General features: G+C 39.3%; 123 protein-coding genes, 1 rRNA gene, 1 pseudogene and 2 other annotated features (1 of these 127 running past the window's edge). Of the genes and pseudogenes, 18 read left to right on the forward strand and 107 right to left on the reverse strand.

Features of this window, described 5'->3' with window-relative positions; genetic code table 11:
- A 16S ribosomal RNA gene (locus tag B5473_RS02180) occupies nt 1-93 on the reverse strand; the annotation flags it as partial.
- A gap of 260 nt (nt 94-353) precedes the next feature.
- Between B5473_RS02180 and B5473_RS02185 the strand changes: the two genes are divergently transcribed.
- On the forward strand, nt 354-989 hold the full coding sequence (locus tag B5473_RS02185) for a hypothetical protein (RefSeq protein WP_254865221.1): 636 nt from the start codon (nt 354-356) through the stop codon (nt 987-989).
- A gap of 71 nt (nt 990-1,060) precedes the next feature.
- On the opposite strand, the gene B5473_RS02190 is transcribed toward B5473_RS02185, so the two are convergent.
- The gene (locus B5473_RS02190) at nt 1,061-1,741 is read right to left on the reverse strand and encodes a KinB-signaling pathway activation protein (protein ID WP_079523466.1); all 681 of its coding nucleotides are present in this window, start codon (nt 1,739-1,741) and stop codon (nt 1,061-1,063) included.
- 148 nt (nt 1,742-1,889) lie between these two features.
- Between B5473_RS02190 and gerD the strand changes: the two genes are divergently transcribed.
- The gene (gerD, locus tag B5473_RS02195; protein ID WP_079523467.1) at nt 1,890-2,498 is read left to right on the forward strand and encodes a spore germination lipoprotein GerD; all 609 of its coding nucleotides are present in this window, start codon (nt 1,890-1,892) and stop codon (nt 2,496-2,498) included.
- A gap of 43 nt (nt 2,499-2,541) precedes the next feature.
- On the opposite strand, the gene B5473_RS02200 is transcribed toward gerD, so the two are convergent.
- The 5 genes from B5473_RS02200 to B5473_RS02220 all read right to left on the reverse strand — a co-directional run bounded on the left by B5473_RS02200 (nt 2,542) and on the right by B5473_RS02220 (nt 8,300).
- Nucleotides 2,542-3,597 (reverse strand): P-loop NTPase, encoded by a 1,056-nt coding sequence (locus tag B5473_RS02200; protein ID WP_079523468.1) that lies wholly within the window; start codon nt 3,595-3,597, stop codon nt 2,542-2,544.
- 73 nt (nt 3,598-3,670) lie between these two features.
- Nucleotides 3,671-4,384 carry an N-acetylmuramoyl-L-alanine amidase gene (locus B5473_RS02205; protein ID WP_079523469.1) on the reverse strand — a complete coding sequence of 238 codons (714 nt, stop codon included), beginning with the start codon at nt 4,382-4,384 and terminating at the stop codon, nt 3,671-3,673.
- Nucleotides 4,385-4,442: 58 nt separating this feature from the next.
- A complete protein-coding gene (locus B5473_RS02210; RefSeq protein WP_079523470.1) occupies nt 4,443-6,251 on the reverse strand; it encodes an ABC transporter ATP-binding protein in 1,809 nt (602 codons plus the stop codon).
- A complete protein-coding gene (locus B5473_RS02215) occupies nt 6,244-7,983 on the reverse strand; it encodes an ABC transporter ATP-binding protein (protein ID WP_079523471.1) in 1,740 nt (579 codons plus the stop codon). Before B5473_RS02215 ends, B5473_RS02210 begins: the two co-directional genes overlap by 8 nt.
- Nucleotides 7,984-8,015: 32 nt before the next feature.
- The gene (locus tag B5473_RS02220) at nt 8,016-8,300 is read right to left on the reverse strand and encodes a 2-keto-3-deoxygluconate kinase (RefSeq protein WP_079523472.1); all 285 of its coding nucleotides are present in this window, start codon (nt 8,298-8,300) and stop codon (nt 8,016-8,018) included.
- 167 nt (nt 8,301-8,467) lie between these two features.
- On the opposite strand from B5473_RS02220, the pseudogene B5473_RS02225 reads away from it, so the two are divergent.
- Nucleotides 8,468-9,387: pseudogene (locus tag B5473_RS02225) on the forward strand (C45 family autoproteolytic acyltransferase/hydolase).
- A gap of 233 nt (nt 9,388-9,620) precedes the next feature.
- Here B5473_RS02225 and rpsI read toward each other — a convergent pair.
- The 40 genes from rpsI to B5473_RS02425 form a co-directional block, all read right to left on the reverse strand.
- The gene (gene rpsI / locus B5473_RS02230; RefSeq protein WP_008406708.1) at nt 9,621-10,013 is read right to left on the reverse strand and encodes a 30S ribosomal protein S9; all 393 of its coding nucleotides are present in this window, start codon (nt 10,011-10,013) and stop codon (nt 9,621-9,623) included.
- A 29-nt stretch (nt 10,014-10,042) separates the two neighbouring features.
- Complete coding sequence (rplM, locus tag B5473_RS02235; protein WP_008406709.1) at nt 10,043-10,480, reverse strand: 50S ribosomal protein L13; 438 nt, start codon at nt 10,478-10,480, stop codon at nt 10,043-10,045.
- Between the two features lie 233 nt (nt 10,481-10,713).
- Nucleotides 10,714-11,460 (reverse strand): tRNA pseudouridine(38-40) synthase TruA, encoded by a 747-nt coding sequence (truA, locus tag B5473_RS02240; protein ID WP_079523473.1) that lies wholly within the window; start codon nt 11,458-11,460, stop codon nt 10,714-10,716.
- A gap of 12 nt (nt 11,461-11,472) precedes the next feature.
- Nucleotides 11,473-12,270 carry an energy-coupling factor transporter transmembrane component T family protein gene (locus B5473_RS02245; protein WP_079523474.1) on the reverse strand — a complete coding sequence of 266 codons (798 nt, stop codon included), beginning with the start codon at nt 12,268-12,270 and terminating at the stop codon, nt 11,473-11,475.
- Complete coding sequence (locus B5473_RS02250; protein WP_079523475.1) at nt 12,267-13,139, reverse strand: energy-coupling factor ABC transporter ATP-binding protein; 873 nt, start codon at nt 13,137-13,139, stop codon at nt 12,267-12,269. The genes B5473_RS02245 and B5473_RS02250 overlap by 4 nt, the downstream gene beginning before the upstream one ends.
- On the reverse strand, nt 13,115-13,960 hold the full coding sequence (locus tag B5473_RS02255) for an energy-coupling factor ABC transporter ATP-binding protein (RefSeq protein WP_079523476.1): 846 nt from the start codon (nt 13,958-13,960) through the stop codon (nt 13,115-13,117). Before B5473_RS02255 ends, B5473_RS02250 begins: the two co-directional genes overlap by 25 nt.
- A 441-nt stretch (nt 13,961-14,401) precedes the next feature.
- Nucleotides 14,402-14,779 (reverse strand): 50S ribosomal protein L17, encoded by a 378-nt coding sequence (rplQ, locus tag B5473_RS02260; RefSeq protein ID WP_008406715.1) that lies wholly within the window; start codon nt 14,777-14,779, stop codon nt 14,402-14,404.
- A 56-nt stretch (nt 14,780-14,835) separates the two neighbouring features.
- Nucleotides 14,836-15,780 (reverse strand): DNA-directed RNA polymerase subunit alpha, encoded by a 945-nt coding sequence (locus tag B5473_RS02265; RefSeq protein ID WP_008406717.1) that lies wholly within the window; start codon nt 15,778-15,780, stop codon nt 14,836-14,838.
- Nucleotides 15,781-15,925: 145 nt separating this feature from the next.
- Nucleotides 15,926-16,315 carry a 30S ribosomal protein S11 gene (gene rpsK / locus B5473_RS02270; protein WP_008406718.1) on the reverse strand — a complete coding sequence of 130 codons (390 nt, stop codon included), beginning with the start codon at nt 16,313-16,315 and terminating at the stop codon, nt 15,926-15,928.
- Nucleotides 16,316-16,341: 26 nt separating this feature from the next.
- Nucleotides 16,342-16,707, reverse strand: a complete 366-nt coding sequence (gene rpsM, locus B5473_RS02275) for a 30S ribosomal protein S13 (RefSeq protein WP_008406720.1) — start codon at nt 16,705-16,707, stop codon at nt 16,342-16,344.
- Nucleotides 16,708-16,731: 24 nt separating this feature from the next.
- Nucleotides 16,732-16,845, reverse strand: a complete 114-nt coding sequence (rpmJ, locus tag B5473_RS02280) for a 50S ribosomal protein L36 (RefSeq protein WP_000868344.1) — start codon at nt 16,843-16,845, stop codon at nt 16,732-16,734.
- A gap of 37 nt (nt 16,846-16,882) precedes the next feature.
- Nucleotides 16,883-17,101, reverse strand: coding sequence for a translation initiation factor IF-1 (gene infA, locus B5473_RS02285; protein WP_016839390.1), 219 nt, complete (start codon nt 17,099-17,101; stop codon nt 16,883-16,885).
- A 413-nt stretch (nt 17,102-17,514) separates the two neighbouring features.
- A complete protein-coding gene (locus B5473_RS02290; protein WP_079523477.1) occupies nt 17,515-18,168 on the reverse strand; it encodes an adenylate kinase in 654 nt (217 codons plus the stop codon).
- Nucleotides 18,169-18,230: 62 nt separating this feature from the next.
- Complete coding sequence (secY, locus tag B5473_RS02295; protein ID WP_079523478.1) at nt 18,231-19,526, reverse strand: preprotein translocase subunit SecY; 1,296 nt, start codon at nt 19,524-19,526, stop codon at nt 18,231-18,233.
- Nucleotides 19,526-19,966, reverse strand: coding sequence for a 50S ribosomal protein L15 (rplO, locus tag B5473_RS02300; RefSeq protein ID WP_008406935.1), 441 nt, complete (start codon nt 19,964-19,966; stop codon nt 19,526-19,528). The genes secY and rplO overlap by 1 nt, the downstream gene beginning before the upstream one ends.
- Nucleotides 19,967-19,999: 33 nt before the next feature.
- Nucleotides 20,000-20,179, reverse strand: a complete 180-nt coding sequence (rpmD, locus tag B5473_RS02305) for a 50S ribosomal protein L30 (RefSeq protein WP_008406936.1) — start codon at nt 20,177-20,179, stop codon at nt 20,000-20,002.
- Nucleotides 20,180-20,193: 14 nt separating this feature from the next.
- Nucleotides 20,194-20,694, reverse strand: coding sequence for a 30S ribosomal protein S5 (gene rpsE, locus B5473_RS02310; RefSeq protein ID WP_008406937.1), 501 nt, complete (start codon nt 20,692-20,694; stop codon nt 20,194-20,196).
- A gap of 21 nt (nt 20,695-20,715) precedes the next feature.
- A complete protein-coding gene (rplR, locus tag B5473_RS02315; RefSeq protein WP_008406944.1) occupies nt 20,716-21,075 on the reverse strand; it encodes a 50S ribosomal protein L18 in 360 nt (119 codons plus the stop codon).
- A 42-nt stretch (nt 21,076-21,117) separates the two neighbouring features.
- Nucleotides 21,118-21,657: a 50S ribosomal protein L6 gene (rplF, locus tag B5473_RS02320; protein WP_079523479.1), complete on the reverse strand. Its 540-nt coding sequence runs from the start codon at nt 21,655-21,657 to the stop codon at nt 21,118-21,120.
- A 31-nt stretch (nt 21,658-21,688) separates the two neighbouring features.
- On the reverse strand, nt 21,689-22,087 hold the full coding sequence (gene rpsH, locus B5473_RS02325) for a 30S ribosomal protein S8 (protein WP_079523480.1): 399 nt from the start codon (nt 22,085-22,087) through the stop codon (nt 21,689-21,691).
- Nucleotides 22,088-22,117: 30 nt separating this feature from the next.
- Nucleotides 22,118-22,303, reverse strand: coding sequence for a type Z 30S ribosomal protein S14 (locus B5473_RS02330; protein ID WP_079523481.1), 186 nt, complete (start codon nt 22,301-22,303; stop codon nt 22,118-22,120).
- A 23-nt stretch (nt 22,304-22,326) separates the two neighbouring features.
- Nucleotides 22,327-22,866 (reverse strand): 50S ribosomal protein L5, encoded by a 540-nt coding sequence (rplE, locus tag B5473_RS02335; protein ID WP_079523482.1) that lies wholly within the window; start codon nt 22,864-22,866, stop codon nt 22,327-22,329.
- Nucleotides 22,867-22,894: 28 nt separating this feature from the next.
- A complete protein-coding gene (gene rplX, locus B5473_RS02340; RefSeq protein ID WP_057986278.1) occupies nt 22,895-23,203 on the reverse strand; it encodes a 50S ribosomal protein L24 in 309 nt (102 codons plus the stop codon).
- Nucleotides 23,204-23,240: 37 nt separating this feature from the next.
- Nucleotides 23,241-23,609, reverse strand: a complete 369-nt coding sequence (gene rplN / locus B5473_RS02345; RefSeq protein WP_008406955.1) for a 50S ribosomal protein L14 — start codon at nt 23,607-23,609, stop codon at nt 23,241-23,243.
- 46 nt (nt 23,610-23,655) lie between these two features.
- On the reverse strand, nt 23,656-23,919 hold the full coding sequence (gene rpsQ, locus B5473_RS02350) for a 30S ribosomal protein S17 (RefSeq protein ID WP_079523483.1): 264 nt from the start codon (nt 23,917-23,919) through the stop codon (nt 23,656-23,658).
- Nucleotides 23,920-23,937: 18 nt separating this feature from the next.
- On the reverse strand, nt 23,938-24,138 hold the full coding sequence (gene rpmC / locus B5473_RS02355; RefSeq protein ID WP_004233646.1) for a 50S ribosomal protein L29: 201 nt from the start codon (nt 24,136-24,138) through the stop codon (nt 23,938-23,940).
- Nucleotides 24,128-24,562, reverse strand: coding sequence for a 50S ribosomal protein L16 (gene rplP, locus B5473_RS02360; RefSeq protein ID WP_079523484.1), 435 nt, complete (start codon nt 24,560-24,562; stop codon nt 24,128-24,130). The genes rpmC and rplP overlap by 11 nt, the downstream gene beginning before the upstream one ends.
- 1 nt (nt 24,563) lies before the next feature.
- Nucleotides 24,564-25,220, reverse strand: a complete 657-nt coding sequence (gene rpsC, locus B5473_RS02365) for a 30S ribosomal protein S3 (protein WP_008406961.1) — start codon at nt 25,218-25,220, stop codon at nt 24,564-24,566.
- 3 nt (nt 25,221-25,223) lie between these two features.
- Entirely contained in the window at nt 25,224-25,568 is a 345-nt protein-coding gene (rplV, locus tag B5473_RS02370) for a 50S ribosomal protein L22 (RefSeq protein ID WP_008406963.1), read from the reverse strand.
- Between the two features lie 22 nt (nt 25,569-25,590).
- Complete coding sequence (gene rpsS, locus B5473_RS02375; protein ID WP_004233637.1) at nt 25,591-25,869, reverse strand: 30S ribosomal protein S19; 279 nt, start codon at nt 25,867-25,869, stop codon at nt 25,591-25,593.
- Nucleotides 25,870-25,929: 60 nt separating this feature from the next.
- Complete coding sequence (gene rplB, locus B5473_RS02380) at nt 25,930-26,760, reverse strand: 50S ribosomal protein L2 (RefSeq protein WP_008406964.1); 831 nt, start codon at nt 26,758-26,760, stop codon at nt 25,930-25,932.
- A 43-nt stretch (nt 26,761-26,803) separates the two neighbouring features.
- Entirely contained in the window at nt 26,804-27,088 is a 285-nt protein-coding gene (gene rplW / locus B5473_RS02385; protein ID WP_008406966.1) for a 50S ribosomal protein L23, read from the reverse strand.
- Nucleotides 27,088-27,711 carry a 50S ribosomal protein L4 gene (gene rplD / locus B5473_RS02390; RefSeq protein ID WP_079523485.1) on the reverse strand — a complete coding sequence of 208 codons (624 nt, stop codon included), beginning with the start codon at nt 27,709-27,711 and terminating at the stop codon, nt 27,088-27,090. Before rplD ends, rplW begins: the two co-directional genes overlap by 1 nt.
- 27 nt (nt 27,712-27,738) lie before the next feature.
- Complete coding sequence (gene rplC / locus B5473_RS02395) at nt 27,739-28,368, reverse strand: 50S ribosomal protein L3 (RefSeq protein ID WP_008406969.1); 630 nt, start codon at nt 28,366-28,368, stop codon at nt 27,739-27,741.
- Nucleotides 28,369-28,419: 51 nt separating this feature from the next.
- Nucleotides 28,420-28,728 carry a 30S ribosomal protein S10 gene (rpsJ, locus tag B5473_RS02400; RefSeq protein ID WP_008406970.1) on the reverse strand — a complete coding sequence of 103 codons (309 nt, stop codon included), beginning with the start codon at nt 28,726-28,728 and terminating at the stop codon, nt 28,420-28,422.
- A gap of 360 nt (nt 28,729-29,088) precedes the next feature.
- Complete coding sequence (locus B5473_RS02405; protein ID WP_079523486.1) at nt 29,089-30,408, reverse strand: Na+/H+ antiporter family protein; 1,320 nt, start codon at nt 30,406-30,408, stop codon at nt 29,089-29,091.
- Between the two features lie 125 nt (nt 30,409-30,533).
- A complete protein-coding gene (locus tag B5473_RS02410; RefSeq protein WP_079523487.1) occupies nt 30,534-32,519 on the reverse strand; it encodes an FtsX-like permease family protein in 1,986 nt (661 codons plus the stop codon).
- Entirely contained in the window at nt 32,509-33,270 is a 762-nt protein-coding gene (locus B5473_RS02415) for an ABC transporter ATP-binding protein (protein WP_079523488.1), read from the reverse strand. Before B5473_RS02415 ends, B5473_RS02410 begins: the two co-directional genes overlap by 11 nt.
- Before the next feature lie 97 nt (nt 33,271-33,367).
- Nucleotides 33,368-34,273, reverse strand: coding sequence for a sensor histidine kinase (locus tag B5473_RS02420; RefSeq protein ID WP_254865222.1), 906 nt, complete (start codon nt 34,271-34,273; stop codon nt 33,368-33,370).
- Nucleotides 34,274-34,335: 62 nt separating this feature from the next.
- Nucleotides 34,336-35,016 carry a response regulator transcription factor gene (locus B5473_RS02425; RefSeq protein WP_079523490.1) on the reverse strand — a complete coding sequence of 227 codons (681 nt, stop codon included), beginning with the start codon at nt 35,014-35,016 and terminating at the stop codon, nt 34,336-34,338.
- A 119-nt stretch (nt 35,017-35,135) separates the two neighbouring features.
- Between B5473_RS02425 and B5473_RS02430 the strand changes: the two genes are divergently transcribed.
- Nucleotides 35,136-36,023 (forward strand): LysR family transcriptional regulator, encoded by an 888-nt coding sequence (locus B5473_RS02430; RefSeq protein WP_079523491.1) that lies wholly within the window; start codon nt 35,136-35,138, stop codon nt 36,021-36,023.
- A 427-nt stretch (nt 36,024-36,450) separates the two neighbouring features.
- Entirely contained in the window at nt 36,451-37,800 is a 1,350-nt protein-coding gene (locus B5473_RS02435; RefSeq protein ID WP_079523492.1) for an IS1182 family transposase, read from the forward strand.
- Nucleotides 37,801-37,958: 158 nt separating this feature from the next.
- Here the strand turns inward: B5473_RS02435 and B5473_RS02440 are convergent, their stop codons facing one another.
- The 25 genes from B5473_RS02440 to B5473_RS02560 all read right to left on the reverse strand — a co-directional run bounded on the left by B5473_RS02440 (nt 37,959) and on the right by B5473_RS02560 (nt 65,999).
- A complete protein-coding gene (locus tag B5473_RS02440; RefSeq protein WP_079523493.1) occupies nt 37,959-40,136 on the reverse strand; it encodes a malate synthase G in 2,178 nt (725 codons plus the stop codon).
- A gap of 202 nt (nt 40,137-40,338) precedes the next feature.
- Nucleotides 40,339-41,526, reverse strand: coding sequence for an elongation factor Tu (tuf, locus tag B5473_RS02445; protein WP_079523494.1), 1,188 nt, complete (start codon nt 41,524-41,526; stop codon nt 40,339-40,341).
- 140 nt (nt 41,527-41,666) lie between these two features.
- Entirely contained in the window at nt 41,667-43,745 is a 2,079-nt protein-coding gene (gene fusA, locus B5473_RS02450; RefSeq protein WP_079523495.1) for an elongation factor G, read from the reverse strand.
- A gap of 81 nt (nt 43,746-43,826) precedes the next feature.
- A complete protein-coding gene (gene rpsG, locus B5473_RS02455) occupies nt 43,827-44,297 on the reverse strand; it encodes a 30S ribosomal protein S7 (protein ID WP_008406982.1) in 471 nt (156 codons plus the stop codon).
- Nucleotides 44,298-44,338: 41 nt separating this feature from the next.
- Complete coding sequence (gene rpsL / locus B5473_RS02460; RefSeq protein WP_008406983.1) at nt 44,339-44,758, reverse strand: 30S ribosomal protein S12; 420 nt, start codon at nt 44,756-44,758, stop codon at nt 44,339-44,341.
- Between the two features lie 100 nt (nt 44,759-44,858).
- Entirely contained in the window at nt 44,859-45,110 is a 252-nt protein-coding gene (locus B5473_RS02465; RefSeq protein WP_008406985.1) for a ribosomal L7Ae/L30e/S12e/Gadd45 family protein, read from the reverse strand.
- Between the two features lie 181 nt (nt 45,111-45,291).
- Nucleotides 45,292-48,972 carry a DNA-directed RNA polymerase subunit beta' gene (gene rpoC / locus B5473_RS02470; RefSeq protein ID WP_079523496.1) on the reverse strand — a complete coding sequence of 1,227 codons (3,681 nt, stop codon included), beginning with the start codon at nt 48,970-48,972 and terminating at the stop codon, nt 45,292-45,294.
- Between the two features lie 147 nt (nt 48,973-49,119).
- Nucleotides 49,120-52,674 (reverse strand): DNA-directed RNA polymerase subunit beta, encoded by a 3,555-nt coding sequence (gene rpoB, locus B5473_RS02475; RefSeq protein WP_176142002.1) that lies wholly within the window; start codon nt 52,672-52,674, stop codon nt 49,120-49,122.
- A 243-nt stretch (nt 52,675-52,917) separates the two neighbouring features.
- Complete coding sequence (locus B5473_RS02480) at nt 52,918-53,520, reverse strand: class I SAM-dependent methyltransferase (RefSeq protein WP_079523498.1); 603 nt, start codon at nt 53,518-53,520, stop codon at nt 52,918-52,920.
- Between the two features lie 193 nt (nt 53,521-53,713).
- Complete coding sequence (rplL, locus tag B5473_RS02485; RefSeq protein ID WP_079523499.1) at nt 53,714-54,076, reverse strand: 50S ribosomal protein L7/L12; 363 nt, start codon at nt 54,074-54,076, stop codon at nt 53,714-53,716.
- A gap of 72 nt (nt 54,077-54,148) precedes the next feature.
- A complete protein-coding gene (gene rplJ, locus B5473_RS02490; protein WP_079523500.1) occupies nt 54,149-54,649 on the reverse strand; it encodes a 50S ribosomal protein L10 in 501 nt (166 codons plus the stop codon).
- A 32-nt stretch (nt 54,650-54,681) separates the two neighbouring features.
- Nucleotides 54,682-54,828 (reverse strand) — a sequence feature (ribosomal protein L10 leader region).
- 73 nt (nt 54,829-54,901) lie between these two features.
- The gene (gene rplA, locus B5473_RS02495) at nt 54,902-55,600 is read right to left on the reverse strand and encodes a 50S ribosomal protein L1 (protein WP_079523501.1); all 699 of its coding nucleotides are present in this window, start codon (nt 55,598-55,600) and stop codon (nt 54,902-54,904) included.
- 132 nt (nt 55,601-55,732) lie between these two features.
- The gene (rplK, locus tag B5473_RS02500) at nt 55,733-56,158 is read right to left on the reverse strand and encodes a 50S ribosomal protein L11 (protein ID WP_008406998.1); all 426 of its coding nucleotides are present in this window, start codon (nt 56,156-56,158) and stop codon (nt 55,733-55,735) included.
- A 180-nt stretch (nt 56,159-56,338) separates the two neighbouring features.
- Nucleotides 56,339-56,878 (reverse strand): transcription termination/antitermination protein NusG, encoded by a 540-nt coding sequence (gene nusG / locus B5473_RS02505; protein WP_079523503.1) that lies wholly within the window; start codon nt 56,876-56,878, stop codon nt 56,339-56,341.
- 180 nt (nt 56,879-57,058) lie between these two features.
- On the reverse strand, nt 57,059-57,244 hold the full coding sequence (gene secE / locus B5473_RS02510) for a preprotein translocase subunit SecE (RefSeq protein ID WP_079523504.1): 186 nt from the start codon (nt 57,242-57,244) through the stop codon (nt 57,059-57,061).
- A 41-nt stretch (nt 57,245-57,285) separates the two neighbouring features.
- Nucleotides 57,286-57,432: a 50S ribosomal protein L33 gene (gene rpmG / locus B5473_RS02515; RefSeq protein ID WP_079523505.1), complete on the reverse strand. Its 147-nt coding sequence runs from the start codon at nt 57,430-57,432 to the stop codon at nt 57,286-57,288.
- Nucleotides 57,433-57,509: 77 nt separating this feature from the next.
- Entirely contained in the window at nt 57,510-58,133 is a 624-nt protein-coding gene (gene sigH / locus B5473_RS02520; protein ID WP_169797433.1) for an RNA polymerase sporulation sigma factor SigH, read from the reverse strand.
- A gap of 94 nt (nt 58,134-58,227) precedes the next feature.
- Nucleotides 58,228-58,740 carry an NYN domain-containing protein gene (locus tag B5473_RS02525; RefSeq protein ID WP_008407006.1) on the reverse strand — a complete coding sequence of 171 codons (513 nt, stop codon included), beginning with the start codon at nt 58,738-58,740 and terminating at the stop codon, nt 58,228-58,230.
- 4 nt (nt 58,741-58,744) lie between these two features.
- Nucleotides 58,745-59,608, reverse strand: a complete 864-nt coding sequence (gene rlmB / locus B5473_RS02530) for a 23S rRNA (guanosine(2251)-2'-O)-methyltransferase RlmB (RefSeq protein WP_079523506.1) — start codon at nt 59,606-59,608, stop codon at nt 58,745-58,747.
- A 2-nt stretch (nt 59,609-59,610) separates the two neighbouring features.
- Nucleotides 59,611-60,024 carry a Mini-ribonuclease 3 gene (locus B5473_RS02535; RefSeq protein WP_014822403.1) on the reverse strand — a complete coding sequence of 138 codons (414 nt, stop codon included), beginning with the start codon at nt 60,022-60,024 and terminating at the stop codon, nt 59,611-59,613.
- Complete coding sequence (gene cysS / locus B5473_RS02540) at nt 60,025-61,428, reverse strand: cysteine--tRNA ligase (protein ID WP_079523507.1); 1,404 nt, start codon at nt 61,426-61,428, stop codon at nt 60,025-60,027.
- Between the two features lie 91 nt (nt 61,429-61,519).
- Nucleotides 61,520-61,741 (reverse strand) — a binding site (T-box leader).
- A 101-nt stretch (nt 61,742-61,842) separates the two neighbouring features.
- Nucleotides 61,843-63,303 (reverse strand): glutamate--tRNA ligase, encoded by a 1,461-nt coding sequence (gene gltX, locus B5473_RS02545; protein WP_079523508.1) that lies wholly within the window; start codon nt 63,301-63,303, stop codon nt 61,843-61,845.
- A 330-nt stretch (nt 63,304-63,633) separates the two neighbouring features.
- Nucleotides 63,634-64,110, reverse strand: a complete 477-nt coding sequence (gene ispF, locus B5473_RS02550; RefSeq protein ID WP_079523509.1) for a 2-C-methyl-D-erythritol 2,4-cyclodiphosphate synthase — start codon at nt 64,108-64,110, stop codon at nt 63,634-63,636.
- A gap of 121 nt (nt 64,111-64,231) precedes the next feature.
- Nucleotides 64,232-64,912 (reverse strand): 2-C-methyl-D-erythritol 4-phosphate cytidylyltransferase, encoded by a 681-nt coding sequence (gene ispD / locus B5473_RS02555; protein ID WP_079523510.1) that lies wholly within the window; start codon nt 64,910-64,912, stop codon nt 64,232-64,234.
- A 13-nt stretch (nt 64,913-64,925) separates the two neighbouring features.
- Nucleotides 64,926-65,999, reverse strand: coding sequence for a PIN/TRAM domain-containing protein (locus tag B5473_RS02560; RefSeq protein WP_079523511.1), 1,074 nt, complete (start codon nt 65,997-65,999; stop codon nt 64,926-64,928).
- Between the two features lie 284 nt (nt 66,000-66,283).
- On the opposite strand from B5473_RS02560, the gene B5473_RS02565 reads away from it, so the two are divergent.
- Nucleotides 66,284-66,931, forward strand: coding sequence for an acetate uptake transporter (locus tag B5473_RS02565; protein ID WP_079523512.1), 648 nt, complete (start codon nt 66,284-66,286; stop codon nt 66,929-66,931).
- 72 nt (nt 66,932-67,003) lie between these two features.
- Here the strand turns inward: B5473_RS02565 and radA are convergent, their stop codons facing one another.
- The 7 genes from radA to B5473_RS02600 all read right to left on the reverse strand — a co-directional run bounded on the left by radA (nt 67,004) and on the right by B5473_RS02600 (nt 73,989).
- Nucleotides 67,004-68,377, reverse strand: a complete 1,374-nt coding sequence (gene radA / locus B5473_RS02570; RefSeq protein ID WP_079523513.1) for a DNA repair protein RadA — start codon at nt 68,375-68,377, stop codon at nt 67,004-67,006.
- A 196-nt stretch (nt 68,378-68,573) separates the two neighbouring features.
- Nucleotides 68,574-71,018, reverse strand: a complete 2,445-nt coding sequence (locus B5473_RS02575) for an ATP-dependent Clp protease ATP-binding subunit (RefSeq protein ID WP_079523514.1) — start codon at nt 71,016-71,018, stop codon at nt 68,574-68,576.
- Nucleotides 71,015-72,112 (reverse strand): protein arginine kinase, encoded by a 1,098-nt coding sequence (locus B5473_RS02580; RefSeq protein WP_079523515.1) that lies wholly within the window; start codon nt 72,110-72,112, stop codon nt 71,015-71,017. The genes B5473_RS02575 and B5473_RS02580 overlap by 4 nt, the downstream gene beginning before the upstream one ends.
- Nucleotides 72,109-72,651: a UvrB/UvrC motif-containing protein gene (locus B5473_RS02585; RefSeq protein ID WP_079523516.1), complete on the reverse strand. Its 543-nt coding sequence runs from the start codon at nt 72,649-72,651 to the stop codon at nt 72,109-72,111. Before B5473_RS02585 ends, B5473_RS02580 begins: the two co-directional genes overlap by 4 nt.
- A gap of 12 nt (nt 72,652-72,663) precedes the next feature.
- On the reverse strand, nt 72,664-73,128 hold the full coding sequence (locus B5473_RS02590) for a CtsR family transcriptional regulator (protein WP_079523517.1): 465 nt from the start codon (nt 73,126-73,128) through the stop codon (nt 72,664-72,666).
- Between the two features lie 203 nt (nt 73,129-73,331).
- Complete coding sequence (locus B5473_RS02595) at nt 73,332-73,637, reverse strand: DUF4870 domain-containing protein (protein WP_079523518.1); 306 nt, start codon at nt 73,635-73,637, stop codon at nt 73,332-73,334.
- A gap of 121 nt (nt 73,638-73,758) precedes the next feature.
- On the reverse strand, nt 73,759-73,989 hold the full coding sequence (locus tag B5473_RS02600; protein WP_251690922.1) for an acyltransferase: 231 nt from the start codon (nt 73,987-73,989) through the stop codon (nt 73,759-73,761).
- Between the two features lie 143 nt (nt 73,990-74,132).
- On the opposite strand from B5473_RS02600, the gene B5473_RS02605 reads away from it, so the two are divergent.
- Nucleotides 74,133-75,446: a globin-coupled sensor protein gene (locus B5473_RS02605; RefSeq protein ID WP_079523519.1), complete on the forward strand. Its 1,314-nt coding sequence runs from the start codon at nt 74,133-74,135 to the stop codon at nt 75,444-75,446.
- Nucleotides 75,447-75,503: 57 nt separating this feature from the next.
- Here the strand turns inward: B5473_RS02605 and B5473_RS02610 are convergent, their stop codons facing one another.
- The 5 genes from B5473_RS02610 to adh all read right to left on the reverse strand — a co-directional run bounded on the left by B5473_RS02610 (nt 75,504) and on the right by adh (nt 80,508).
- Entirely contained in the window at nt 75,504-75,992 is a 489-nt protein-coding gene (locus B5473_RS02610) for an acyl-CoA thioesterase (RefSeq protein ID WP_079523520.1), read from the reverse strand.
- Between the two features lie 64 nt (nt 75,993-76,056).
- Complete coding sequence (locus B5473_RS02615; protein WP_079523521.1) at nt 76,057-77,487, reverse strand: aldehyde dehydrogenase family protein; 1,431 nt, start codon at nt 77,485-77,487, stop codon at nt 76,057-76,059.
- Nucleotides 77,488-77,519: 32 nt separating this feature from the next.
- On the reverse strand, nt 77,520-78,494 hold the full coding sequence (locus B5473_RS02620) for a DUF4003 family protein (RefSeq protein ID WP_079523522.1): 975 nt from the start codon (nt 78,492-78,494) through the stop codon (nt 77,520-77,522).
- 113 nt (nt 78,495-78,607) lie between these two features.
- Entirely contained in the window at nt 78,608-78,964 is a 357-nt protein-coding gene (locus tag B5473_RS02625; protein ID WP_079523523.1) for a DUF779 domain-containing protein, read from the reverse strand.
- Nucleotides 78,965-78,981: 17 nt separating this feature from the next.
- Complete coding sequence (gene adh, locus B5473_RS02630; RefSeq protein WP_079523524.1) at nt 78,982-80,508, reverse strand: aldehyde dehydrogenase; 1,527 nt, start codon at nt 80,506-80,508, stop codon at nt 78,982-78,984.
- A gap of 358 nt (nt 80,509-80,866) precedes the next feature.
- On the opposite strand from adh, the gene rluF reads away from it, so the two are divergent.
- From rluF to B5473_RS02645, 3 genes are read left to right on the forward strand one after another with little or no spacing between them, the layout of a single operon-like run.
- Nucleotides 80,867-81,571, forward strand: coding sequence for a 23S rRNA pseudouridine(2604) synthase RluF (gene rluF / locus B5473_RS02635; protein WP_079523525.1), 705 nt, complete (start codon nt 80,867-80,869; stop codon nt 81,569-81,571).
- 51 nt (nt 81,572-81,622) lie between these two features.
- Entirely contained in the window at nt 81,623-82,018 is a 396-nt protein-coding gene (locus tag B5473_RS02640) for a DUF6904 family protein (RefSeq protein WP_079523526.1), read from the forward strand.
- A gap of 37 nt (nt 82,019-82,055) precedes the next feature.
- A complete protein-coding gene (locus B5473_RS02645) occupies nt 82,056-82,346 on the forward strand; it encodes a DUF6904 family protein (RefSeq protein WP_139377671.1) in 291 nt (96 codons plus the stop codon).
- Between the two features lie 67 nt (nt 82,347-82,413).
- On the opposite strand, the gene B5473_RS02650 is transcribed toward B5473_RS02645, so the two are convergent.
- The 8 genes from B5473_RS02650 to mqo form a co-directional block, all read right to left on the reverse strand.
- Nucleotides 82,414-83,121: an ABC transporter ATP-binding protein gene (locus B5473_RS02650; protein ID WP_079523528.1), complete on the reverse strand. Its 708-nt coding sequence runs from the start codon at nt 83,119-83,121 to the stop codon at nt 82,414-82,416.
- Nucleotide 83,122: 1 nt separating this feature from the next.
- The gene (locus tag B5473_RS02655) at nt 83,123-83,899 is read right to left on the reverse strand and encodes an ABC transporter ATP-binding protein (protein WP_079523529.1); all 777 of its coding nucleotides are present in this window, start codon (nt 83,897-83,899) and stop codon (nt 83,123-83,125) included.
- The gene (locus tag B5473_RS02660) at nt 83,896-84,834 is read right to left on the reverse strand and encodes a branched-chain amino acid ABC transporter permease (protein WP_079523530.1); all 939 of its coding nucleotides are present in this window, start codon (nt 84,832-84,834) and stop codon (nt 83,896-83,898) included. The genes B5473_RS02655 and B5473_RS02660 overlap by 4 nt, the downstream gene beginning before the upstream one ends.
- Nucleotides 84,835-84,843: 9 nt before the next feature.
- Complete coding sequence (locus tag B5473_RS02665) at nt 84,844-85,719, reverse strand: branched-chain amino acid ABC transporter permease (RefSeq protein WP_079523531.1); 876 nt, start codon at nt 85,717-85,719, stop codon at nt 84,844-84,846.
- Between the two features lie 76 nt (nt 85,720-85,795).
- Nucleotides 85,796-87,007, reverse strand: coding sequence for an ABC transporter substrate-binding protein (locus B5473_RS02670; protein WP_079523532.1), 1,212 nt, complete (start codon nt 87,005-87,007; stop codon nt 85,796-85,798).
- A 244-nt stretch (nt 87,008-87,251) separates the two neighbouring features.
- Complete coding sequence (locus B5473_RS02675) at nt 87,252-87,857, reverse strand: class I SAM-dependent methyltransferase (RefSeq protein ID WP_079523533.1); 606 nt, start codon at nt 87,855-87,857, stop codon at nt 87,252-87,254.
- Nucleotides 87,858-87,902: 45 nt separating this feature from the next.
- Nucleotides 87,903-88,382, reverse strand: a complete 480-nt coding sequence (locus B5473_RS02680; protein ID WP_079523534.1) for a methylated-DNA--[protein]-cysteine S-methyltransferase — start codon at nt 88,380-88,382, stop codon at nt 87,903-87,905.
- Between the two features lie 101 nt (nt 88,383-88,483).
- On the reverse strand, nt 88,484-89,968 hold the full coding sequence (gene mqo / locus B5473_RS02685; RefSeq protein ID WP_079523535.1) for a malate dehydrogenase (quinone): 1,485 nt from the start codon (nt 89,966-89,968) through the stop codon (nt 88,484-88,486).
- A gap of 523 nt (nt 89,969-90,491) precedes the next feature.
- On the opposite strand from mqo, the gene B5473_RS02690 reads away from it, so the two are divergent.
- On the forward strand, nt 90,492-91,340 hold the full coding sequence (locus B5473_RS02690) for a DegV family protein (RefSeq protein ID WP_079523536.1): 849 nt from the start codon (nt 90,492-90,494) through the stop codon (nt 91,338-91,340).
- Between the two features lie 40 nt (nt 91,341-91,380).
- Here the strand turns inward: B5473_RS02690 and B5473_RS02695 are convergent, their stop codons facing one another.
- Nucleotides 91,381-91,638, reverse strand: coding sequence for a hypothetical protein (locus B5473_RS02695; RefSeq protein WP_079523537.1), 258 nt, complete (start codon nt 91,636-91,638; stop codon nt 91,381-91,383).
- Between the two features lie 100 nt (nt 91,639-91,738).
- Here B5473_RS02695 and B5473_RS02700 point away from each other — a divergent pair, with 100 nt between their 5' ends.
- On the forward strand, nt 91,739-92,491 hold the full coding sequence (locus B5473_RS02700; RefSeq protein WP_079523538.1) for a DUF2268 domain-containing protein: 753 nt from the start codon (nt 91,739-91,741) through the stop codon (nt 92,489-92,491).
- Nucleotides 92,492-92,516: 25 nt separating this feature from the next.
- Here B5473_RS02700 and B5473_RS02705 read toward each other — a convergent pair whose 3' ends face one another.
- The 8 genes from B5473_RS02705 to B5473_RS02740 form a co-directional block, all read right to left on the reverse strand.
- Entirely contained in the window at nt 92,517-93,158 is a 642-nt protein-coding gene (locus B5473_RS02705; RefSeq protein ID WP_079523539.1) for a peptidylprolyl isomerase, read from the reverse strand.
- 167 nt (nt 93,159-93,325) lie between these two features.
- On the reverse strand, nt 93,326-94,465 hold the full coding sequence (locus B5473_RS02710; RefSeq protein WP_079523540.1) for a zinc-dependent alcohol dehydrogenase: 1,140 nt from the start codon (nt 94,463-94,465) through the stop codon (nt 93,326-93,328).
- Nucleotides 94,466-94,628: 163 nt separating this feature from the next.
- Entirely contained in the window at nt 94,629-95,171 is a 543-nt protein-coding gene (locus B5473_RS02715) for an isoprenylcysteine carboxyl methyltransferase family protein (RefSeq protein WP_079523541.1), read from the reverse strand.
- A 1-nt stretch (nt 95,172) separates the two neighbouring features.
- Nucleotides 95,173-96,255 carry a type III polyketide synthase gene (locus B5473_RS02720; RefSeq protein ID WP_176142005.1) on the reverse strand — a complete coding sequence of 361 codons (1,083 nt, stop codon included), beginning with the start codon at nt 96,253-96,255 and terminating at the stop codon, nt 95,173-95,175.
- 173 nt (nt 96,256-96,428) lie between these two features.
- Nucleotides 96,429-96,767, reverse strand: a complete 339-nt coding sequence (locus B5473_RS02725) for a CotD family spore coat protein (protein ID WP_413079666.1) — start codon at nt 96,765-96,767, stop codon at nt 96,429-96,431.
- 163 nt (nt 96,768-96,930) lie between these two features.
- The gene (locus B5473_RS02730) at nt 96,931-97,674 is read right to left on the reverse strand and encodes an HAD family hydrolase (protein ID WP_079523543.1); all 744 of its coding nucleotides are present in this window, start codon (nt 97,672-97,674) and stop codon (nt 96,931-96,933) included.
- Nucleotides 97,640-98,848, reverse strand: coding sequence for a glycosyltransferase (locus tag B5473_RS02735; protein ID WP_079523544.1), 1,209 nt, complete (start codon nt 98,846-98,848; stop codon nt 97,640-97,642). Before B5473_RS02735 ends, B5473_RS02730 begins: the two co-directional genes overlap by 35 nt.
- A 390-nt stretch (nt 98,849-99,238) precedes the next feature.
- Nucleotides 99,239-99,661 carry an organic hydroperoxide resistance protein gene (locus tag B5473_RS02740; protein ID WP_079523545.1) on the reverse strand — a complete coding sequence of 141 codons (423 nt, stop codon included), beginning with the start codon at nt 99,659-99,661 and terminating at the stop codon, nt 99,239-99,241.
- Nucleotides 99,662-100,005: 344 nt separating this feature from the next.
- Between B5473_RS02740 and B5473_RS02745 the strand changes: the two genes are divergently transcribed.
- On the forward strand, nt 100,006-100,593 hold the full coding sequence (locus B5473_RS02745; protein ID WP_079523546.1) for a hypothetical protein: 588 nt from the start codon (nt 100,006-100,008) through the stop codon (nt 100,591-100,593).
- A gap of 144 nt (nt 100,594-100,737) precedes the next feature.
- On the opposite strand, the gene B5473_RS02750 is transcribed toward B5473_RS02745, so the two are convergent.
- A complete protein-coding gene (locus B5473_RS02750) occupies nt 100,738-100,962 on the reverse strand; it encodes a hypothetical protein (RefSeq protein WP_079523547.1) in 225 nt (74 codons plus the stop codon).
- 351 nt (nt 100,963-101,313) lie between these two features.
- Here B5473_RS02750 and B5473_RS02755 point away from each other — a divergent pair, with 351 nt between their 5' ends.
- Complete coding sequence (locus tag B5473_RS02755) at nt 101,314-105,183, forward strand: S8 family serine peptidase (RefSeq protein WP_079523548.1); 3,870 nt, start codon at nt 101,314-101,316, stop codon at nt 105,181-105,183.
- A gap of 116 nt (nt 105,184-105,299) precedes the next feature.
- On the opposite strand, the gene B5473_RS02760 is transcribed toward B5473_RS02755, so the two are convergent.
- The 3 genes from B5473_RS02760 to B5473_RS02775 all read right to left on the reverse strand — a co-directional run bounded on the left by B5473_RS02760 (nt 105,300) and on the right by B5473_RS02775 (nt 109,532).
- Nucleotides 105,300-106,568 carry an OFA family MFS transporter gene (locus tag B5473_RS02760; RefSeq protein ID WP_079523549.1) on the reverse strand — a complete coding sequence of 423 codons (1,269 nt, stop codon included), beginning with the start codon at nt 106,566-106,568 and terminating at the stop codon, nt 105,300-105,302.
- A gap of 321 nt (nt 106,569-106,889) precedes the next feature.
- Complete coding sequence (gene ltrA, locus B5473_RS02765; RefSeq protein ID WP_079523550.1) at nt 106,890-108,152, reverse strand: group II intron reverse transcriptase/maturase; 1,263 nt, start codon at nt 108,150-108,152, stop codon at nt 106,890-106,892.
- Nucleotides 108,153-108,788: 636 nt separating this feature from the next.
- The gene (locus B5473_RS02775) at nt 108,789-109,532 is read right to left on the reverse strand and encodes a DUF4230 domain-containing protein (RefSeq protein WP_079523552.1); all 744 of its coding nucleotides are present in this window, start codon (nt 109,530-109,532) and stop codon (nt 108,789-108,791) included.
- Nucleotides 109,533-109,760: 228 nt separating this feature from the next.
- On the opposite strand from B5473_RS02775, the gene B5473_RS02780 reads away from it, so the two are divergent.
- On the forward strand, nt 109,761-110,414 hold the full coding sequence (locus tag B5473_RS02780; protein WP_079523553.1) for a TVP38/TMEM64 family protein: 654 nt from the start codon (nt 109,761-109,763) through the stop codon (nt 110,412-110,414).
- A gap of 109 nt (nt 110,415-110,523) precedes the next feature.
- Here B5473_RS02780 and B5473_RS02785 read toward each other — a convergent pair whose 3' ends face one another.
- Entirely contained in the window at nt 110,524-111,114 is a 591-nt protein-coding gene (locus B5473_RS02785; protein WP_079523554.1) for a TetR/AcrR family transcriptional regulator, read from the reverse strand.
- 130 nt (nt 111,115-111,244) lie between these two features.
- Between B5473_RS02785 and B5473_RS02790 the strand changes: the two genes are divergently transcribed.
- The 3 genes from B5473_RS02790 (at nt 111,245) to B5473_RS02800 (ending at nt 114,210) form a co-directional block, all read left to right on the forward strand.
- Nucleotides 111,245-112,393: a YhgE/Pip domain-containing protein gene (locus B5473_RS02790; protein WP_079523555.1), complete on the forward strand. Its 1,149-nt coding sequence runs from the start codon at nt 111,245-111,247 to the stop codon at nt 112,391-112,393.
- A gap of 187 nt (nt 112,394-112,580) precedes the next feature.
- Nucleotides 112,581-113,144, forward strand: a complete 564-nt coding sequence (locus B5473_RS02795) for a sigma-70 family RNA polymerase sigma factor (RefSeq protein WP_079523556.1) — start codon at nt 112,581-112,583, stop codon at nt 113,142-113,144.
- Nucleotides 113,128-114,210 carry a DUF4179 domain-containing protein gene (locus B5473_RS02800; protein ID WP_079523557.1) on the forward strand — a complete coding sequence of 361 codons (1,083 nt, stop codon included), beginning with the start codon at nt 113,128-113,130 and terminating at the stop codon, nt 114,208-114,210. Before B5473_RS02795 ends, B5473_RS02800 begins: the two co-directional genes overlap by 17 nt.
- A gap of 149 nt (nt 114,211-114,359) precedes the next feature.
- Here B5473_RS02800 and B5473_RS02805 read toward each other — a convergent pair whose 3' ends face one another.
- On the reverse strand, nt 114,360-115,343 hold the 3' portion of the coding sequence (locus tag B5473_RS02805) for a sodium:solute symporter family protein (RefSeq protein ID WP_079523558.1). 684 nt of this gene lie beyond the right edge of the window; the window shows 984 of its 1,668 coding nt (coding positions 685-1,668); its start codon lies off the right edge, out of view — the gene reads right to left on this strand; its stop codon occupies nt 114,360-114,362.

Raw genomic sequence — 115,343 nt, forward strand, 5'->3', positions numbered from 1 at the left:
AAGGTGCAAGCACCAATAAAATTTCCGCTCGACTTGCATGTATTAGGCACGCCGCCAGCGTTCGTCCTGAGCCAGGATCAAACTCTCCATAAAAGTAGTTTGAAAGCTCATTTGCTTTGCTAGCGATCCAACTTCGTTAGAAATTGAAATCTATTGTTTGCTTCATTTAAGAAGCTTGTTTCATTAACGTTGCTTGTTCAGTTTTCAAGGTTCATTGTTTCGTTTGTCGCGTCATCTCTTGGCGACCTACTTATAGTATCACCCCCTTGTTATATCCGTCAACACTTTTTCATAAGTTTTTTATATAATCGCGTTTAAAACTAATTGAAAGTGGGTAGTAAAGCATGTACAAAATGTTGGTATCACTGGTTTTATGCTTATTTTTAGTTTTTATTTATTTTGATGATAAAAATAGTATTTCCCCTGTATTTCAATTAACAGAAGCCCCTGCAGTCATCACAAAAGGCCAGTTTGGGCAAAGCTTAATCATTGAGTTAAGTTATTCCCACAAAGGTTTTGAGGACTGGATTACAAATCTTCGTGAACCATATCCGCTTATATTGGCTGATAGTGACTGGTTGTTACGAAGTCCCGAATTGGTAAAGATGCTGAGGGAAAAAAATATTCGTGTCGGATTGCTTGGTTCTAATAGTGATCAATACGAAGATAAGAATCTATTAAAAAAAGAAATCGCAATCTATGAAAAAACGTTTTACAAAAAACCACTTTGGTTTGCGACCGCCGATTATAAAGTCGATACTTCCATGCAAACTGCTTTGCATGAGCAAGGTATTAATATCGTTGCTCCGACTTATACGTTTCCTATAGAAGAAAGTAAAATTCCTGAAGGTTCATTTGTAAGTATTCCTCTACATCGTGACAAGGAAGTTTCTTTTGAAGGTATTAATGAATTTATAAAAGCGCATAAATTTGTATCTATTGAACAAAATATATTTGGCTATGAAATTTCTACGAAGCGTTATCCTTAAGTTTGAGGAATCTACTATATAACTAAAAAAGGGCTGACACGAAATTTTTCAATTCTGTGATCGCCCTTTTTTTATGCTTTTACAGTTTTAGTTGTTTCTTTTCGTGCTTTGCGACGCTCTTCCAATCGTTTTCGATCTTCTTCTGATTGTGCATTGTATTTTGGCAGCATTAAAATTTGGTATGCATTAACGGCTACTAATGGGAATAATAATAGTGCAACATATACATCAATATTATCTTGTCTTCCCATTAAAGCAATAATCCATTCCAAAGATGTAATAACAATCATGAAAAACAATGTTGAAATCAACACATGCGGTTTTTGCGTCATTTTGATTTTTTTAATTGCTGTCCATATAGCAACACCGACTAGCACTGCAAGCAAGAAGCCATAAAATATCCAGTCTCCAGCCGCATTTGCTCCTGGTGCAAAACGGAAAACAATAATATCCACTAAGACGATAATTATTAATAATATTTGAATCCAATTCCAAAGTGTTAACGTTCTAAATATATTGACCCCGACTTGATGTAGTGTTAAATAAGCGAAAAAGCCTGCTTGTGCCATTACACTCATCGTCATCCCTAATACGATATTCCAAACTACCGCAGCAAGAAATTCTGAGATTTCCCCATTCGCTAAGTATGGCTGGTAAAAGTCCCAACGAATAATTAACGAGGCAACTGCATTAACTAAACCACCGATTACCAATGCCCAAAAAGCAAATTTCACCCAGTTCCGTATCGTCACGAACAAATTCCCCCATTTTTTAATATATCTTGTATATTTTATCAATTCGATGTCAAAAAAGCGACCTCTCTTAAAAGATGTTACATATAATTTGTAAAATTGTGAACAATAAGCGAAAGCGCATAAATGAAGAAAGGTCGTGATAAAAGTGAAACGATTAATCATACTAGCCTTTTCCCTCATTCTCCTTGCCGGTTGTAATGATGCTAAATCGACGACAATGTCCTATGATGAAGTAAAGAAAATTATGGTCGATGCCATTCAAACAGAGGATGGGAAAAAAGCAATTCGCCAAATGTTTGAAGATAAGGATTTCCGGGAGTTGCTTATTTTAAATACTGAAGAAGTTAAGAAAGCGACCGAGGAGACAATGTTGTCAAAAGAGGCAATGGATTTTTGGATTAAAACATTTGAAGACCCGAAATTCAAAGAAACATTTGCTAAAAGTATGCAGGATCAGCAGGAAGATTTAATGAAAAACTTACTGAACGACGCCAGCTACCAAGAATCTTTAACGTCTTTCTTCGGCCAGCCGGATATGCAAAAACAGCTTGAAAGCATAATGAAAGGTGCCGTCATGCGAAAAGAGCTGGAAAAAATCGTAATGGAAACAATCGAAAATCCGCTTATGCAGACAAAATGGCAGGAGCTGATTAAGAAGAGCGGTGAAGCTTCATCCGAATCTGGTTCTGGTTCTGGATCTGAATCCGGTTCAGGGAAGGATAGCGGCGGCGGTAAAGGCAGCGGTGGAGGATAAAAAAAGAACCAGTCGTCTCATTGGGACAACTGGTTGTTTTTTGTTATTTATTTAACTCTGAAATAATTTCTTCAGCGATTTGCAGATAGATTTTACCTGTCGGGTGGTTTTCTGCATAGACAGATGGTGCGAAGTCTTCTTCTGTCCAATCTGGTTGTCCTAACGGAATTTGACCAAGTAATTTTGTGCGCAATTCATCAGCCAGCTTCGGACCGCCACCTTGACCAAATACGAACTCTTTTTCCCCTGATTTGCTTTCATACCAAGCCATATTCTCAATAACACCAAGGATCTCATGATTGGTTTGTAATGCCATCGCACCAGCACGGGCTGCTACGAAAGCGGCTGTCGGGTGAGGTGTTGTCACAACAATCTCTTTTGAAGACGGCAGCATTTGGTGAATATCCAGTGCTACGTCTCCTGTTCCTGGTGGTAAATCCAATAGTAAGTAGTCTAAATCGCCCCACTCTACATCGCGGAAGAACTGGTCCAATACTTTCCCAAGCATAGGTCCGCGCCATACGATAGGTGCATTGTTTTCAACGAAGAATCCCATAGAGATAACTTTTACACCAAGGCGTTCCACCGGATAAATACGGTCATCTTTTACGACCGGCATTTCTGTTACGCCCATCATGTCCGGTACAGAGAAACCATAAATATCAGCATCGATTAAACCGACTTTTTTGCCTAGGCGTGCTAGTGCAACTGCCATATTTACAGATACCGTTGATTTCCCTACCCCGCCTTTACCTGATGCAATTGAAATAAATTGTACGCTTGATAAAGGTGATAAAATATCTTGTGCTTCTGCTTCCGTCGCTTGTCCACGGAATGATTGCAGTACTTCTGCCGGTAATTCTTCAAAACGAATTCCAACTGAAGCCGCGCCATTTTCTTTTAGCACTTCGACAATTTTCATTTGAAGCGTCATTTGTTCAGGCGTATTAGTTTTTGCAATTGCAATACGAACACTCACATGCGCTTTTTCTGCTTTAATCGAAACGTTTGTTACACCTTTAGTTTCTGCTAGTGATTTATGTAAAAACGGATCTTGTAGTTTTCCTAATAGTTCTCGGACTTGTTCCTCATTTAACATATCAAACACTCCCCTGAATGAAATTACAATTGTTAGTATATCATAATCGATTCGTATTGTTATTACATGTTGCCTACTCGTATTTTACGTGAATATAATTTTCAATGCCGCGCGCAATCGCAAATGCCATTTTTTCCTGATAGCTGTCATTTGCCAGTAAATCACGCTCTTCCTCATTGCTTAAAAAACCTGTTTCTACTAATACAGCCGGTTTTTCAACTTTCTTTAATAAATAAACATTTTTAATCGCCAGTGCTTCGCGTTCCGTATTTTCCATCGTCTCTCGAATTGATTGCTGAACAGCCTGTGCGAGTGCCGCACTTTTCTCATTTCCAGTCTGATGGTAAAACACTTGCGCCCCTCTCCACTTGCTATTTGGGATTGCATTTGCATGAATCGTAATGAATAGATCCGGTTCATGTGAATCTACTAACGTTTCACGTAAAAAAATGTCCTGTTTTTTACGCTCACGAAGTGTTGGAAATGTCTCACTTGGTGCATGTTCACTTAATACATCCCCATCTGTTGAACGTGTTAATACTACTTCTGCCCCTAAACGTGTCAATTGACGAGCTACTTTTTTTGTAATTGCCAGTGTCACATCTTTTTCGATTACCTCTCCATTTGAAGCACCACCATCAACCCCTCCATGACCAGCATCTAATACAATTTTTACCCCACCTAATGGCTCGGGTAAAAAAAATCGCCGGTCGGATGCGTTCGTTTCATATACAACGACAAGCATCGAACAAAAAATTACGAATATGAGTGCAAGCCAACGTCTCAAAAAAAACACCGTCCTTTTTGCCTACTATACGCAAAAGGACGGTGGAATATTCACCTTATCATTGAGACAAAAGCTGACGCTGTAATGTTGCATAAAAACCTTGTTCATCCATTAAAGAATCATGATTTCCTTGTTCTAAAATCCGGCCATCTTTAATGACAAGGATCTGGTCTGCATTTTCAATCGTTTTAAGACGGTGTGCAATGACAAAGCTCGTACGCCCTTCCATCAAATTGTTCAAACCTTTTTGAATATGCACTTCTGTCATCGTATCAACACTTGAAGTTGCTTCATCTAAAATTAAGATGTCCGGGTCTTCTAGAATGGCACGGGCAATCGCTATAAGCTGACGCTGCCCCTGACTTAAATTTAAGCCCCCGCTTGTCAGCACAGTATCGTACTGTTCAGGCAAATACTTGATAAAATTATGTGCATATGCAATTTTTGCCGCTTGTTCAACTTCATCATCCGTTGCATGGAGCTTACCAAAACGGATATTCTCTCGTACTGTTCCTGAAAACAAGTACGTATCCTGCAGTACGACTCCGACATGATCACGCACATTCGTCATCTTGTAATGTTCAATTGGTTCGCCGTCCAATAAGATTCTGCCACCTGTCGCATCATAAAATCGGGTTAACAGCTGAATGATTGTCGTCTTCCCTGAACCAGTCGGACCAACTATAGCAATTGTCTCACCTGCTTTTGCTTCAAAATCAATTCCGTGTAATACAGTCTTGCCCGTTTCATAGGCAAACTGAACGTTTTCGAATTTTACATCACCACTATACTGTTCTTTCGCTGTTGCATTTTCAATATCCGCTACTTCTTTTGCTTCATCCAATATTTCAAAAACACGTTCGGAACCCGCAACGGCGGATTGGAACGTATTGAGCAAGTTCGACAGCTGATTGATTGGTCGGAAAAACTGGCGGGTATACGTAACAAATGATGCGATTACTCCGATTGTAAGTCCGCTTGTTACAGCCATGATTGCACCAACACCTATTACAAGACTTAAACCCAAGTTGTTCATAAAATTATTGATTGGACCCATGAATCCAGAAATAATATCGGCTCGCATTGCTGAACCGCGCAATCGCTCATTGGCTTCTTTAAACTCCGCGAGTGTTGATTTTTCCTGACCGAAAAGCGTAATAATATCCGCGTTCGAAATGGTTTCTTCAATATAACCATTCAAATTGCCCAAATCCCGTTGACGTGCCTTGTAGTTCACGCTGCTTCGTTTAATGATCTGCTTTGTCGCAAAAACGATGAGCGGAATAATGATGAGCGTTACTAGCGCTAATCGCCAATCTAAATAAAAGAGTGCAAAGGCTGTTCCGACAATCGTTAAAAAACTCGAAACAATTTGTATGACACTTTGTGACAAAGCCGCATTTAAATTTTCGATATCATTTGTCATTCTGCTCATTAAATCGCCCTGCTGTCTTTTATCGTAAAACGCGAGCGGCAATGACTGGTACTGCTCAAACAGCTGTTGTCGCAACCGGCGAATCGTCTTCTGTGAAACACGAATCATGACAAAGGTTTGAAGCCAAGTAAGTAACGACGACGCAATATAGACACCGGCTAAAATAAGTGCCATCCGAATCGCTCCTGGAACATCGAGCTTCACAATATAATCATCGATTGTTTTCCCGATTAAAAATGGGCCGACTAAGCTTAATAATGTACTAATAATAACGAAAATGACAACACTGATCAGTTCTACCTTTTGTATGCGTAAATAACTCCAAATACGAAGCAATGTTTCTTTTTGATTTTTTGGCTTCACAACCGGACCTGTAAAGCGCCCACCTGGATGCCTCATTGGTACAGGCGGTTCCCCTTGTTGTTTATTCACTTAAGGTCACCCCTTTTTCTGCCTGTGTTCTTGCCATCTCTTGATACAATGGGCTTTCCTGCAATAATTGCTCATGTGTTCCCCCTGCGGCAATTTTCCCGTCATCCATTACGAGTATTTGATCGGCATGACGAATGGAGGAAATTTTAGACGAGACAATGACTTTTGTGGCATCACTAAATTCTTCCTCAATCGCCCGTTGAATCGTTTTTTCAGAAATACTGTCAACCGCACTTGTCACATCATCCAAAATTAAAATACTCGGTTTCCGGATAAAGGATCTCGCCATTGCCAAACGCTGCTTTTGCCCACCTGACAAGTTTGTTGCCCCTTGTGTGAGCAAGTGTTCTGTCCCTGCATCCAGTTTATCGACAAACTCCTTCGCATTTGCTGATTGCAATGCCTGCAAAATTTCCTCTGCCGTTGCATCGGATTTGCCGTAGCGTAAGTTGCCGGCAATCGTTTTCGAGAACAATGTGGCTTTTTGCGGCGAAAAACCGAGCGACTGGCGTAAATGTTCCAATGAATAGTTCCCGATGGGTATCCCGTCAATTTTTACGATACCACTGTCAGGATCAAACAAGCGCGGAATCATTTTAACCAATGTCGATTTCCCGCTACCTGTCATTCCGATAATGCCGAGCGTTTCTCCCGCATTCACGTGGAAGCTAATGTTCTTCAATACCGATTCTGTTTCTTTTAAATAAGAAAAGCTTACATTTTCGAAACTTATACTTCCTTGAATTTCTTTCGTCTCTGGTTCTGAAGGACTCGCTAGGTCTGTTTTCTCTTCCAGCACTTCTACGATTCGCCCTGCGCTTGGTATCGCACGTGCCAGCTGTACAAGTACCATTGAAGAACTCATCAGCCCCTGCATGACCATCATTAAATAGTTGATAAAGGCTAGAATAACCCCCACTTGTAAAGTATTGTTATCTACTTTGATGGCACCCATCCAAAGTGCTGCTACAATACCTAAGTTCACGACAAACATCGTAAGTGGTGCAAGTACGCCTATAATTTGATCGGCTGCCATACTGCGCTTCATCAGCTGTGTGTTCACACCGGTAAACTGCTCAATTTGATGATTTTTCCGGTTGTAAGCCTTGATGACCCGAATACCTGCCAAGTTTTCCTGGACTTTCGTATTTACAACATCGACCACCTTTTGCACTTTATGAAAAAGCCTGCCGGATAGTGCCGTAAAATAGTACATGCAAAATGCCAAAATCGGCACAACGACCAACAAAATCGGAAATAACTCGCGCGCTGTAATAAAGACAATGACAATGGCCCCGATAAACATCATCGGTCCACGGACAAATATTTTTAATAACATCGTCAGTGCACGCTGAAGCATTTCCATATCACTTGTTAAATTCGTAACAAGCTTTCCTAGCGTAAATTTATCTTTACTGCTATTTGAAAAGTACGTAATCGTTTCATATAAATCCTGACGGAGATCGGTTGAGAAGTTAACGGCCGTCCGCGATGCGTAAATCGAACACCCTACCCCGCCGATTAAGCCGATTACGGATGTCGCTATCATTAAGCCAAACATTTTCACAATATATGACGTATCATTTTGAGCAATCCCCTCATCGATAATGTGCTGTAATATTGTAGGCTGCAGTAAATCCATGCTTACCTCAATTACCATCATTACGGGAGCGATGATCGCAAATAGTATATATGGCTTAATATATTCTGAGAGTTTCCATACTGCCTGCATTAAACAAGTTCACTTCCTTATGTTGTGAAAAATTATTCCTCTTCTGTTGCCCGTGTTTCTTCCAAAAATTCATTCAACTGAAACAAGCCTACGAAATCATTCATAATCGCTTCGGTCGCTTTCAGTTCTCCGGCAATGACAGGATGAATCGATTGCAACTCGGCAGACTCCAGCTGTTGTTTCAATGTTGAACGTTTCGTTTCGAGTTGGCGGTAAAACTCCAGTGCACGCCCGCGCCTGAATGTTTGGGCACCCTTTGAACGGCGGTTACCATGTTCTCCTTCTCCTCGAGGTCTCCCTCTACCTTCTGATCTCATATTTTTCACCCCAACCTTTTTGAATACTATTGTATACTAATGTATACAAAATTTCTACTCTGGTTAAAGTATTTAGAAGAAGTACTTTTCTCAATTCCTTTTATTTTGTTTGTCCAATAAATATCGTTACTATGAAAAAAAGCAGTTTTATTAAAGGGGTACTTAAAATGAAAAACGTGACAAGCGATATTATTCAGTTTAGAGGATCGCATTATGAGTTTGGTATATATCAGGGAGAGCTTTTAAAGAATTCTCCTCTTCTTTCCAATAGAGAACAACTTTATCAACAATTGAATCATAGATTTTCTATAGATAAATCATATGTTAAGAAACTTTTAGTCCGTCTCGGTCCGGGAATTGAAGAGGAAATCGAAGGTCTTGCTTACTCGCTTGGTTATAAGGAGGAAAAGGCTTTACTTCATTATGGCGGCTATTATGCCGCACACAAAAAAAGCGGATGTTCTATTACGACAAGCCCTTCTTATATGATCCGCAACTATGACAATGATCCCCAAACTTACGACGGGCGTTTTATGTTATATGCCCCATCTGACGGTGGCTACGCGACACTCGGACCTTCCATGCAAATTACAGGGCGTATGGATGGAATGAATGGAAAAAATTAAAAAATATTCCCCATAAGCATTCATTTAATTATGTATTACTAGATGCCAAGCAAACGATGGTAGCAGTAGAAGCATCTCCGCGCAATGTGGCCGTACGGGACGCAACAGCGTGCACGAATCACTTTAATGTCCTGAAAGAAGAAAATCGGTATCGAACGGAGGATTCCTTAGCGCGGGAGCACATTATTTCGAATGCCCAGGCAAATTCGCTTACTTTTGAAAATGCATTTAAATTAATGAATGGTATCGAAAATGGGGTATTTGCGACAAAATACGGAGCATGGGATGGTACACTTCATACGGTTGGCTATTTACCAGCTGAAGGTAAATGTATTTTTGCTTTAGGTGGGGATGCGTTGCCTGTAGTGATTGATTTTAAATCATGGATAAGCGGAACTCATTTGCCTCTTTCAAAAATTAAAGGAAAACTCCATGCGACAAACGGCTTTGCAAATGAATAAGAACAAAAGTGCTAAAGCGCCCGTTCAAATCCGAGGGGGCATAACGCCACGTCCTTGTGGCATGCCCCCAATGACTCACGCCGTGTGAGCCGCAAGACTAGGAAGGCCTGACGCAAAAGGACTTAATGGTGTGAGGAGTTGGCGCTTTTGCCTGGACGGGAACAAAAAAACCCCCTTCTCGGAAAAATTCCAAGAAAGGGTTTTGTAATTTCGCAAAATAGTAATCGTAAAGATTAACGTTTTGAGAACTGAGGTGCACGACGAGCGCCGCGTAGACCTGGTTTTTTACGCTCTTTCATACGTGAATCACGAGTTAATAGACCCGCTGATTTTAAAGCTGGGCGGAAGTCTGGATCAACTTGTAATAATGCACGTGCGATACCGTGACGGATTGCTCCAGCTTGACCTGTGAATCCACCACCGTTTACGTTAACGTGAACGTCATATGAACCTTTAGTTTCTGTAGCTACTAATGGTTGGTTGATAATTAAGTGTAAAGTTTCGTATGGTAGGTAATCTGCAACATCACGGTTGTTGATTACTACTTTACCTTCGCCTGGTACTAAACGTACGCGAGCAGTTGAGCTTTTACGGCGACCTGTGCCGATGTATTGTACTTGTGCCAAAGTTATTTCCTCCTATTATAGTTTATTGATTAACCACGTAACTCGTAAGCTTCTGGTTTTTGTGCAGCATGTGGATGTTCAGAACCAGTGTAAACGTTCAATTTAGAGAACATTTGACGACCTAAAGAGTTCTTTGGAAGCATACCTTTAATTGCTAACTCAAGCATTTGAGTTGGGTATTTTTCCTTCATTTCACCAGCTGTACGTTGTTTTAAACCACCAGCGAATTGAGTGTGACGGTAGTAAATTTTCTTTTGTAATTTGTTACCTGTTAACTCAATTTTATCAGCGTTGATGATGATCACATGATCTCCTGTATCAACGTTTGGTGTGAAAGTTGGTTTATGTTTACCGCGTAAGATAGAAGCTACTTCAGAAGCTAAACGACCTAACGTTTGGCCTTCTGCGTCAACTACTAACCATTTACGTTCTACTTCTTGACCTTTAGCCATGAAAGTTGTGCGCATGTTTGTATCCTCCTAATCGATATGAATTACCGTTATTTTTCATTATATACACTTTATAAGTTTCGGGGCTTATTTTTGTGGTGGTAATGAAAATACCATACATCATCATATACTGGATCGCGTTTAAAGTCAAGATATTTAATTGAACACCTGGAGAGGTTGTTAACCCTTTTCACAAGCCGATTTCTCTAGGATTTTGACGTGAAAAGCGAAACTTTTTCAAAAAAATTTTATTAATCTTGATAAAAAACTTGTTCTAAATATAGACCATGTGCCGGTGCTGTTTTACCTGCCTGTGCACGGTCCATCGAAGCAATCGTTTTTTCCAGTGACGATACTTCCCTTCGACCGATGCCAACTTCCCACAATGTCCCTGCAATGATCCGCACCATATTATATAAAAAGCCGTTGCCGCTGATAGTCATATGCAATTCTTCTCCATGCCAGGAAAGCTCCAGTGCTTCAACCGTACGCACTTTATCAACAACACTGGTATTTGCCGCGCAAAAGCAGCTGAAGTCATGTGTCCCGACAATTGCCTGTGCTGCTTCACGCATTGCCTCTACATTCGGCTTCACTCCACCTGTCTCGACTGTACAATGCCTTCTAAACGGGCTTTGAACAGCGTTGCAATCCCAAATATACCGATAACGTTTGCCTGATACATCATAGCGGGCATGAAAGTCTTCCCTTACTTGCTCCATATGAAGTACACGAATATCACGCGGCAATTGGACATTTAATGCTTTTTGGAATTTTTCAGGCGGAATCGCAAGAGCGGTATCAAAATGTATGACTTGACCTGTTGCGTGGACACGCGCATCTGTACGGCCGCTTGCTGTAATCTTAACGTGTGTCCCTTTATGCATTGTAGTTAATACTTTTTCGATTTCAAGCTGTACTGTACGCTCACCAGGCTGTACCTGATAGCCCGCAAAACCGGTGCCGTCATAGCTAATCGTTGCTTTTAATCTCACCATATCTTTACTCCTCTAACTGCGCAGCATCCATAACAGGACGCCCAATAATACAAGTACGACTATAATAGCCGTATCTCTTCCCATCCACTTTAACTGACGGTATTTCGTACGCCCTTCGCCCCCGCGGTAGCCTCGCACTTCCATCGCAGTCGCTAAATCTTCCGCACGTTTAAATGCACTGACAAAGAGGGGTACCAACAACGGCACAACTGCCTTAAGACGATCTTTAATCGGTCCTGCACTTAAATCCGAACCGCGGGCCATCTGCGCTTTCATAATTTTATCCGTCTCATCCATTAATGTTGGGATGAAACGTAAAGAAATCGACATCATTAATGCAAGCTCATGAACAGGCAGCTTTAGCTTTTTAAACGGATTGAGCAGTACTTCCAGACCGTCCGTAATTGAAATAGGGGAAGTAGTTAACGTTAAGATCGATGTCATAAATACAAGCATTAAAAAGCGCATTGATATGAACATCCCTTGCCTTAAACCTTCTTCGTATATTTTCATAAAGCCAAGATCAACTAATACCGGTCCTTCCCTCGTCATAAACAAATGCAAAATTAAAGTGAAGAGCATTAAAAATATGACGGGTTTCAAACCGTTGATTAAAAAATAAAGGCGGATTCTCGAAAGTAAAATAACGAGTAATGTAAACGCCAAAAGCAACGCATAGGTCACTATATTATTGGCAAAAAAGACTACGATAATAAATGCAAAAACAAAAAGCAGCTTTGAGCGCGGATCGAGCTTATGCACAAATGAATTGCCTGGTATATAGCGCCCAAAAATCATTTTTTCCATCATTGCTGTTCACGCCCCTTTGGAATTGCCTGTCCAATTTCTACGGCAAGCTCTTCTTCAGTTAAGCATACTTTCGCTAACGGTTTCCCCATCATCTTCTCGATCTGATGCTGAAAGCGAACAATACGTGGCGGCTCCAGACGGAATTGGGCAAGAGTTTCGCGATCGCTGAAAATTGTACGCGGATCTCCAGTTAACACACAGCGTCCTTCATGCATAATGGCAACCGCATCCGCATAGCGTGCCGCATCTTCCATACTATGTGTAACAAGTATCGTTGTTAACCCGCGCTCTTTATGTAGCTTATAAAATAAGTCCATAATTTCCTTTTGGCCACGTGGATCAAGACCCGCTGTAGGCTCATCCAGAACGATTACTTCAGGATCCATTGCCAATACCCCTGCAATGGCAACACGGCGCATTTGGCCACCCGAGAGATCAAATGGGGACTTGTCCATAATTTCTTCCGGCAACCCTACTAAAGAGATCAGCTCACGCGCACGTTTTTCCGCTTCTTCTTCAGACACCCCAAAATTCATCGGACCAAACATAATATCCTTTAATACGGTCTCCTCAAAAAGCTGGTGTTCAGGAAACTGAAACACGATGCCTACCTTTTGACGCACTTCTTTTAAGTCTTTTGCTTTTTTTCCTGCTTCTATCATACGGTCCCCGATTTTTACGGTACCGCTCGAAGGTTTTAATAATCCGTTAAAGTGAAGGAGGATAGTGGATTTTCCTGAACCAGTATGTCCGATAATCGCCTGAAATGTTCCACTTTTAATTGTTAAGTCAACCTCATGTAAAGCTTGTTTTTCAAACGGAGTGCCTTTTGCATAGGCATAGCTTACTTGTTGAAGTTGGATGTCCATAAGTCATTCACCAGCTCTTCTTCTGTCATATGTTGTCCTACAAGATGTACACCTTGTGCTTGCAGCAGCTTCGTCATTTTCATCGCAAACGGCATATCCAAACCAAACTGTACGAGATCATCACCCAATGCAAAGATCTCTTCAGGCGTTCCTTCTGCGTATTTTTTACCGGCATTCATAAAAATAATACGGTCTGCCAGTAAAGCTTCTTCAAGATCATGTGTTATCGCAAGTACCGTAAGACCAATTTCTTTACGCAGTGCTTCCACGATTGTTAACACTTCTTCACGGCCTTGAGGATCCAGCATAGATGTTGCTTCGTCCAATATTAATATTTGCGGATGCATTGCCAATGCCCCAGCAATAGCAACACGCTGCTTCTGTCCGCCTGATAGATGATGTGGCTCGTGGTTGATAAAGTTTTCCATCTTCACTTGTCTGAGTGCATTGTGCACACGTTTAACCATCTCTTCATGCGGAACACCGTTGTTTTCGAGTGAGAAGGCAACATCATCCTGCACAGTAGCCCCTACAAACTGATTGTCCGGATTTTGAAAGACAATACCAATCTGTGAACGAATATCCCATATATTTTCTTCTGTAAGGATCTCACGTTTAATACGGACTTCCCCTTGCTGTGGCATTAGTAATCCACTCATCAATTTAGCCATTGTCGATTTTCCTGAGCCGTTATGACCGACAATCGTAATCCATTCCCCTTTATTAATCATAAAGGAAACATCCTCTACCGCATTTTGTTTATGAGGCTCTTCCGGTGTATAGGAGTAGGTCACTTGATTAAATGATAAAATTTCACTCATACGCAGCTAATCTCCCCTCTGCTTCGCTATAGTATGACTTATTATTAGTTAACTTGAATTTCCCAGGAAATGATACCTATATAAAAATAAAGCACGTTTTCAAACAAGTTTTGCGCGAACGGCCACCTATTTAAACGTACTTTATGTTTGCATATGTATAGGGAATTTAGGGGCTCAACCCTTCATTCCATAAATAAAAAAGCGCGCACCTCATTCAGAGAAATGCGCTTGTCGTTACATTTACAAAATTTAAGGGTGCTCAAGCCCTAAAATTCGTTGAATGAGGTGCGGAGAGCTAAACGAGACGCCAGTATTTACTACCCCGCTCATCATAACGCTCAGCTTAATTATGTCGTATAAATCGATTTGTTTATATAAAAAAGGGGTGCGGGTTCAACCGGTGAACCGGACACCCCTTTTTCACCTGTATGTTATTAAGAATTAAACTAATTCGATAACTACTACTGGTGCGCCGTCTCCACGACGAGGACCTACTTTAAGAATACGAGTGTAACCACCTTGACGCTCCGCATAACGAGGTGCGATATCGTCAAATAATTTTTGAAGTGCGAAAACAGTTTTTTCTTCTTCGCCTTCTCCAACTGTTACTAGCTCACGACGGATGAATGCTGCTGCCTGACGACGAGCGTGTAAATCTCCGCGTTTACCTAAAGTAATCATTTTCTCAACAGCTTTACGAGTTTCTTTAGCGCGCGCTTCAGTAGTTTCGATGCGCTCGTTGATGATTAAATCAGTAGCTAAGTCGCGTAATAATGCTTTACGTTGAGAACTTGTACGACCAAGTTTTCTGTAACCCATGGACGTTTCCCTCCTTTTAAATATATCTGATCTAGCTAAATTTTATAATTTTTCGCTTAGTCTTCTTTACGCAATCCTAAACCAAGCTCTTCTAACTTATGCTTAACTTCTTCAAGAGACTTACGACCAAGATTACGTACTTTCATCATATCGTCTTCTGACTTGTTAGCTAACTCTAATACCGTATTGATACCAGCACGCTTCAAGCAGTTGTAAGAACGAACAGAAAGATCAAGTTCTTCGATAGTCATCTCTAATACTTTTTCTTTTTGGTCTTCTTCTTTTTCGACCATGATTTCAGCAGTTTGTGCCTCGTTCGTCATGCCAACGAAGATATTTAAGTGTTCAGTTAAAATTTTCGCTCCAAGTGAAATCGCCTCTTTAGGACCGATGCTTCCATCTGTCCATACATCAAGTGATAACTTGTCGTAGTCAGAATTTTGTCCAACACGAGTGTTCTCTACTTGGAAGTTGACGCGTGAAACTGGAGTGTAAATAGAGTCGATCGGGATCACGCCGATAGGAAGATCCTCACGTTTGTTTTGATCAGCAGGAGTATAACCACGGCCACGTTGTGCGTACATACGCATACGTAAATGACCGTTCTTAGCGATTGTTGCGATATATAGATCTGGGTTTAAAATTTCTACATCACTGTCATGTGTAATGTCAGCTGCAGTAACCGTTCCGTCACCTTTTACATCAATCTCAATAACTTTTTCTTCGTCAGAGTAGATTTTTAAAGCTAGCTTTTTCACGTTTAAGATAATCGATGCGACATCTTCTACAACGCCTTCTACAGTTGAGAATTCGTGTAATACGCCGTCAATTTGAATTGACGTAACAGCAGCTCCAGGTAATGAAGACAGAAGGATACGACGTAGAGAATTCCCCAAAGTATTACCATAACCGCGTTCAAGCGGTTCTACAACAAACTTGCCGTATTTGGCATCTTCGCTAATCTCCACTGTTTCAATCTTTGGTTTTTCAATTTCGATCATTCCAATTTACCCTCCTTCAAAACATCTAATGTATAGGTTCTTATCATCATAGTTGTTAATCTGAGTTAGACTATAAAATGCACAAGACTTTTGTACAAAGTAACATGATGTACGTAGAAGTAATTATACTTCTAAGCTGCACCCATTACACACGACGACGTTTTGGCGGACGGCAACCGTTATGAGGAACTGGAGTAACGTCTTTAATAGCAGTTACTTCTAATCCAGCAGCTTGAAGTGCACGTACTGCAGCTTCACGACCTGAACCAGGACCTTTAACTGTTACTTCAATGTTTTTTAAACCATGTTCCATTGAAGTTTTTGCAGCTGTTTCAGCAGCCATTTGAGCTGCGAATGGAGTTGATTTACGTGAACCACGGAAACCTAAAGCACCAGCTGAAGACCAAGATAATGCGTTACCTTGCATATCAGTGATCGTTACGATTGTATTGTTGAATGTAGAACGGATGTGAGCAACACCAGATTCGATGTTCTTTTTCACACGACGTTTACGAGTTTGTTGTTTACGAGCCATGTTAAGAAGGAACCTCCTTTACTTAATTATTTTTTCTTGTTCGCTACAGTCTTACGTGGACCTTTACGCGTACGCGCATTGTTTTTCGTATTTTGACCACGAACAGGTAAACCACGACGGTGACGGATACCACGGTTTGAAGCGATTTCCATTAAACGTTTGATGTTTAAAGAAACTTCACGACGTAAGTCACCTTCAGTTTTGTATGAATCTAATTGTTCACGGATTTGGTTTAATTGATCTTCTGTTAAGTCTTTAACGCGAGTATTTTCGTCAATACCTGCACCTGCTAATACTTTTTGAGAAGTAGTTTTACCAATACCGTAAATGTATGTTAATGAAATTACAACGCGTTTGTCGCGAGGAATATCAACACCAGCAATACGTGCCATTCGTTAGTGCACCTCCTTGATTAATTATCCTTGTTTTTGTTTGTGTTTAGGATTTTCACAGATTACCATTACTTTACCGCGTCGGCGAATTACTTTACATTTTTCGCAGATCGGTTTCACAGATGGTCTCACTTTCATCTAACCTAACCTCCTTAATAGTCCGGAGTGCAAAAGATTATTTAAAACGGTATGTGATACGACCGCGAGTTAAATCATAAGGAGATAACTCAATAGTAACCTTATCTCCAGGTAGGATACGGATAAAGTGCATACGGATCTTTCCAGATACGTGTGCAAGCACAGTGTGCCCATTTTCTAATTCTACCTTAAACATCGCGTTTGGCAAAGTCTCAACAACTGTCCCTTCGACTTCAATTACATCGTCTTTCGCCATCTTCTCGACTCCCTTCTATATGCTTATATCAAAAAACTCATGCGAGCTCTTGCAACTGTTTCTCCTAATTAAGAAGCAACTCGTTTCAACATATGGTTTGGATTGCATGAGAGATGTAGAATAAGACGCTCGTCTGGTTTCGCTTCACACAATCCATGGAAACAGTATCCTATAAGGAACCGCATCCTTATGTTAACACGATAGCCGGAATGTCTTGATGAGAGATTCATACCCGTTACACAGATGCTTCCACGAAACCCATTATACGTTACAAAGATGTCATCACACTAATTAAGTGCTCAACCTTTATAGTATATACCGGGCACAATATGCTTTTGCAACTCTCAAAAAATTATGTTTCGTTGTTGCCTCCGCATGACTACCGCGGAAGCTGTCTAGCGCCCGGACGGATATCAGCTGCGGCTGCCCTGCAATAGAGCATCAAGATCAGCAAATACTTTAGAAATTTCTTGCTGTCCATTAATATTTGTAAGTACTCCCTTTGCTTCATAGAAGTCAAGTAAAGGTTGTGCTTGGTTCATATTTACTTCCAGACGGTTTGTAACAGTTTCAGGATTATCATCTGCACGCGTGTATAACTCGCCGCCATCCTTATCACAAATGCCATCCACTTTTGGTGGGTTGAACACTAAATGATATGATGTACCACAAGTCTTACAAATACGACGACCACTTAAACGTGCGATTAACTCTTCTTTTTCAACTTGAACATTAATTGTATGCTCAACTGGGCGCCCTAATTCTTCAAGGATGCTATCTAAAGCTTCAGCTTGAGGAACTGTACGCGGGAATCCGTCTAATAAGAAACCTTTTTCGCAGTCTGGTTGTGAAAGACGTTCACGAACAATACCAATCGTTACTTCATCAGGTACTAATGCACCTTGATCCATAAATGATTTGGCCTGTAAACCTAATTCTGTACCTTCTTTAATAGCGGCACGGAACATATCGCCTGTAGAAATATGAGGGATTGCGTACTTCTCAACAATTTTGTCAGCCTGAGTACCTTTACCGGCACCTGGAAGACCCATTAAAACGATATTCATACGTAATACTCCCCTTTATAGCATAAGCCGGTAAGGAAACGAGAATGTTTCCTAAACCTGCATTATTTCATAAAGCCTTTATAATGACGCTTCACTAATTGAGACTCTAACTGTTTCATCGTTTCAAGTGCAACACCGACTACGATAATCATACTTGTTCCCCCGATTTGAGCCGAAGCTGGCAGGTTCATAAAGTTAATGAATAAAATCGGCATTACTGAAATAACTACTAAGAATAAAGCACCAACTAATGTCAAACGATAAAGAACTTTTGTTAAGTAAGCTTGAGTGTCATTACCTGGGCGGATACCCGGGATATAAGCACCTTGCTTTTTCAAGTTGTCTGCCACATTTTCCGGATTCACCTGGATGAATGCATAGAAGTATGTGAAGGCGATAATTAAAGCAACATAGATTAACATACCAACAGGTTTAGTATAGTCAAACGTGTTCGTAATAAACGCTGTTACATTATTATCTCCAAAGAATGTTGCTAAAGTTTGAGGTGTAACAATAAACGCAACCGCAAAGATTACCGGAATAACCCCTGCAGCATTTACTTTTAACGGTAAATGCGTTTGCTGTGCACCAACTTTAGGTGAATTCCCAGCAACTCGTTTTGCATATTGAATTGGAATTTTACGCAACGCTTGTTGAATATAAATAACTCCAACGACAACAGCAAGCAGCACTAGAACTAATAGAACTAAAATGGCAATATTGATAAACAATTGATCGCCGGCTCCATCAATTTGTTGTGCATAGATTTGGTTTACTGCGTTAGGAATCGCAGCTACGATACCAGCAAAGATAATGATAGAAATACCGTTACCAACACCATATGCAGTAATTTGTTCAGATAACCACAATAGGAATGCCGTACCTGCAGTTAACACGATTGAAATCGTTAAGTATGATTGAATACTAGTATCCGTAATCAACGATCCGCCATAAAACTGGTTAAACCCAAAGCTCATTGCGAAAGATTGAATGAATGCTAATACAATCGTAAAGTAACGAGTGAATTGAGCCAACTTGCGTCGACCTACATCACCTTGTTTCGCCCATTCTGCAAACTTAGGAACAACATCCATTTGAAGTAACTGGACAATAATTGAGGCTGTGATGTACGGCATAATCCCCATCGCAAAGATCGAGAAGTTTGCCAATGCACCACCGCCAAACGTATTAAGGAAACCTACTAAGCTGAACTCATCAGTTGCCTTTAATACATCTGCGTTAACATTAGGTACCGGGATGAAAGTCCCGAGACGAAAAATGATTAACATTAAAAGTGTGAAGATGATTTTATTTCGTATATCTCGAACGCGCATAAAGTTAGAGATTGTCTGAAACATTAGATCACCTCAGTTGTTCCGCCAGCGTTCTCAATTGCTTCTTTTGCAGAAGCTGAGAATTTGTGAGCCTTAACATTAAGCTTAACGCTTAACGTTCCATGACCTAGAATTTTGATTCCAGCTTTTTCGTTGCTCACGATACCAGTTTCTAATAATAATGCAGGTGTTACTTCTGCACCATCTTCAAAACGGTTTAACGCGTCAAGGTTAACGATAGCGTATTCTTTACGGTTAATGTTCGTAAAGCCACGTTTAGGTAAACGACGGAAAAGTGGGTTTTGACCCCCCTCAAATCCTGGGCGAACGCCGCCGCCAGAACGAGCGTTTTGACCTTTATGACCTTTACCAGAAGTTTTACCGTTACCAGAACCGATACCACGACCAACGCGGTTACGTACTTTACGTGAACCTTCTGCTGGTTTTAACTCATGAAGTTTCATTTGGGTGGCACCTCCTTGTTCGTATAATTGAAATTAAATTTCTTTAACAGTAACTAAGTGAGCTACTTTTGTAATCATACCGCGGATTGCAGCGTTATCAGCTTGTTCCACAGTTTGGTTTAATTTACGTAATCCTAAAGCCTCAACAACTTTGCGTTGGTTAGGTTTAGTACCGATGACAGATTTATTAAGGGTAATTTGTAATTTAGCCATTATAATTCCCCCCCTTATCCTAATAACTCTTCCACTGATTTACCGCGTAGTTTTGCAACTTCTTCTACACGTTTTAATTCAGTTAAACCTGCTACAGTTGCACGCACCATGTTGATTGGTGTGTTTGAACCAAGAGATTTTGAAAGAATATCAGTAATACCAGCTAGTTCAAGTACAGCACGTACTGGACCACCAGCGATAACTCCTGTACCAGGAGCTGCAGGTTTGATTAAGATTGAACCTGCACCGAAGCGACCTTGCACTAAGTGTGGAGTAGTTCCACCCACGCGTGGTACTTCGATTAAGTTTTTCTTCGCGTCTTCAACAGCCTTACGGATTGCATCTGGAACCTCTTGGGCTTTACCAGTACCAAATCCTACATGACCATTTTTATCTCCTACTACTACTAGAGCAGAGAAGCGGAAGCGACGACCACCTTTAACAACTTTAGCAACACGGTTAATTGTAACTACGCGTTCTTCAAGTTCTAATTTGTTTGCGTCAATGCGACTCATGAAGTATGTCCCTCCTTCTTATTAAAATTCTAAGCCGTTTTCACGTGCAGCTTCTGCTAAAGCTTTTACACGTCCGTGATATAAGTAACCGCTACGGTCAAATACTACTGTAGTAATATTTTTTTCAGCAGCGCGTTTAGCGATTGTTTCACCGATTTTAGCAGCAGCTTCTACGTTTGCGCCCATACCTTCGAAAGCTTTTTCTTGAGTATTAGCAGAAACTAAAGTTACGCCAGCTACGTCATCGATTAGTTGTGCATAAATGTTCTTGTTAGAACGGAATACGTTTAAACGTGGACGTTGTGCAGTACCCGAAATTTTAGAACGAACACGCCCATGACGTTTTTTACGAACTTGATTTTTATCTTGTTTCGTAATCACAGTGGTCACTCCTTTCAAAATTTAATGCGGTTTTATGCCGCATTATTTACCTGTTTTACCTTCTTTACGGCGAACGAATTCACCTTCGTAACGGATCCCTTTACCTTTATAAGGCTCTGGTGGACGTACGTCACGGATGTTAGATGCTAATGCACCAACACGCTCTTTAGAAATACCTTTAACGATGATCTTCGTGTTCGAAGGAACTTCGACCTCTAATCCTTGCTCAGGTGTAAACTCAACTGGGTGAGAGTAACCAACGTTTAGTACAAGCTTAGTACCTTGTAACTGTGCACGGTAACCTACACCGACAAGTTCTAGAGTACGAGTGAAGCCTTCAGAAACACCTGTTACCATGTTAGCTAGTAACGCACGAGTTGTACCGTGGTTTGTACGGTGTTCTTTAGATTCAGAAGGACGAACAACTGAAAGTGTGTTGCCTTCTTGCTCGATTTTCATATCTTGGTTGAATTGACGAGTTAATTCGCCTTTAGGACCTTTAACAGTAACAACGTTGTCAGCAGCGACTTCGATTGTTACGCCAGCAGGTACCTCGATAACTTTTTTACCTACGCGAGACATTTATATTGCACCTCCGTTCTTTTCTTACTAATTACCAAATGTATGCTAAGATCTCTCCGCCAACTTGTTTAGCGCGAGCTTCTTTGTCAGTTAATAAACCGTTTGAAGTAGATACTAAAGCGATACCAAGACCGTTTAATACTTTAGGTACTTCGTTTGTTTTAGCATATACACGTAAACCTGGTTTAGAAATACGTTTTAGACCAGTGATAACACGCTCGTTATCTTTACCGTATTTTAAGAAAATACGGATGATACCTTGCTTGTTGTCTTCTACATATTCTACATCACGTACGAAACCTTCACGCTTTAAAATTTCAGCGATCTCTTTCTTTACGTTAGAAGCAGGAACTTCTAACTTCTCGTGACGCACCATGTTCGCATTACGAATGCGTGTAAGCATATCTGCAATCGGATCAGTCATTGTCATGAAAATTTACCTCCTTCCCAAATTAGGGGATTACCAGCTGGCTTTTTTAACGCCAGGAATTTGTCCCTTATATGCAAGTTCACGGAAACAAATACGGCAAAGTTTAAATTTGCGGTATACAGAGTGTGGACGGCCACAGCGTTCACAGCGTGTATATTCTTGTACTTTGAACTTTTGTTTGCGTTGTTGTTTAACAACCATTGCCTTTTTAGCCAAGTTTTTCGCCCTCCTTGTTTAAATTACTTTTGGAACGGCATACCGAACTGTGTTAATAACTCGCGAGCTTCTTCGTCAGAATTCGCAGTAGTTACGATCACGATGTCCATACCGCGTACTTTTGAAACTTTATCGTAATCGATTTCTGGGAAAATTAGTTGCTCTTTAACACCTAATGTATAGTTACCGCGACCGTCGAATGCTTTTTTAGAAACACCACGGAAGTCACGTACACGTGGAAGTGCGATAGAGATTAATTTATCCAGGAATTCATACATACGCTCACCGCGTAATGTAACTTTAGCACCGATCGCTTGACCTTCACGTAAACGGAAACCTGCGATAGATTTTTTAGCTTTAGTTACTACTGGTTTTTGACCAGTAATTGTTGTTAATTCTTCAACAGCAACATCAAGAGCTTTTGAGTTTTGAACAGCGTCACCAACACCCATGTTGATTACGATTTTCTCCACTTTAGGAACTTGCATCACTGATTTATATTCGAACTTGCTCATAAGAGCAGGTGAAACTTCGTTTAAATACTTTTCTTTTAGGCGGCTCATGTGTGTACCTCCCTTCTCAATTTACTTATTAGTCGATTACTACACCTGATTTTTTTGCAACACGAACTTTTTTGCCATCTTTGATCTCATAACCTACACGAGTCGGCTCGCCAGATTTAGGATCGATTAGCATTACGTTCGAAACGTGGATTGCAGCTTCTTGAGATACAATTCCACCTTGTGGGTTAAGTTGGTTAGGTTTAACGTGTTTCTTAACGATGTTTACACCTTCAACAAGAACGCGGTCTTGTTTAGGGAAAGCTGCTAAGATTACGCCTTCTTTACCTTTATCTTTACCAGTAATTACTTTTACTTTATCGCCCTTTTTAACATGCATTATGTGTCGCACCTCCTTGATTGGTACTGTCATGAAATTAAAGAACTTCTGGAGCTAAAGAAACGATTTTCATGAAGTTGCCATCACGTAATTCACGTGCAACTGGTCCGAAAATACGAGTTCCGCGTGGTGATTTATCATCTTTGATAATTACGCAAGCATTCTCATCAAATTTAATGTAAGTACCGTCTTTACGACGAGCACCTGATTTTGTGCGAACGATAACAGCCTTAACAACGTCACCTTTCTTGACAACGCCACCTGGTGTTGCTTTCTTAACCGTACAAACAACGATATCACCGATGTTTGCAGTTTTACGTCCAGAACCACCAAGTACTTTAATAGTTAAAACTTCACGTGCACCTGAGTTGTCAGCAACTTTCATACGACTTTCTTGTTGAATCACTTAGGTTACCTCCCTTCGGAAATATATTTTATTCCGAAATGTGTTATTAAATAATAACCGCTTTTTCTACAACTTCAACTAAACGGAAGCGTTTAGTAGCTGATAGCGGGCGAGTTTCCATGATACGTACGATATCACCGATATTCGCAGTGTTTTGCTCATCATGAGCTTTAAACTTTTTCGAGTATTTTACACGCTTGCCATAAAGCTTGTGCTTTTTGTGAGTTTCAACTAAAACAGTAATTGTTTTATCCATTTTGTCAGAAACAACACGGCCCGTGTAAACTTTGCGTTGGTTACGCTCAGTCATACTTAAAACCCTCCTTTATCAGTTATTTGCACTGATTTCTCTTTCACGAATCACAGTTTTCATACGTGCGATCGCTTTGCGAACTTCACGGATGCGAGCTGTGTTTTCTAATTGACCAGTCGCCAATTGGAAGCGAAGGTTGAAAAGCTCTTCTTTCAGTGATTTCACTTTTAATTCGATTTCAGAAGTGGCAAGGTCACGGATTTCATTAGCTTTCATTAGATTCACCACCAGTTTCTTGACGTTTTACGATCTTACATTTAACAGGAAGTTTGTGTGATGCTAAACGAAGTGCTTCGCGTGCTACCTCTTCAGATACACCAGCAATTTCGAACATTACTTTTCCTGGTTTTACTACTGCTACCCAACCTTCAGGAGAACCTTTACCAGAACCCATGCGGACTTCTAGAGGCTTTTTCGTGTAAGGCTTATGTGGGAAGATTTTGATCCAAACTTTACCGCCACGTTTCATGTAACGAGTCATTGCGATACGAGCAGATTCGATTTGACGGTTTGTAATCCATGATGCTGTAGTAGCTTGTAAGCCCCACTCACCGAAAGATACTTCTTTACCGCCTTTCGCTTCTCCGCGCATGTTACCACGGTGTTCACGACGATATTTTACGCGTTTAGGTAATAACATATTATTTGCCTCCTTCCACAGAGTTCTTTTTAGTAGGAAGGACTTCACCACGGTAGATCCAAACTTTAACGCCTAGTTTACCGTAAGTAGTATCAGCTTCAGCATGTGCATAATCAATGTCAGCACGTAATGTATGAAGCGGAACAGTTCCTTCACTATAGTGTTCAGCACGCGCGATATCAGCGCCACCTAAACGACCAGATACTTGTGTTTTAATACCTTTTGCACCAGCGCGCATTGTGCGTTGGATTGATTGTTTTTGAGCACGACGGAATGATACGCGGTTCTCAAGTTGACGAGCGATGTTTTCAGCTACTAATTTAGCGTCAAGATCTGCACGTTTGATTTCAATAATGTTGATATGCACACGTTTACCAGTTACTTCAGTTAAGTGTTTACGTAAGTTTTCTACTTCCGTACCACCTTTACCGATAACCATACCTGGTTTCGCAGTGTGAATAGTGATGTTTACGCGATTTGCAGCGCGTTCGATCTCTACTTTAGATACAGATGCATCTTTAAGTTTAGTTTCGATATATTTACGTACTTTGATGTCTTCGTGTAATAAGTTAGCGTAGTCTTTCTCAGCGAACCACTTTGACTCCCAGTCACGAATAACACCAACACGTAGTCCTATTGGATGTACTTTTTGACCCACGGATTAAACCTCCTTCTTCTCAGATACCACGATTGTAATGTGGCTAGTACGTTTGTTGATTGCCGACGCACGACCTTGTGCACGTGGACGGAAACGTTTTAATGTTGGACCTTCATCAACAAAGATTTCAGATACAACTAAGTTATTAACATCTAACTCATAGTTATGTTCAGCGTTAGCAACTGCAGATTTTAATACTTTCTCAACGACTGGAGACGCCGCTTTTGGAGTATGACGTAAAATTGCAACTGCTTCACCAATTTGCTTGCCTCGGATTAAGTCTACTACTAGACGTACTTTACGAGGAGCGATACGAACTGTACGAGCGATAGCTTTAGCTTGTGTCATTAGGATTTACCTCCTCTCAAAATTAGCGTCTTGTTTTCTTGTCATCTGCACCGTGACCTTTATAAGTACGAGTTGGTGCGAACTCACCAAGTTTATGACCTACCATATCTTCAGTTACGTATACAGGAACGTGTTTACGTCCATCATATACAGCGATTGTTAAACCGATGAAGTTTGGGAAGATAGTAGAACGGCGAGACCAAGTTTTAATAACCTGTTTTTTCTCAGAAGCCTCTTGTGCTTCCACCTTTTTCATTAGGTGGTCATCAACAAAAGGTCCTTTCTTTAAGCTGCGACCCATTTAGGAACCTCCCTCCGTGATACGACCACGGCTCTCGAACTGAACCGTAGTTTTACCACATTATTTTTTACGTCCACGAATAATAAATTTAGATGATTTATTTTTCTTGCTACGAGTTTTGTAACCAAGAGCTGGTTTGCCCCATGGTGTCATTGGAGATTTACGTCCGATTGGAGAACGTCCTTCACCACCACCGTGTGGGTGATCGTTAGGGTTCATTACAGAACCACGTACTGTTGGGCGTTTACCTAACCAACGAGAACGACCTGCTTTACCGATGTTGATAAGTTCGTGTTGCTCGTTACCAACTTGACCGATTGTTGCACGGCAAGTAGCAAGGATTAAACGTACTTCACCAGATTGTAAACGAACGATTACGTACTTACCTTCACGACCTAATACTTGCGCAGAAGTACCAGCTGAACGTACTAATTGTCCACCTTTACCAGGTTTCATTTCGATGTTATGGATTGTTGTACCCATTGGAATGTTTGCTAATGGTAATGCGTTACCTACTTTGATATCCGCTTCTGGACCTGAATAAATAGTTTGACCTACTTCAAGACCTTTCGGAGCTAGGATGTAACGTTTTTCACCGTCAGCATAGTTAATTAAAGCGATGTTCGCAGAACGGTTTGGATCGTACTCGATTGTAGCAACGCGTCCTGGAATGCCGTCTTTAAGACGTTTAAAATCGATAACACGGTATTGTTTCTTGTGACCGCCACCGTGATGACGAACAGTAATTTTACCCTGGTTGTTACGACCAGCTTTGCGTTTAGTCGGTTCTAATAAAGACTTTTCAGGTTTATTAGTAGTGATTTCAGCAAAGTCAGATGATGTCATGTTACGACGACCATTTGAGGTTGGCTTATACTTTTTAATCGCCATTTGTATTCCCTCCTTCTTTAAGGTTACTTATATAAATTTAGAATTAGATTTCGAATAACTCGATTTCTTTTGAATCAGCAGTTAATTTAACAATCGCTTTACGACGTTTGTTAGTGTATCCACCGAATTTACCAACGCGTTTGAACTTACCTTTGTAGTTCATTACGTTTACTTTCTCAACTTTAACACCGAAGATTTCTTCAACAGCGTCTTTAACTTGAGTTTTGTTAGCGCGAGTGTCTACTTCGAAAGTATACTTTTTCTCTGCCATAATTTCTGAAGAACGCTCAGTAATGACCGGACGTTTTAAGATATCACGTGCTTCCATTATCCAAGCACCTCCTCAACTTTTTTTACAGCATCTTGAGTGAATACAACTTTATCGTGACCTAATAGGTCTAATACGTTGATTCCTTCAGCTGTTAACACTGTAACACCAGGGATGTTACGAGCAGATAAAATAGCGTTTTCGTTAACTTCAGCAGTTACGAATAATGCTTTTTTGCTGATTTCTAAAGCAGCTAATACTGATTTGAAATCTTTTGTTTTTGGTGCATCAAATGATAATGCATCAAGTACTACTAAGTTTTGCTCTAATACTTTCGCAGATAAAGCAGACTTAATTGCTAAGCGACGAACTTTCTTAGGTAGTTTGTAAGCGTAGCTACGTGGAGTAGGACCGAATACAACACCACCACCACGCCATTGTGGAGAGCGGATCGAACCTTGACGAGCACGACCAGTTCCTTTTTGACGCCATGGTTTACGACCACCACCAGCAACTGCAGAACGGTTTTTAACTTTGTGATTACCTTGACGTAAAGAAGCACGTTGTGCAACTACAGCGTCGAATAATACAGCTTCGTTTGGCTCGATTCCGAAAATCGCATCGTTTAATTCGATTTCACCAACTGAAGCACCTGTTTGACTAAGTACTGAAACCTTTGTCATTCCTGTTTCCTCCTTTCTTTAAGAGAATTATTTTGATTTAATAGCAGTTTTAACTGTTACTAATGCTTTTTTAGAACCAGGAACATTACCTTTAACAAGTAGTAAGTTGCGCTCTACGTCAACCTTAACGATTTCAAGGTTTTGAATAGTAACAACTGTGCCACCCATTTGACCAGGTAATTTCTTTTGTTTGAATACGCGGTTCGGGGCAACTGGACCCATTGAACCAGGACGACGGTGGTAACGAGAACCGTGAGACATAGGACCGCGAGATTGACCATGACGTTTAATAACACCTTGGAAACCTTTACCTTTTGTTACACCTGTTACATCGATTACATCGCCTTCAGCGAAAATTTCAACCTTGACTTCTTGACCAACTTCGTAAGTCGCAGCTTCTAAGTTGCGGAACTCACGGATGAAGCGCTTAGGAGCAGTATTTGCTTTTGCTACGTGACCTTGTTCAGGTTTGTTTGAAAGCTTAACGCGCTTATCTTCAAAACCTAATTGGATCGCTTCGTAGCCATCAGTTTCAACAGATTTCTTTTGTAAAACTACGTTTGGAGTAGCTTCGATTACTGTTACTGGGATAAGATCTCCGTTTTCAGCGAAAACTTGAGTCATACCAATTTTTCTACCTAAGATTCCTTTAGTCATTTGTCACACCTCCTGTAAATTTTAGAAAAAGTTTTATATTTGTTTTTACCATTAAAGTTTGATTTCGATATCAACGCCAGATGGTAAATCAAGCTTCATTAACGCATCAACAGTTTGTGGTGTCGGGTTAACGATGTCGATAAGACGTTTATGTGTGCGCATTTCAAATTGCTCACGAGAATCTTTGTACTTATGAACCGCACGTAAGATCGTGTATACAGATCTTTCAGTTGGTAGTGGGATCGGACCCGATACTCCAGCACCTGAACGTTTCGCAGTTTCAACGATTTTCTCAGCAGATTGATCAAGGATACGGTGATCATATGCTTTTAAACGAATACGAATTTTTTGTTTTGCCATTACTTTCCCTCCTTCTCGCCTATTTTCTAGACATTCTCCACGAAAATTTCTCCTACACACCGCCATGGCAAAGCGGCCGGGTGTGTCGGCAACCTCTCGCTTCATCGCAGTCAAAGACCAACATTCAACATTATATACAATAAAAAAGAAGTTCGCAAGTCTTTTAGCAAAATTCTTTTCATAATGTTTTATTCTTTATAAATAGGTTCGCTCTTTTTGAGCCGTTTTCTAGTATATAAGTTTCTGACGATGAAAGCAACTGAAAAGGGAGTAATATGCTTTAAATATATTATTCTGAAAACTAATGGTTCAGAAAATGAAAAAATCGCCGCTTTCTGTATGCTGAAAGCGACGACAATATTATAGGAAGAAAACGACTGCAATCCAGCCGAAAATAATCTGCGGAATATTATAGAAGATAAATGTCGGTACACATGTGTCCCAAATATGATTGTGCTGTCCATCAACATTTAGACCTGCTGTCGGACCTAATGTAGAATCGGATGCAGGGGAGCCAGCATCACCGAGTACACCCGCTGTTCCAATTAAACAGATAATAGCTAATTCACTTAGTCCCATTTCAATTGCAATCGGAACAAAGATTGCTGCAATGATAGGAATCGTTGCAAATGAAGAACCAATCCCCATTGTGACAATCAAACCGACTATTAACATAATTAAAACTGCTATACTTACATTCCCGTTAAAGATGTCCATTGCACCTGATACTAGTGTTTCAACATCTCCTGTCGCATTAATAACAGCGGAAAACCCATTTGCTGAAATCATAACGAACCCGACAAATGCCATCATACGCATTCCATCCGATAGAACTTTATCTGCTTCTTTTACTTTTAGTGCGCCTGTAATATATAAAATGATAATACCGGCAATCGACCCGACAATCATTGAATCCGTCATTACTTGTACTACTATAGAAGCGATTAATGCTACTGCAGCAAAAATAATGTGCAATGTATTAACTTCTTTATTCAAGTCGTTCGTTGTTTCCAATTCAATATTTTCATATTGCCTTGGTTTACGGTAGGCAACAAAAGCTCCTACAAGCCCTACAGCCATCCCTAGCGCTACAATAGCCATTGCCTTAGGAACATCACTCAAAGCAACATCTAACCCTGCTAGGGCCATTTGATCGACAATAATACCCTGATAGATTAAACCGAACCCGGCAGGTATGAACATATAAGGCATAACTAAACCGAACGTTAAAATACATGCGATTAAACGGCGGTCAATTTGCAGCATGTTCATAATTTTGATCATTGGAGGTACGATTAAAGGAATAAATGCGATATGCACCGGAATCAAGTTTTGCGACATGATTGCCATTGCCAGCAATACTAAGAAGATTAATGCTTTGGCAGCGCCTTTCTTTTGAGAGTCGCCTTCCCGCTGTACAATTTTTAAAATTGCTTTTACTAACACTTCAGGTATACCAGTACGAGATATTGCTAGTGCAAATCCACCAAGAAGTGCATAGCTTAGCGCAATGGTTGCACCCCCGCCAAGACCGTCTACAAAGGCATTGATTGTTTCTGTTATATCTAATCCGCCGGCAAGGCCGCCAATAATTGCACCCACCGACAGGGATAAAACTACATTTATACGCAGTAGGCTTAAAATAAGCATAACCCCTACCGCTATTAAAACAGCATTCATGTTGTACACTTCACTTTCGTCTGCTAAATTACTAATGTGTTAAAGTTACAAGAAAATTGAACGTGAGTCAACGGATTTGGATAAAATAAAACCGTCAAATAAGAGAAAATTGACGGTTTGAAGTATTATAAAGCCTGTTTTATTATTTTTCTGTAATAATTGATTGTTAATGCAGCAAATATAATATACATGACGATATATAATGCCATTGTTACAAGTAGAGGCGTTGTCAATTCTGTACCGAATAAAAACCAACCGGATTTCACTGCAAAGTAGCTGTGCAACAGTCCGATCAGTAACGGTACACCAAAGTTAAATAACTGTTTCATCATTATACCGCGCGTTAATTCCTCTTGTGTAAAACCGATTTTACGAAGAATCTTATAGGATTCCATCTCTTCATCTGCTTCAGACATTTGCTTAAAGTATAAAATGCTGCCCGTTGCCAGTAAAAAAGCTAAACCTAGAAACGCAGTAGTAAATATGGTTGTCCCGTAAAGATTTAAATTGTATTCGACAGTTGATCGTTGAGAACTCAGTTTATTTACTCCTCGGTTTGCATCACCATCTTCATACATTATATTGGCACCTGTTTGTTTATATAGTTTTTCTACATTTTGATATGTTTCATCATCGGCATCAATCAAGTTAATCGATGTTTGCTCTTTTGTTGTATAGCCAATTGGATGTTCTTTATTTAGTTGCTGTAACTGTTCAAAAACCGTATCTTCAACGATAACAACAAAGCCACCTGCCGTAATGCGCCATGCTAAAACCGATGTATCATTTACTTCCTTAACTTTTAAAGGAAATTGGTGTTCTTGGTGCAAAAATGTTAAATCCAAAGGTGCTTCAAGCGGCATTATCTTTGCCTGAATGCCGTTATATCCTGCAATAATTGCTTCGCCCTCTGAAAGCTTTACATCTGAGTCAAGCTGTTGGTAGTCCGAAAGCGGAATCATTAACACATCCGCTAATGTATTACCTTGAAGCATATCTACTATTTCACCAGAAAAGAAGTCTGTCATATCAAACTGTGCGCTTGTTAGTCTAAATGTCTTTTCATCAAATGCAATTTCATTCTCCTCTAGCGCTTCAATGAATGCCTCTTCACGTCCATCTACTATTATATAATCTGCCGGTATTGAGTTTTCCGCCGTACTATTTGCTGAATAATAGCTAATGTAGGAAAGTGTAGTAATTGCAAGAGACACTGCTGTAATAACAGTAATGAGTGTAAGAGATTTAGCATTGCCCTTCATTCGGTGCATAATTGGTGTAAGCGCCAGAACATCTGTTAAATTTAAATGCCCATTCTTTCTTAAACGGAACAGATTTAATATGAATGCAACGGAATAGCGGAATACAAAGTAAGTCCCGCCGATTGTTGTCGCTAAAATAATGACCATACTTAAAAATAAGTTTGTTGTATGCCCTGAAAATAATAACGTACTCTCATAGTAGCCATAAATAATTAATGCTAATCCAATTGCACCCATCACCATAGGGAATATACTAAAGCGTTTTACACGCTCGTCTGCCTGTTTGGATGCATTAAATAACGAAAGCAATGTTGTTCTGTATACCATAAATGCCATTTGCACTAAAATGATTACTAACAGAATGCCAAATACAATTAAAGTATTCACAACTGCCACTTTACTAATACTCAATGTGACAACCTCTTCAAATTTTAATAGCTTCAGTAAAATCATCGCAAATAGACGTGAACTTAAAAAACCTAATAAAATTCCGACGCTTACCGCACCAGCAAATAACAGGATGTTTTCAAAGGCAATCAGACGTGTCACGAGCCCTTTTGTCATGCCGACCAATTGATACAACCCAATTTCCTTGCTGCGGCGCTTAATAAATAAGTGGTTGGCATACAGTACGAAGAACAGTACGATAAAATACAGCATATACGATGCTGCTTCAAATCCTGAAGCTGCCGTTCCGCTCGCTTTTGTCGCTTCAATAACCGACTCATTATACTGCAGTGTCACAAATGAGAAAAACAGCGTCACACTGAAAATAAGTGCGAAAAAGTATAAGTAATAGTGACGCATATTTTTTATCATGCTTTTAATAACGAGCTGACTAAGCTTCACTCTGCTCACCGCCTAAAACACTTTGCGTATTCAAAATTTGCTGGAAAAACTCATTGCGTGATTTATCGCCCTTATACAGTTCCGTATAAATTTGACCGTCTTTTAAAAACAGTACACGGGAACAGAAACTAGCGGCAATGGCATCATGTGTAACCATCATGATCGTTGCATTTTTTGCTTTATTGATTTTTGCTAAATTATCGAGCAGTGCAGTTGCGGCTTTTGAATCAAGTGCTCCTGTTGGCTCATCTGCAAAAACAAGTGAAGGATTGGATATTAGAGCTCTAGCTGCAGATGTACGCTGCTTTTGACCCCCGGAAATTTCATTCGGGTATTTCGCTAAAATATCTGGAATCCCTAAAATCGATACAAGCTCCTGTAAACGTTTTTCTGCCGCTGCTTTTGGAATGGAACTAAGCGATAATGGCAGTAGAATATTTTCCTTTACCGTCAATGTATCAAGTAAATTATAGTCCTGGAAGATGAAGCCGAGTTCATCACGTCTAAACTTTGCTAATGTACGCTCTTTCATCCCTTGAAGCTTTTGCCCATTAATTTCGACAAATCCGTCTGTCACTTGGTCAATGGAACAGAGTACATTTAATAATGTTGTTTTTCCCGAACCAGAAGCACCCATAATGCCGACAAATTCGCCTTTTTCCACTTCCAAATCTATGCCCTTTAATACTTCCTGTGCAAGCGAGCGCTTACCATATGTTTTTCGAACTTTACGTGCGATTAAAATGCTCATTGTTTCCCATCCCTTCTTGTTACTTTCATTCTACATGTTCCGTTCATAGGAATCGTTTGATTTACATGACAAAAACGCGTGGTAAGTGACAAGTTCGTCACATTCCAAGCGTTTTTTGATATTCATTCACTTTAGGGAAAGTAATTTTTACAGAAGTACCTACCCCTTCTGTTGATTCAATGTCCAGAAGAATATGCAGAGATTGTGCCGCCTGTTTAGCGAGGTACAGCCCCATTCCTGTAGCAGCGCTCGTTTCACGACCAATTGTTCCAGTGTAGGATTTCCGGAACACACGCGGTAAATCTTCACGCTTTATACCGATTCCGTCATCTTGAATAATGAGAACTGCCTGTTCATTCACTGTATGAGCAGATATTCTGATTTCTCCCCCGACATCACTATACTTAACCGCATTCGATAAAATTTGCCTTACGATAAAAGCCAGCCACTTTGCGTCTGATTGTACAGACAGATCGTCCACTTCCAGATCAATGGCAATTTGCTTTTCAAAACACCAGCTGCGCAATGCTTTAATTTCTTGAATAAGTACATCCTTCACCTTTACTTTTTCTATTCGGTTATCAAGTTCAATCGTCATAAGACGTGTTGCATGAAGCTGCTGGTCTAATAATAAATAAAGGCGCAGCCATTCATTTTCGATGCGTTCCTTTACTTCGCTTTTCCCTACTTTTTCTAATAACAGCTGCATTGCCGTTAATGGGGATTTCATTTCATGCACCCATGCCAAAAGCTCATCCTGCCTTTCTAGTACGATTAGCTTCTGTTCCTGTATTTTTGTATTTTTATCAGCAAGCTGCTCTTTATAATCTTCATGAATAACGTCATAGTAAGTTCCACTAAACTTCGCATACGGCTTCATCAATTTCCTGTCTTTCATATAACGTAAACTGAAATAACCGGCTACTAGCGTAAACCAGATAATGTTTAAATAAAGCAGGGAAACATTTTGAAATCCTGTATCGAGAAATAATATTAAATTCATTAGCAGCTGAAGTAGTATAATAAATAGAATGGCGGATATATATTGTCTTATAAACAAGCGGATCATGCATCCACCGCCAAATAGCCAAGGCCTTTTTTTGTCATTATGACATTGATAAGCCCTATATCCTCTAAACGTTGGCGTAAGCGGTTTACATTGACCGTTAATGTGTTGTCGTTTACGAAGCGCTCATCGTCCCATAATTTACGCATTAGTTCATCCCGGGACACGATTTGTCCTTTCGCCTTGACCAGCACTTTTAAAATAAACAGCTCATTTTTTGTTAACTCCACCTGTTTATCTTTATAATGAACAATCGCGCGGTCATAATGAATTTCAGCTCCATTCCATTTTTCAATATCACTTTGCTGCGTTTCCTGATAATTATAAGCACGACGAAGCAATGCTTGTACTTTTGCGACTAATACTTCCGTATGGAAAGGTTTTTGCACAAAGTCATCCGCTCCCATTTGCATCGCCATAATCATGTCCATTGGGTGATCGCGTGAGGATAGAAATAAAATAGGGACATTCGATACCGCCCTTATTTCACGACACCAATGGAAGCCGTCAAATGCAGGTAACTGAATATCAATAATAACAAGCTGAGGCTCTTCTTCTTTAAAAGTCACCATTATATGTTGAAAGTCTTTCGGTCCAATTACTTGTATATTCCATTGTGCTAATCGTTCACCTATCAGTTCAAAAATGGAGACATCATCTTCTATTAATAATACCTTCAAAGAACACCACTCCTTCTATATACTTCCATTATACAAAAAACTAACAGTCCAACCGTTACAAACTTTGCTATAATCAATTCAATTACAGGAATTATAGGTAAAGAGGTGGGGAAAGAAAAATGGATCTACGCCAAATCGAATACTTTGTTGAGGTAGCCAAGCATTTAAGTTTTACGAAGGCAGCCGCAACTTTGCATGTGTCACAGCCATCTATTAGTAAAGCAATCCAAAACTTTGAGTCAGAGCTGGGTGTACCGTTATTTTACCGTTCATCCAAACAGCTTGAGCTGACAGATGCCGGTCAGGCCGTACTTGTGAATTCGATGCAAGTACTTGAATCATTTCAAAACCTGCGTTCCGAATTAACGGATTTGATGGAATTAAAGAAAGGCCAAATCCGTATCGGTATTCCACCAATCGTTGGGGCCGAGTTTTTTTCAAAATTGATTAGCTATTATAAAGAGCTTAATCCATATATCGAAATTTTATTGACGGAAGTCGGAACGAAGCGCATACGCCAGGAAATTGAAGCAGGTGAATTGGATGTCGGGTTAGTATGCAGTGTGACTTCCACGAACGAATCTTTGGAAACGATACGGTTTTTAAAAGATCCTTTAATGTTAATCGTCCATGAAAGCCATCCTTTAGCAGCAAAGGAAACGATACAGCTAAGCGAATTAGCAAATGAGACTTTTATTATTTACCGGAAAGATTTTATTTTATATGACCGCATTATCGAAGAATGCTCCAAACATGGATTCTTCCCTACAATTGCCTGTGAAACAACTCAGAAAGATTTATTTATCGAAATGGTTCAGGCAAAGCTGGGGATTGCACTGCTTCCAAAAAAGCTTGCCGAAAAAATTCCATACACTTCGATTAAATGCATCCCTTTTCAGGAAGAAGCAATCTATCTTGAATTAGGGGTTACGTGGAAGAAAAATAAATACTTGCCTTTTGCTGTACGGGAATTTATTAAACTTGCCAGGGAATTTGTTTCCCAATAAAAAAGTTGCCTAGAAAGTTTCAGAATCTCTGGGCAACCATTTTAATCTGTTTCCCTACATAATACGGCCAATCTGATCATTCGCCTGTGTAAGGAAACCGTTATTGCTTGGGAAATTTATATGCCGGAATTTGTAATGTTAAAAAAACTACTATTTCAAAAGAAATAGTAGTCAGACTGTAGACAAACTCGAAGAAATTCGAGTTTGCTTACAGTCTTTTTTGTTTTAAAATAAAGTTAACTAGTAAAAACCGTTGATTTCCATTCCAGGGGACGCGTTTCGCGGGCGGGTGCCAATCCTCCTCGTCGCTACGCTCCTGCGGTGTATCGGCAGTCCCGCTTTTCCCGCAGAAGTCGCCCCTTCCATTTCAATCAACTTGATTTATTCTTTCTAATAAAGTTTATCTAAATCAAAGAGGTGTCGCCATATGATGACTAAAAACCAAATGAATGAACGTAATCAATTAGAAATGTTGACGATTGAACAGCTTGTCCCAGAAAATCATCTCGTTCGTAAATTAGATGCAGCCATTGACTTTTCGTTTGTATATCCATTAGTTGAAAACTTATATTCACCTTTCGGTAGACCTAGTATTGATCCTGTTGTTTTATTCAAAATGACGATGATTCAATATGTTTTTGGTATTCGTTCGATGCGTCAAACGATTAAGGAAATTGAAACGAATGTAGCGTACCGTTGGTTTTTAGGTTTCGGTTTTCATACTGAAGTGCCTCACTTCTCTACGTTTGGGAAAAATTATACGCGACGTTTTGAGGATACAGATGTATTTGAACAGATTTTCTATCGTATCTTGAAAGAAATTGTAGATGCTGGTTTATTATCAGCTGACCATATCTTTATTGATTCTACACATATTAAGGCAAGTGCGAATAAACGTAAATTTGATAAAAAGATGGTTCGAAAAGAGACACGTGCTTATGAAGAAAAGCTACAGGAAGAGTTAAACATAGACCGTGAAAAGAACGGAAAAAAGCCGTTTCCAACGGAGAAGTTTGAAAAGGAAGAATGGAAAGAAATCAAAGAGAGCACAACGGACCCTGAAAGTGGTTACTATGTGAAGGACGAACGGACAAAACAATTTGCCTATTCATTTCATGCAGCGACAGATGAACGTGGATTTGTTTTAGGGGCAATTGTGACACCAGGAAATGTTCATGACAGCCATATGCTACAACCTCTTGTTGAAAAGGTCATTCATCGTGTGAAAAAGCCTGTGGCTGTTGCTGCGGATGCTGCTTATAAAACGCCTGCGATTACGAACTTTTTGTTAGAAAATCAAATGTTGCCTGTTCTTCCTTATACAAGACCAAAAACGAAAGATGGCTTCTTCCGTAAACATGAGTATGTCTATGATGAGCATTATGATTGCTATATTTGCCCGAATAACCAGATGTTGCGCTATACAACGACGACGAAAGAAGGCTATCGCCAATACAAATCGAATCCAGCGGTTTGTGCGGATTGCCCATTTCTAGCACAATGTACTGAAAGTAAAAATCATACAAAAATGATTCAGCGACATATTTGGGCAGACTATCTGGAAGAAGCCGAACATCTTCGTCATCATCATGAAATTAAATCCATTTATGCACAACGGAAAGAGACGGTTGAACGTGTCTTTGCGGATGCGAAAGAGAAGCATGGTATGCGATGGACAACGCTAAGAGGCCTTAAAAAATTGTCCATGCAAGCGATGCTTACTTTTGCTGCCATGAATTTGAAGAAACTTGCCACATGGACTTGGCAAGGGGCTTAATATAGGGCATATTCCCTCGAAGAGGAGACTCTTTTAGAGGATTTCAGAAGCTAATTTAATAAAAGAAATGACAAAAGGCATCGAGAGACGGGCTCTCGATGCCTTTTGTCGACAATCTGACTACTATTTCAAAAGAAATAGTAGTAACTTAGTAAACCTTATGCATTTACTTTTTGCTTTGCTTTAGCTTCAATACGCTTTTTGTGTAAAATTGGCTCTGTGTAGCCATTTGGCTGATCATAACCTTTAAATATTAATTCGCTTGCCGCTTGGAAAGCTACAGAATCCTCATAGTTTGCTGACATTGGCGAGTATTCCGGATCTTCGGCATTTTGCTCATCTACCACTTTTGCCATACGATTCAACGATTCCTCTACTTGTTCTTTCGTACAAATACCATGATGCAGCCAGTTTGCAACATGCTGACTTGAAATACGCAATGTTGCGCGGTCTTCCATTAAGCCGATATCGTTAATATCCGGCACTTTTGAACAGCCCACACCGTGTTCCACCCAGCGAACAACATAGCCTAGAATTCCTTGTACATTATTATCAAGCTCATTTTGAATTTCTTCCGGTGACCAGTCTGTGTTTGCAGCAACCGGAATTTCCAAAATCGCATCCTGTAAATCTTCTGATGTCACAATACCTTTTTGAACCTCTTTTACATTTACTTCATGGTAATGAGTGGCATGTAAAGTTGCTGCTGTTGGCGATGGTACCCATGCAGTATTCGCACCTGCTTTCGGGTGATTGATTTTTTGTTCAATCATATCCGCCATTAAGTCCGGCATTGCCCACATACCTTTACCAATTTGTGCACGTCCTTGCAAACCTGCATTTAATCCAACAACGACATTGGACTTTTCATAAGAAGTTAGCCATGTTGATGTTTTCATTTCGCCTTTGCGAATCATTGGACCGGCTTCCATCGATGTGTGGATTTCATCACCTGTACGATCCAGGAATCCAGTGTTAATAAATACGATACGGTTTTTCACTTCACGAATACATGCTTTTAAGTTAAGTGATGTACGGCGCTCTTCATCCATAACACCGATCTTTAACGTGAACCGTTCCACCCCGATTAAATCTTCTACACGCTCAAATAGTTTATTTGCAAATGCTACTTCCTCTGAACCGTGCATTTTCGGTTTTACAATATAAATAGAACCTTTTTGAGAGTTTTTATACTGGCCATTACCGATTACTTCATGCTTCGCTATTAAGCTCGTTACGACGCCATCCATTATTCCTTCAGGCACTTCGCTACCATCTTTATCTAAAATAGCCGGATTTGTCATCAAGTGGCCTACATTACGGATAAACATTAGTGAACGGCCGTTTAATGTTACCGTATCACCATTAACTCCCATATATACACGGTCCGGATTTAATGTACGTGTTACCGTTTTTGAGCCTTTTTCAAAAGTTGCCGACAAGTCGCCTTTCATTAGCCCTAACCAGTTCGCATATACTTCTACTTTATCTTCCGCATCTACTGCCGCTACCGAGTCCTCGCAGTCCATAATTGTTGTAATTGCCGACTCTAAATAAATATCTTTTACACCAGCTGCATCGTCTTTTCCGATTGGATGATTGCGGTCGATTTGAATTTCAATGTGTAAATCATTATTTTTCAGTAAAATCGCAGTTGGCTGTTCTGCTGTACCTTGATAGCCCACTAACTTTTCAGGTTCTGTCAGTGTCGTAGTTTCACCATTTGCAAGTGTCACTACTAATTGGCTTTCTGCAATTTTATAAGTTGTCGCTTCTTTATGTGAAGCTGCTGTTAAAGGAGCAGCTTGATCTAAAAACTTTTTCGCATAATCAATTACTTTGTTACCACGTATCGGATTATAACCCTTGCCTGCTTCAGCGCCATCTTCATCACTGATAGCATCTGTACCATAAAGTGCATCATAGAAACTTCCCCAACGTGCATTTGCCGCATTAATCGCATAACGTGCATTGCTTACAGGTACAACTAATTGCGGACCTGCCTGATATGCAATTTCTGCATCAACTTTTTCAGTTTCCACTTGGAACTCTTCTACTTTTGGTTCTACATAACCGATTTCCTCTAGAAATGCTTTATAATCGGCAAATTGGAAATTCCCCTTATTCCCTTTATGCCAATCATTAATTTGTGCCTGCATTGAATCGCGCTTAGCAAGCAATGCCTTATTTTCAGGTGCCAGCTCATGAACTAGCTGATCAAAGCCGTCCCAAAATACCGTTTGCTCTACACCGCTATTCGGTAATACTTGTTCATTAATAAACTGAAATAATACTTCCGCTACTTGTAAGTTCCCCACTTGCACGTAATTTGTCATTATTAAGTCCCCCTTTTAAATGAACATTTCTAATAACTAATTAGAATCCCCTGTTCTTACGTTTCATTATACAAGAGTCATGATATATAAATGAAATACATATATTGAATAAACATTATGCCTTTACGCTATAAGGGTACAAAAAAAACACCTTGCAAGCGTCCCTGCAAGGTGTTTTTAAAAAATTAGCAATTAGCTAAAATTATTTTTGGATAGATGCTACTACGCCAGCGCCTACAGTACGGCCACCCTCACGGATAGAGAATTTAGTACCTTCTTCTAAAGCGATTGGAGCGATTAATTCAACAGTCATTTCGATGTTATCGCCAGGCATAACCATTTCTACGCCTTCTGGTAACATGCAGATACCAGTTACGTCAGTTGTACGGAAGTAGAACTGAGGGCGGTAGTTAGAGAAGAATGGAGTGTGACGTCCACCCTCTTCTTTTGATAATACATAAACTTCAGCTTTGAAGTTAGTGTGTGGAGTGATTGAACCTGGTTTAGCTAATACTTGACCACGTTGGATATCTTCACGAGCAATACCACGTAATAAAGCACCGATGTTGTCACCAGCTTCAGCGTAATCTAATAATTTACGGAACATTTCTACACCAGTTACAGTTGTAGTTTTAGCTTCTTCTTCGATACCGATAACTTCTACAACGTCACCAACTTTAACTTGACCACGTTCAACACGGCCAGTTGCTACTGTACCACGACCAGTAATAGAGAATACGTCCTCTACTGGCATCATGAATGGTTTGTCAGTTTGACGTTCTGGAGTTGGGATGTAAGAATCTACAGCGTCCATTAATTCAACGATTTTTTCTTCCCATTCTGCTTCGCCTTCTAAAGCTTTTAATGCAGAACCTTTGATTACTGGAACATCGTCGCCTGGGAAGTCATATTCAGATAGTAAGTCACGGATTTCCATTTCTACTAATTCTAATAATTCTTCGTCGTCAACCATATCACATTTGTTCATGAATACTACTAAGTAAGGAACACCTACTTGTTTAGAAAGTAAGATGTGCTCACGAGTTTGTGGCATTGGGCCGTCAGCAGCAGATACTACTAAGATACCGCCGTCCATTTGTGCAGCACCAGTGATCATGTTTTTAACATAGTCAGCGTGACCTGGGCAGTCAACGTGTGCATAGTGACGAGTTGCAGTTTCATACTCTACGTGAGAAGTATTGATTGTGATACCGCGCTCTTTTTCTTCTGGAGCGTTGTCGATGTCAGCGTAAGATTTAGCTGCACCACCCATTTTTTTAGAAAGAACTGTTGCGATAGCAGCAGTTAAAGTTGTTTTACCATGGTCAACGTGTCCGATTGTACCAACGTTAGCATGCGTTTTTGAACGGTCAAATTTTTCTTTAGCCATTAGAAAATGCCTCCTCAGAGATATGTTTTATTTTTTTTAAAATTATTTATTCTAAGATGCCGACTATAAACGGGCCCCATCTATAGTCAGTCAATCATAGCTTACAAATTATTTATACTTGATGCAAGGTGAAATTTCAATTATTCACCTTTATTTTTTTTGATGATATCTTCTGCAATTGATTTTGGTACTTCTTCATAGTGATCAAATGTCATAGAGAATACACCGCGACCTTGAGTTGCAGAACGTAAAGTTGTAGCATATCCGAACATTTCAGATAGTGGAACCATAGAACGTACTACTTGAGAGTTACCACGAGCTTCCATACCCTCTACGCGACCGCGACGAGCAGTAATGTTACCCATAATATCACCAAGGTACTCTTCTGGAATTACAACTTCTACTTTCATCATTGGCTCTAAGATTACTGGGTTACATTTTTTAGCTGCTTCTTTTAATGCCATAGATGCAGCGATTTTGAACGCCATTTCACTTGAGTCAACGTCATGGTAAGAACCGAATACTAATTTCGCTTTAATGTCGATTAGTGGGTAACCAGCAACAACACCGCGGTCAAGAGAGTCACGTAGACCCGCTTCTACTGCAGGGATGTATTCACGAGGTACAACACCACCAACGATAGCGTTTTCGAATTCGAAACCTTTACCCTCTTCGTTTGGAGAGAACTCGATCGTTACGTCACCGTATTGACCGCGACCACCAGATTGACGAGAGAATTTACCTTGAACTTTAGCTTCGCTACGGAATGTTTCACGGTAAGATACCATTGGAGCACCCACGTTAGCTTCAACTTTAAATTCACGTTTCATACGGTCAACTAAGATATCAAGGTGAAGTTCACCCATACCAGAGATGATTGTTTGACCTGTTTCAGTGTCAGTATGAGCACGGAATGTTGGATCTTCTTCTTGTAGTTTTTGTAAAGCTTGACCCATTTTATCTTGGTCAGCTTTAGATTTTGGTTCTACAGAAAGAGAGATTACTGGCTCTGGGAATTCCATTGACTCTAAGATAACAAGGTTTTTCTCGTCACATAGAGTATCACCTGTTGTAGTATCTTTAAGACCTACAGCAGCAGCGATGTCACCAGCGAATACTTTTGAAATCTCTTCACGAGAGTTAGCGTGCATTTGTAGGATACGACCTACACGCTCACGTTTACCTTTAGAAGAGTTTTGTACGTAAGAACCTGAATCCAATGTACCTGAGTACACACGGAAGAATGTTAACTTACCTACGAATGGGTCTGTCATTACTTTGAATGCAAGAGCTGAGAATGGCTCATCATCAGAAGAATGGCGGATGATTTCTTCGTCACCGTCGATGTCAGTACCTTTAATAGCTTCTACATCTGTTGGAGCTGGAAGGTAATCAACAGCCGCATCAAGCATTTTACGAACACCTTTGTGTTTGAATGCTGTACCACAAAGTACTGGGTAGAACTCTACCGCGATAGTAGCTTTACGGATTGCCGCTTTTAATTCTTCTTTAGTAATTTCTTCGCCTTCTAAGTATTTCTCCATAAGTTCTTCATCAACACTTGCAACAGCGTCGATTAATTTCTCACGGTACTCTTCAGCTTGATCCATGAATTCTGCAGGGATTTCTCCTACAGTTAAATCTGTACCTTCGTCGTTACCGTAGAAAGTAGCGTTCATTTCGATTAAATCGATAATTCCGCGGAACTCATCTTCAGCACCGATTGGTAATTGGATTGGGTGAGCATTAGCTTGTAAACGCTCATGTAATGTACCTACAGAATATAGGAAGTCTGCACCCATTTTATCCATTTTGTTGATAAATACGATACGAGGAACTCCGTATGTTGTAGCTTGACGCCATACTGTTTCAGTTTGAGGCTCAACACCAGATTGAGCATCTAATACTGTTACAGCACCATCAAGTACGCGTAAAGAACGTTCAACTTCAACAGTGAAGTCTACGTGTCCTGGAGTATCGATGATGTTAATACGGTGACCATTCCATTGAGCTGTTGTTGCAGCAGAAGTGATTGTGATACCACGCTCTTGCTCTTGCTCCATCCAGTCCATTTGAGAACCGCCATCATGAGTTTCACCGATTTTGTGAATCTTACCAGTGTAATAAAGGATACGCTCAGTAGTTGTTGTTTTACCAGCATCAATGTGAGCCATGATCCCAATATTACGTGTATTCTCTAGAGAGAATTCGCGTTTCATAGGAAATTTCTCCTTCCATATTGGGTTAACTGTATAGATGGTAAAAATCTTAGCCCCAGCAATGCTAGAGCAAAGATCAAATTACCAACGGTAGTGAGCGAATGCTTTGTTCGCTTCTGCCATTTTGTGCATATCTTCACGTTTCTTAACTGAAGCACCTGTGTTGTTAGATGCATCTAAGATTTCGTTAGCTAAACGCTCTTCCATCGTTTTTTCTCCACGAAGACGAGCGTAGTTTACTAAATAACGTAAACCTAAAGTTGTACGACGTTCTGGACGAACTTCTACTGGTACTTGGTAGTTAGAACCACCAACACGACGAGCACGTACTTCTAGTACAGGCATTACGTTGTTTAATGCAGCTTCAAATACTTCTAAAGCATTTTGACCCGAACGCTCTTGAACTAATTCGAAAGCTCCGTATAAAATCTTTTGAGAAGTACCTCTTTTACCATCAATCATCATTTTGTTGATTAAACGAGTTACTAATTTTGAATTATAAAGTGGATCTGGTAACACGTCACGTTTGGAAACAGGACCTTTACGAGGCATGTGTTTTCCTCCTTTCAAATCGTTGTATATTTAAACTTAAATTATTTTTTTTCTTTAGGGCGTTTAGTACCGTATTTAGAACGAGATTGTAAACGACCGTTAACACCAGCTGTATCAAGTGCACCACGAACGATGTGGTAACGTACTCCAGCTAAGTCTTTTACGCGTCCGCCACGGATAAGAACTACACTGTGCTCTTGTAAGTTGTGACCTTCACCTGGGATATACGCAGTAACCTCAAGTTGGTTAGTTAAGCGTACACGAGCGTATTTACGTAAAGCCGAGTTCGGTTTACGTGGTGTCATTGTACCTACACGAGTACAAACTCCGCGTTTTTGAGGAGACTTAACGTCAGTTAAAGATTTTTTAAATGAGTTATATCCTTTGTTTAACGCTGGAGATTTTGATTTCGTGCTTTTAGATTGACGAGGCTTACGTACTAATTGGTTAATTGTAGGCATCGATTTGTCCTCCCTTCATTTTTTCCTTGTTTCAATACCACACATCCAGGTGGTTCATTTTTTGGGTAAAAACAAAGTCTTTGTGTACTTTACACAAAAACTACATCGCAGTAATCGCAACAACTGCAGCTCCAACATGAATGCCGCAAGCTTTACCAAGTTCTTTCTTTGAATCGACGTAATTGACTGGTACACCGATTTCTTTCGCGAGAAGAATGGCCGGATCGGTTACCCATTTGTCTGCATCGATTGCGACAAAAAGAGCTGTTACTTGTCCAGCATACATTGCTTTCACTGCTTGCTTTATACCTATGATTGTTTTACTGGCCTGCTTTACTTGATCGTAAGACATTTTCATATCCTCCTAAGTACAGACAGTTAACTATCAACCTTCAATATATTATCATTCCAAACTTACACTGTCAACAGATTTCTTATGAAAGTATGTTGGTTAATATTTAATCCAAGGATATTTCCAAGAAAATCTCCCGACAAAGTATGGTCTCTGTCGGGATCTCTTCATTTATATACTGCTATTCAGCTGTAATTACTTCTGCTGATTCTTCTTGCTCCATACGGATTTGACGGTAACGTTGCATACCAGTACCAGCCGGAACTAGTTTACCGATAATTACGTTTTCCTTCAGACCTAGAAGCTCATCACGTTTACCTTTAATTGCAGCATCCGTTAACACACGTGTTGTTTCCTGGAATGATGCAGCTGATAAGAATGATTCTGTTTCAAGAGAAGCTTTTGTAATACCTAAGATGACAGGACGGCAAGTTGCTGGAGTTTTTCCGCTAAGTACGGCTTCAGCATTTGCTTCAGAGAATTGGTGGATATCAAGAAGTGACCCTGGTAATAACTCTGTGTCACCAGCTTCAATCACGCGCACTTTACGAAGCATTTGGCGAACCATTACTTCGATGTGTTTGTCTCCGATTTCTACCCCTTGCATACGGTATACTTTTTGTACTTCTTTTAATAAATATTCTTGAACTGTCGATACATCTTTAACTTTTAATAATTGCTTCGGATCGATAGAACCTTCAGACAATGTTTGACCCGCTACAATTGTGTCGCCTTCTGCTACTTTTAGACGCGCATTGTAAGGTGCTTGGTATTTACGTGTTTCCACATCACCTTGGATCGTTACTTCTTTAAGACCTTCACGAATTTCTTCGATTTCGATTACTGTACCAGTAATTTCTGAAATGACTGCTTGACCTTTAGGGTTACGAGCCTCGAAAATTTCCTGGATACGTGGAAGACCTTGTGTAATATCGTTACCGGCTACCCCACCTGTATGGAATGTACGCATCGTTAACTGTGTACCTGGCTCACCGATAGATTGTGCAGCAATAATACCAACTGCTTCACCAACTTCTACCTCTTCACCAGTAGCTAAGTTCATACCGTAACATTTTTTACATACGCCGTGTTTTGTATTACATGTAAATGCAGAACGGATTGTAATTTCTTCGATATTTGCATCATTGATAACACGAGCAATATCTTGTGTAATTAAACCATCACGCTCTACGATAACCGCTCCTGTTTCTGGATGGCGAACTGTTTTCTTCACATAACGACCAACAATACGTTCGTCTAACGCTTCGATCAATTCGTTTCCTTCCATTAATGAACCGATTAATAAACCGCGGTCAGTACCACAGTCGTCTTCACGAACGATAACATCTTGTGCTACGTCTACTAAACGACGAGTTAAGTAACCTGAGTCGGCAGTTTTTAGTGCTGTATCGGCAAGACCTTTACGCGCACCGTGTGTAGAGATGAAGTACTCTAATACTGTTAAACCTTCACGGAATGAAGACTTGATTGGTAACTCGATAATACGACCAGCCGGGTTGGCCATCAGACCACGCATACCAGCTAACTGTGTAAAGTTCGATGCGTTACCACGGGCACCAGAGTCAGACATCATGAAGATCGGGTTAGTTTTTTGTAAAGATTTCATCAGCTTGCCTTGAATTTCATCTTTCGCAGCTGTCCATACGTTGATAACTCGGTTATAACGCTCCTCCTCAGTAATTAAACCGCGGCGGAACTGGATCATTACTTTATCTACTTTGCTTTGAGCTTCATCTAAGATTACACCTTTATCCGGTAATACGACGATGTCAGATACACCTACTGTAATACCTGCGCGAGTAGAATATTTGAAACCTAAGTTTTTCATGCGGTCAAGCATCTTAGAAGTTTCTGTAATGTGGAACTCTTTGAATACTTCAGCAATAACATTTCCTAAGAATTTTTTACGGAAAGGATCTACTACAGGCATATTTGTGAAGTGCTTCGCTAAAATAGCGCGGCGTTGTGCTTCAACTTTTTCTGATTCAGATAAATCAGCATAGCCTTCTGTTGCTTCGATTTCTTTCAGTAACTCTTCGTCAATTGTTAAGTTTACGAAGTATTTTTCAGGTGTTTTTTGCTCTAAGTTGACTGCAGTAGGCTCATTAATATAAGGGAATGAGCGTGGTAAAATTTCATTGAAGATTACTTTACCTACAGTCGATAATAAGAACATTTTATTTTGTTCTTCTGTAAATGTCGGGTTATTTAATGAGCTTGCTTTAATCGCAATACGAGAGTGTAAATGTACATGACCGTTTTGGTAGGCGATTAACACTTCGTTTGAATCATTAAATATTGCTCCTTCACCACGAGCACCTTCACGCTCAAGTGTTAAGTAATAGTTACCTAATACCATATCCTGAGATGGAGTTACTACCGGTTTCCCGTCTTTCGGGTTAAGGATGTTTTGCGCTGCTAACATAAGTAAGCGAGCTTCTGCTTGTGCTTCAGCTGATAATGGAACGTGAACCGCCATTTGGTCACCATCGAAGTCAGCGTTATAAGCTGTACATACTAATGGGTGAAGACGAATTGCACGACCTTCTACTAGTGTAGGCTCGAATGCTTGGATACCAAGTCGGTGTAATGTCGGTGCACGGTTAAGTAATACCGGATGCTCACGAATTACATCTTCTAATACATCCCAAACTTCGTTGTGTAAACGCTCAATTTTACGTTTTGCACTCTTAATGTTATGGGCAAGGCCACGTTCTACTAACTCTTTCATTACGAAAGGTTTAAATAGTTCGATTGCCATTTCTTTTGGAAGACCACATTGGTACATTTTTAAGTTAGGACCTACTACGATAACCGAACGACCAGAGTAGTCTACACGTTTACCAAGTAAGTTTTGACGGAAACGACCTTGTTTCCCTTTCAGCATATGTGAAAGTGATTTTAAAGGACGGTTACCAGGACCTGTTACAGGACGACCGCGGCGACCATTATCGATTAATGCGTCAACCGCTTCTTGTAACATACGTTTTTCGTTTTGTACGATAATGCTTGGTGCACCAAGGTCAAGTAAACGTTTTAAACGGTTGTTACGGTTAATAACACGACGGTAAAGGTCATTTAAGTCAGATGTAGCAAAACGTCCACCATCTAATTGCACCATCGGACGAAGCTCTGGCGGAATTACCGGTAGTACATCTAAGATCATCCACTCTGGTTTGTTGCCTGAGTTACGGAATGATTCTACTACTTCTAAACGTTTAATCGCACGTGTACGGCGTTGGCCTTGTGCAGATTTTAACTCTTCTTTTAAAACTTGTGTTTCATCTTCTAAGTCAATTTTCTCTAAAAGACGTTTAATCGCTTCAGCACCCATTGCTGCTTCGAATTCGTTACCATACTTTTCACGGTATGCACGGTATTCTTTTTCAGAAAGTAAGTCTTTATAGCCTAAAGACGTTTGACCTGGGTCGACTACTACATAAGAAGCAAAGTAAATTACCTCTTCCAATGCACGTGGAGACATATCTAAAATAAGACCCATACGGCTTGGAATACCTTTGAAGTACCAAATATGTGATACAGGTGCTGCTAGTTCGATATGTCCTTGGCGTTCACGGCGAACTTTAGAACGCGTTACTTCTACGCCACAACGGTCACAAACGACACCTTTATAACGTACACGCTTATATTTACCACAGTGACATTCCCAGTCTTTTGTTGGTCCAAAGATACGTTCACAGAATAGACCATCTTTTTCTGGTTTTAATGTACGGTAGTTAATTGTTTCTGGTTTTTTTACTTCTCCGTATGACCAAGAACGGATCTTGTCAGGTGAAGCTAAACCAATTTTCATATATTCAAATTCATTAACATCGATCAAGGAGCCTACCTCCCTTTAGTTATAAGTCGTAAATGACTTTTAATGTAGCTCTACACTTACAAAATTTCATATTAGGCCATAATGAAACTTGCATTTAAAATATAAGAAAAACCGGGCAGGGCATATACCTGCCCGATTCAATTGAAGTTATTCAAATGATTCTACTGGGTCTTCTTCTTTATCATTAGATCTTTCGACTGGTGCAGCTACTTCATCTTCATCGTCAAGGTCGCGTAATTCCACTTCCTCGTCGTTGATTGTAAGCATCTTCACATCCATACCTAATGATTGAAGTTCTTTAATTAATACTTTAAATGATTCTGGAACACCTGGTTCTGGAACACTTTCACCTTTTACGATTGCTTCGTATGTTTTCACACGACCTACAACGTCATCCGATTTTACAGTTAAAATCTCTTGTAACGTGTAAGCAGCACCGTATGCTTCAAGTGCCCAAACCTCCATCTCACCGAAGCGCTGACCACCGAATTGTGCTTTACCACCAAGCGGCTGTTGCGTTACTAATGAGTAAGGTCCAGTTGAACGTGCATGAAGTTTATCGTCAACCATGTGCGCTAGTTTGATCATGTACATGATACCAACAGAAACGCGGCTATCGAATGGCTCACCTGAACGTCCATCATAAAGAATTGTTTTACCGTCACGGTTCATACCAGCTTCTTCCATCGTTTCCCAAACATCGGCTTCGTTGGCACCATCGAATACTGGTGACGCCATATGAATACCTAAGTAACGAGAAGCCATACCTAAGTGTAGCTCAAGCACTTGTCCGATGTTCATACGAGAAGGTACCCCTAGTGGGTTAAGCATGATATCTACTGGTGTTCCGTCCGGCATGAACGGCATATCCTCTTCCGGTAAAATACGTGAAATTACACCTTTGTTACCGTGACGTCCGGCCATTTTGTCACCAACGCGGATTTTACGTTTTTGAACAATATAAGCACGAACTAATTGGTTTACACCTGGTGGTAATTCATCGCCGTCTTCACGGTTGAATACTTTAACATCTAAAATGATACCGCCAGCTCCGTGTGGTACACGTAGAGAAGTATCACGTACTTCACGAGCTTTTTCACCGAAGATAGCATGTAATAAACGCTCTTCCGCAGTTAACTCTGTAACTCCTTTAGGCGTAACTTTACCTACTAGAATGTCACCATCGCGAACTTCTGCACCGATACGGATAATTCCGCGGTCGTCCAAGTTACGAAGTGCATCTTCACCCACGTTTGGAATATCACGTGTGATCTCTTCAGGTCCAAGCTTAGTATCACGAGACTCTGATTCATATTCTTCAATATGAACAGAAGTATATACATCGTCTTTAACAAGACGTTCGCTCATAATTACAGCATCCTCGTAGTTGAAGCCGTCCCATGTCATGAACGCAACAAGTACGTTTTGACCAAGTGCTAATTCGCCTTTTTCCATAGATGGACCATCAGCTAAAATATCACGAGGTTTTACACGGTCGCCAACTTTTACGATTGGACGTTGGTTATAAGAAGTACCTTGGTTAGAACGAATGAATTTTTGTAATTTATATTTTGTTAAATCGCCTTTTACTTCTTTACCATCTACTACTTCAATACGACGTACATGAATTGAACGTGCCTCTACATGTTCAACGATACCATCGTATTTTGCTACTACAGCAGCCCCAGAATCACGTGCATCTACATGCTCCATACCCGTACCAACGAATGGTGCGTTTGGATATAGTAATGGAACAGCTTGACGTTGCATGTTCGCTCCCATTAACGCACGGTTTGAGTCGTCGTTTTCTAAGAACGGAATACAAGCTGTCGCAGCAGATACTACTTGTTTAGGAGATACATCCATGTAGTCAATGCGGTCTTTAGAGAATACAGTGTTGTCACCACGGAAACGTCCAACAACTTCTTCATTCGCAAAAGTACCGTCTTCATTTAAGATTGAGTTCGCTTGTGCAACTACATAGTTATCCTCTTCGTCAGCAGTTAAGTAATGGATCTCGCTCGTTACAGCACCTGTTTCTGGATCAACACGGCGGTAAGGAGTTTCGATGAAGCCAAACTTGTTAACTTTTGCGAATGAAGATAATGAGTTGATAAGACCGATGTTCGGTCCCTCAGGAGTCTCGATCGGACACATACGACCATAGTGAGAGTAGTGAACGTCACGTACTTCCATACCAGCACGCTCACGTGTTAAACCACCAGGCCCTAATGCAGATAGACGACGCTTATGCGTTAACTCTGCTAATGGGTTTGTTTGGTCCATGAATTGAGACAATTGAGAGCTACCGAAGAACTCTTTAATTGAAGCGATAACAGGACGGATATTGATTAATTGTTGTGGTACGATTGCTGCTGTGTCATTAATTGACATACGCTCACGCACTACACGCTCCATACGAGATAAACCGATACGGAATTGGTTTTGCAGTAATTCACCAACAGAACGTAAACGACGGTTACCTAAATGGTCAATATCATCTGTGTTACCAACGTCATATAATAAGTTGAAGAAGTATGATACAGAAGCCAATACATCGGCTGGAGTAATATTTTTCACTTCTTCATCTATATAGGCGTTTGAAATAACATTAATTTCTTTTTGTGCTTCATCATTTGGTGCAAAGATTTTAACCGACTGAATTGTAATATCATCTTCCAATACACCACCAACCTGGTTTAATGTACGGAATCCGACACCACTTTCTAAATAAGGAATTAACTTATCTAAATTACGGCGGTCTAATAATGTACCTGCTTCCACAATAATTTCTCCTGTGTCAGGGTCCACTAAAGTTTCTGCAATCGTTTGGTTGAATAAACGATTTTTGATGTGAAGCTTTTTGTTCATTTTGTAACGACCAACATTCGCTAAATCATAGCGTTTTGCGTCAAAGAAGCGAGAATATAATAAGTTCTTCGCAGATTCAACTGTTGGTGGTTCACCTGGACGTAAACGTTCATAGATTTCAAGTAGGGCCTTTTCAGTACCTTCTGTATTATCTTTTTCTAACGTATTACGTAAATATTCATTGTCGCCAATGATATCTAAAATTTCTTGATCCGAGCCAAAACCTAATGCACGTAAAAGTACTGTTACCGGTAATTTACGTGTACGATCGATACGTACATATACAACGTCTTTAGCATCTGTTTCATATTCAAGCCATGCACCACGGTTTGGAATAACCGTTGCGCCAAAGCCTTTTTTACCGTTTTTATCCGTTTTTTCGTGGAAGTATACACTTGGAGAACGAACTAACTGTGAAACGATAACACGCTCAGCACCGTTAATAATAAACGTACCTGTTTCTGTCATTAATGGGAAATCACCCATAAAGACGTCTTGCTCTTTCACTTCGTTTGTTTCTTTGTTGTGCAAACGTACTTTTACACGTAATGGTGCAGCATAAGTAACGTCACGCTCTTTACACTCATCCACATCATACTTAGGATCTCCTAAAGTATAGTCGACGAATTCTAATGAAAGATTACCTGTAAAATCTTCGATTGGAGAAATGTCGTGGAACATCTCGCGCAACCCTTCTTCAAGGAACCACTCATAAGATGCTGTTTGGATTTCGATTAGATTCGGAAGTTCCAGCACCTCACTAATACGCGCAAAGCTTCTACGCTGGCGGTGTTGTCCGTACTGAACTAGTTGACCTGTCAACTCATTCACCCCTCAATAAAGCGATAATAGGTCTTTGCAAAAACATACAAATGGTGTATGATTTCGAAAGACAAAAAGAAAACGAGACTTTTTTTAAACCTCATTTTCGGTTAAACTTAACTTATTCTTAGCAGTATACCCGTAACTTTGAATATTTAATGCAAAAGGGCATACTACCTCAAAATAATAATTTTGCATTTTATTATGTTATCATACTCGATTTGTCAAGTCAATATTGGAAACTAATCTTACTTATTTTTTTGCACGAATAATCCAATATCCTTTTTTCTTCTCAACGACATCCACTTCTGAAAACATTCCTTCTAAATGACTCATAGTTGATGGAGCACCTTGCTTCTTCTGAATGACAATCCACAGTTCACCATTTTCCTCTAACAATTCATATGCACCGTCATAAAACTTGAAGATTGTTTCTTTACCAGCGCGAATTGGAGGATTTGTTAATACTGCGGCTACTTTCGTTCCAGGTTCTACAGCGGCTAATCCATCGCTTTCAAAAATACGTACATTTTGAACCCCGTTAAGCTGGGCATTTTTTTGAGACAAACTAACTGCTCGCGAATTAATATCCATCATGTATACTTCACGATCAGGGTTGTTTTTTGCAATCGATAGTCCGATCGGTCCATAGCCACAACCTACATCAAGCAAAACACCATCAATTTTAGGCATTTCAAACACATCGATTAGTACACGGGAACCAAAATCTACTTCGCTTTTACTGAATACACCCGTATCCGTTTCAAACGTAAATGTATTGCCTAATAAAGTGAATTTCCATTGGCGTGGTTTACTTTCAGTTTGAGGCTTATTTGAATAATAATGTTCAGACATGCAACACGCCTCCTTAGAAAAAATACATTTTGCGCTAATTTGTGCAAAATGATGTCTTTTCATGTGGATTACTATAAAAAATCAATATTTTCATATCCACAAAAGTTAAATAAAGAAAAGCCCGCCGCAAAAATGTGACGAGCTTTCCTTATTAAACTAAGCTCATAGCCTAGCAATTAAAGTTAAACTAAAATTATTTAACTTCTACTGAAGCGCCAACTTCTTCAAGTTTAGCTTTGATAGCTTCAGCTTCGTCTTTAGAAACGCCTTCTTTAAGAGCTTTAGGAGCGTTATCTACAACTTCTTTAGCTTCTTTTAAGCCTAAACCAGTGATTTCACGAACCACTTTGATTACTTTGATTTTTTCTCCACCAGCAGAAGCTAATACTACGTCAAACTCAGTTTTTTCTTCAGCAGCGCCTGCAGCACCACCAGCAACTACTGCTACTGGAGCAGCAGCTGTTACACCGAATTCTTCTTCGATTGCTTTTACTAAATCGTTTAATTCTAGAACTGTCATAGCTTTGATAGCTTCTAAGATTTGCTCATTGTTCATTTTAATTTCCTCCTATGGAATGTTTATTAGTTTTAGGCAGTTTGCCTGATTTTTGAAGTTATGAGGCTACTATTAAGCGCCTTGCTCTTCTTTTTGTTCTGCAACAGCTTTTGTTGCAAGTGCGAAGTTGCGCACTGGAGCTTGAAGTACAGATAAAAGCATTGATAATAGACCTTCGCGAGATGGAAGTTCTGCAAGAGCTTTAACGTCTTCAACTGATGCCAATGTACCTTCGATGATACCAGCTTTAATTTCTAACGCTTCGTTTTTCTTAGCGAACTCGTTAATAATTTTAGCAGGAGCTACTACGTCCTCGTTAGAGAATGCGATAGCGTTAGGACCAGTTAAAAATTCATTGATTCCTTCTAAACCAGCAGCTTCAGCAGCACGGCGAGATAAAGTGTTTTTGTAAACTTTGAACTCAACACCTGCTTCACGTAATTGCTTACGTAATTCAGTTACTTGCGCTACAGTTAAACCACGGTAATCTACTACTACTACAGAACCAGCAGCAGAGAATTTATCAGCGATTTCTTGAACTTGAACTTTTTTAGTTTCGATTGCTTTGCTCATGATGACACCTCCTATTAGAATGAGTCATTTATACCGACAAAGAAAAGCCTCTATATCAATAATAGACATAGAGGCTGAAAGTACATCATCTTTAAAAGAATCCGAACTCCTATGTCCTCGGTAGGATCATTAAGTGCATATGGCACCCCTACTGTCTACGGTACAAATGGATGATTCACAACAGCATTCATCTTACCAAGTAAGAAGCGCGTTGTCAACAAATTTTATAATACGGTTTTAAAAAACCGGAAATTATTTAACTGTTACGTTAGCAGCGTCAACTTTTACAGCAGGACCCATTGTAGTTGTAACGTTTACAGACTTCATGTAAGTACCTTTTGCTGCAGCTGGCTTAGCTTTTTGAACTACTTCAAATACAGCTAAGAAGTTTTCTACTAATTTTTCTGTATCGAAAGAAACTTTACCGATTGGTGCGTGGATGATACCAGCTTTTTCAGCACGGTATTCAACTTTACCAGCTTTGATTTCTTCGATTGCTTTTGTTACGTCAAATGTAACTGTACCTGTTTTAGGGTTTGGCATTAAACCTTTAGGACCTAATACACGACCTAATTTACCAACTTCACCCATCATGTCAGGAGTTGCAACGATTACATCGAAATCAAACCAACCTTGTTGGATTTTTTGGATGTATTCTGCATCGCCTACATAGTCTGCGCCAGCAGCTTCTGCTTCTTTAAGTTTTTCGCCTTTAGCGAAAACTAATACGCGTTGAGTTTTACCAGTACCGTGTGGTAATACTACCGCACCACGGATTTGTTGGTCGTTTTTACGAGTATCGATACCTAATTTGAATGCTACTTCTACAGTTGCATCAAAGTTTACAGTGCTTGTTTTTTGCGCTAACGCTACTGCTTCTTCAACAGAGTATAAAGTTGCGCGGTCGATTAATTTAGCTGCTTCTTGCAGTTTTTTACCTTTTTTAGCCATTATAATTTCCTCCTTGATTGTGGTTGTAACGGATTTGACCTCCCACGAATAAAGGTTGCGCACTCATCAAACAAGTATCCGAGTGCAGCAACCTTCCAAAAACAAAAACATCATCAAGTGTTGAAGATGGGATTAGTCTTCGATCGTAATACCCATGCTTCGCGCAGTACCTTCAACCATTAACATAGCAGCTTCAACTGAAGCAGCGTTAAGGTCTGGCATTTTTTGTTCAGCGATTTCGCGAACTTTATCACGTTTAACCGTTGCGACTTTTTTACGGTTTGGTTCACCAGATCCAGATTGGATACCAGCAGCTACTTTAAGTAATACTGCAGCTGGCGGAGTTTTCGTAATAAAAGTGAATGAACGGTCTTCAAATACTGAAATTTCAACTGGAATGATAAGACCAGCTTGATCAGCAGTACGAGCGTTAAATTCTTTACAGAATCCCATAATGTTTACACCTGCTTGACCTAATGCAGGACCAACCGGTGGCGCTGGGTTTGCTTTACCAGCAGGGATTTGAAGTTTTACAACTTTAATAACTTTTTTAGCCACGAGACACACCTCCTTAAGTCCGTGATGTGGTAACTGGGTTGCCCCTCCCACTCAAATATCTGTTCGTCAGCTAACTTGCCGATAACATTAAAACTAATTATAATCATACGTCCAAAACTTGGACAGTCTGACCTTTGAAATGATAACACTTTTAAATTACTTAATCAAGTGTAAATAATTCTATATTTTTTGAACTTGGTTAAAGTCTAGCTCCATTACCGTTTCGCGACCGAACATATCAACAAGAACTTTTAATTTTGCTTTGTCGACATCTACTTCTTCTACGCGGCCTTGGAAATGTGCAAATGGCCCTTCAAGAACTTCTACAACTTCACCAACAGTAATTTCAACTTCACCTAATAAAGTTTCATTCATACCCATTTGTGCAAGTAGACGTTCCGCTTCTTCCGGTAATAACGGAGTCGGTTTTACACCGCCGCCTGAAGAACCGATAAATCCTGTAACACCAGGTGTATTACGAACGACATACCAAGCATCATCTGTCATAATCAATTCTACTAAAACATAACCAGGGAAGATTTTACGCATTACTGCTTTTTTCTTACCGTCTTCTTTTACATCGATTTCTTCATGCTCAGCTACGATTACACGGAAAATTTTATCTTGCATTCCCATCGTTTCCACGCGTTTTTCAAGATTTGCTTTTACTCGGTTTTCATAACCAGAATACGTATGAACTACATACCAATTTTTCTCCATATAGGTAGGACTAAATCGTCCGTCCCTCCTTTACATTAAGTGTGTTAGGGTATATATTTCCCTGTTCACAAAACTTCAATAATCTATTTCTTCAAATTAAGCTGTCAGCATTTTTTAACAAATGAAAAAACCCGTTATATGGCATGGACGGGCTATTTCGAAATATTAACATGATATTGCTTACAGAGACAAGAACCAACGGAATAATTCTGAGATTCCTAAATCTATTGCTGTAAAGAATAACGCCATCACGACAACTGTTGAAACAACCACTACCGTATACTTCGTTAACTCTTTACTTTTCGGCCAACTTGTTTTGCGCATTTCCGAGCCGACTTCTTGTAGAAAGTTTGTTACTTTACTCATCTTTGCCTAACCTCCGAACAACGAATTAATCTATTTTTCATTTATAACGTTTGTTTATGCATTGTATGCTCATTGCAATGAGAGCAAAATTTCTTCAGTTCTAAACGCTCGGTCGCCCCTTCTTTTTTCGGGACATTGTAGTTTCTTGAACCGCATTTTTCACAACTTAAAACGACTTTCTTTGCCATGTTTATCACCTTTTCGGCAGTTTGTCCTTTAAAGACTAACACCTAAATTTCCCACTGTCAATAAAGGCTCGTGGTGTTTAAGTCATTTCTTTTAATTCAAGATGACGCTCTAATTTGCGCTTCACCCTTTGTAATGCATTATCGATGGATTTCACATGGCGGTCCAATTCTTCAGAAATTTCATTATAGGATTGTCCTTCCAAATAACGAACCAATACTTGCTGTTCGAGTTCGCTTAACACTTCGCCCATCTTCTCTTCCAAATAAAGATAATCTTCACGATTGATCATCAAATACTCAGGATCATCCGAAATCGGACTCGTAATAATATCCATCAACGTACGCTCTGATTCTTCATCGTAAATTGGCTTATCTAAAGAAACATATGAATTTAGCGGAATATGCTTTTGTCTAGTAGCCGTTTTAATTGCCGTAATAATTTGCCGTGTAATGCAGAGTTCTGCAAATGCACGAAATGACGCCAGCTTGTCCTCTTTAAAATCCCGAATCGCTTTATATAAGCCAATCATTCCTTCTTGGATAATATCTTCTTTGTCCGCACCAATTAAAAAATACGACCGCGCTTTCGCCTTAACAAACAGTCGGTATTTTGAAATCAAAAAATCTAGCGCATCTGTATTGCCAAGATGCACTTGTTCTACAAGCTCTTCATCTGTCAAATGTTCAAAACGTAGTACCATTTGTAACTTCTCACTTTTAAGCAATGAAAATCACCTCAGTTACGCTAGAATAATTAGGAATAGTATAACTTAATTGGAAATTGCGGGCAATCTATTACTTGAGCCCTCTTCTCCATTTTTCAAACTGTAGTTCCACTTCTTTTGATAGCTTAATTCTTGAGGCCGGTTTTTCGTCGGTCGATTCTTTTACTTTGGATGAAATTTTAGACTGAATAATTTGCATTTCAATTTCAAGCTCACGTGCCGATTTTCTTAAAGCACCATGACCAAATACAACGTTTTGTTCCGTCATATCGGATGTTGCGACGTGTATTTGGATTTTTCGTCCTTTTAGTTCGTTCGATAATTTCTCAATGCGCTCGTCCGCTGTTTCGTTTTTACGTGTATAAAGCACTTCCACAGCATGCTGAATATACAGTTGCTCAGTGCCTGGTACAAGATGGGCATCAAATACAACGATAACTCGCCATCCTGTATGCGCTTTATACTCCGCCATTCGTTCAATTAACCGATCACGTGCATCTTCAAAGTGAGGTTCGCGTAACGGACGAAGCTCACTCCATGCACCGATCATGTTATAGCCGTCTACTAGCAATATGTTCTGCATGACCTCATCCGTTAGCTTCTTGTCGTTTGCGGTACACTTCATACATAAGTAATGCCGCTGCTACGGAAGCATTCAGTGATGTTACATGACCAACCATTGGCAAGTGATATAAGAAGTCACATTTATCCTTTAAAAGACGGCTCATTCCCTTACCTTCACTACCAATAATTAATGCAAGCGGTAATGTTGCATCCATTTTACGATAATCTGCAGAACCTTTTGCGTCTGTTCCGGCAATCCATACACCGCGGTCTTTTAGCTCATCCACCGTTTGGGCTAAATTGGTTACACGCACAACAGGTACATGCTCGATAGCACCTGTTGAAGCTTTAGCAACAACTGCTGTTAAACCGACTGCGCGACGCTTTGGAATAATGATACCATGCGCACCAATCGCATCTGCTGTACGCATAATTGATCCTAAGTTATGCGGGTCTTCCAACTCGTCCAATATTAAAAAGAACGGGTCTTCGTTTTTTGCCTTCGCTACGTTAAATAGATCATCCAATTCTGCATAGTCATATGCCGCGACTGATGCCACAATTCCCTGATGATTTTCTGCAAGCTTGTCGACTTTTTGCTTTGGTACAAACTGAACGAGGACACCTTGCTCTTTAGCCAAGTCCATTAACTCCTGTACACCTGTTTTCTTAACGCCTTCAGCAATCCATAACTTATTGATTTCTCTACCTGCTCGAAGTGCCTCAAGTACCGGGTTTTTCCCTGCAATCATTTCTCCTGATAATTCTTCCTGGGCAGATTGCGGTTTTTCTTGTTGCTTTTTCTCATGAGTTTTAAAAGTATCCGCTTTTTTATCGCGTCCTTTAAAATCTCTTGGTTTACGATTTTGCTGTCTCTTCTCTGCCATAGTTACACTCCTTTTGCCTGTTCGACAATTTCGATTGCGTAATCGATTATTTCATTTGCGCGATGATGTTCTTTGCTAAGGAATAGGAAGCCTAAAACTGCTTCAAATCCAGAGCTATTACGATATGTGCGGACATCTGTATTTTTCGGAACAGATCCTGATTTGGCATTGCGTCCTCTACGGAAAACAGCTTGCTCTTCTTCTGTTAAATAATTCTCTTCAATCATGCGATGCACAATATTGGACTGGGATTTAGCCGAAACATATTTCGTTGCTTCTTTATGCAATGTGTTAGGCTTTGCACGGCCCGACAATATTAAATGTTCCCGAATTCTTTGTTCAAGCACGGCGTCGCCCATATAAGCGAGCGCCAGTGCATTTAACTGTATGACATCATGTGGTGTTAAGTTTTGCATTTACTGTCCTCGTTTCCAGCGTGTACCTTGACGAGTATCCTCAAGAACAATATCCATGCCCAGCAGCTGGTCGCGGATTTCATCTGAACGAGCGAAATCACGATTTTTACGGGCTTGGTTACGTTCTTCGATTAATGCCTCGATTTCTTCATCGAGTAAGCCTGCTTCTACTTTTATATGAATACCTAGTACATTTCCAATTGTATCAAACATCGTTAAAATTGCCTGTAATACTTCTTTATCTGTATTCGCTTCGTTTAAATACACATTGGCAATATGGGAAAGTTCAAATAATGCCGAAACCGCATTTGCTGTGTTAAAGTCATCATTCATTGCATTTTCGAAATCAACTTTAATCTGACTGATTTTTTCAAGCCACTGCTCGCTGTTATCCCCTAAACTCGCCGAAGATGTCAGACGGTGCTCGACATTCGTATAGGATGTACGAATTCGGTCTAAACCACTTTTCGCCGCTTCCACTAAATCCTGAGCGAAGTTGATCGGGTTACGGTAATGAACTGACAGCATAAAGAAACGTAACACTTGCGGGTCGATTTGCTTGCGAATATCATTCACTAATATAAAGTTACCCAGTGATTTCGACATTTTTTCATTATCAATATTAATATAGCCGTTATGCATCCAATAACGCGCAAATGTTTTATCATTATGCGCTTCGGATTGGGCAATTTCATTTTCGTGGTGAGGGAATGTTAAATCCTGTCCGCCCGCGTGAATATCGATTGTATCACCTAAGTGCTCACGCGCCATTACAGAACACTCAATATGCCATCCAGGACGTCCTTCTCCCCATGGTGATGCCCATTTAATTTCGCCTGCTTTTGCAGCTTTCCATAATGCGAAATCCAACGGATCTTCTTTTTTCTCGCCCGCTTCAATACGCGCTCCCACTTTTAAATCATCAATCGATTGGTGACTTAACTTTCCGTAGCCATTAAATCTACGTGTACGGTAATAAACATCGCCTTGGGATTCATATGCATAGCCTTTGTCGATCAGCACTTTAATAAACGCGATAATATCATCCATATGCTCTGTTACACGAGGGTGGGCATCCGCCTTTTGGCATCCCAGTGCTGTAATATCTTCAAAGTAAGCCGCAATAAAACGATTTGTTAATACAGAAGTTTCTTCGCCTAACTCATTCGCTGCTTTAATAATTTTGTCATCCACATCAGTAAAGTTTGAAACGAATTTCACTTCATAACCTGCATATTGTAAATAGCGGCGTACTGTATCATAGACGATTACCGGGCGGGAATTTCCAATATGAATGTAATTGTATACAGTTGGTCCGCATACATACATTTTTACTTTACCTTCCTCCAACGGAATAAATGGTTCTTTTTGTCTTGTCAACGAATTGAAAATTTGAATCGTCATATTGCCTCTCCTTTTTCACTGTACTCTTTAAAAATTTATCGGGTTAATTTGTCTTTTCAATTAAAAAACGCCTCTATCACCTCAGGAAGGTGACAGAGACGCTAGATGCGCGGTTCCACTCTGGTTGAAAAAGTAGCAATACTTTTTCCGCTTGAAGTCCTGTAACGTGGACAAATCGATTTAACCTACTCCAAGTTCAGTTAAATACTCAAAGGTGCATTTCAGCTTTGCCTTAACCTGGATCACTTTCAGCCGGTGGTGATCCTCTCTAATAAGGGGTGCGCAGCGTACTTCTCCTTCTCAACGTGCTATCAATTATGGAATTTACATTCATTTTACATCTATTTTCAGAAAAATCAATCATTATATCCATTCAAACAATTCGGTAGTTAGATCCAAATTTTTAAAAATGGATTACTGTGCAAATTTTTCAACACGAGCAATTGTTTTTTCCTTGCCGATTAAAGCGATGGCATTCGGCAATTCCGGACCATGTGTTTGACCAGTTGTCACAACACGGATTGGCATAAACAGATTTTTACCTTTTACGCCCGTTTCTTTTTGTACAGCTTTAATAGCTGCTTTAATTGAAGCGGCATCAAAAGATTCTAAAGCTTCTAATTGAGTTTTAAATGAAGCCATAACAGCCGGCACAGTTTCACCAGCTAACACTTCGTTTGCTTCTTCATCATATGCAATTTCTTCTGTGAAAAATAGGCTCGATAATTCTACGATTTCTGCACCGAAGCTCATTTGTTCATGGTAAAGAGCGATTAAATCAGAAGCCCATGCTTGTTGCTCTTCAGATAGCTCTTCTGGAAGTAAGCCCGCTTTTTGCAAGTGTGGCAATGCTAAAGCAACTACCTCTTCATGAGACATTTTTTTAATATATTGGTTGTTCATCCATGTTAGTTTTGTTTTATCGAACATTGATGGTGATTTTGACAAACGCTTTTCATCAAACAGCTTTACAAATTCGTCATGTGAGAAGATTTCTTCTTCTCCCTCAGGTGACCAGCCAAGCAATGCAAAGAAGTTAAACATCGCTTCCGGTAAGTAGCCTAGGTCCTTGTATTGTGTAACGAACTGAATGATTGACTCATCACGTTTTGATAATTTTTTGCGCTCTTCATTTACGATTAATGTCATATGTCCATATTGCGGATATTCCCATCCGAATGCGTCAAAGATCATCATTTGTTTTGGTGTGTTTGATAAATGCTCTTCCCCACGGAATACATGTGTAATTTCCATGAAGTGGTCATCCAGCACTACCGCATAATTGTAAGTTGGGATACCGTTTGCTTTTACAAGCACCCAGTCGCCGATATCTTTTGATTCGAAAGATACTTCGCCGCGAACTAAGTCAGTGAACTGATACGTAACATTTTCAGGAACGCGCATACGAATTGTGTGCGGGATACCAGCAGCTTCTTTTTCAGCAACTTCCTCAGCTGTTAAATGACGGCATTTCCCATCATATGCAGGTGCAGCAACACCTTGTGCTTTTTGTTTTTCGCGTGATGCTTCAAGCTCTTCTGAAGTACAGAAACATTTATAAGCTTGTCCGTTTTCCAGCATTTTTTCTGCATGCTCTTTATAAATATCAAGACGCTCCATTTGACGGTAAGGTGCATATGGGCCGCCGATATCAATTGACTCATCCGGCATGATGCCTAACCAGCGTAAGTTATCAAGTTGAGAAGCTTCTCCACCCTCTACATTACGCTCAATATCTGTATCTTCAATACGTACTACAAAAGTACCGTTGTGATGTTTTGCATATAAATAGTTGAATAAAGCTGTACGTGCGCCACCGATATGTAAAAATCCTGTTGGCGATGGTGCATAACGAACGCGAACTGTTTTCGTCATAAATATTGCCTCCTAATTTTAGCGTTAAAACGCTCGACCTTTTTCGCATATAAAAAAGTTTACTTTTATATGTATATAAACGGACATTATATTGTCCAATATCGGCACAATAGATGTCTTTTAAACTTTAACCATTCTACCACTGTAAGTTATTAAATTAAAGTAGCGTGTGCCGATTTTTGACACACGCCCTCATTTTTATCTCGCATTAACGGTTAGTTGGGTCAACACGATGTTGGTCACACAAGCGTTGTCACAGGATATGACGGTTTTAGCTTGTTTTCCTTCTACTCAGTGGAGATGAAGCTCCCCACTGATTGAAGCTTCACTTTATACTTTAACTAAAAGAATTGTTGCCATTGCTGCAATTCCTTCTTCACGACCAACAAAACCTAACTTCTCTGTTGTTGTCGCTTTTACATTTACTTGTGAAGGTTCGGCATTCAATAATTGTGCGATACGGTTTTGCATTTGTGAGATATATGGAGCCATTTTCGGACGCTGTGCCATAATCGTACAATCCACATTGCCTAATTTATATCCGCGCTCTTCTACCATCTTCCAAATATATTCAAGTAACTTCGCTGAATCGGCATCTTTCCACTCCGGGTCTGTATCCGGGAAGTGACGGCCAATATCCCCTTCACCAATTGCACCTAATGCCGCGTCTGTCACTGTATGTAAAAGTACATCGGCATCCGAATGACCTACTAAGCCGCGCTCATGCGGAATTTTAATACCACCTAAAATTAATGGACGTCCTTCTGCAAATTCGTGAACGTCAAACCCTTGTCCAATTCGAAACATATCGTTGCTAGCCTACAAAGTAAACTAGCCTTCACCTTCTTTCTGCTAATCTCATTATCATTAGTATAATCAACTTGTCCGGAAAAAGCCTCGCAAACCTATTTTCTTTTCAAGGTATCTTCTATTTTCGTTGTTTTAAAATAGCTTCCCCAAAAATCAGATCTTCCTGCGTTGTCATTTTTACATTTTCATAACTGCATTCTACGATATGGATATCATGACCTAAACGTTCAACAAGCATCGCTTCATCCGTTCCTAAAAAACCTGCCTTTTCAGCTACGTCTTCAGCTTCTGCCAGTAAATCGTAACGGAACGCTTGCGGTGTTTGAACCATCCATAAAGATTCACGGTCAACAGTTTCTTTAATTAGACCGTTATGGACAACCTTCATTGTATCCTTTGCACGAACCCCTGCAATAGCAGCACCTTTTTCATAAGCGACTTTTGCAAGTTCGGTAATCTTTGGAATCGTAATAAAAGGTCTTGCAGCATCATGAACAAGGACAACATCCACTGCATTCATTTCTTTAATGCATGAATGCACTGAGTGTTGGCGTTCTTCACCACCTGTAGGCATACCTTTTACTTTTGCAATATTATACTTTACGATAAGCGACTGGATAAATGGACGTTCCTCATCTTTTACGGCGAGCCAAATTCCCGTACAGTTTTCATCTTGTTCAAAAACGAGAAGTGTATGAACTAAAATTGGTTTATCCGCTAAGTTTAAAAATAATTTATTTTGCCCGGCACCCATGCGCTTTCCACTTCCTGCTGCCGGTAAAACAACTTCATAACGCAAAATGCTTCACATCCTAATCCTCTTTTGGCTTGGCAAAAATCATTCGCCCTGCCGATGTTTGAAGTACGCTCGTTACAGTAACTGTAATCGCCTGGCCAATATAGCTTCGGCCGCCTTCTACTACAATCATTGTTCCGTCATCTAAATAGGCAACACCTTGATTGTGTTCTTTCCCGTCTTTAATGACAACGACTTGCATATCTTCACCCGGAATAACGACCGGTTTCACCGCGTTTGCCAAATCATTAATATTCAATACTTGTACACGGTGCAGTTCACAAACTTTATTTAAATTGAAATCATTCGTCAATATTTGAGCACTCATATTTTTTGCTAAGCGAACAAGCTTTAAGTCCACTTCAGACACATCTTCAAAATCCACTTCCGTAATAAGTACCTTCGAAGCACGTTCGTCCTGAAGACGTTTTAAAATATCGAGACCTCTGCGACCACGCGTACGCTTCAATGTATCAGATGAATCCGCAATATGCTGGAGTTCTGTTAATACAAACTGAGGCACGACTAAAATCCCTTCAACAAAGCCTGTTGTAGAAATATCGGCAATACGCCCATCAATGATGACACTCGTATCCAGTAATTTGTACTGCTCCTGAACTTCCTTGACAGATCCGTCACTTTGACGCTTTTTCGTAGATTTCCCGGAAAAAATCTGCAATAGCTCATCCCGTTTACTGAAACCTAACCGGAAACCGAGATAGCCCAGAACAATGGATAAAATAGCAGGAACAACAGCGGTAATAACAGGAATGTTCATTTGATTGATTGCGACACCGACCAATGTTGCTACACATAGTCCTACGATTAAACCGAGTGTACCAAACAGTAAATCCGCTGCAGGTAATTTAAATAATACTTCCTCTAACCAAGTAATTAATTTTACAAAGTAATCAGATAATGCAAACGATAAAACGAATAATAAAGCAGCACCTATCGCAACACTGAAGTATGGATTATTAAGCCAAGGATTGGATGATAAGTTCATGAATGCATATAAGGGCGGTAAGAAAATAAGGCCTAATGCTCCACCGATAAATAAAAATGCTACTTGAATTATTTTCTTCAACATTTGTTTCACCTCCTGTTAATAATTATACATGTAAAGTTTCATTCATGCGAAGTCCAGGTACCAAAAGCAAGGGCAAATAATCAACAAAATGCAATTACATTCCAATATTAGGATTTTACCCATTTTTTAAGATTATTCCCTATTTTTTTAGTTAGATTTACGCGATATTAATTCAAAAATGACGTACCTCATTCTAATTTCCCACTACCGGTAGTTTAATCAAATTAATGCATATATTATTTTAGTATAATAGAAAATTTCAACTTAGAAGAGGTGAATACGTTTTGAATACTGCAAAAGAAGTAAAAATTTCTACTGCCGACCCGTCTGCAATTGGTTTATTCGGTTTGGCGATTGTAACATTTGTTGCTTCCACTCAAAAATTAGGCTGGACAGATGGCTTAGGTTTGGTTATTCCTTGGGCAATATTTTTAGGAGGTATTGCACAATTTTACGCACCTGTATTAGATTCAAAGCATAATAATACATTTGGTACGACGGCATTCGGCGCATATGGTTTGTTCTGGATGGGCGTAGGCATGAGCTGGTTCGTTCAAGCCGGTGTATTTGGTGCAACATTACAGGCATCTGCTGATACAACCCAGCTCGGTGTTGTGTATTTAGGTTATTTAATCTTTACCCTATTTATGACGATTGGTACAGCTGAAACAAATAAAGTTCTATTCGCCATTTTCGTCATGATCGACTTCTTATTTATCGGTCTGGCATTAAGCTCATTTGGAATTATGGAGCACGGCATGCATTTACTTGCAGCTTACTCTGAGTTAATCATTGCTCTTTTATCACTTTATGGTGCGGGGGCCAATGTATTGAACAAGCATTTCGGCTTCAACTTCCTGCCGATTGGAAAGCCTTTTGGCATTTTCACAAGAGAAGCATTTTTAAAGAAAGAAAAAACGGTAAAAGCATAATTATAAATAGGCATGAAAAGTATTTTCACTTTTCATGCCTATTTTTAGATTGTATTACTAAAAACGTATTTCCTATAAATTTTGGAAAGATTCTCGCAGTGCATCGCTGATTGTTTCGACGCCAACGACTTGAATGTCCGGTGGGAATTCCCAGCCACCAATATTTGAAGCTGGAATAAAGGCACGTTTAAATCCTAGCTTTGCCGCTTCCTGTACACGTTGTTCAATTCTCGAAACGCGTCGTACTTCGCCAGTTAACCCGACTTCCCCGATAAAGCAGTCTGTCGGACGTACTGTCTGGTCTTTAAAGCTTGAAACAATACTTGTTAATACAGCTAAATCAATCGCCGGTTCATCCAGCTTCACACCACCCGCAACTTTAATATAAGCATCTTGTGCCTGAAGCATCATTCCCATGCGTTTTTCCAATACCGCCATTAAAAGCTGTACACGGTTTTGATCAACCCCCGTTGCCATACGCTTAGGATAATTGAAGCTCGTTGGTGTAACAAGAGACTGTATTTCTACCAAAATCGGACGTGTCCCTTCCATTGATGCAACGATCGTTGAACCTGGGGCACCTTGCGAACGTTCCTGTAAAAACAGCTCAGATGGATTCAATACTTCCTTTAACCCTCCATGGAGCATTTCAAAAATCGCTATTTCATTTGTAGAACCAAAACGGTTTTTCTGACTGCGTAAAATTCGGTGGTTATGATGACGTTCCCCTTCAAAGTAAAGCACCGTATCTACCATATGTTCTAAAATACGCGGTCCGGCAATCTGCCCTTCTTTTGTAACATGACCAACAAGGAAAATAGCAATATTTTTCGTTTTTGCAATACGCATCAGTTCCGCTGTACATTCACGCACTTGCGACACACTGCCTGGTGCACTTGTTACTTCCGGATGATGTACCGTTTGAATCGAATCGACAATAACAAATTTCGGTTGTACTTCATCAATTGTTTGATTTAAAAACTCCAGATTCGTTTCCGAATAAATATAAAGCTCCGGCGTATGTACACCTAAACGTTCAGCTCGCAGCTTCGTTTGACGTACAGATTCTTCACCGGAAATATATAAAACACGTTTTCCCTGATTGGAAAGAAGCGCCGATACTTGCAGTAGTAAAGTCGATTTCCCGATACCCGGATCACCGCCTATTAGTACTAGTGAACCTGGTACGATACCGCCTCCGAGTACACGGTTGAACTCATTCATTTCTGTAGCGATACGTGTTTCTTCCTGTACCTCCACATGAATAATAGGTGTTGCCTTTGTAGCGGTTGTAGAATGCTGGAACGCACCGCGCGGACCTTTTGTGATGACTTCGACTTCTTCATTCATCGTATTCCACTCACCACAGCCAGGACAGCGCCCCATCCATTTTGCCGCTTCATAGCCACAGCTGCTACACATAAATTTAGACTTCTTTTTTGCCATTTTACTAGCTCCTTCGAATGTTTGTTCCTATAATTGTACACGAAACAAAATCGAATACCCACTAATCTGTCACGAAATTCATTTTAGGCTAGTGTTTCCCATAAAAATAATTTCTGTTTAGTTTGTATTCCCCGTTTTCTAACGACGAGAGTGCAAAAACAGACGAAGCAGGAATTACCCGCCTCGTCTGTTTTTGTTAATTCGTTGCTACTTTTTCTTGTGTGCGTACGACAAACTCATCATCTGCATAGTCCAGTACGACTGTTTGCGTTTTATCCAATGTACCTTTTAACAGCTCTTCGGATAAGCGATCTTCCACATGTTTTTGTAATGCACGACGTAATGGACGCGCACCATATTGCGGATCATAGCCTTCTTCCGAAATTTTCTCAAGCGCTGCATCTGTAAGTTGCAGTTCGATATCCTGCTCTTTCAGACGATTTGTTAAAGAGTTCGCCATTAATGATACGATTTCTTTTAAGTGATCCTTTTCTAATGAATGGAACACGATCATTTCATCAATACGGTTTAAGAACTCTGGACGGAACGCTTTTTTCAGTTCTTCCAGCATTGTGTTCTTCATGTCTTTGTCTTTCGATGCATTTACACCTGCACCGAATCCTACATGCTTGCGGTATTTCAGAGCATCTGCCCCAACATTCGATGTCATAATGACTACTGTATTGCGGAAATCAACAACACGGCCTTTTGAGTCAGTTAAGCGGCCGTCTTCCAACACTTGTAATAAGATGTTGAATACATCCGGATGCGCTTTTTCGATTTCATCTAACAGTACAACCGAATATGGTTTGCGGCGGACTTTTTCTGTTAATTGACCACCATCGTCAAATCCTACATAGCCTGGAGGTGAACCGACTAAACGAGAAGTCGAGTGTTTCTCCATATACTCGGACATATCTACACGGATCATCGCATCTTCATCACCGAACATTACTTCAGCAAGTGCTCGTGCTAGTTCCGTTTTACCTACACCTGTAGGTCCAAGGAAGATAAATGAACCGATTGGACGTTTCGGATCTTTTAAACCTGCACGTGCACGGCGGATTGCACGAGAAATTGCCTCTACTGCTTCACCTTGACCAACTACACGTTTGTGTAATTCTTCTTCAAGGTTTAATAACTTCGCAGATTCTGCCTGTGCGATTTTCGAAACAGGAATTCCCGTCCACATTGCCACCACTTGTGCGATGTCGTCTACATAAACTGTAGACTCTTCTTTGCCTTGTTTTTCTTTCCACTCTTTTTTCAGTTGTTCAAGCTCTTGTTTCAGCTTCTGCTCTGTATCACGCAATGCAGCTGCTTTTTCAAATTCCTGTCCTGAAACAGCGGCATTCTTTTCAGACTTGATGCCTTCCAGTTTATCTTCCAACTCTTTTAAGTTAGGTGGAACAGTATAAGAGCGTAAGCGCACTTTCGAACCAGCTTCATCAATTAAGTCAATTGCCTTATCCGGTAAGAAACGATCTGAAATGTAGCGATCCGATAATTTTGCAGCCGCTTCTACCGCTTCATCCGAAATTTTCACACGGTGATGTGCTTCATAGCGGTCACGTAAACCATTAATAATTTGGATTGTTTCTTCAACAGATGGCTCATCAACTTGGATTGGTTGGAAACGACGCTCTAATGCCGCGTCTTTTTCGATATATTTACGGTACTCATCCAATGTTGTCGCACCGATACATTGCAGTTCGCCACGTGCCAATGATGGTTTTAAAATATTCGACGCATCAATTGCACCTTCAGCGCCACCTGCACCGATCAATGTATGAAGCTCATCGATGAATAAAATAATATTGCCAGCCTGGCGAATTTCATCCATCACTTTTTTCAGACGGTCTTCAAATTCCCCACGATATTTCGTACCTGCAACAACTGTACCCATATCAAGCGTCATTACACGTTTATCGCGCAGTGTTTCCGGTACTTCGTTATTGATAATTTGCTGTGCCAAGCCTTCTGCAATAGCCGTTTTACCGACACCAGGTTCCCCGATCAGTACCGGGTTGTTTTTTGTACGGCGTGACAGTACTTCTACAACACGTGTAATTTCTTTTGAGCGGCCGATAACCGGGTCAAGTGAGCCTTCACGCGCTACCGCTGTTAAATCGCGGGCTAGACTATCAAGTGTTGGTGTATTTACTGTTTGTGTCATGCTGGAATTACCGCTATTGTTTGAATCGTTATTGCCTAATAGCAGTAAGACTTGTTGGCGTGCTTTATTGATGCTTACACCTGTATTCGCCAATACACGGGCAGCAACCCCTTCACCTTCACGAATTAAAGCTAATAAAATATGCTCTGTTCCGACATATGCATGCCCTAACTTACGTGATTCATCCAATGAAAGTTCGATTACCTTTTTAGCTCGTGGTGTGTAATGTACGATTGGGCCTACATCTTCAGTTCCTTTTCCAACGAGTTCTTCAATGCCAGTTTCAATCATTTGAGGGCTAATATTAATTGCTTCCAAAGCTTTAGCGGCAATTCCGCCACCTTCACGAATTAAGCCAAGTAAAATATGTTCAGTTCCGATTTCTTTATGCTTAAGACGAATTGCCTCTTCTTGAGCAAGTTGTAATACCTTCTGAGCACGTTGTGTGAATCGATTAAACATCATAGAAAATCCTCTCCTTTTTCCCCATTGTTTGTAGCTTCATCTTGCTCGTTTAACTTTTCTTGCAACAGCTTCGCACGATACATATCGCGTTCTGCCGGTTGTAACGTAGTACCAATATATTGCTGAATGAGTCCAGGTTGCATAATAAGCATGCATTCATTTAGTTTACGCTGTGAAATTGCTTCTAATAATCCTAAACTTACCCCAAGACGCACATTTGATAAACAGCTTGCCGCTTCTTCACTCGTTAAAATTTTTGCATACTTCAATGTACCAAGCGAACGGCTTAAGCGGTCTTCCAACATCGAGGGAGCACGCATCAGCAAATTTTTGCGGGCAAGTTCTTCTTTTTTGATTACTTGCTCTACAACATCCTGAAGCTCCTGCAAAATCATTTCTTCTGATTTACCTAATGTGATCTGGTTAGATATTTGATAAATATTCCCTAAATTTTCACTGCCTTCCCCATATATTCCCCTCACAACCATTCCTAATCTTGTCATCATCTGAATTAATGGATTCATCTGTTTCATCATTGTGAGTGCTGGTAAATGGAGCATGACAGAAGCTCGAAGTCCTGTTCCGACATTTGTTGGGCAACTTGTCAAATAACCATAGCGGTCTTCATATGCATACGCGATTGACTTACTTAAGTAGCGGTCAATATTGCGAGCCTTATCAAATGCTTCTTTTAAATTCATCCCTTGAGTAAGACTCTGTATGCGAATATGATCCTCTTCATTTACTAATATGCTAATGGATTCATCTTTTGTTAAAAAAAATGATCCAATTTTTTTTCTTCGTGCCAAATTCGGGCTGATCAAATGCTTCTCCACTAAAATTTGGCGTTGTAAAACCGGCATATCTTTTATTTGGAAATAGGAAAACTGATATGGGTTGTTATCCGAAGCTAATAATGACTTCATCATTTTTTCTTCAATTATTTGTGCTTCCTGTTCTGTAAAACTTATCGGAAATCGAGTATTGGCAATATTACGAGCAAGCCGAATGCGCGTGCTAATGACGATATCGGAATCGCTTTCGTGTTGCATCCAGCTGGGACTGGCATTCGTTAAAAAATGCTCGATGTTCATGCGTTCCCCTCACCTTCCTGTTTTATTTTACTTTCCAATTCCCTTACTTCATCACGTATGGAAGCTGCATCTTCAAAACGCTCTTCCGCAATAGCTTGCTGCAGTGATGAACGGAGCTCTTGGATTTGTTGTTCTACTTTTTCTTTTGAAGGTCCTTCTTCCACATACCCTACATGCTGAGTACCTGCCTGAAGACGTTCAAGTAGCTGTGGTAATTGCTCGCTAAATGTTTCGTAACATTGACCGCATCCAAATTTTCCTTGCTTTAAAAACTGTCGGTACGTAAACCCACAGGAAGGACAGGATTTTGGGCTGTTTGTATTAGTTGTCGTACTTTCTTTCTTTGCATTCACAGGTACAAAATTGAACCAATTTGAAATAAGCTGCTGAAGAGATGCAGGCTCTTCATTTACGTCAAATTGAAATGGATGAAATTGAGTGGCACATACTTCACAGTAGTGACGCTCTACTTTTTGACCATTGTGAACTTGAGTAACGGTAACATTGGCATGACGCTGTTTACAATGCTCACATATCATAATAATCCACCTCTACTTTTCAAAAGAAATCGTTTGTAGCATTGCATGCATAATACGTGCTCTTAACTGATCACGCAGCGGTAAAGCTACCTGTAATGTGACTCGATCTAAAGCGGCCTTCATAATGCTTGCTTCTCGCTCTGTAATAATGTCCTCATCCAATAACCGGAAAATAATACGTTCAGCATTAGTCTGAGCTATTTCGTTACCTATTTGTGTTTCCATTTCGTCCAGTAGATTTTTCTTAGAGTGGATTGTTACACGCAAAATCCGAATATAACCGCCACCACCCCGCTTACTCTCTACATAGTAGCCATGCTCGGTCGTGAAACGCGTATTGATAACGTAATTGATTTGGGAAGGAGCACAGGCAAATTGCTTTGCTAATTCATTTCGCTTTATTTCAATAAGTCCCTGTCCCTCTAATTCAATAACTTCCTTCAAATACCCTTCAATTATGTCAGATATATTCCTCATGCTGTCTCTCACCTCTTATCAACTGACTTTGACTATCTTTGACTTAAATATACAATATTTATTTTTCGAAATGCAACTAATCACTCTTGTTTTAGGTTTCCCTATTTTTACATTAATAAATCCCTATTTATGTAAAAAAAAGCGATAAGGTGTTTTTAAACAAACCTTACCGCTTTTATGAACTTTGCCAAATTGAGGATAAATTATACCCAGCGTCCGACAATTGGATAATTCCAGTGCTGATCAGATAATGCTTTTACAATACCGATGACAGGTGCAATCCAGAAAATGAGTAAAAATACTAATAGGAATGGTAAACCAATTAACAATACAGAAAGAACTCCTGCAATTGCTATTAAAATTCCGAATACGACTTGGAAAAGCAATGCTTGGATTGCTGTACGCTTTACTTCATCTTCAGAACTTATTAAGAAAAACAGAATCGGTACTAGGAACGGAGCAAAGAATGCACTGGCATGAATAATGATTTTCGACCATTTAGATTCCATTTGTTATCAACCTCACTTTAGTTTATTAGCTTATTTACGGATAATATTCGTAAAAGTTTCATAGAGAGGACAAAAATCCCGAATTTTTTATTTCGAGATTTCTTTTGGTGTCTATATTTGATTAATATGGGCCTCTATCTTTCGGGTTATCCCCTTCCTGCGGGAATAAAAAGTAGGAAATAACTGCGGTTAAGATGGTTGCTCCAATAACTATTAAAATCCGGTCGCGGTCGCCTACTTCTGCATAATTGTTTACGAGCATAATATACGAAGCGATCGCCACCCCAAGTGACAATGGTAAAACAAATTTCAAACGCCCTTTATGAAACTTCATCATTACAACGCCTTTCACTATTTACTGCATCCATTTTAATAGTTATATTACCTCAAATACAAATTACTGTAAATTTTTAATCTTTATAGAAATATTAATGATTTCATCCGATATAAACAGTAAAATAGTATTATTTAATAATACATGAATCGAGGAAGAACATGGGTATTCTGTTTTCAAGAGCAACAAAAGTTTCAAACAAGCCTTATTTTGAAATTGCAAATTATGCACAGCAAGTAAACCTGGATGTTTCAAACTATCCTAACTTACATAAACAGCTTCAATTGCTAAAATTAACGAAAGAGGATTTAGCCGTGATTAAACAGCTTGAGCCTTTTGCACAACAAGTTGTTCCAGTTATGGTGGAGAAGTTTTACGGTGCAATCAGCTTAAGTCCGGAGCTCGTTGATATTATAGGAAGTTCAGCTCGAATGGAGCGTCTGAAAGGGACATTAACAAAGCATTTAGAAGCGATGTTCAACTGTAATATCGATTCAAATTATATAGAGGAACGACAAACGATTGCGCATGTCCATGTTAAAATCGGACTGCAATCGAAGTGGTATATTGCATCATTCCAATCGCTAATGACAACGTTTATCGACTTTACCAGTCAAATTGAAATGTCGAATGAAGAAATGGCTAAAGCTATTAATGCTTTTTCAAAACTAATCAACTTCGAGCAGCAGCTTGTGATTGAAGCATATGAAAAAGAAGAGCAGCGCATTCGTACTGAAAGTTTGGAAATGAAATACCGGATTGTAGAGCGAATTCAACAAACTGCACAAGAGTTAACGCATATTAGTGATCAGACAAATGCCTCATTGCAGGAAATCGCGAGTCAAACCGAAGAAATTGCTTCCAACACAACACAGGGATTGAATTTAGTAGCGGAAACAGAAAATAAATCAACGACAGGGACTACATATTTAGTTAACCAGACAGCCATCATGACAAACATTTTAGATCGTGTGGACACACTTGAATCATCAATGGTTAAACTACGTCAATCATCCAAAAAAATTGCTGAAATTGTAGGGTTAGTAACAGGGATTGCCGATCAGACAAACTTGCTTGCATTAAATGCATCTATTGAAGCAGCACGTGCAGGTGAACACGGGAAAGGATTTGCCGTAGTAGCTGATGAAGTTCGAAAGCTTGCTGAGGAAACTAAAAATGCGGTACAAAACGTATCTCATTTAATTAAAGAAACCGAACTTAGTATTTCACAAATGTCCGACTCTGTTTCAAGTGTTGATGAACAAGTAAAAATGAGCGTGGATACGCAAAAGAACTTGGCGGATTCCTTTACATCGATTACAGAAGCCGTACATGGCATCAAAACACAATATGAAAACACGAATGAAGACATTCATGCGATATCATCAGTTATTACCGGTTTAACACATACATCTAACAATGTTTTAACATCATCGGATTCATTGCTCCACATTGTGCAGGAACTGCATGATTAATTTTGCTTAAATACTAAAGGGATATCAAATGCAAAATGCTATTTGATATCCCTTTTTTTATGCACGGCGTTTCTTTGATAATGCTCGCTTCTGTTTCCGGTGCTCCTGACGAATCGGACCGGTTTCAAATAAATGGCGTTCGAAATCTGTTTCCGGTTCAACACCCGGCACTTCTTTCGGCTTGCCGTTTTGGTCGATCGCGACCATCGTTACGAATGATTCCGTCGTTAATTTCTTTGCACCTGTTTTAATATTTCTTGATACAACCCGTACATATACTTCCATCGAAGTACGACCTGTTCCGGATACAACAGCTTCTAACTCAATCATATCACCTGCATAGGCAGAGGATACGAAATCTACTGAGTCAAAAGAAGCAGTGACGACTTCACCTTGGCAATGTTTCATTGCAGCAATCGCCGCAATTTCATCAATATATGCTAACACTTTTCCTCCGAATATCGATTGATGATGATTTGTATCAGGAGGTAGTACTAATCGTGTTTGGATAGATTTTGAAAAGCTCATAGGCAGAGTATTTTTCATAATCTTCCTCCTTTCTAAACTACACTCCATGTTACTATTCAGAAGATGGAAGTGCTAGTACAAACTATTCATAATTCAACTTCATTGTAATAAATTTTAAATCGGTCATTTCTTCCACTGCATACTTAATGCCTTCTTTACCGTAGCCGCTCATTTTGACGCCCCCATACGGCATATTGTCTACACGGAACGTTGGAATATCGTTAATGATCACTGCGCCTGCTTCAATCTCTTCAGCAGCTTTCATGGCATCTGTTAATACATTTGTGTAAATACCCGCATTTAACGCAAGCTCCGATCTGTTTACAAGGGCAATCGCCTCATCCAGCGTTTCATACGGCACAATGGATACGATTGGTGCAAAAGTCTCCTCACAAACAATCCTCATATCAGGCTTTACATTCGTCATGACCGTTGGAGAGCATGTGCGCTCTGTAAATTCAGCTCCTGCTGCAACCGTTGCACCTTGCTGTTTCGCCTCTTCAATCCAGTTTTTTATACGGCTAACTTCATCAGGATGAATCATTGCACTCACATCTGTTTTTTCATCATGCGGATCTCCGACAACTAGTTTCTTTGTCTCTTCAACAAATAATTTTGTAAATGCCTCATAAATTGAAGTATGAACATAAATCCGTTGCAATGAAATACATACTTGTCCGGCAAATCCAAATGCACCGCCTACACCACGCTTCATAATCTTTTCAAGCGGTGTTGAAGGTTCTACAATGAGTGCCGCATTTGAACCAAGCTCTAGTGTAATTTTTCGCAAGCCGATTTTTTCTTTAATCTTTAAGCCAACCGCGCCACTACCTGTAAATGTCACCTTTTTTACAAGTGGATGTGTTACGAGTGTTTCGCTCAATTCCCCGCCGCTGCCTGTCACAATTTGCAATGCGCCATCCGGTAAACCTGCTTCTTTGAAGATTTCAGCCATTGCAAGTGCACTTAACGGCGTTTGGGATGCAGGTTTTAATACAACTGTATTCCCTACAGCAAAAGCTGGACCTAATTTATGGGCTACAAGATTAAATGGAAAATTAAATGGGGTAATCGCAGAAACTACGCCTAATGGAACTCGTTTCGTATAACCAATTCTGTCTTTTACACCTGGCGCTGCATCCATCGGAATCGTTTCGCCTGTACTTTGTTTTGCCGCTTCTGCAGCGAACTGGTATGTCGCAATCGTACGTTCTATTTCGGCAATACCTGCTGATATCGGTTTTGCCGCTTCATCCGTCAATATTTTTGCAAGTTCTTGTTTTCGTTCCCGCATGATCGTTACGACCTTGTATAAAATTTCGGCGCGTTCATAAGCAGTCGTTTTCTTGAATGCCCGGAATGTTTGATGTGCGCCTTCAATTGCACGCTCCACGTCCGCTGCCGTTGCTTTTGCTACATTTGCAAGTACTTCTCCTGTATAAGGTGCTGTTAACTCAGTCGTTTCGTTCGTACTTTCCCATTGGCCATTAATCCATAATTTTGTCTGTTTCATTTAATTCACTCCTCCATTATTGTTTACCCATATTAAAAAGATATATCGAGAATATCGAATGCTAATAAAAATGGGATATCACCTATATAATCGCTCATCGCAAGAGCCTGCATAAATAATAAACTATCGTTGAAATCGGATAACATATCGTTTTCGATGAAACTTTTCAGCACATACTGGGCAGCGGTCATTAAAGCATACGCCTGCATATCCATAAACATCGGAAGCTTGACGAGTGCCCGTTCCATTTCTACAATTTCATCGACAACTTCCGATGTAGCTCCTGCTAAAGCAAGCAAGGATAAATATGGATAAAACCTTTTCTTCACATTCACGCCACTATTGATAAATGACTGCTTCATCGCAACTACATAATCAACCAATACAGGCTGAAATTCCTCATCATACAATGGCAATAGCTGTGTCATTGCCTGTAGAGCATCCCCATTTTTAAACCCTTTACCGTGTAATGCATCATAGTATTTCCGCATTGTTTCGGCAATCTTAACCGGGTCACTTTGCTTTCTCGTCAGTAAAACCGCATATGGGATATCATCTTTGCCCGTCAGAAAGAAATGATACTTTTTCATTTCGTCATGTAAGATTTTTGCTTTTTTTGCATGTGCTTCGTCTATTAAAAAAAGAGCTGCAATTCGTTGATAACCACTGCTTTTAAACCCTGCTTTCAATAACGCCTTTTCATTGAAATTTACTCGCTGAAGCTCCTGTTCAGGCTGTGGATGCAAGACGAAATGGGCTAACATCTTATACGTTAAAACTGATCTATTTGATGTCGTAGAGAAGAACTCGAAGAATGATTGCTTGGATTTTTGGCTATGTATATCTTTTACATTTTTCTCGAATAAAGGACCGTTAAATGTTTCACGTGAAAATGTAAATTGTACCGCTAACGGTATCCGGGCATTGCTTTGAACATCCGCTCCGAAAAATAGCTCCATCCGCTCATTATTATTTTTAAGTAACTGTATAAAAGCTGTTTGATCCATCAGTTCACACTCCTACTTATAATTATACGCCTAAATTTTTGAAGTGAAAAAAATATGCTTTTTTCCATAAAAAAAGAATGCTGATTGTCGAACCAGCATTCCCTTTTATAACTTTATACTTGAAGCTCATCAAGCTCTTCTTTTGTGAAGGCCCTTGATCTAGATAAAAAGCGCTTCCCTTCGACGCCTTCCAACGAAAACATTCCACCACGTCCATCGACAACATCGATAATAATCTGTGTATGCTTCCAATAATCATATTGGTTTTTGTGCATATAAAACGGACTTCCGCCAATATGACCAAGCAATATATCCTGGTTGCCGATAATTAAATCGCCATCAGGATAACACATTGGGGACGAACCATCACAGCAGCCTCCGGATTGATGGAACATAACCGGTCCGTGGCGTTCTTTCAACTTCTCGATTAATTGCAGTGCTGCATCGGTTGCTATAACACGTTCAACCAAATTTTGCACCCCCTCTCTTAGAAGAAGCCTAAGCGGTTTTCATCATAGCTTACTAAAAGGTTTTTCGTTTGTTGATAGTGGCTTAACATCATTTTATGGTTTTCGCGTCCTACACCACTCATTTTGTAGCCGCCAAACGCCGCATGTGCCGGATATGCATGGTAGCAGTTCGTCCATACACGTCCTGCCTGAATGCCGCGTCCGAAGCGGTAAGCGGTATTCATATCACGTGTCCAAACGCCTGAACCCAATCCGTATAACGTATCATTTGCGATTTCCAAAGCTTCTTCTTTCGTTTTAAATGTTGTTACAGCAACAACCGGGCCGAAAATTTCCTCTTGGAAAATACGCATTTTATTATGACCTTTAAATACAGTCGGTTTAATATAGTAGCCTTCTGCAAAATCGCCGCCTAAATCATTTTTCTCACCGCCGATTAAGCATTCCGCGCCTTCTTCTTTACCGATTTGTAAATAAGATTGGATTTTCTCCATTTGTTCTGATGATGCTTGAGCACCCATCATTGTATCTGTATCTAAAGGGTTACCTGTTTTAATTGCTTCTACACGCTTTAATACGCGCTCCATAAATTTCTCGTAAATCGATTCCTGAATAAGTGCACGAGAAGGACATGTACATACTTCACCTTGGTTTAAAGCGAATAATACGAAGCCTTCCACCGCTTTATCCAAGAATGCATCGTCTGCATCCATAATATCTTCAAAGAAAATGTTCGGTGATTTACCGCCCAATTCAAGAGTAACAGGAATTAGATTTTGCGATGCATATTGCATAATAAGGCGACCTGTCGTCGTCTCACCGGTAAACGCAATTTTACCAATGCGCGGATTCGAAGCTAACGGCTTTCCTGCTTCTAAACCGAAGCCATTCACAACATTCAGCACACCTGGCGGAAGTAAATCTTCAATCAGCTCAACAAGCACTAAAATGGATGCTGGTGTTTGCTCAGCCGGCTTTAATACGACACAGTTTCCTGCGGCTAAAGCAGGGGCCAATTTCCAGACAGCCATCAATAACGGGAAGTTCCATGGAATAATTTGTCCAACTACACCGATCGGCTCATGGAAGTGATATGCCACTGTATTTTCATCAATCTGACTAAGAGACCCTTCCTGTGCGCGTAAAGCACCCGCAAAGTAGCGGAAGTGATCAATGCCCAAAGGTAAATCTGCATTCAATGTTTCACGTACTGCCTTACCGTTATCCCATGTTTCTGCAACGGCCAGCATTTCTAGATTTTGTTCCATACGATCTGCAATTTTAAGTAAAATATTCGAGCGCTCAGTTGCTGATGTCTTACCCCAGGCATCCTTTGCTGCATGTGCTGCATCTAAAGCAAGTTCGATATCTTCTTCCGTAGAACGCGCCACTTGAGTAAATACTTTACCAGTTACAGGGGTAATATTGTCGAAGTATTCCCCTTTTACTGGCGGTGTCCATTTACCCCCGATAAAGTTGTCGTAACGCTCCTTGAAATTTACTAATGCGCCATCCGTGTTTGGATTTTGATACACTGCTGCCATTGAAATCTCTCCCCTTTGCACAAATTATGGTGACCATACCTTCTCGTTAAAAGGCAGTGCTGAAATTCATGCTGTAAAGCTCACTCTTCTGTGAGAGGTATCTTCATCTATTATATTGTCAGAAAAGTGGAATCATTTCAAATATTAAACTACAATTTTCTGATTATTTTATTATTCTTTCTCCACTCTATTATACTGAAAATGAAGAGAATACTATAATAAAAATGTATAAAATGGGTAAATTCCAGTAAAGATAGATTTGTTCATTATATAATTAAGCGTCATTTTGAACGAAGAATTACAAAATTACAGATAAACTCATGTATACTGAAGATATTCTATTAGTAGGTGAAAAATTATGAGAATCAATAAATTTTTAGCAGAAACAGGCATCGTGTCACGTCGCGGTGCAGATAAATGGGTAGAAGACGGCCGCGTAAAAATCAATGGAGTTGTTGCGACAAATGGCAGCCAAGTTGAAACAGGCGATGAAGTATTAGTTGACGGCAAGCCTGTAAAAAGACAGGAAGAACTAGTCTATATTGTACTGAACAAACCTGTTGGAATTACGAGTACAACGGAAAAGCATATCGAAGGTAATGTTGTGGATTTTGTAAACCACCCGCTGCGTATTTTCCATATCGGACGTTTGGATAAAGATTCGGAAGGATTACTGCTTCTTACGAATGATGGAGATATCGTCAACGAAATTTTACGGGCAGAAAACCACCATGAAAAGGAATATGTTGTGCAGGTAGACAAGCCGATTACTGATCAATTTATTCGTGACATGAGCTCGGGCGTGGAGATTTTAGATACAACGACATTACCTTGCCGAGTAGAAAAGGTATCATCAAAAGTATTTAAAATTATTTTAGAGCAAGGATTAAATCGCCAAATTCGCCGTATGTGTTCTGCTCTAGGCTATTCTGTACAGCGATTACAGCGCATTCGTATTATGAATATTCATATCGGCAATTTAAAAGTCGGACAGTGGCGTGACCTTACAGATAAAGAAAGAAATGAACTATTCCAGTTACTGAACTACACACCAAAGCAATAAGGGCTGTTCTCATAATGTGAACATTCCTTTATGTGCAAAGGGGGTATCATCATGCTGACAATTAAACCAACTGAAAATTTAACAGGATTAACGGTAAGTGGAGATTATTGGAATTTAGATGATATTATTCACGCAATTTATGAAGTAATCGGGGAAGAAAAGCGCTACTTTCATTATGAAGGAGTAAGACAGCGCTTATTATCATTTTGTTTAAAAATGCGCCAGGCTTCCAAAGGCGAACACCAAATTGATTTCGTGCCGAATGGTATGAATAAAGAGACGAAAAAGAAAATGAATGCCATTATTCCTGAACGAAATATTTATTACGGGGTTAATTTTTTATTGCCTGAGCTAGTCTTTGCAGCACTGGCATTAAATGATTTCATTTCTCTTTATAAACAGACTATAAATAATTCGGAGTGGAGCATCGCTGTTACCGGTTCGTAAATTTCAGGCACTTGTTGCTGACGCGATTGCCTCTTTCATGACAAAGGAGCATTACGTGGCTTTCTTAACGAGGCTTCATACAAAATCGCCTTTGTTCCATCAGTATGCAACGCAGTATGTTGATATTTTAAATTTGGAGTATTTATCATTATCCAAAGAGGAACGTGCAGCACATATTACATCGTTCGCTTTCCGCTTTTTAACAGAGGATGAGACATATAAAGTGCTCATTCAGCAGCTTTTAGGGGTGACGAGCATTTCAAAGCAATCATTCCATGAAGTGGAGCTCACATTCAAATATCCAGAAGAGGATACGATCGTTTGGTAGCCTTTGTAGGAGTCTTAATGAAACAAGTCCGCTATTTTCAATTTGAAAGTAGCGGACTTGTTTTATTCTATAATCCGCCTAAATAAGCGGCTCTTACTTCATCGCTTTCCTGCAGTTCTTTTGCTGAACCTGTCAGGACGATTTTGCCTGTTTCCAAAACATAGGCACGGTGGGCGACAGATAATGCCATATGTGCGTTTTGTTCTACAAGCAGTACCGTCACGCCTTCTTTGTTAACCATTTCGATAATGTTGAAGATATTTTTTACCATGAGCGGCGCAAGACCCATTGATGGCTCATCCATGATGATCAGCTTTGGCTTAGCCATTAGAGCCCTGCCCATCGCAAGCATTTGCTGTTCACCGCCTGATAACGTCCCTGAAAGCTGCTTACGTCGTTCTAACAGACGAGGGAATAACTCAAATACATGATTTAAATCCTTTTTTATAGCCTCTCTGTCATTTCGTAAATAGGCACCTAATTCCAGATTTTCTTCCACTGTCATATTTGAGAATACACGACGGCCTTCCGGTACATGGGAGATTCCTGCCTTTACAATCGATTGTGCCGGCTTTCCATCAATTGCTGCACCTAAATACTCAATCGAGCCGCGCTTTGGTTTCAGTAAACCTGAAATTGTTTTTAGCAATGTGCTTTTCCCTGCTCCATTGGCACCGATCAGTGTAACAATTTCACCTTCTTTTACTTCGAGGGAGATTCCTTTCAATGCTTGGATATTACCATAGAAGACATCGATATCATTGATTATTAGCATATTATTCTGTAACCTCCTCACCTAAGTACGCTTCAATTACTTTCGGGTTTGAACGTATTTCATCAGGTGTCCCATCAGCAATTAATTGTCCGTGATCAAGCACGTAGATCCGTTCGCAAATCCCCATAACTAAGTTCATATCATGTTCGATCAATAAAATTGTTAAATCAAATTCCTTACGAATGAAAGCAATAAGCTCCATTAAATCATGTGTTTCCTTTGCATTCATCCCTGCTGCCGGTTCATCCAGCAATAATAGCTTTGGTGCGGCAGCTAATGCTCGGGCAATTTCCAGGCGACGCTGCATTCCGTATGGCAAGTTTTTCGCAAGCTCATCCCGGTATACATCAAGCCCGAAGATTTTCAAAAATGCCAACGACTCCTGTTCCATTTTCTCTTCGCCTTTAAAGTGACTTGGTAAACGGAAAATGCTCGAAACTAAATTATGTTTTGCCAAACCATGGTTTGCGACCTTTACATTATCCAGTACAGATAACTCTTTAAATAGGCGGATATTTTGGAATGTCCGGCTAATTCCTTGACGTGTCACTTTATAAGGATCCAAACCGCCAATTGATTTTCCATTGAATAGAATTGTGCCTTCCGTTGGTGCATATACACCTGTCAGCATATTAAAAGTTGTTGTTTTCCCTGCACCATTCGGACCGATTAAACCAATCAGCTCTCCTTGTTTCATATGCATTTCTACATTTTGAACAGCTTTTAAACCACCAAACTGAATACCTAGGTTCTCTACTTTTAGAAGTGCACTGCTCATACGCGTGTACCTCCTTTTTTACCAAACTTGAAGTATGCTGTAATTTCTTTTGAGCCTAATAAACCTGTCGGACGATAAAGCATAACTAATATTAAAATCAGCGAGTAAATAATCATCCGCGTTTCCGGGAAGTCCTGTAAATACGTAGAAACGAATGTTAGCAATACTGCAGCAATAACAGAACCAGATAAACTGCCCAAACCGCCCAAAACGACGAATATTAATATATCAAATGATTTTAAAAATCCGAATGCAGTCGGCTGAATAATATAGTAGTTATGGGCATAGATCGCACCCGCCACTCCTGCGAAGAAAGAACCGATTGCAAAAGCGACAACCTTATAATACGTTGTGTTGATACCCATTGCGTCAGCTGCAATTTCATCTTCCCGTATCGAAATACACGCACGACCGTGACGTGAATTCGTAAAGTTGGAGATGACGAGAATGGTAATGAAAGTTGCAAAAAAGGCATATGTCCATGTAGACTGATGGGCAACTTGCAAACCTGCTGCACCACCTACATAATCGGTATTCACAAATACAATTCGAATGATTTCAGCAAACCCGAGCGTCGCAATCGCCAGGTAGTCACCTTTTAAACGAAGTGATGGAATACCTACAAGTAATCCGGCAAGTGCTGCAACAATAGCACCAATTAAAATAGCTGTAATAAATGGCATGCCAAATTTCATTGTACAAATAGCCGATATGTAAGCTCCGACAGCGAGGAATCCTGCATGCCCTATCGAAAACTGACCTGTAACCCCGATAATGACATGTAAACTTACCGCCAAAATAATATTGATACACATAGCGATGAACATATTTTGATAGTAGAACTGGATAACACCGTTGGAAATCAATAATTGAACAACTGCATAAATCACAAGTGCTAGGACGGCATAACCCCAAAAGATTTTCGATTTTTTCATGCTGTTCACCTACACTTTCTCGCGTGTATTTTTACCGAAAATACCCGCTGGACGTAATATTAGAATTAAAATCAGGATGACAAATGCGGCTGCATCTCGCCATAATGAATATCCGAGCGCCGAAACGACTGTTTCAACAACCCCTAGTACAAGACCGCCTACCATTGCCCCCGGAATAATGCCAATACCACCTAAAACAGCGGCAATGAAAGCTTTAATACCAGGCATAATCCCCATTAACGGATCGATACGTGTATAGTAAATACCAAAAATTACGCCCGCAGCTCCTGCCAATGCAGAACCAATTGCGAATGTAGCTGAAATTGTATTATCTACGTTAATGCCCATTAAGCGAGCTGCATCTGCATCATGGGATACCGCGCGCATCGCTTTACCGATTTTTGTTTTATGAACAATGAATTGTAATAAGATCATTAAGAAAATCGAAACAGATAAAATAAAAATTGCTAATGTACTGATCTGTGCACCGAAAATTTCAATATTCTTCGTTGCAAATACATTCGGATATGCCTCTGGAGAAGGACCTCTAAAGAAAATTACCGTATACTCGATTAAAAGTGAGACACCGATTGCCGTAATAAGAGCTGCGATCCGGGTTGCATTACGGAGTCGTTTATAAGCGACACGCTCTATAATTACTCCGATGACAGCACATAATATCATCGCGATAATAAGGGCTAAAAAGACATTCATTTCCCAACGAGCAATGGCATAAAAGCCGATAAAGGCACCAAGCATGAAAACGTCACCGTGGGCAAAATTGATGAGCTTAATAATTCCGTATACCATCGTATAGCCTAGTGCGATTAATGCATAAATACTACCTAGCGAAATACCATTCACTAATTGTTGGATCCATTCCATACAGTTCACTCCTTTTTTCTCTATTAATGTATGAAAAAAAAGGGAGGCTAGTTCCGCCCCCCTTACTCGTAAAAAATTAAGGATTAACTTTAGAGTTGAACTGTTGTTTGCCGTCTACGAATTCTAGAACTGTTGCTGATTTTACTGGGTTGTGGTTTTCGTCAACTGTGAAAGTACCTGTTACTAAGCTTAAATCTTTCGTTGCTGCAAGCTGTTTCTGAATTGCTTCACCTGTAATGTCTCCATCTACACGTTTGATTGCATCTACGATAAAGTAAATAGAATCATAACCTAATGCATGGAAAGCGTTTGGTGATTGGCTGTACTCATCATTAAATGCTTTAACGAAATCCTGAATTTTTGAATCCGGATCTTCAGACGAGTAGTGGTTCGTAATAAACGTATTATTTAACGCATCAGCACCAGCTAATTCAATTAATGTTGGCGAGTCCCAACCATCAGCACCCATTAACGGAACGGTAATACCTAATTCACGGGCTTGTTTTACGATGATTCCTACTTCCTCATAGTACCCAGGGATAAAAATGAAATCAGGATTTTTCCCTTTAATGTTAGTTAATTGAGATTTAAAGTCTACGTCCTTTGCAACATACGCCTCTTCAGCGACCACTGTTCCACCGTTTGCAGAAATAGTCTCCTTGAATGATGCCGCTAAACCTTTTGCATAATCTGAAGCATTATCCGCGAAAATCGCCACATTTTTAGCTTGTAGTTCATTAGTCGCGAAGTTTGCTGCTACCGTCCCTTGGAATGGGTCGATGAAACATGTACGGAATGCATATTCATTTATTGAGCCATCCTCGTTTACTGTTACATTTGGCGCAGTACCTGAGCCTGTAACCATTGGAACTTTATGCTGAGCTGCAATTTGTACTGTTGCTACCGAGTTACCTGAAGTAGCTGGCGCCAACATTGCCACTACCTTTTCCTGTTCTGCCAATTTCATCGCAGCAGAAGTTGCTTCAGCTGTTTCTGATTTATTGTCGACTGGAATGTACTCCAGCTGTTTGCCATCTATACCGCCTGCTGCATTAATTTCTTCAATCGCCAATTTTGCACCATCATTAATCGATGATCCGTAAGAAGCTACAGCACCAGATAATTCTAAGTTTGCTCCGATTTTAATAGTGTCGCCAGCTGCATTACCGCCGCCATCCGATCCAGAAGAACTAGAGGTATCATCACCGCACCCAGCTAACGCCCCTGTTAATAATGCTGTTGCCATGAATAATGAACCATACTTTTTTGTCTTTTTGTGATTTGTCATCATCATTTCCCCCTTAGTCATACTACAAATGTTAGATATTTCTGATAATTATAACCAATACCTTACATTCGCACAATCTAAATTTTCAATATTCAGAATAAATTTTACGAGAATAATATAAACAATTATTCCAACTTCTGTATTGTAAACGAATAGCAATTATTAGTCTAGTACGATTATTCTGTTAATTTTATGTATTCTAAATTTACAATCTATTACTTTCTACTAATAAAAAAATCGCCGTTTATTTTTCCGGAATCCGAAAAACGACGATACGTTCATTTTCATTTTTTTCATGGCGTAATTTTATATCCAAATAACAATGAAGTAACTGCTCTTGTTGTAAAAAATCCGTATATTCAGGGGATGGATAATATAAAATAATATCTACCATTCGCGGATATAACATGATGGAGTCCATAACATGCTTCATAAACTCACGAAATACGTGAATCGAAAAGGGGTTGAAGAAGAAAAAGACATTATCATACTTTGTAATTTCATATGTTTCGGCAATGATATTCAAAAATTGTATCGGGGCTTGTTTCTTCTTTACTTTTTTTAAATATTGCTCTGCATTATGCACGGCTTCTGTAAAAAACTTCTGATCCATTTCAATACCTATAACCGGAATATGGAAGCGATGATATATATAAATAGGAACTCGCCCTTTCCCGCAGCCGATATCCAGAAAACGTGCATTAGCCGGCAGCTCGTAGCATTCGAATAATTGTTCCAGCCCGCTGTAAGGTGTTGGTTCATAGCGATGGTACTTTGCTAATTTTGGAAAACCGTATTGATAACCGGTCGTTTGAATGTTTAGCATATGATCATATTGCTGTTCGTTCATTCGTTCACCTCACAAATTTATTGAAAATTTTATGTTACGATAACGTTAATCTAAATTGAAGCTATACTTAAGCTCATGTTCAAGCAGCCACTGTTTTCTCCATAAACCGCCTGCATATCCTGTAAGTTTCCCGTTTTGACCGATTACCCGGTGGCACGGGACGATAATACTTATGACATTTTTGCTGTTTGTCATCCCAACTGCGCGGACCGCCTTTTCATTTTCAATTTGTTGGGCAATCTCTTTATAGGAAGCGGTTTTTCCATAAGGAACGGTTGTAAGTGCTTGCCATACCGATGTTTGAAACATCGTTCCCTCTAATTTATAAAGTACCGAAAAATTTTTGCGTTGGCCTTTAAAATATTCATCCAGTTCTATGCTGCAGTCTAATAAATGCTGAGGGGTATCATTAGTGGGGAAGTTAAGAATTTCTTCTCGCTCTGCAAATAATACCGATGCTATAAAATGTTCGGTTCCTGCTATTTCAATTATACCTATTGGTGAAGCATAATCTAATTTATACATCGTAATCCTTCCTCCCTTCTCCAAATTTACTATAGCGTAATTTCTTTATTAAAAAAAGAACCTTTAATCCGACAATGATTAAAGGTTCTTTCTATTAACAATTATGCTTTGTTTAAACCTAAAGCTTTCGTTGTTGTTTCATGTACTTCTTTAAGAAGTTCAGTATTTTCAACTAAGTTTTCACCGTAAGATGGAATCATTTCCTTAATCTTAGGTTCCCAAGCTTTCATTTCTTCTGGGAAGCATTGGTTGATTACTTTTAACATAACAGATACAGCTGTAGAAGCACCTGGAGATGCACCTAGTAACGCTGCAATAGAACCGTCATGTGCAGTTACAACTTCAGTACCGAATTGTAAAGTACCTTTACCAGCGTCTGTGTCTTTAATTACTTGAACACGTTGACCTGCAACACTGATTTCCCAGTCTTCTGACTTAGCAGTAGGAATGAATGAACGTAATTCTTCCATGCGTGCTTCTTTTGAAAGAACTAATTGAGAAACTAAATATTTACTCAATGACATTTCTTTCACACCACAAGCAAGTAGTGTTAATAAGTTATGTGGTTTGATTGATGCAAATAAATCCATATTTGAACCTGTTTTTAAGAACTTCGGAGAGAAGCCTGCAAATGGTCCGAATAATAATGATTTTTTACCATCGATATAACGAGTATCTAAGTGCGGTACTGACATCGGTGGCGCACCAACCGCTGCTTTACCATATACTTTCGCATGGTGTTGGTTAACTACTTCTTCATTGTTACAAACTAAGAATAAACCAGAGATCGGGAATCCACCGATATGTTTTGATTCAGGGATACCAGATTTTTGTAGTAACTCAAGGCTACCACCACCAGCTCCAAGAAATACAAACTTCGCAGTGTGGTATTCAACTTTACTGTTTTCTTTGTTATGAACTTTTACTTCCCAAGAACCATCTTTTAAACGTTTAACATCTAAAACATTATGGTTGTAGTTTACATCCACATCTTGCTTTTGTAAGTTCGAGATTAATGTACGAGTTAACGCCCCAAAGTTAACATCCGTACCAGAATCGATTTTTGTTGCAGCAATAGGTTCACTTGAAGTACGTTCATTCATAATTAAAGGAATCCATTGTTTTAGTGTTTCAGGATCATCCGAGAATTCCATACCTTCGAATAATGGATTCGCTGTCATTGCTGCATGACGCTTTTTAAGATATTCGACATTGCCAGCGCCTTGAACCATACTCATATGCGGTAGAGGCATAATGAATTCTTCCGGTTTCTCGATTTGCTTTGTGTTAACTAAGTGTGTCCAAAATTGTAGTGAATCTTGGAATTGTGTGTTAACGTTAATCGCTTTAGTAATATCGATTGTTCCGTCTTTTTTCTCGCTTGTGTAGTTAAGCTCACATAAAGCGGCATGCCCAGTTCCGGCATTGTTTAATTCGTGAGAGCTTTCTTCACCAGCTTTAGCTAAGTTCTCAAATACTTTGATTTTCCAATCCGGTGCTAATTCTTTAAGCATTGTACCTAAAGTAGCACTCATGATTCCGGCACCAATTAAGATAACGTCTGATTTGATATGCTTGTTACTCATTTTTACCTTCCCTTACATATATATTAAGATTTTTAGAATAATGTAAGCGCTCTATTCTATTATCGACAACCCTATATAGGAGACGATTCCATTGATTCTATATCATTTATTACCTTATTGTAGTGTAACACAATTGTGAAAAGATTAAAATATATACAAACTGGACCATTGCAAGCAAGTGAAAAGGTTGTCTTTTGCGAGAAAAGACGAAACATTTGTGAGCATATTTTGTAGAACCTTAAAATCATTTATTTATGTTTTCTTTATTTTCTAACAACTTTTTTCTGACTATTTTGTCTATTTTAAGTTATGCTACAATGAAAAGCGTATACATTTCATTAAATGGAATTTCTATTAATATCAACTTGAAATATCGGCATTATTTTGTAAGAATAGTAGGCACCGCTCTTTGCATAAATTATATAATAAGTACAGTTATCATAAGAAATACATGACAAATGTAAATAGTTCATAATTTAAATTAAAACTAAAATCATATCTGAGTGAGATAAGGGGGATGTTTATGAAAATTTATACGGATAGTGGTTCTGACTTACCGAAATCATTTTTTGATAATGAAGAAGTACATCTTTTTCCGTTACGCGTATTAGTGAGAGGTGTTGAGTATGATGATATTATTGGCATCACAACAGACCAAGTATACGCGGCAATTGCTGAAGGTGAGCAACTTAAAACATCACAAGTTTCATTAGAAGTATTTATTAACGCTTTTGAGGAATTAGCAAAATCCGGTGAAGAAGGAGTTTATATTGCCTTTTCATCAGAACTGTCTGGTACATGCCAAACCGCAATTTTGGCGAGAAACCAAGTATTGGAAAGTTACCCAGACTTGAAATTAGAAATTATTGATACGAAATGTGCTTCATATGGTCAAGGTTTAGTAGTAAAAGAAGCAGTACGTTTAAATAAATTTGGTATTGAGTTTAATGAAGCCGTTGAAAAACTAACAACAATGGCCAATTCAATGGAACATCTATTTACAGTAGGCGATTTAAACCACTTAGCAAAAGGCGGCCGTGTTTCAAAAGCGAGTGCCTTTATGGGTGGATTACTTAATATTAAGCCTATTTTAAATATGGATGATGGCAAGCTTGTACCAATAGAAAAAACACGCGGATTCAAAAAAGCGATTAATCGCATGACTGAACTTATGAAAGAGCGTGGCGGTGACTTCACGAATAAGATTGTTGGTATTTCTCATAGTAACGATGAGGAACTAATGCATGAAGTGAAAGTTGCTATTGAAGAAAAGATTCAGCCTCAAGCAATTGAAACAACAACAATCGGTGCGGTGATCGGTGCACATGTCGGTCGAGGAACAATCGCTATTTTCTTTACAAATGATAAATAAAATAAAGGCTGGCACATTTTTTGTGACAGCCTTTTTATTTTTACCAGAAAAAAATTGATGCTAGTGCAATACCTGTAATTGCTCCTAATGCAATTCCATAGCCAAAACCTGGTGCTCCATATCCTCCACCAAATCCCCAGAACCCAATTCCATAACCCGCTCTATCAGGCATAATCCAAACCATACGATTGTCTACTTTCGTAATTCTTCCAACGTGGACATTTCCTTTATTATCATTTATTCTCACACGTTTCCCGTGATATTTGCAGCACAAATCATATGTCTCTTGATGACTCATAAATTCCCCTCCTTTCTGTAAGTCTTTCTACTATATGTTCAAGCTTTTTGCACATACGAGCGCATCGTCTAGTTCATATACTAAGAAAAAGGAGAAAATCATGCCTATTCTTGATACAAAAATATTGTTTGAAAAAACGGAACATCGTGAGCTGGCAGCCTATCCAATCATCCAATCCATTTTCCCGCGATTTCCACCTGAAGCCGTTCAATTTGAACTTTTACAACAAGGATTGCTACAACATGAGGAACTTCGCTTAACATTGGATGTATGGCAAATATCAAAAAGACTATTAGAGGAGTTAATACGGTTATGGGAGGGACCTGATATACCTGTTGCCATTTTGCCGATAAAAAACGGGTTTGTAAAAAATGGTGTTGCCTACCCTTATGGTATTTGTTTGTATGTATCCCCTCGCGTCACAATAAAAGAACTTCATGCGCTGTTTACCCATGAATATCATCATATTTGCAGGCGCAGATTTTTAATGGAACCCCCTACATTACTGGATTCATTGCTTATGGAAGGACTGGCCGAGCATGCGGTGGAAAGCTTATATGGAGAATATGCATTAAGTTCTTGGACGAAACGGTATTCCTTAGAGGAAGTATTAAGCTATTGGGAGACGCATTTCACTCAAGCATTGCATGTGCCAGGATTACACGAACATCAAGCGTTTTTATTCGGGGACTCAGCATTAAATTTACCCCCTTGGATCGGGTATTGTACCGGGTACCGACTGGTTGAAGCCTTTTTACAAAAGAAAGGTCCTTATGATGTTAAACAACTGCTGTCCATGCCATCACTTTATTTATTAGAAGGGACAGGATGGAAAAAGGGAGTAACCGAATAATTAGTTACGGTTACTCCCTTACATATTATTTTTGAACGACTGGTTCCGGATAATCGAAGCCTTTCGCGTCTACTTCAACTGTTTTCATCTTTTGATCTTCCAGTGGTTTATCATTGTTCCCGCGATCAGCAGCCACAATCTCATCGACTGTTTCCATACCTTCAGTTACTTTACCGAATGCTGCATAGTCACCATCCAAATGTGTTGCTTGCTCCGTCATTATAAAGAATTGGGAACCTGCCGAATCCGGATCTTGGGAACGAGCCATCGAAATTACACCGCGCTCATGTGTTAATGTATTATCAAATCCGTTTGATGTAAATTCTCCTTTAATTGCATAATCAGGTCCACCCATACCTGTACCATCCGGATCTCCACCTTGGATCATGAAACCGGGAATAACACGGTGGAAAATTAGTCCATCATAAAACCCATCTTCCACAAGAGAGATAAAATTGGCCACTGTATTAGGGGCAGTTTTTGGCTCTAGCTCAATAACGATTTTTTTATCATTTTCCATTGTAATTGTAACGATTGGATTTTCGGTTACTTCCTCAGCATAATTTGCATTACTTTCCTGCTCTTCATTTTTCGCCGTTTCCTTACCGCATGCAGCTAAAATAGCGATTAGCACTGTAAATAAAACGATTTGATAAAACTTCTTCACTCAAATTCATCTCCTTTTCCAACATAATTCCATCATACTACGGAAGTATAAATAAGAGCATCAATTGAAAGCAGGATTTTCAATAAAAAACACCTAATTCATTGCAGCTGCAACGTTTTAGGTGTTGTAGAGAACGTTATTATTTAAATTCCCCAGGAAAGTAAATACTATGGTTTTAATATAAATTTAATACTTTGATCTTCATGATCATGGAATTTCTTATATGCTTCACTTGCTTCAGATAGCGGTACTTTATGGGTAATGATTTCTGTTGGATCAATCTTACCTTCAGCAACCATCTCATAAAGCATTGGGCTATAATGAATCGCCGGTGCTTGTCCAGTTTTCACGGTTACATTACGCTCGAAAATATTGCCTAATGGGAACATATTGTATTTTGAACCATACACACCTGTTAGCTGGATTGTACCAAATTTCCTAACCGCCTTAATTCCAACATCAATGGCACTCAGTGTTCCACCTTGAAGTTTCAGCTTTTGCTGTGCTTTTTCTACAAGAGACATTTTCCCGTCCATACCTACACAGTCAATAACCACATCGGCTCCTCCATGTGTAAGCTCATGAAGATGATTTCCTACATCATCAAAATCATCAAAGTTAAATATTTCAACTTTGTTTGTACGTTTTGCATGTTCTAAACGATAGTTTAAAGGATCTACTACCATTACACGCTTCGCACCTTTCATCCACGCGAATTTCTGTACCATTAATCCGATTGGTCCTGAACCTAACACAATAACCGTATCGCCCTTTTTAACACCCGAATGTTCCACACTCCAATAGGCAGTCGGCAATACATCGGAGATAAACAGTAATGCCTCATCTTCTAGTTCACAGTTGTCAGGTACTTTAAATGGTATGAAGTTCCCGTACGGTACACGCAAATATTCTGCCTGGCCTCCCGGGAAGTTACCGTAACGCTCTGTATATCCAAAATATGCACCTGAATCAATTGCCGGATTTTCGTTGGCATTGTCACATTGACTTTCTAATTGATTTTGACAGTAGAAACATTCACCGCAAGCAACGTTAAAAGGAATAACAACGCGGTCTCCTTTTTTAACCTTTGTTACTTCTGGCCCTACTTCTTCTACAATCCCCATAGGCTCATGTCCAATTACAAAATCCTCTCGTGCTGGAACAGCTCCGCGATAAATATGGAGATCCGATCCGCAAATGGCCGTTGAGGTAATACGTACAATAATGTCATCTGGCTTTTCAATTTTTGCATCCGGAACTTCTTTTACTTCTACTTTTTTGGCACCTTGATACGTTACTGCTTTCAAAAAGACCCCTCCTGGTGGATATAGTATTAGAATTAAACTTCGGTGAAGTGTCATTCTGTAACTTATATACCCCCCAGACAAAAAAATATACATAAAACCAACTATCACTTAGCCAATCGACGGACAAAAAAACACTAACCCTCTATAAGATTAGTGCTCTATATTACGGCTGTTTAACATTATTTCGTTCCAAATAAGCTGTATAGTCTGTCCCTTCTTTCAGCGCTTTTTCCTCCATCGGAATGCGAATAGAAAGGATAATGAAATTTAAAATGGTGAAGCAAATAGCTGTAAAGTATGCCTGAAACATTAGAGGCAATACGGCAATTTCTAAACATACAACTAAATAGTTTGGGTGGCGGATAAAAGAATACGGCCCCTTTGCTACTACATTTGCTCCAGGTAAAATAATAATTTTCGTATTCCAGAAAGATCCTAATGAAACTAGACACCATACCCTTAACATCTGCAACAATAAAAATAAAACGAGCCATATATAATGCGGTGTAAATTGTTCACTGAAAAATACTACTTCAATAAGTAGGCTTACAAAAAAGCTCGTATGCAATAATATCATGAATGGATAATGGGAAGCACCTACTTCATATGCTCCTTTAGCAAGCATTAATTTTTCATTTCTTTTTGCTACAACCAGCTCTACTAATCTTTGAATAATTACAAAAGCTAGTACAATATAAAAAACCAGCTTACTCCCTCCATTCCAATAATACTACTTCTCCGCTAAAACCAGGCCCTAACGCAACTAATAGACCTAAAGTATCCGCTCTTTTTTCATTTAACATAAACTGTTCCAAAACATACAGAACTGTCGGAGAAGACATATTTCCATTTTTTTGCAATATTTCACGTGAAACATCTGTATGTTCCGTTGTTAAATTTAATGTTTCCTCATAAGCTTGTAATACTTTTTTTCCACCAGGATGTGCTACAAAATTCTCAATTTGCTCAGGTGAAACATCATGCTTACTTAAAAATTCGTGAATAAACGGTCCAAGCCATTTTGAAATAATGACCGGAATGCTCTTCGAAAATACAACATGCAAACCACTATTCTTTACATCCCAGCCCATAACATCTTCAGAATCAGGCATCCACTTTGAACCGCGCCCCTTAATATAAGGTATTGGTATATTTTGCTCTAGCTCAACATTATCGCCGCATACAAGGGCACAAGCAGCTCCATCAGCAAATAATGAAGTGCCTACAAGATTGCTCTTAGAATAATCATCTTTTTGGAATGTAAGACTGCATAGCTCAACACAAACGACAAGTACCTTTGCGTTAGGGTGTGCTTTGCAATAATCATACGCCCTACTAATACCTGCCGCTCCCCCTGCACAGCCTAGCCCCCATATCGGTATTCTAACTAGTTCATTGGAAAAGGGAAGAATATTCATTACTCGAGCATCAATGCTTGGCGTTGAAATGCCTGTACTACTAATAAAAATGATGGCATCTATATCTTCGGTAGATAGATCCTGTTGTAAAAAGGAACGGTTTGTTAAACACTTTTTTATGACTTCAACACTATATTCGGTAGCCAGTTTTATATACAGTTCATTGCGTTCTTCAAATGTATGTTCTTCACGATACCATTCAGGTGAAACACATAAATTACGTGTCTTTATTTCACCATTCTCAAAAACTTTTAGTAACCGTTCTAACTTTGGAATTTTATGTTGGAAAAGCTCTTTCGTCAATTGCTCAATGTTCCTCTGAGCTAATGTGAAAGGCGGTGTATGAGTACTTACTGAAGCTATTTTTGGAATAGTAATTTCTCCTTATATGAATTATTTTCTTTCAATGTATTGATAAAATCGTAAAAATATACAGAAATAGATGGAAATTTTGAGGGCTTGTCCATGAATAATAGCACTATCCATTAACTGGACGGTGCTATTATCTGTTTTATTAACTTTAGCCACAACAATCGAAGACTGACTTACCAGCCTCTTCGTTTTGAACAACCACAGCCGCCATTCGGTCTAAACGGTGTTCCACACATCGTATTTGTTTCGAAACATTCATTCACAACTGATTGTGTATGAGGGAAATAGTGTTGGTTGTTAATATAATGTTGGTTGACCGTTGTTAAATGTGATGGATGAACATGAGGCACCACCGTATTTGATACATTTCTTTGAACATATTGTCTCGTTGGTGAAATTTGCGGTGATGCATATTGAGTTGGTCCTGTTTGCGTTGGCAATTGCTGTGCATTATTGAAAAACGATTGACCTCTTTCATCATTAAATGAATTAAACCAGTTTCTATTAACCAATTTTATCCTCCTTCCTTCATCTTGATGTATCTCTACTAACTTATGAGAGGAATTCGGAATAACCTATTTACTTGCCTATTGTTAAGAAACAAATTTTAAAGAAAATGCAGTTATCTATAAAAATAGTGAAGTAAAGTCAGGAAAGTAATTGTCTAGTAAAAACCTATTGAATCTTTTGTGATAGTGGCGTGTAAATTTTTTCCCATATTTCTTTTACACCGGCTGAAGCATGCCCTTTTGCATAATGGATATGCTCATTTTCCGATAATGCCAATATGGCGTCACATGCGTTTCCAACTGCAATCGCAGGATACCCGAGATTGAAAAGACTGAGATCATTTTCAGAATCTCCTGCTACAACAACCTCCCCATCATACTGACACTTATTAAGTACATATTTCAGAGCAGCACCTTTATTAATATTTGCAGGGAGAATATCTACATCTCTTTCACTGCTGAAAATAAGATCAACTGCTAAATTATGTTGCTTGATCGCTTGCTTAAGTATTTGAACTTGCATTTTACTCGCAAAATAAGCCAATCGCCAAGGTGTATCTATTGGCTGTCTGGCAATGTCAATGGATTTTGCGATCGCATTTACCTGTTCAAAGTCTTCCTGCTTAATGTTACCTGCCCATTCCTGATCAAGCTCATATGAGGGACCAAGGTAAATCGAAGCTCCAACATCACATATTAAAATGTCCGGTTTCGGCAGTTGTTCACGTTCGATTAAATCAATCGCGGACTGTCTATATCTTCCTGTAATATATATAAGAGATGTGTTTTCAAGTGCCAGCGTTTCCCACAATTCAGTATGCGGAACCTTATCACTAACAATCGTATTATCTAAATCTGTTGCTAAAACACGAGGTTTAAGGTAAGGAAATGTAAGCATTTTTTCGTTCATACAGCTCCTTTACTTTGCGGGAAATAAGAGACCAGTTAAATTCTTTTATCGCATATTGTTTTGCATCACGACGCATTTTTAATAGTTTAGGCGAGCTCTTTAAGAAATACGCCATGCTATCGCTTAGTTTTTGCACATTCGCTTTAGGTATATGAAGGCCTGTCACTCCGGATTTAACGACATCTTTTAGTCCACCTACGTGTGTCGCAATTACCGGACAACCACAAGCCTGCGCTTCTGCAGCTACCATACCAAACGATTCATAATGTGATGGCATAATAGTTGCTAATGCACCTGAATAAAGTCTCTTTAACTGTTTTTCGTTTTTGGGGCCTAGGAATAACACTCGATCTTCCATTCCTTTGATTGCTTCCTTTAGCGGTTCGCTTTTTGGGCGATAGTTCTTTATATCGACCGATTCCGGACAGCCACCTGCAATTAGCAGCTTCACGTTATCAGGGACTTCATGCATGTCCAGCATATTTCTGAATCCTTTTAAAAGATCAAAAATCCCTTTTGACGTTTCTAAACGCCCGGCATAAAAATAGTACGGAAATGCAAACTTCTCCTCTTCTTCAGAAGACGCCAGATACACTGGTGAAACTCCTACCGGCACAACGGATACAGCACTTTTTTTCTTTGTAAAAACTTCAATCTGCTGCTTTTCATTTGGAGTAGTAGCAATAACTATATCCGCTTGTTCCATAATCAGTTTTTCAAAGTGCTTACGTTTATTTTCTATAAAGCCTGTACCTTGCTCTTTTGCAATTGCAAGGGAGTGATTCGTATGACACCAGTAAAATGAATATTCTTTCTGCAGATTATATGCAAGTACTCCTGACAACCAGTAATGAGTATGAACAACATCATAGCTGCTAATATCCAGTGCTTCTGTCATTTCTTCGTATAATCGAGGAAGTAAAGTAAACATTTGCCGCTTATCAACAAATCCTTTATGTCCACCTGCAAAGCGGTAAACTTTACTACGCTCACCCAACTGTTCAACAGCCGGCTTTTGTTCGTCGCTCCAATGTGTAACAATATCAACACTGTAACCAAGTCCGTCAAGCTGCAGGGCTAAATGTTTTACATAGTTGTTTTGTCCACCTGCTTGTTTACTTCCAAGCGGAATTAAAGGGTCGCCATGATCAGAAATAAATAATATCTTTCTCAAATGAAATCTCATCCTTTCGTTCTTAAGCAGCGAATCATAGCTGTAAAACTTTACTGCTGTCTTGCTGATTTTTAATGAAATGATGGTAACTTTTCATAAATTACTCTTCATTAGCTAGGTAGATTTTATAACTTCTCAAAGCTGTCATTTATTCTTGATAGATTCAAACACCCTCACACTACCTAGCAAACAATAGAAGAGGGCATTGTATTTTACGGTCTAATAAAAAATAATAATTTTTTAACTCGATTGATACGTTCCCGTAGTGGGCAGCAACTAAACAAAATATTCTAAAAAATATTATAAATAAAACTTTGTTATTATATTAAATAAGTAAAAATGGTAAAAAGTACTTATAAATTCATTTTCTCTTAAGTCAGGGCAGCTTGTTTAAATAACTTCAAGCGTAACTTCAATATTGCCTCTTGTTGCTTTTGAATAAGGGCATACTTCGTGCGCTTTATGCACTAGCTCTTCCAGCTGTTCACGCTCTATATCTGTCCCTTTTACCTGTAGCACAACACCAAGCTTAAACCCTTGATCTTGTTCATCTTTTAATAAGCTCACATTGGCTGTTACTTCAGATGTGAATTTAACCCGGGCTTTACTAGCTGTTAATTGTAGAGCACTATCAAAACAAGCAGCATACCCTGAAGCAAATAATTGCTCTGGATTTGTTGCATTTTCAATTTTTTTCGCTCGAGGTGTACCTGGCATTGCAGTTTCAAATTGAATTACCCCATCATCCGACTGTACCTTCCCTTCACGTCCTCCCGAAGCAGTTGCAATAGCAGTAAATAATTTTTCAGACATTACACTTCCACACCTTTCAATTTTAGATACAACATATCCTTACCCGTTTTTTCCTTTTTTCAAAAGTGTTTTATGTTAATTAATTGTTAAATTCATTATTAGAGAGCAATAAATTATTCATTTAATAGTTTTTATAGGTCAATATATTTGATGGGTAGAGCTGATTGGAAGCTGAGGCTGTCAGGCTGAAGTTGTTTATATTTACTATTTAAGTATATTATTTTTTTCGTAAAACCAGCTTTAAGGAATGCAATGTAATTCTAGATAATAGAGCGATTGCTTATGTTTTGAATTGTTGATGAGGGGTATCAACTTACAAGTATTCGTTGGGAGGGGATAGTAATATGTTTGGCATATCCGATCTCATTTCATTAGTCATTTCTGCATTTATTATCTTGCCTGCTGTCGTATTTCTTAGGGAGATGGGTTATGTAATTGTCAGCAAGCTGTTCGGAGTAATCGAACCAAGAGTAACGATTGGATCTGGACGCAGAATTTTTAAGTTTGGTATGTTCGATATCCGCAGATACTACCATTTTTATAGCTGGTTTTCGTATGACAAATTAAAGCATGAAAATAAATTTGCCTATATTAGTATTTATTCCGGACCAATTTTAATTAATCTTGTATTCGGTCTTACTATCAATTTTCTAATTGCTAACGGGATAATTGAAGAATATAAAACATTTTGGGATCGCTTTGTTTTTTATGCATTTTATTATGTATTATTCGATGCTGTTCCGATGACCACATTTAGTGGAAAACCGAATAATGGAATGATAATTTATAAAATGATTCGCTACGGACAACGGATTGATTCATCAAAGGAACATATCCTGCCTTCCACATCGGAAGTGGAGAAAGAATACCAGGAATACATGAAGGAGGTTGAAGAAACGGAGGTAGAGATAAAGAAACAAAATCATGACTGAAGCATTAGCTGCTTAATGGTCGATCCAATTGATAAATGATTCAACCGTTCTATTTGCACTTTATAAAATACTTCCAATTAAAAAAGAACCAAGGCCTAAGCCTCAGTTCTTACCTCAATGTGCTGAATAGATGTCAAATATAAATTAGTTCCAGGCAGTTCGTTCACTTTCAGGCTCGTTCATGCCTGTTTTATTTCTTTTGGCGGGAACATTGTTTTCTTTTGCTGGAGCTGCATTAAAAATAAAATCAAGTTCTGATAAAAACTCTTCCTGCTGGGAATTTTTACGATTTTGATTTACTTCTAGCTTATTCGCACTTTGCTTCCCTTTTACTTTTGCATTGTTGCGTTTAAAATCCATATTTGACATAGCCATCCTCCATTGATTTTTTATTTGAAAAGTATAAAAGTCTTTTCAACTTTAAACTTTCCATTAAAAAGTTTAACCACAATTAACTCCTTTTATTAAAGATATATACAATCTCATTTCCCTTATTAGTGAGTTAGGCCCTCCAATTTACTTATTCTCATAAGAAAGTTCTACTATTTTATTAAATTATTAGGAAGATAGATTTAACCTATTTCTTACAAACTGATACTATTTATCAATCTTTTGGAAAAAATAGAAATTTCGATATTCGGATAAATTCCATTGTGATAAATTGGTAATACCGCATTAAACTGAATAGTGCGAAAATTTAATACAAAGGGGAAATGAGAATTGAAAAAGTTTAAGTTTACGAGATTCTTTAGCAGTATTCTAGCTTTTGTTATGGTGCTCTCTTTATTAGTTCCATTCTCGAATGCAAGTGCTGAAGAATCAAAACCATTCAAGCAGGATGGGCAAAGTGAGAGCATCATAGAACTAAAAGCAGCGATCGCTGAACAGCTTAGCTTATCTAAAGATGGGCCAACCCTTCATGAAAGCCTGCAAAATATTTCAGGCAATCAAGAGGTTGCAGTCATCGTTCATTTATCAGAAAAACCGGTAGCATTAGAGCAAGGAATCAGCCAAGTCAAAGGCAAAAAGTTTTCTAATGCCCGTGCAAATGAAGTACGCTCAAATGTAAAAGCACAACAGGCAAAAGTAAAAAAAGAATTAACTGCCAAACAAGTGCAAATGACACAAGGATACACTTTTGATACGGTACTAAACGGATTTGCCGCAACAATTAAAGCGAATGACATTCCAAAACTGCTTTCAGTAGAGGGAATCACTTTAATTGAACCGGATGCAACGGTATACGCAGCAGAAGAGATTACAACAAAATCAACAAAATCAAAAAAACCGTCAAAACTTATCAAAGATGGGCAATTGGAAGCCCAAATGAATACAAGTATTTCTTTCCTTGGTATTGAAAAACTTTGGAATGAAGGAATTGAAGGACAAGGGATAAAAGTGGCAGTGCTTGATACAGGTATTGATGCAGACCACCCTGAATTTGCCGACATCTACAAAGGCGGAAAGAACTTTATTCCTAACTCTTCAACTTACACTAAACCACGTGCAGATGACGATGCATCGGAAACATTACCATCAGAGCGTCCAGCAGGAACACCTGAATTCAATGCAAACGGAAGCTCGTTCTATACTTCTCACGGTACCCATGTTGCCGGAACAATTGCGGCAATTGGTGCTAACGAATTCGGCATTAAAGGGATTGCACCAAAAGTAGACCTATATGCTTACCGCGTTCTTGGAGCATACGGAAGCGGTGCGACATCAGGTATTGTTAAAGCAATTGAAACAGCTGTTTTAGAAGATATGGATGTTATTAACCTTTCACTTGGCGGTGGTGCTAACACTGAAACGGATTCAGGATCATTTGCGATCAATAACGCTATGATGGCTGGAACAATCGGTGTTGTTGCAACAGGTAACTCAGGTCCAAACCGTGGAACAATGGGCACACCTGCAACTGCTCGCTTAGGGATTGCAGTCGGTAACACAACAAATCCAGAAACAATGTATAACGGGGAAGTTAATATTACAGTAGGTGACTACAACTTTACAAAACAGCTTCTTTTAATGGGAACAACTTTTGGTAAAAACTTATCAACACAGCTTCAAGGTGAGTTTAATTTAGTCGCGATTCCTGGAAACGGGGAAGCAAAAGATTTTGAAGGAATTGATGTTGAAGGTAAAGTCGCATTAATTTCCCGCGGTAATATTGCATTTGTTGATAAAATTGCAAATGCTAAAGCAAACGGCGCAGTGGCTACAATTATCCATAACTTTGCCGGCGGAACAAATGCACCGGACATTTCTGGCACATTCCTTGGTGACTCTTTTGATTTCCTGCCAACATTCGATATGTCAGTAACAGACGGCAATGCAATTCGCGCTGCGTTGGCAAGTGGTACAGGTAAAGTAAGCTTCGGCAAGTTTGCTTCAACTACGACAACTGGAGATGATGTAAATTCTTCTAGTTCACGTGGACCTTCTACACCGAACTTTGATATTAAACCTGACGTAACAGCGCCTGGCACAAACATTATGTCAACGATTCCTATGTATAAATCGGACTTCCCTGATGCGGTTTACGATGAAGCATATGATCGTAAAACAGGAACATCTATGGCTACACCACATATTGCTGGTATCGCAGCATTAGTAAAACAGGCAAATCCGGATTGGGATGCGTTCGATGTAAAAGTAGCCCTTTCGAATACAGCAAAAGTATTGGATACAGCAAAATATGATGTGTTCTCTCAAGGTGCTGGACGCGTAAATGCTTATGCGGCAGCCCACCCGGAAATTCTAGCTTATGCACTTGATACGGCAGTTTTAGACGGCAATGGTGAAATTGTAGAAAACAAAAAAGGGACAGTTACTTTTGGTCCTCAATCATTGAAAGACGGAAATATTTCTGTAACGAAACAAGTATTAGTAAAAGACATTAAAGGAAACGGCGGTAATTACAACGTATCCGTAGATGTAACTAAAACATTTGGCGATGCAGCTGTTACAGTGGATCAGCCATCATTTACTTTAGCTGGTGAGCAGATGCTAAACATTACATTAACTGCTTCACAGGCTGTGGCACCAAGCGGCTCTGAGATTTTAGGTTTCATCCACATTAACGGTGGATCTACGGAAGCTTCATTGCCATTCGCAGCTGATTTCAGCAGCGTGGCGGCGACAACTGAAATTAAAGATTTCAGCATCACAGAAACTGATCTGTCATTTAACGGTGATGGTATTAAAGACTCAGGTGTCCTTTCATTCACATTAACTGGCGATGTTACAACGAACTATATCGAGCTTTGGGATATTATGAATCCTGAAGGCGGAGAATATGGGGACGGCTACATCGGTTATCTGCATGCTGGTACTTCATTAGGAAAAGGTTCTTATACGCTGAATGTTGGCGGACAATATAAACCATGGAGCGATGAACCGGCAACTACGATTCCGGATGGACTATATACAATCGACTTTACTGGTCTTGCAGCTACAGGAGTAGTTTCAGATTATGTAGGACCGATTGTTGTAAAAACGACAAAACCGGAAATTACAGGTTCAGAGGCTGAAGGTATTGTTTCAGGACAAGTAACAGATAAGTATATCGACTACAATGAAGAGCTGTATTTATACGGTTTAGACTACAATTTAAATGATAAATTAAAAGCTTCATATGTTGCGACTGTTAACGGCGAAGTACAAGCTCCAGTTACATTCGAATTAAATCAGGACGGCAGCTTCACATTCCCGGTAACAGCTGAAACAAATGCTGTAACAGTAGTTATTACAGATGCTGCTGGTAATGTTGGCGAAGCGATTATCTTTGAAAAAGAAGTTTTAGAACCTGTTGTAACTCTTTCTGTAAATCCTACTGTGCTAGACCTAACAGCTGGAGAAACTGCACAGCTTGCGGTAACAGAAACAACGACACCTGCTAAAGGTGATGCAACAGAAGAAGACGTAACTTCAAAAGCTACGTATGTTGTAGCAGATGAAAATGTTGCTACAGTTGTAAATGGTTTAGTAACTGCAGTAGCAGAAGGCACAACGACAATTACTGTTTCACATGGCGAAAATGAAGCAACAGTAACTGTTACAGTTAAAGCCCCTGTAGTGGAAGAACCAGTTGTAACTCTTGAAATCGACCAAGCTCAAGTTGAAACGAGAATCGGTAAAGAAGTTACAGTTAAAATTACTGAAGTAACAACTTTAAACGGTGAAACAACAGAGAAAGATGTTACAAACCTTGCAAATTACCAAGTAGAAAACGATAAGATTGCTACTGTAAAAGCAGGCACTGTAAAAGGAAAAGGCCAAGGTACTACTTCTGTTACAGTAACCTATGGTGATCATACCCTTATGTTTGATGTTAACGTTGTAAAGCCTGGCAATGGCAATGGTAACGGTAATGGTAACGGTAACGGTAACGGCAACGGCAACGGCAACGGCAACGGCAACGGCAACGGCAACGGCAACGGTAACGGCAACGGTAACGGCAACGGCAACGGTAACGGCAACGGCAACGGTAACGGCAACGGCAACGGCAACGGTAACGGCAACGGTAACGGCAACGGTAATGGAAAAGGTCCTAAAAATAACAATGAAGTTACAGAATATGAAATTTAATTAATATTTTAGCTAGTATTGCTAAGTTTAAGACTTCTTCCCGGATGGAGCTTAAACTTAGCTTTTTTTATCCTTAAGAAAAAGGGTGCCTTTTGATCAAAGCACCCTTTCATGATTTATCCTATTACTATTTCTTTTTTCTTATTAAATTCTTCATTTTCCAAGTTCACTTTCTCAGGTTTCACAACGAATATACTAATTAAAGTCGCAATGGTGAACAAAGCGGCAATTACGTACAGTACCATGTCATAAGATTGTGTCTTTTCAAGAATAATTGCACTTAGCTGATTGCCCGTCAAACCTGCAAATGCCCAGGCAGATAAAGCTAAACCGTGCACAGTTGAAATACTATCGATACCAAATCGGTCTGATAATAGCGGCGGTAAAGATGAGAATCCTCCACCGTAACCTGCATTTACAATACAAAGTAAAGCAATGATAAGGATCGCCATAGAATTATTTATCCCATCAAATACAACGGTACATAAAATAATGCTAATAGAAGAAATAAAAATAATTTTATAGATGGAGTTACGATCTTTTAAACGATCCCCCCATGCAGAAAATGCAATTCGTCCACCTGCATTGAAAATGGCTGTAAGCGAACTAACTAAACCAATCGCGCCAAATCCAATGAAGGCTAAAATACCTTTTTCTTGTGAGATTAACGCTAAACCACATGTAATATTAATATAGAACATTAGCCAAATACCGATAAACGTCTTATTCGTCAATACTTTTCTATAACTGAAGCTATGCATTTCAACACTTTCTTCTTCATGTCCAGCCGGTTTCTTTAAAATTAAATGCCCGACAACCATCATTACTAAATAAATTGCCGCTAAAATATAAAACATTGTAAAGATATTTGTAGGATCTACTAAAATCCCTTCACTATTTCGATTACCGAGTAACTTTTCCATTAATGGACTTGCAATAACTTTTGCTAAGCCGAAGCCGGCAACAGCAAGACCCGTTGCCAATCCCTTTTGTTCTTTAAACCAGAGCATCAGTGTTTTTACAGGTGTTAAATAGCCAATTCCAAGTCCAATCCCCATAACAACTCCATAAGAAATATAAATACCGATCAATGATTTTTGATAAATAAAGAAACCTGTTGCTGCCATCCCTACAACAAAAAATATCGCCGCAAGTAAGGATGATTTATGAATATCTTTTTCAACAAACTTCCCTCCAAAAGCCGCAGACATACCAAGAACAAAAATAGCTATACTGAATGCCCATTCCACTTCACTGACAGGTTTTCCGATATAAGAGGCAATATCCCCCTTAAACAACGACCAGCAATAAACAGTACCAATACTACAGTGAATCAATAAAGCTGGAATGACCGCACGCATCCACTTGTTTTCAAACTTCCCCACTTTAAAACTCCTCATTATTCATTTAACCTAAAACGCGAACTTTAATTAAAAATAAATAAATATAGTTCGTATATTACCTATATAATTATTAATAATTAGTAGTTTATAGATTAAATATTTTATTTTCACGAACATTAATAAAGTGATTATATAATAATATTCATAATAAATGAATAATAATTTTAATATAATTTTTTTATTTATAGACAAGTTTCATAAGTTATTCAATTACTCTTTACGTGTGCAAATCGAGTAGGAGGGAGTGATTAACTCCCGACCTCTCACACCACCGTACGTACGGTTCCGTATACGGCGGTTCAATTAAGATAAATGACGCAAAGTTTCATAACGAACTTGCAGACTTTTCAGCCCTTGGCTTTCCCAAAAGGAATTGCCGAGGGTTCTGTGTAATATGGGGCTTTTTGAAATGCGCCAGTACCCTTTTCGGGTATTTCCCCACTCGTATGCTTTCCCATAAGGTACTTTTAGACGAATGAGATTTCTGACCCTTGTTCGAGGCTTCTTCCAGTTCTTCCATAAACACATACGTAATCTCCGTTTAATCCATCCATCTAATGCTTTAAATATCGAATGAGTATCCGCCAAAGCGAAGTATCCGCACCAGCCTATTAGGTATTGATTCAACTTTTTGATTCTGTGTTCCATAGAATAGGGTATCTTTCTTGAGGTAATTTCTCGTACCTTGTTCTTCATTCGTACGAGACTTGATTTCGCAATGCGAACCTTGGGTTCTTTATGATTAGTAAAACTGAATCCTAAGAATTTACGATTCCATGGACGATCTACCGCTGATTTCTTTTCATTTACTTTCAAACGAAGTTTTCCTTCGATAAATCGCTGTACACTTGCCATTACCCGTATTCCTGCCCGTTCTGTTTTTACATAAATATTGCAGTCATCTGCGTATCGAACGAATTTATGTCCACGTGTCTCTAATTCTTTATCAAGTTCATCTAAGACTACATTAGAAAGTAAAGGACTTAAAGGACCGCCTTGAGGTGCACCTTCTTCTGTACTTGAAATCACTCCATTAATCATGACACCCGCTTGGAGGTATTTGCGAATAAGTTTTAATAACAGTTTATCTGAAATTCGTTTCGCTAATGTCGCCATTAGGCGGTCATGGTTGACCTTATCAAAGAACTTCTCTAAATCCATATCAATTACCCATCGATACCCCTCACTCAAGTAGCCTTTTGCTTTTCTAACCGCATCATGGGCACTCCGATTTGGACGGAATCCATAGCTGTGGTCAGAAAATGTTTTGTCATATTCCTTTGATAAAATCTGCGAGATGGCTTGTTGAATCAAACGGTCTGTAACGGTTGGGATTCCTAATAGTCGCACGCCACCGTCCGATTTCGGGATTTCGACTCGACGTACTGGCTGCGGTTCATAGGTCCCATTCAAAATCTGCGATTTAATGTTATCCCAATTTTCGCGAATGTGCTGTCGTAAGGTTTTTACGGGCATCATGTCTACTCCATGGCTTCCTTTATTCGCTTCTACTCGCTTTAAAGCTTGTATCATGTTTTGTCGTTCCAGGATTTGATTCAACATCATCATTTCGTTCCTTTCCGTGAATAGCTGTTCTTCTTTTGCCCAAATAGACTACACCCTCCGCAAATACCCTCGTGGAATTCACCACTACTTTCTAAGCGTGAGGTTTCTAATGTTTTCTGTGTTCATTCATCCAAGTTGGAAAGCCAAGGGCTATTCTCTCTTAATTGTTCAGTCCTTCCAAGTAATTCTAGACTCACTTGTACTACGACCTCTGCTGACTTCTGACAGTTCAGCTACTTGTCACCAAGTAGGTTATGAAGGGTACTTCACATTTCTGCCAGACCTCCCCGGGTAAGCGCATGCACTTTCACACCATCTATCCGCCTCATTTACTCGATATGACCTTTGACAGAAGGGACTTTATCTTGTTATGCAGATTCATCCAATCATACCTAGCCTTATATGAGATTCGTGTTCCTCGGACCGGCGTTTTGCCTCCAGCTTCCTTCAGATTCCGTGTCACCACGGACACCCTTGCTCTTGGCTAACCTCTACTTCTGTCTTCGGGGTTCGGGACTTGCACCCTATAGTTCATGCGCATGCCGGGCGCACATAAAAAAACAGCCTAATTAGAGTAATTAGACTGTTTTGAAGCAGCGATATATATCGGCTTATTTGAACGGATAAAATTAAAACCTATTTAAATGTTATTTTCACACTATAGCCTAGATTTCTGTAAAAATCTGCGAGAACTTTCTCAGCACTTTTTTCTGCTGATTCCAACAGACCTATTTCAATGGCCTCATCTTTGATTTTTTCCTGCGCTTCCCCTACCAGGTCAAATCCTTCATTCCATTTCACTTCACCACGGAATAATCCTTCATCTGAGAAAGTTTTGACATCTTCCATCTGAATGGCAGGGTCCTGTATAAGTGTTGCTCGTGGCAGGGTGATCTCTAACTCTTTGTCATCTTCATTGACTTTAATATCATCCGATGTTACTTCTTTAAGATTAACACCTGCAATGACTGTAGCAGGAACTATTAATAATAACTCTCTTTTTGTACCTGGTAAATTAAACGAAATATCATTTCCAAACAGTTTATTATCCTCTTGCTCAATGATTACTTTCAAATGGGCTTCAGCCGTTGCAAGCGTTGCTAATTCCTGGACCTGTTCTACAAATACTGTACTTTCTTTTTTAAATGTATTGCCGAAAAATAACCAAGTTCCCCCGAATGTGATAAGGATAAGAAGCAATGCAATGAACAAAATCTTAAATCCCCAAAATTTAAATATAACCTTAAATATTGCTCCGGAAATATTGGCATTTCCACTGCGCTGTCCTATAACCGCGGTGGCAGCACTTTCTTCCTCACCCTTTTTCAATTCCTTCAATACTTGTTCAATTTGTGATAATGCTTCATCTTTTTTATTCATATCGTTCCCCCTCCCTTTATATTGTTGAGGAAAATTAAATTATAAGTTCCATATTTATACTTAAACATCATATCAAATTATAAAGTCTTATTAATATTAAAAAAGACAATTACGAAATATATCGGGGAATGTGTAATCCTTTTTCATATTTTTCAAATCTTGTTAATAGCAATTTTCCTTAAATACATTTAAACTATCGAATGGAATTATATTAAGAGAGGTTACAATATGAAAAAACAATCGTTGTTTATACGAGGGACTCTATTTGCAGCAATTTTAACAGGTTTATTCTTTATACTTTATAAAAGCGGGATTTCTATTTCCGATCTGTCACCCCAGCTTATTTTAGAGCTTGCCCATAACAATCTAACTATCGTTATTTTAATAATGATATTATTAATGTTCCTGCAAAATTTATTTACATTTATCCCGTTAATTTTAGTCATCACGATTAATATTGCATTGTTTGGGTTTTGGCGTGGTTATTTTTTTAGTACATTCAGCAGTGTTATTGGAAGTACATCAATTTTCCTTTCCATTCGCTACTTTTTCGCTAATTTATTTACTTCAGAAAAACTGAAAAAATATGAGCAGCAACTCAATAAAAATGGCTTTCTATTTGTTCTGTCAGGACGTATTTTGCCATTTCTTCCTACGAATTTAATTAATATCGTATCCGGCTTAAGCAAAATGAAAATATCGTATTTTATCTCAGCTACAACAATAGGAAATATGATTTATGGGCTTGTATTAGCCTCTATTTCTTATGGAATTGTCTCTGTCTCACAGCAATATAGACAACTATTTTATGTAATTATTGCAATTGCAGCCATTATCGTTGCGGTCCGGTTTATTAAAAAGCAACGTACAAGCAGTATTTAAAAAAGAAGGTATTACACCTTCTTTTTTATTTTGTTTATTAGCCTCTATTTCAGCTGTACAGTATGGCTCGTCTGAACCGTATGACCAGACCATACCGTCTGTACGGATACTAAGTATTCTTCCTTTGAATAAAAGAGATAATATCAATATATAATGCCGTCATCTCTTCAGGTGTCTTGTCTAAATTATTTTGAACCCATTGTTCAATCAATCCTAAAAAAGCAGATGTGATAAAAGCTAAAAAGTATTCCATTGGAACATTTAAATTTGCATTAAAGCTTTCATTCCCCTCCAAGTTTACACGCACTTTTTCTGAAAAGGCTGCTCTAAACCTAAGATGAAAACCCGCTCTTCCATGTTCACTTAAAAAGATTTTTAAAAGAGGTGCCTGCATTTTTATCGAATTAAATAATGTGGCAGCTAATTGTTCCTGTCCTTTTTCAAACGTATGTGTAGATGAATAATTCGATTGCAATTCATCAATATGATCCCCTAGCTCTTCAAATAGCTGTAATTCAATCTGATCCAGCAAATCAAACTTATCGATAAAGTGTAAATAAAACGTCCCACGATTAATCTTGGCTGTTTTCGCAATATCCCCTACTGTAATTGAATCGAAAGTTTTCTTTTCCAGCATCTTCATAAATGATTTTTGAATAAGCTCTTTTGTTCTTCGATTTTTTTCTGTATAAACACTCAAAAAAGCACCCTCTTTCATCAAAAATTGAACAATCTGTTTATTTTGTTGATTGCTTTGATTTCCCCTCAAATTATAAAATAAACGAGTAATAATAAACAACATGTTGAAATTTGAGAAAGGATGAAATTCATTGAGATTATTTAAAGAAAAATTAGCATGGGCTGCTCCTATTGCTGTTATATTAATTATTGCATTATTTTCGGTAAACTTATTCGCACAAGGAAATCCTCAAGTAAAAAATCTGCCGGTTGCTCTTATTGTTAACGATGAGGGGCAACACGTTGAAACTGTCCTCGATGCTGTTGAACAAATGAGTAAAGGTGGAGACGGTGCAGAACCGGTTATAGCATTTACAAATGAGAAAGAAGAAAATATTGAGTCACTTTTTGCAGATAAAAAGTATTATGCAGCACTTGTCATTCCTGAAGGCTACAGTGACACATTGCAAAATGCACTAACAAATAATCAGTCTGCCAAACTGAAAATATATATTAACCAAGGCTTTAATATGACAGGCGCAAACTTTGCAAAAGCTGCTTTAATCGGCTTTGTATCTGGAATGAATGACCAATATTCGGCAATTTTTTTAGCACAGCTTAGTACTGAAAAAATTGATGCAACACAAGCTTCCATTTTAATAAATCCAGTTGTTGCTGAAGAAAAAATATACAATCCTATTACAGCCTCTACTGCAAACGGTAGTGCTCCAACTTTATTGGCAGTACCTGCATGGGTTGGTGCATTAATCGGTGGATTCATTGTATTTTTAGCAACATCAGGCATCTTTAAGAAAGAACTGTTAACACGTAAACAAACATTAGGCCTAATTGGCGGGCAAGTTTTATTCGGCATTATTATTGCCTTATTCTCAGGCTTCACTGTTGCAACACTTGCACAAATTGCAGGGATTAATATGCCAAGCTACTTCCTAGTTGCTTTCTTTGTATCATTTGCGGCATTCTGCTTCTATTTATTAGTATCAGCAATTACCGCATGGATTGGGAAACCAGCTATTACATTATTTATGGTTGTCATGCTTTTAGGTATGGGTGTTCTCATGACACCACAGGAAATGCTTCCAAGTTTCTTCGTGAACTTTATTCGTCCTTGGGTACCAATTCGCTTTGCTTCTGAAGGTTTACGAGAAATTTTCTACTTCGGTAGCGGATTCTACACAGGCGCTTCCTTCAACACAATTTTAGGAATTGGTATTGCAGGTTTAGTAATTTTCTTACTTTCTATCTTCAAACCGGTAAAAGTAAAAAAACAACAGAACTAACACATAAAAAAACGTTATTTTGCATTCAGTGCAAAATAACGTTTTTTATTTAACTTCTTTTAGATAAGCCCGATATATATTTCAATATTTTAACTTTTTTAGTTTTATTGCGAAAAAAAGTCATCACCATACGTTATATATAATGTAAAAGCTTTTGCAGTAACAATACTATAAAAAGGAGAACGATATGAAGATTGATGAGCAAAATTTTATAAAATATCTTCAAGCCGGCAAAGAACATGCTCTTGATTACGTAATCGACCACTATCTTCCGTTAATAAAAGGTGTTGTTTTAAAAATTTTAGGTCCGCTAGACATTAATGAAAGCCCAAAGGAATGCTGTAACGATATTCTATTATCTATTTGGAAAAATGCAAAAAAGTTCCATGGCGATGCAGCTGATTTTAAGGAATGGGTTTGCGTTATTGCTAAATATAAAGCAATCGATTATTACCGGATGGAAATGAAGAAAAAAGAAAGCCCTTCTTTGAACATAGAACTGATACAGGCAGAATCCATGATGTATGAAAACTCCTCCCTGGAAGAACAGGAGGAAATTCAGGGAATCCTCTCTAGTTTAAAGCCCGTCGATCAGAAAATTTTTATAATGAGATACTTGTTAGATTTTGATACAGAAGAAATTGCTCGTCAGTTGGAGATGACAAAATCGGCAATAGATAACCGCCTTTACCATGGTCGAAAAAAACTAAAAAAAGATTTAGGGGGTATGCCCATTGAAAAATCTGTTTAAACACTTTAATGATATTGACATCGATGTAAATGAATTTGAAGAAGCTGATGTAACAGAATTTGAAAAGGCTCAGTTTAAAAGAGACTTGAAAAGACAAGTATCCAAAATAAAAAACAGAAAGTGGTTGAAAGGAGTTGCGGCTGTCTGCCTTTCGCTCGGTATCGGTACCGCTTCACTTATAGGTCTATCCTATACCACCTTTGCTCATGAAATTCCGATAGTAAACAGTATTATCAAACTCTTCTCGACCAAGGACAAGATAATTTCAGGCTATGAGGAGTTTGCGGATCAGCAGCATCTTGTAGCAGAAAGCAATGGCACAACGATTACGGTAAATGAAAGCTTATTTGACAGTAAAAAGTTTTTAGTTGGCTATTATATCGAAACAGACAGAGATTTAGGTGAGCATCCGGAAATAGAAACTACATTTAAAGTGGATGGGCGTGAGCATGCCCTCTTTCATACAGAGCATATAATTGAAAAGGTCGGACCAAACAAATATGCCGGCTTAACAACAGCGATTCTGAACTTATCTAATCAATTGGAACAGGCGAATTTCGAATTCCACATTAGCAGTCTTTCCAATCGGGATACAAAAGAGATGGTTCAGGGTATTTGGGATTTTGAAATAGATGTCAAAGCTACTGAGAATAAAGTTCAATTTGTGGAAGCACCTGCATCAAAAAAAGCTGATCTAGGTATTAAAATAAATGAAATTATATACACACCGATTTCCTTTATCGTCAATTATACAGAAACGCAAAAAAATGAGATGTTAAAAGAGAAATGGGACGTTATTTCTTCCGATTTAAATGTAAAGGATGATTTAGGCAATACGTATACATCAAGGTTAACAGGCGGCACAGGAAACGGGCAGGGGTTTATGGAATATGTATTCACATATGAAAAACTACACCCGGATGCAAATACTTTAATATTCACTCCCATATTCAAATTGATGGAGGCGGAAATCGATGAAAACGGCGTAAAATGGGTAAATCCTGATAGCGATTTAAAAATGGAAATAATCGAACTTAGTGATATTATTATTAAAATTCCTAAGTAATACGTCATCTAAAATGGATAACCTGCCTAGATCTCCTTGGAATTAGGGAGAAACGCAACCAATAGAAAAGCCAAAACGTAGAATTAACGTTTTGGCTTTTTGAATATTAGTGATTTTGTAATAGAACATTGAACTGCGCTCTCAATATTTTATTCTTTCGATGATCCGTCATTTAAATAAACTTCGCCGTCTTTATAAACCATTTGTTCTGGATAACGCAGGTTTATAACTGCATCTTGAAGTTCTTGTGAAGGAGCCCGTGTTGAAAGTGAAACAATAATATTAGTAGCGAAAGCAGCAATTGCTCCGAAAACACCAGCACCAGTATCAATAATGCCTAATACCGTAAAGCCACCGTATTTCGCACTGAAGATATAAATAAGTGTAACCGCTAAGCCGACAAGCATTCCCGCTATTGTTCCTTTTGCATTCGCACGCTTCCACCATACACCTAAAACGAGTGCTGGGAAGAAGGTACCAGTAGCAAGCGCGAATGCCCATGCAACAATTTGAGTAATGGCACCAGGAGGGTTTAATGCAATAAGTCCAGCTAATAGTGTTGCCACGACAATTGAAATACGGCCTATTAACAAGCGTTTTCGTTCAGACGCTTGTGGATTGATGATGCGATAGTAAATATCATGTGCAAATGAAGATGAAATAGAAATCATTAAACCTCCAGCTGTAGATAAGGCAGCTGCCATTGCGCCTGCCGCCACGAGTCCAATAACGAATACACCTAGATTTGCGATTTCAGGTGTAGCCATTACGACGATATCGTTGGCAATTTGCAGTTCAGGCCATTGAAGAATGCCATCACCATTTGCATCAGCTATTCCCAATTTTCCAGTATCAATCCATGATTGAGTCCAAGCAGGCAGTTCAGCAATTTTATTACCAGCAACTTCCGTCATTAATATAAAGCGAGCAAAAGCTGCATAAGCTGGTGCGCTAAAATATAAAAGTCCGATAAAAACTAATGCCCAAGCCCCTGACCAACGAGCCGCCTTCATAGTACCTACTGTATAAAATCTTACTATTACATGTGGAAGTCCAGCTGTACCACACATTAATGTAAACATAAGAGCTAAAAACTGCCACTTAGTTCCGTTGGTGAAAGGTGCAAAATACTC

The sequence above is a fragment of the Solibacillus isronensis genome, from assembly GCF_900168685.1.
GTDB classification, from domain to species: domain Bacteria; phylum Bacillota; class Bacilli; order Bacillales_A; family Planococcaceae; genus Solibacillus; species Solibacillus isronensis_A.

Excerpts from the sequence above, each read along its gene's own strand:
- B5473_RS02185 (WP_254865221.1), top strand. The coding sequence starts at position 354 with ATGTTGGTATCACTGGTTTTATGCTTATTTTTAGTTTTTATTTATTTT.
- B5473_RS02200 (WP_079523468.1), bottom strand. The coding sequence starts at position 3,597 with ATGTTAAATGAGGAACAAGTCCGAGAACTATTAGGAAAACTACAAGAT.
- B5473_RS02215 (WP_079523471.1), bottom strand. The coding sequence starts at position 7,983 with ATGCAGGCAGTATGGAAACTCTCAGAATATATTAAGCCATATATACTA.
- B5473_RS02220 (WP_079523472.1), bottom strand. The coding sequence starts at position 8,300 with ATGAGATCAGAAGGTAGAGGGAGACCTCGAGGAGAAGGAGAACATGGT.
- rplM (WP_008406709.1), bottom strand. The coding sequence starts at position 10,480 with ATGCGCACAACTTTCATGGCTAAAGGTCAAGAAGTAGAACGTAAATGG.
- truA (WP_079523473.1), bottom strand. The coding sequence starts at position 11,460 with ATGGTGAGATTAAAAGCAACGATTAGCTATGACGGCACCGGTTTTGCG.
- B5473_RS02245 (WP_079523474.1), bottom strand. The coding sequence starts at position 12,270 with ATGATGGAAAAAATGATTTTTGGGCGCTATATACCAGGCAATTCATTT.
- B5473_RS02250 (WP_079523475.1), bottom strand. The coding sequence starts at position 13,139 with ATGGACATCCAACTTCAACAAGTAAGCTATGCCTATGCAAAAGGCACT.
- B5473_RS02255 (WP_079523476.1), bottom strand. The coding sequence starts at position 13,960 with ATGAGTGAAATTTTATCATTTAATCAAGTGACCTACTCCTATACACCG.
- rplQ (WP_008406715.1), bottom strand. The coding sequence starts at position 14,779 with ATGGGTTACAGAAAACTTGGTCGTACAAGTTCTCAACGTAAAGCATTA.
- B5473_RS02265 (WP_008406717.1), bottom strand. The coding sequence starts at position 15,780 with ATGATCGAAATTGAAAAACCAAAGATTGAAACAGTGGAGATTAGCGAA.
- rpsK (WP_008406718.1), bottom strand. The coding sequence starts at position 16,315 with ATGGCTCGTAAACAACAAACTCGTAAACGTCGTGTGAAAAAGAACATC.
- rpsM (WP_008406720.1), bottom strand. The coding sequence starts at position 16,707 with ATGGCACGTATTGCTGGTGTTGATATTCCTCGCGACAAACGCGTTGTA.
- rpmJ (WP_000868344.1), bottom strand. The coding sequence starts at position 16,845 with ATGAAAGTGAGACCATCTGTGAAACCGATCTGCGAAAAATGTAAAGTA.
- infA (WP_016839390.1), bottom strand. The coding sequence starts at position 17,101 with ATGGCGAAAGACGATGTAATTGAAGTCGAAGGGACAGTTGTTGAGACT.
- B5473_RS02290 (WP_079523477.1), bottom strand. The coding sequence starts at position 18,168 with ATGAATATCGTTTTAATGGGTCTTCCAGGTGCCGGTAAAGGTACTCAG.
- secY (WP_079523478.1), bottom strand. The coding sequence starts at position 19,526 with ATGTTTCAGACAATCTCTAACTTTATGCGCGTTCGAGATATACGAAAT.
- rplO (WP_008406935.1), bottom strand. The coding sequence starts at position 19,966 with ATGAAACTTCATGAGTTAAAACCAGCAGAAGGTTCACGTAAAGTACGT.
- rpmD (WP_008406936.1), bottom strand. The coding sequence starts at position 20,179 with ATGGCTAAATTACAAATTACCCTTAATAAATCTGTCATCGGTACTAAA.
- rpsE (WP_008406937.1), bottom strand. The coding sequence starts at position 20,694 with ATGAGTCGCATTGACGCAAACAAATTAGAACTTGAAGAACGCGTAGTT.
- rplF (WP_079523479.1), bottom strand. The coding sequence starts at position 21,657 with ATGTCTCGCGTAGGTAAAAAAGTTATCGAGGTACCTGCTGGCGTAACA.
- rpsH (WP_079523480.1), bottom strand. The coding sequence starts at position 22,087 with ATGACAATGACTGATCCGATTGCAGATATGCTTACACGCATTCGTAAT.
- rplE (WP_079523482.1), bottom strand. The coding sequence starts at position 22,866 with ATGAGCCGCCTAAAAGAAAAGTATTTAAACGAAGTTTCACCTGCTCTT.
- rplX (WP_057986278.1), bottom strand. The coding sequence starts at position 23,203 with ATGCATGTTAAAAAGGGCGATAAAGTAAAAGTAATTACTGGTAAAGAT.
- rpsQ (WP_079523483.1), bottom strand. The coding sequence starts at position 23,919 with ATGACTGAGCGTAACCAACGCAAAGTTTACACGGGCCGTGTTGTTTCT.
- rpmC (WP_004233646.1), bottom strand. The coding sequence starts at position 24,138 with ATGAAAGCTAATGAAATCCGTGACCTTGCCACTTCTGAAATCGAATTA.
- rplP (WP_079523484.1), bottom strand. The coding sequence starts at position 24,562 with ATGTTATTACCTAAACGCGTAAAATATCGTCGTGAACACCGTGGTAAC.
- rplV (WP_008406963.1), bottom strand. The coding sequence starts at position 25,568 with ATGACACAAGCTAAAGCTATCGCTCGTACAGTTCGTATCGCTCCTCGT.
- rpsS (WP_004233637.1), bottom strand. The coding sequence starts at position 25,869 with ATGGGTCGCAGCTTAAAGAAAGGACCTTTTGTTGATGACCACCTAATG.
- rplB (WP_008406964.1), bottom strand. The coding sequence starts at position 26,760 with ATGGCGATTAAAAAGTATAAGCCAACCTCAAATGGTCGTCGTAACATG.
- rplW (WP_008406966.1), bottom strand. The coding sequence starts at position 27,088 with ATGGAAGCACGTGATATCTTAAAACGTCCGGTCATTACTGAGCGTTCT.
- rplD (WP_079523485.1), bottom strand. The coding sequence starts at position 27,711 with ATGACAAAGGTTTCAGTACTTAGTCAAACAGGTGCTTCAGTTGGTGAA.
- rplC (WP_008406969.1), bottom strand. The coding sequence starts at position 28,368 with ATGACTAAAGGAATCTTAGGTAGAAAAATTGGTATGACTCAAGTTTTC.
- rpsJ (WP_008406970.1), bottom strand. The coding sequence starts at position 28,728 with ATGGCAAAACAAAAAATTCGTATTCGTTTAAAAGCATATGATCACCGT.
- B5473_RS02405 (WP_079523486.1), bottom strand. The coding sequence starts at position 30,408 with ATGAATGCTGTTTTAATAGCGGTAGGGGTTATGCTTATTTTAAGCCTA.
- B5473_RS02415 (WP_079523488.1), bottom strand. The coding sequence starts at position 33,270 with ATGAGCATTTTAATCGCACGTAAAGTTCGAAAAACATATGGTAAGCGC.
- B5473_RS02420 (WP_254865222.1), bottom strand. The coding sequence starts at position 34,273 with ATGAATTTAATATTATTTCTCGATACAGGATTTCAAAATGTTTCCCTG.
- B5473_RS02430 (WP_079523491.1), top strand. The coding sequence starts at position 35,136 with ATGGATCTACGCCAAATCGAATACTTTGTTGAGGTAGCCAAGCATTTA.
- B5473_RS02435 (WP_079523492.1), top strand. The coding sequence starts at position 36,451 with ATGATGACTAAAAACCAAATGAATGAACGTAATCAATTAGAAATGTTG.
- B5473_RS02440 (WP_079523493.1), bottom strand. The coding sequence starts at position 40,136 with ATGACAAATTACGTGCAAGTGGGGAACTTACAAGTAGCGGAAGTATTA.
- tuf (WP_079523494.1), bottom strand. The coding sequence starts at position 41,526 with ATGGCTAAAGAAAAATTTGACCGTTCAAAAACGCATGCTAACGTTGGT.
- fusA (WP_079523495.1), bottom strand. The coding sequence starts at position 43,745 with ATGAAACGCGAATTCTCTCTAGAGAATACACGTAATATTGGGATCATG.
- rpsG (WP_008406982.1), bottom strand. The coding sequence starts at position 44,297 with ATGCCTCGTAAAGGTCCTGTTTCCAAACGTGACGTGTTACCAGATCCA.
- rpsL (WP_008406983.1), bottom strand. The coding sequence starts at position 44,758 with ATGCCTACAATTAACCAATTAGTACGTAAGCCTCGTCAATCTAAAAGC.
- B5473_RS02465 (WP_008406985.1), bottom strand. The coding sequence starts at position 45,110 with ATGTCTTACGATCAAGTAAAGCAGGCCAGTAAAACAATCATAGGTATA.
- B5473_RS02480 (WP_079523498.1), bottom strand. The coding sequence starts at position 53,520 with ATGTCTGAACATTATTATTCAAATAAGCCTCAAACTGAAAGTAAACCA.
- rplL (WP_079523499.1), bottom strand. The coding sequence starts at position 54,076 with ATGAACAATGAGCAAATCTTAGAAGCTATCAAAGCTATGACAGTTCTA.
- rplJ (WP_079523500.1), bottom strand. The coding sequence starts at position 54,649 with ATGAGCAAAGCAATCGAAACTAAAAAAGTTCAAGTTCAAGAAATCGCT.
- rplA (WP_079523501.1), bottom strand. The coding sequence starts at position 55,600 with ATGGCTAAAAAAGGTAAAAAACTGCAAGAAGCAGCTAAATTAATCGAC.
- nusG (WP_079523503.1), bottom strand. The coding sequence starts at position 56,878 with ATGGAGAAAAATTGGTATGTAGTTCATACGTATTCTGGTTATGAAAAC.
- secE (WP_079523504.1), bottom strand. The coding sequence starts at position 57,244 with ATGAGTAAAGTAACAAACTTTCTACAAGAAGTCGGCTCGGAAATGCGC.
- rpmG (WP_079523505.1), bottom strand. The coding sequence starts at position 57,432 with ATGGCAAAGAAAGTCGTTTTAAGTTGTGAAAAATGCGGTTCAAGAAAC.
- sigH (WP_169797433.1), bottom strand. The coding sequence starts at position 58,133 with ATGGTACTACGTTTTGAACATTTGACAGATGAAGAGCTTGTAGAACAA.
- B5473_RS02525 (WP_008407006.1), bottom strand. The coding sequence starts at position 58,740 with ATGCAGAACATATTGCTAGTAGACGGCTATAACATGATCGGTGCATGG.
- rlmB (WP_079523506.1), bottom strand. The coding sequence starts at position 59,608 with ATGGCAGAGAAGAGACAGCAAAATCGTAAACCAAGAGATTTTAAAGGA.
- B5473_RS02535 (WP_014822403.1), bottom strand. The coding sequence starts at position 60,024 with ATGCAAAACTTAACACCACATGATGTCATACAGTTAAATGCACTGGCG.
- cysS (WP_079523507.1), bottom strand. The coding sequence starts at position 61,428 with ATGACGATTCAAATTTTCAATTCGTTGACAAGACAAAAAGAACCATTT.
- gltX (WP_079523508.1), bottom strand. The coding sequence starts at position 63,303 with ATGACGAAAACAGTTCGCGTTCGTTATGCACCATCGCCAACAGGATTT.
- ispF (WP_079523509.1), bottom strand. The coding sequence starts at position 64,110 with ATGTTTCGAATTGGACAAGGGTTTGACGTTCACGAATTTGCAGAAGGA.
- B5473_RS02560 (WP_079523511.1), bottom strand. The coding sequence starts at position 65,999 with ATGTTGAAGAAAATAATTCAAGTAGCATTTTTATTTATCGGTGGAGCA.
- radA (WP_079523513.1), bottom strand. The coding sequence starts at position 68,377 with ATGGCAAAAAAGAAGTCTAAATTTATGTGTAGCAGCTGTGGCTATGAA.
- B5473_RS02575 (WP_079523514.1), bottom strand. The coding sequence starts at position 71,018 with ATGATGTTTAATCGATTCACACAACGTGCTCAGAAGGTATTACAACTT.
- B5473_RS02580 (WP_079523515.1), bottom strand. The coding sequence starts at position 72,112 with ATGAACATCGAGCATTTTTTAACGAATGCCAGTCCCAGCTGGATGCAA.
- B5473_RS02585 (WP_079523516.1), bottom strand. The coding sequence starts at position 72,651 with ATGATATGTGAGCATTGTAAACAGCGTCATGCCAATGTTACCGTTACT.
- B5473_RS02590 (WP_079523517.1), bottom strand. The coding sequence starts at position 73,128 with ATGAGGAATATATCTGACATAATTGAAGGGTATTTGAAGGAAGTTATT.
- B5473_RS02595 (WP_079523518.1), bottom strand. The coding sequence starts at position 73,637 with ATGGAATCTAAATGGTCGAAAATCATTATTCATGCCAGTGCATTCTTT.
- B5473_RS02605 (WP_079523519.1), top strand. The coding sequence starts at position 74,133 with ATGGGTATTCTGTTTTCAAGAGCAACAAAAGTTTCAAACAAGCCTTAT.
- B5473_RS02610 (WP_079523520.1), bottom strand. The coding sequence starts at position 75,992 with ATGAAAAATACTCTGCCTATGAGCTTTTCAAAATCTATCCAAACACGA.
- B5473_RS02615 (WP_079523521.1), bottom strand. The coding sequence starts at position 77,487 with ATGAAACAGACAAAATTATGGATTAATGGCCAATGGGAAAGTACGAAC.
- B5473_RS02620 (WP_079523522.1), bottom strand. The coding sequence starts at position 78,494 with ATGGATCAAACAGCTTTTATACAGTTACTTAAAAATAATAATGAGCGG.
- adh (WP_079523524.1), bottom strand. The coding sequence starts at position 80,508 with ATGGCAGCAGTGTATCAAAATCCAAACACGGATGGCGCATTAGTAAAT.
- rluF (WP_079523525.1), top strand. The coding sequence starts at position 80,867 with ATGAGAATCAATAAATTTTTAGCAGAAACAGGCATCGTGTCACGTCGC.
- B5473_RS02640 (WP_079523526.1), top strand. The coding sequence starts at position 81,623 with ATGCTGACAATTAAACCAACTGAAAATTTAACAGGATTAACGGTAAGT.
- B5473_RS02645 (WP_139377671.1), top strand. The coding sequence starts at position 82,056 with ATGACAAAGGAGCATTACGTGGCTTTCTTAACGAGGCTTCATACAAAA.
- B5473_RS02650 (WP_079523528.1), bottom strand. The coding sequence starts at position 83,121 with ATGCTAATAATCAATGATATCGATGTCTTCTATGGTAATATCCAAGCA.
- B5473_RS02655 (WP_079523529.1), bottom strand. The coding sequence starts at position 83,899 with ATGAGCAGTGCACTTCTAAAAGTAGAGAACCTAGGTATTCAGTTTGGT.
- B5473_RS02660 (WP_079523530.1), bottom strand. The coding sequence starts at position 84,834 with ATGAAAAAATCGAAAATCTTTTGGGGTTATGCCGTCCTAGCACTTGTG.
- B5473_RS02665 (WP_079523531.1), bottom strand. The coding sequence starts at position 85,719 with ATGGAATGGATCCAACAATTAGTGAATGGTATTTCGCTAGGTAGTATT.
- B5473_RS02670 (WP_079523532.1), bottom strand. The coding sequence starts at position 87,007 with ATGACAAATCACAAAAAGACAAAAAAGTATGGTTCATTATTCATGGCA.
- B5473_RS02675 (WP_079523533.1), bottom strand. The coding sequence starts at position 87,857 with ATGAACGAACAGCAATATGATCATATGCTAAACATTCAAACGACCGGT.
- B5473_RS02680 (WP_079523534.1), bottom strand. The coding sequence starts at position 88,382 with ATGTATAAATTAGATTATGCTTCACCAATAGGTATAATTGAAATAGCA.
- mqo (WP_079523535.1), bottom strand. The coding sequence starts at position 89,968 with ATGAGTAACAAGCATATCAAATCAGACGTTATCTTAATTGGTGCCGGA.
- B5473_RS02690 (WP_079523536.1), top strand. The coding sequence starts at position 90,492 with ATGAAAATTTATACGGATAGTGGTTCTGACTTACCGAAATCATTTTTT.
- B5473_RS02695 (WP_079523537.1), bottom strand. The coding sequence starts at position 91,638 with ATGAGTCATCAAGAGACATATGATTTGTGCTGCAAATATCACGGGAAA.
- B5473_RS02700 (WP_079523538.1), top strand. The coding sequence starts at position 91,739 with ATGCCTATTCTTGATACAAAAATATTGTTTGAAAAAACGGAACATCGT.
- B5473_RS02730 (WP_079523543.1), bottom strand. The coding sequence starts at position 97,674 with ATGAACGAAAAAATGCTTACATTTCCTTACCTTAAACCTCGTGTTTTA.
- B5473_RS02740 (WP_079523545.1), bottom strand. The coding sequence starts at position 99,661 with ATGTCTGAAAAATTATTTACTGCTATTGCAACTGCTTCGGGAGGACGT.
- B5473_RS02745 (WP_079523546.1), top strand. The coding sequence starts at position 100,006 with ATGTTTGGCATATCCGATCTCATTTCATTAGTCATTTCTGCATTTATT.
- B5473_RS02750 (WP_079523547.1), bottom strand. The coding sequence starts at position 100,962 with ATGTCAAATATGGATTTTAAACGCAACAATGCAAAAGTAAAAGGGAAG.
- ltrA (WP_079523550.1), bottom strand. The coding sequence starts at position 108,152 with ATGATGTTGAATCAAATCCTGGAACGACAAAACATGATACAAGCTTTA.
- B5473_RS02775 (WP_079523552.1), bottom strand. The coding sequence starts at position 109,532 with ATGAATAAAAAAGATGAAGCATTATCACAAATTGAACAAGTATTGAAG.
- B5473_RS02780 (WP_079523553.1), top strand. The coding sequence starts at position 109,761 with ATGAAAAAACAATCGTTGTTTATACGAGGGACTCTATTTGCAGCAATT.
- B5473_RS02795 (WP_079523556.1), top strand. The coding sequence starts at position 112,581 with ATGAAGATTGATGAGCAAAATTTTATAAAATATCTTCAAGCCGGCAAA.